This is a genomic window from Nonomuraea sp. NPDC051298 (assembly GCF_055586305.1).
This window is the reverse complement of sequence record NZ_JBVJIM010000006.1, coordinates 1-113359: the sequence shown is the minus strand read 5'-3', so window position 1 is coordinate 113359 and position 113359 is coordinate 1. Positions and strand designations below refer to the sequence as shown.

Sequence of the window (113359 nt, the reverse complement as noted above, 5' to 3'; positions counted from 1 at the left end):
GGCGGTCGTGATCAACCAGAACGTGGCGGCCCAGTGGGTCGGCGGCATCTGGCTGGCCCTCGGCCTGGTCGTCCTCGCCGTGTCGTACCTGCTGGGCCGTAGGCCCGCCCTTCCCACTGAGGTCAAGTGAACGTCGGAGGTCAAGTGAACGTGGAGGTCCAGTGAACGTCGTCTCCTACCACCCCTCGCCGGAGGAGCTGAGCTACACCTTCGGGGGACGCCCGGCCATCGGCCGGGTACGGCCGGGCACGATCATGGAGCTGTACACCGAGGACTGCTTCGGCGGCCGGGTCACGACCGTCGCCGACCTGCCCTCGCGGGTGTGCGAGTTCCCCTACCTGAACCCCGTGACCGGCCCGTTCCACGTCGAGGGCGCCGAGCCGGGCGACACGCTGGCCCTGCACTTCATCGCGATCACCCCGGCCAGGGACTGGGCGGTGTCCACGACGTTCCCCCACTTCGGCGCGCTGACCGGGACGCACACCACGGCCATGCTCCAGCCGCCGCTCGCCGAGCGGGTCTGGCGCTACGACATCGACCTGGAGCGGAACGTCGCCGTCTACCACGCCCGCAACAGCGACTTCAGCGTGGCGCTGCCCCTCGACCCGATGCACGGCACCGTCGGCGTGGCCCCCGGCGCGAACGAGGCCCGCATGACCATCACCCCCGACGCGCACGGCGGCAACATGGACACCCCCGAGCTGCGCGCGGGCGTCACCGTCTACCTGGGGGTCAACGTCGAGGGCGGGATGTTCTCGATCGGCGACGGCCACGGGCTGCAGGGACACGGCGAGGTCTGCGGGACCGCGGTCGAGTCGGCCATGAACACCGTCGTCGCGGTCGAGCTGATCAAGGGCGTGGCCACGCCCTGGCCGCGGCTGGAGGACGACCTGCACCTGATGTCCACCGGGTCGGCCCGGCCGCTGGAGGACGCGTACCGGATCAGTCAGCACGACCTGGTCACCTGGACCTCCGAGCTGACCGGGCTGGACACCCTCGACGCCTACCAGCTCGTCAGCCAGGCCGGGCAGGCGCCGGTCGGGAACGTGTGCGACACCAACTACACGATGGTCGCCAAACTGCCCAAGGCGTATCTGGGGGCGACGGCGGTGTACGAGTCGGCGCACGCCCGGCTGCGCGCGCTGGGTTCCGCGTACACAAGTTAGGGTAAACATTGATGTCGCAGGTCAAGGCACTGATCATCTTCGCCATAGAGTGTGAGGGTGCTCAGGTTGGTGCTGTCTCTGGTCCTGCTCGATCCAGTTGCCGTCAACGAGGTGGCGCAACGCAACGTCCCCGCTCCCAGCATCCTCACCCCTGACGGCGACCGCCTGGGCTACGCGCCGGTCCCGCGTCCCTACACGGGGGCGCGGCGGCTGGCCGGGGTGCTGCTCGGCCGCGACCCGGTCGCCAAGACCGACGTCCTGTGCGGCGGCACGGTGATCGGCTCGCGCTCCCGCAGCCTCGTGCTGACGGCCGCGCACTGCCTCTACCACGACGGGCGGCTGCTCGAGCACCTCGCGTTCCTGCCGGGGTTCGACCGGGGGCGGCCCCGGCTGGGGGTCTGGCCGGTCGTCCGCACGTGGGTGCCGGCCAGGTGGCGCACCCGGCCGTACTCGCCGGACCTGCTGCCGTACGACGTGGGCCTGGTCGGCGTCGTACGCCGCAAGCGCCCGCTGGAGGCCGTGACCGGGCGCGGGCTGCGGACGCTCAGCACCACCCGGGGGACCGAGCTGCGCGGGCTCGAGCTGCTCGGCTACCCGGCGGGCAAGGGCTACCCGGGCACGACGATGTACCGGTGCCTGGGCGACACGGTCGAGGGCATCGCGGAAGGGCCGGGGGTGATGGTCACCCACAACTGCCACGCCGCCGCCGGTGGCAGCGGCGGCCCCGCGCTGTACGGCGGTGCGGTGGCGGGGGTCGTGTCGTCGTCCAGCCCGCTGAGCGACCGCAAGGGTTACACCGTGCTGACCCGGCTGGGCGGCCGGAGCTTCGAGCGCCTGCTCGCCAGGGCCGACCGCGAGATGCGACTCACCCCGGCGACCTGACGCCTCCCCTGGTCAGGCCGTCCGCCTGACGACTTCTGCCATCAGGCCGTCCGCCTGACGACTTCCTCGCACAGCGCGTGGGTGGCCAGGGCGTCGGCGGCGTCGACGCGGCGGCCCTCGCGGACGGCGGCCAGGAACTCCAGGGAGATCTGCTCGATCCCGCGCTGCCTGGCCACCGGCACCCAGTCGGGCCGCCGGGCCAGCCGCTCGCCGCCCTGGTAGTCGACGACGTCGCCGAGGTTCACCACCCGCCGCTTGACGCCGTCGCCCATGGCCTCGCAGGTCTCCTCCGCGGCGCCGCTCATCCGGTTCATCACCCCGATGGCGGTGAAGCCGTCACCCGACAGCTCCAGCACGATGTGCTCGATGAGCCCGTCGCGGACGCGGGTCCTGATCGTGGTGCCGGTGACCTCGCCGGGGACGAGGAACCTGAGGGTGTCGGCCACGTGGATGAAGTCGTCGAAGACGGCCCGGCGCGGGGAGTCGGGCAGGCTGTGGCGGTTCTTCTCCATGACGACGAGGTGGCGGGGGTGGGCGGCCAGCTCCGCGTAGCCGGGGGCGTGGCGGCGGTTGAACCCCACCATCAGCGACCTGTCCACGTCTCTGGCCAGGCGGACGAGCTGCTCGGACTCGGCCAGCGTGTAGGCGATCGGCTTGTCGACGTACACGTGGATCCCGGCGCTGAGCAGCGGCTCGACCAGCTCGGGATGGGCGTCGGTGGCGGCGTGCACGAACGCGGCGTCGACCCCGGCCTTGATCACCTCATCCAGGCTCGTGGACCGGGCGGCGATCCGGTAGGTGTCGCCGAGCCGGTCCAGCCGTGCCTCGTTGCGGGTGCACAGGTGCAGGTCGAGGGCGGGCTGGGCGGCCAGCACGGGCAGGTACGCCTTCTCCGCGATGTCGCCGAGGCCGATCATGGCTATCTTCACCCGTCGAGCGTAGCCTTGAGCGCTTCGTCGATCGGCGTGGGCGCGACACCGAACGTCCGCTGGAAGGCCGAGGAGTCGAGCACGAACGGCGCGGTGAACTGGTAGCGCGTGTGGGACAGTTCGCCGAGCATCGGCGAGAACAGCCCGGCCACCCTGACCAGCGGCCACGGCAGCACGGCCATGCGGGGCGCGGGCCGGCCCAGCAGCGCGGCCATGCGCTCCCCCACCTGGCGCAGGGTCAGCGGCTCGGCGGTGGGCACGTGCCAGGCGCGGCCCCAGGCGCGCTCGTCGCCACCGGCCGTGATCAGGGCGTCGGCCACGTCGGGCAGGTACGTCCAACTGTGCGGCACGTCGGCGGGCCAGACCAGCGGGATCGTCTTTCCCGCCTTGAGCGGCGCGAGGAACCGGTCGCCCAGGTAGCCCTGGTCGGTGGCGCCGGGGCCGAAGTAGTCGGAGCCGCGGACCTCGGTGGCCCTGATGCGGCCGGCCTCGTGGGCGGCCAGGGCGTCGTTCCACATCGTGGTGCGTACCCGGAACTTGGGGTCGGAGGAGGCGAGCGGCAGATCCTCGGTCATGGGGACCGAGACGGGGCCGTACGGGTAGAGGTTGCCGAGCATCGCGTACACGGCGCCGCTCGCCTCGGCGGCGGTCAGGAAGGAGGCGGCCATCGGCGGCCAGTCGGTGAGCCAGCGGTGGTACTGCGGGTTGACGCAGTTGTAGAGGACGTCGGCCCCCTCGCACAGCTCGGTCAGCCGGGCCCGGTCCGCGACGTCGGCGGCCACCTTGACCGCGCCCTCCGGGCCGCTGCCCGACCTAGTCACGACGACCACCTCATGGCCCCGCGCCAGCAGCTTGACGGCCACGTGCCGGCCGACCTGGCCGGAACCGACGACGACGTGCTTACCCATGATCAGACCTCGTTCCAGACGATGCGGAGAACCGCGTTGACGACGAAGAGTACGGAGAAGATCGCGGCGGACGTGACCAGCCCCGAGGCGTAGAGCGCCAGGGCGCCGCCGCCGAACCAGAGGATCTCCAGCGCGGCGCGGGCCGGTCCGGTCAGCGGGAGGATGGCGTTGACGCCGCCGCCCGCCCCGAACAGGGCCCACGCGAGCACGAGGAGCGCCGGCCCGCCGAGCCCGGCCAGCAGCTTGAGCCCCCAGTGCGGGCTGACGGTGAAACCCCAGTATCCCGCCGAGACCAGCACGCCGAGCTCCAGGAGGAACATCAGCAGGGCGTTGGCGTTCTTGGCCAGGGCGGGCATCGGAGCCTCCGGGTCAGGCGTTCGCTTTCGAGAGCAATGCTCTCTCAATAGAGCGGTGTTCGTCAAGAGCAGTGCTCTCGTTTTTTGGCACCGCTCTGATAGTCTGGCCCCCATGACCGCCAGCCGTACCGCAAGAGAACGCGTCAGGGCCGAGCTGACCAGGGAGATCACCGACATCGCGCGGCGCCAGCTCGCCACCGAGGGAGCCGGCGGCCTGTCGCTGCGGGCCGTGGCGCGCGAGATGGGCATGGTCTCCTCGGCCATCTACCGCTATTTCCCGAGCCGGGACGACCTGCTCACCGCGCTGATCATCGACGGCTACAACGCGCTCGGCGAGGCCGTCGAGCGGGCCGAGGCCACCCAGCCCCGCGAGGGCTTCCGCCGCCGCTGGCTGGCCGTCTGCCACGCGGTGCGCGACTGGGCGGTGGCGCACCCCCACGAGTACGCGCTGATCTACGGCTCCCCCGTGCCCGGCTACCACGCGCCAGAGGACACCATCGAGGCCCGCTCGCGCGACGTCATCGTGATGGGCCGCATCGTCTCCGACGCCTGGCGGGCGGGCGCGCTGATCGCCCGCGACGCCGAGCTACCGCCCGAGCTGGAGGCGAAGGCGGCCGATCTGAGCGCGCTCATGCCCGAGGTGCCCGAGGCCATCGTCTGGCGTGCCCTCTCGGCGTGGACCGCGTTGTACGGATGGGTCAGCTTCGAGGTGTTCGGCCAGTTCAACAACGTCTTCGAGGACCGGCGCCCGGCGTACGAGCACGCCATGCGGCTCATGGCGGACACCATGGGGCTTGCTCAGTAAGACTTACTAAGTTTTACTTAATACATGGCACGCAGGACACAAGAGCTGGGCCGCTTCACGGACGTGGCGCTGCTGGTGCTCATCAGCCTCGCGGAGGGGCAGAAGCATGGCTACCGCATGATCGGTGACATCGAGGAGTTCTCGGGCACGTCGCTGGAACCGGGCACCCTCTACGGGGCGCTGATGCGGCTGGAGGAGCGCGGCTGGATCGAGGCGGTGCAGACGGCCGAGCGGCGCAAGCCGTACCGGATCACCGAGAGCGGGCGCGACGCGCTGCGCGAGCAACTCGCCACACTGCGCCGGGTCGAACAGGCGGGCAACAGGCGCGTGGCTTGGGGGCAGGCGTGATGCGGGCGATGGCACGGGCCGTGCTGAGGCTCTACCCGAAGCCGTGGCGGCGGCGCTACGCCGACGAGGTGGCCGAGCTGGTCGCCGCCCGGCCGGTCCGCGTACGCACGGTGCTCGACCTGGTCGCCGGCGCCGCCGACGCCTGGCTGCACCGCAGGCGCATCCCCGGGGCCGAGCCCCTCAGGATCCGGATCCCGCTCGCGTTCCTGCTGCCCGTCGCCGCCTACGGGCTGCTCACCCTGTGGAACCCCGGCGTACGCGACGTGCCCAGCCTCCACGGCGTCTGGGCCCAGGCGGCCGGTCTGGGGACGACCGCCGAACACGTGGCCAGGACGGCGACGTCACTGTTCGTCGCGGCGGCCGCGACCGGCGTGCTGTCGGTGATATCGCTGCTGATCAGCTCGTTCGGCGCCCTGGGGCGGCCGTCCGCCGGCGCCGTCACGCGCCGCACCGCGCGAGGGGTGGTCATGACCGCCCCGGTCATCGCCCTACCGGTGTGGCTGGTCTGCGACCTGTTCTACCGGATGGTCCACGCCGACGTCGGATACCCCGTCGGGCCGCTGGGCGACGCGATGCTCGGCGGCTTCATGGCGCCGCTCGTGCTGGCGCTGGTGCTGCCGCTGCCGTCGATCGCGGCCCGCACCCCGGCGCTCGGGCCCGACGTACGCGGGAGCGGCGCCACGCTCGCGGTGGCCGCCATCCTGAACGCGCTCGGCTGGCTGGCCGTGGCCGCCCTGCTGGCCATGGGCCTGACGCAGGCGTCACCGGGGTTCCTGGCGGCGACGGCGGTCAGCGCGCTGGTCAGCATCGGGATGGCGACACTGGTCGCGAGGAGCGCGCTCAGGCAGGGCCGCGCCACCCTGGGCCAGCTCACCCTCGGGTAAAGGGCCACGCTGGACCGGCTCGGCCTCGCGTAAGGGGCGCGGCCTGTGGCAGGCCGCGCCCCCTTTCGCCCTCACCTGTGGTCAGCGCGGTCAGTCCGTCACCGTGTCACCGCGTCACCGCGGCGCTGCGTCAGCGCGAGGCGCGGTTGACCGCGGAGATGATGGCCTTGAGTGAGGCCGTGGTGGTGTTGGCGTCGACGCCCACGCCCCACAGCACCTGCCCGTTGGCCTCGCACTCCAGGTAGGAGGCGGCCTTGGCGTCGGTGCCCGCGCTCATCGCGTGCTCCACGTAGTCGAGCACCCGCACCTGGATGCCGACCCCCGCGATGGCGTCGATGAAGGCCGAGATCGGGCCGTTGCCGGTGCCGGAGATCTCCCGGATCTCCCCGTCGAGGCGTACGTCGGCGCTGATGCGGTCTTTGTCGTCGACGGTCGACTCGTGGCGGTGGGCCATCAGGCTGAGACGGCCCCAGCGCCTGGCCGGGTTGGGCAGGTATTCGTCGCGGAAGATCTCGAACATCGCCGCGGGGCTGATCTCGCCGCCCTCGCTGTCGGTACGCGCCTGCACGACCTTGGAGAACTCGATCTGCAGCCGCCGCGGCAGGTCGAGCTGGTGGTCGGCCTTCATGATGTAGGCCACCCCGCCCTTGCCGGACTGGCTGTTGACCCGGATGACGGCCTCGTACGAGCGCCCGATGTCCTTCGGGTCGATGGGCAGGTAGGGCACCGCCCAGGAGAACTCGTCGACCGGCACGCCCGCGGCCGCCGCGTCGCGGTCGAGGTGCTCCAAGCCCTTCTTGATCGCGTCTTGGTGGGAGCCGGAGAAGGCGGTGTAGACCAGCTCGCCACCCCACGGGTGGCGCGGGTGCACGGGCAACTGGTTGCAGTATTCGGTGACGCGGCGGATCTCGTCGATGTCACTGAAGTCGATCTCGGGGTCGACGCCCTGCGAGAACAGGTTCATCCCCAGGGTGACCAGGCAGACGTTGCCGGTGCGCTCGCCGTTGCCGAACAGGCAGCCCTCGATGCGGTCGGCGCCGGCCAGGTAGCCCAGCTCGGCGGCGGCCACGGCGGTGCCCCGGTCGTTGTGCGGGTGCAGCGACAGCACGATCGAGTCGCGGCGCTGGAGGTGGCGGTGCATCCACTCGATCTGGTCGGCGTAGACGTTGGGGGTGGCCATCTCGACCGTGGCGGGCAAGTTGATGATCACCTTGCGGTCGGGGGTGGGCTGCCACACGTCGTTGACGGCGTCGCAGATCTCGACGGCGTATTCCAGCTCGGTGCCGGTGAACGACTCGGGCGAGTATTGGAAGTACACGTCGACGTCGGTGGCGTCGGCCAGCTTCTTGACCAGTTTGGCGCCCTCGACCGCGATGGCGGTGATGCCCTCTTTGTCCTGGCCGAAGACGACGCGGCGCTGCAGGGTGGAGGTCGAGTTGTACAGGTGGACGATGGCCCGCCCGGCGCCCTCGATGGCCTCGAAGGTACGCTCGATCAGCTCGGGCCTGGCCTGCGTCAGCACCTGGATGACCACGTCGCCGGGGATGCGGTCTTCCTCGATGATCTGCCGGACGAAGTCGAAGTCGGTCTGCGAGGCGGCCGGGAAGCCCACCTCGATCTCCTTGTAGCCCATGCGTACCAGCAGCTCGAACATCTGGAGCTTGCGGTGGGAGTCCATCGGATCGATCAGGGCCTGGTTGCCGTCGCGCAGGTCGACCGCGCACCAGCGCGGCGCCTCGGTGATGACCTTGTCGGGCCAGGTGCGGTCGGTCAGCCGGACGGGCTCGAACGGCTGGTAGCGATGGATCGGCATGGGGCTGGGCTGCTGGGCGGTCATGGCTGGTGCTCCTCGTCGGTCTCAGAAAGGAAGCGGCCGACGCGCATGGCTCGCTCCGCGGCGAGGGAGCCGGCCTTAAAGGCCCCCGCCGCGGCAGCTAAGAAGCAGCCCGCGCAGCATGCCATGAACGCTACCAGACGTCTCGGAGTGGACCGTGCAACATCTCGAATCTTGAGAAACCGCTGCTCATCGCGGAGGCACCGGCGGAGACCGCCGTGTGCTTCCTGGCGGTGACTAGAGTCGAGGACATGCGAGACGACGAGATTCTCACCACGATCAGCGCTCTGGTCACCGAGGAGCGCGAGCTGCGTGACCGGCTCTCCGCAGGCCAGGTCACCACCGACGAGGAGCACGCGCGCGTCAAGGAGCTGGAGTCCGCGCTCGACCAGTGCTGGGATCTGCTGCGCCAGCGCAGGGCCAGGCGCGGCGCGGGCGAGGACCCCGACGGCGCCGTCGCCCGCCCGGCCACCGAGGTGGCGAACTACCGGCAGTGAGCGCGCGCCAGGGTCGATGAGCTGGGGTCGACGAGCCCGTGCCGATGAGCCGGGGCTGATGAGCCGGAGCCGTGGAGCTGGGGCCGATGAGGCGGGTCGATATTCGGTGGCGGAGGCGGGCGCGCCTGCGTTTTGCTGGCCCCATGCGGATCCAGCCGATCGACCTCGACGACCCCGGTGACCTGGTCACGGGCCTGCACGACGCGTTCGTGACGGGCAGCGACGAGGACGCGGGCCCCATGGTCTCCCTGCCCATGTTCTCCCACCTGGTCACGACGGGCGGGGCGGGCGAGCGCGCGGAGGCGTGGGTGGTGACCGAGGGCGGCAAGGTCATGGGCGGCTACGCGCTGGCGCTGTCCCAGCACGACAACACCCACATGGGCTGGCTGTTCCCCCTGGTGGTGCGGCCCGAGCGGCGGGGCCGGGGCCTCGGTGAGGCGTTGTTCGGCCACGCGGTCGAGCGCCTGCGCGCGCACGGCCGTACGCTGCTGCTGGGCGAGGCGCTGGCGGGCAGCTCGGGCGCGCGCTTCGCCGCCGCGCGCGGGATGACGGTCGCGCTCGCGCAGGCCCGCCGCACGCTCGACCTGCGTACGGCCGACTGGGCCGCGCTCGAACGCCTGCGCCCCGAGGTGGACGGCTACCACCTGGAGCGCTGGATCGGCCCGGCGGGCCCCGAGCTGCTGGACGACCTGGCCACGCTCATGGGCGGCATGAACGACGCCCCGCGCGACGCCGACATCGAGGACATGCGGTTCTCCGTCGACCGCCTGCGGGCCCGCGAAGAGTCCCTCCCGCTCACCCGCCGCACCTGCTACACCATGATCGCCAGGCACTCGTCCGACGGGGCCCCCGCCGGCTACACGCGCGTCCTCCTCGACGCCGACCGTTCCGACGGCTGGGGCCACCAGTCCGACACGGCCGTGCTGCGCGAGCACCGCGGCCACCGCCTGGGGCTGCTCCTCAAGGTCGCCAACCTGCTGTGGCTGCGCGAGCACGAGCCCCACCTCGAACGCGTCATCACCTGGAACGCCACCTCCAACGCCCACATGCTGGCCATCAACGAGGCGATGGGCTTCCAGCTCTTCGACGAGTGGAGCGAGTGGCGGCTGGCGCTCTGACGGCCCGCCGAGGCCCACGGTCTCGAAAAGGGGGTGGCAGCCTGCCGTTGCGGTGGCGTTAAGCGTGCGTAAGAAATCATGTTAAGCGGACGTTAGATCTGACGCCGCCTCCCTTGCCCGAACATCCTTCTGACACGAGGCTCTGACCCAACTACCCCCCAGGAGCCATCCAGGAGGTTCTTCGTGAGCAAGGCACGCGTGCCGTGGAAGGCCGTGCTCGGCGGTTCCGTCGGCAATCTGGTCGAGTGGTACGACTGGTTCGTCTACAGCAGCTTCGCCGTCTACTTCGCCGCCTCCTTCTTCCCCGAGGGCAACGACACGGCCAAGCTGCTCAACACGGCCGCCATCTTCGCCGTCGGCTTCTTCATGCGCCCGCTCGGCGGCTGGCTGCTCGGCCGCTACGCCGACAGGAAGGGCCGCAAGGCGGCGCTCACGCTCACCGTCACGCTCATGTCGGCCAGCGCCCTGCTGATCGCCATCGCCCCGACCTATGAGGCGGTCGGCTACTTCGGGGCCCTGGTGCTGGTGGTGGCCCGCCTGCTGCAGGGCCTGTCGGTCGGCGGCGAGTACGCGGCCAGCGCCACGTATCTCACCGAGGCCACACCGCGCGGGCGGCGCGGCTTCGCCTCCAGCTTCCAGTACGTCTCCATGACCGCCGGCCAGCTCGTCGGCCTCGGCCTGCAGATCGTCCTGCAGAACACGATGACCCAGGAGGCCCTGAACTCCTACGGCTGGCGCATCCCGTTCGTGGTCGGCGCCGCGGCCGCCGCGGTCGTGTTCTACCTGCGCCGCAGCCTCCTGGAGACGGAGGCGTACGACGAGGAGGAGCGCGAGGTCAAGCAGGCCGACCGCGGCACGATCGCGCAGTTGCTCACCCACAAGAGGGAGGCGCTGCTGGTCATCGCGCTGACGATGGGCGGCACGGTCGCGTACTACACCTACACGACCTACCTCACGAAATACCTGTCGAACACGGCCGGCCTGCCCAAGGAGACGGCCACGCTGGTGAGCTTCTGCGCGTTGTTCGTCTTCATGTGCCTGCAACCGGCGGCGGGGGCGCTGTCGGACCGGATCGGGCGCAGGCCGTTGCTGATCACGTTCGGGATCGGGTCGATGGTGGGCACGGTGCCGCTCATGACCGCGCTCGGCGGGGTCGGCGGCTTCGGCGGCGCGCTGGTGCTCTCGCTCGCCGGGCTGCTCGTCGTCACCGGCTACACCTCGATCAACGCCGTGGTGAAGGCCGAACTGTTCCCGACCAACATACGCGCGCTCGGCGTGGCCCTCCCGTACGCGATCGCGAACGCCCTGTTCGGCGGCACCGCCGAGTACGTGGCGCTGTGGTTCAAGGACAACGGCATCGAGTCGGGCTTCTTCTGGTACGTCTCCGGTCTCGCCGCCGTGTCCCTCGTCGTCTACCTCACCATGCGCGAGACCAGGGACGCCGCGCTCTCCCGGGCCGAGCAGGCCACGGAGGAAGCGCTGCCGTCGCGCGTCTAACCTGGCGACATGCGCGTTCTCCTGGTCGAGGACGACGATCGGCTCGCCTCGGCGCTCACCACGGCCCTCGCCCGGCACGGCCACCAGGTCGCCAGGACGGGCCTGGCCGTCGACGTCCTCCGCCTGGCGGGGGGCGTCGACTTCGTCCTGCTGGACCTGGGTCTGCCCGACATGGACGGGCTCGATGTGCTGCGCCGCCTGCGACGGGTGTCGGTGGTGCCGCTGATCGTGGTCACGGCCCGTACCGAGGAGCGCGAGGTGCTGCGCGGCCTGCGCTCCGGGGCCGACGACTTCCTGGTCAAGCCGTTCCGCACGGTCGAGCTGATGGCCCGCATGGAGGCGGTCGTACGGCGCGGCACCCGCCCGCGCCCGCCCCGCGACGACGTGGTGAGCGTCGGCGACGTGCGCATCGACCTGGAGTCCCGGCAGGTCACGGTGGCCGGGGAGCCGGTGACGCTGACCCGGCGCGAGTTCGACCTGCTGGCGCTGCTGGCGCGCGAGCCGGGCGTGGTGCGCGGCAGGGAGGAGATCCTCGACGAGGTCTGGGGCGACCCGCTGCTGTCGGCCTCGCGCTCGCTGGACGTGCACGTGGCCAACCTGCGCTCCAAGACCGGCCGGCCCGGCCTGGTGGAGACGCTGCGCGGGACCGGCTACCGGCTGGGCTCGACGGCGTGAACTCGCGGCTGGTGATCACGTTCACGACGCTGATCGTGTTCCTGGTCGCGGCGCTGGCGGTGCCGCTGGGGCTGGCCTACGCCTCGCACCGGACGAACCGGCTGCTGCTCGACCGCCGCGCCGACGCCACCCGCTTCGCGGAGCTGGCCGACCAGGCGGCCCGCGACGACGACCACGCGGGCCTGGTCTCCGAGGTCGACCGCTACGCCGACCTGTACGGCGCGGCCGTGCGCGTCCGCGACCGCGACGGCTCCGTCGTGCTCACCGCGGGGCGCTTCGAGGCCGACGACCGCGAGGCGGTGCGGCTGGCGCTGTCCGGCCGCACGACCGAGGACCTGCCCACGGTCAGCCCGTTCGGCCCGGCCACGGTGCTGCTGGCCGAGCCGGCCGGGCGCGACGCGCAGGTGTCCGGGGTGGTGCTGCTGCAGGCCCCGACCGACCGGGCCCGGCTGGACGTGTCGCTGGTGTGGGGCGGGCTGGCGCTCGGCGCGATGGTCGCGCTGGCCTACTCGGTGCTGGCGGCCCGGGGGCTGGCCCGCTGGATCCTGCGGCCGGTCACCGAACTCGACCGCACCACGCGGGCCATCGCGCAGGGCAGGCTGGACGCGCGGGCCCACCCCGGCGTCGGCCCCTCGGAGCTGCGGCGACTGGAGGAACGCTTCAACGCGATGGCCGACGCGGTCGCCGGCGCGATGGCGCGGCAGCGGGCGTTCGTGGCCGACGCCTCCCACGAGTTGCGTACCCCGCTGACCGTGCTCGGGCTGCGGCTGGAGAACCTGGAGCCGCATCTGCGGCGCGAGGGGACGGCGGAGTTCGAGGAGGCGATGGGCGAGCTGGACCGACTGGCGCTGCTGGTGGAGGACCTGCTGACGCTGGCCCGGGTGGAGGTGGGCGCGGGGGCCGAGGGCAGGGAGGCCGAGCTGGGGGCGCGGCTGGCGGCCTGGCGGGAGGTGTACGCGGCCAAGGGCGTACGCCTGGTGGCCGACCTGCCCGAACCCGCCCCCGTGCCGGAGGCGGCGGCCAGGATCGCGGACATCGCCCTGGACAACGCCCAGAAGTTCGTCCCCGAGGGCGGCACGGTGACCGTCGCGCTGGCGGACGGCGTGCTGCGCGTGACGGACGACGGGCCCGGCCTGAGCGAGGAGGAGCGGGCGCAGGCGCCGGGCCGGTTCTGGCGCTCCGGCGCCCACGCGAACGTGCCGGGCAGTGGCCTGGGCCTGGCCATCGCCGCCGAACTCGCCGACGCGTCCGGCGCCGCGCTCCGCCTGCTCCCGGCCGCGCCGCACGGCCTGACGGTCGAGCTGCGCCTCCCGGCGCATCCGCCGAAGCCGCCTCAGCCGTAGACGGACCGGTAGTAGTGGGCGGCTCCCGGGTGCAGGGGCACGACGCCGGTGCCGATGGCGTACCGCCTGTCGAGCCGCCCGCCGGGGGCCGACGGCGCCTGGAGCCGGTCGCGGGCCAGGAACAGCGTCTCGGTGATCGTGTACGCCAGGTCGGCCGGCAGGGACGTCCGGCACATCAGGTAGCTGGGCGTTCCGATGGTCGGGACGGGCTTCGCGCCGCCGTACGCGCCCGCCGGGACCGAGGCGTGCTCGTACACGGGGCCGTACCCCCTGCGCAACACCGGCACCAGCGGCTCCAGCGGCAACAGCCGGAGGCCGCCGAGCGCCGCCAGCGCGGGCGTGGGCACGCCGCCCGACCAGAAGAACGCCTCGACCCGCCCGCTCCGCAGCGCCTGGATGGACGGGTCCAGCCCCAGCCGGGAGATCTCGGGCGGCCGCTCCAGCCCGGCGGCGGCCAGCACGCGGGTGGCGGTCACCGCGGTGCCCGACCCCTCCAGGCCGACGGAGACGGCCCGCCCGGCCAGCTCCCCCACCCCGGTGATCGCCGAGTCGGCGGCGACGACGAGGTGCACGTAGTTCATGTACATGCGGGCCAGGGCGGAGACGGGCTGGTGGCGTACGCGGACCGCGTCGTCGGCGCTGTCGGCCAGCGCGAACCCCACGTCGGCCCGCCCGTCGGTCATCATGGTCAGGTTCTGGACGCTGGCGGCGGTGCCCAGCACGCGCACGCCCAGCCCGTCGCGCCGCAGCTCCCCGGCCAGCCGGTCGCCGAGCTGCCCGTACGGGCCGCCCGCCAGCCCGGTCGCCAGCCGCAGCTCCGGCCACGCCGCGCCGCCGCCCGAGCAACCGGCCGCGAACACGGCCAGCCCCAGGAACGCGCGGCGGGATATCAACATGAACTCACGCTATCCCGTGGAGCAGAATGGACAATGTGCCGACCATCGCCCGCCTGCGCATCTCCCCAGAGCTGAGGATGTTCCTGCCCGTGGCCCGCCGCCAGGAGTGGCAGGAGGTGACCCCCGACGGCACCTCCACGCTCGGGCACCACGTCGAGTCGCTCGGCGTGCCGCTCACCGAGGTGGGTCCCATGGTGGTCAACGGCCGGGGCGTGCCGCCCGCGCACCAGCTCGTTCCCGGCGACGTGGTCGACGTGCAGCCGGTGCCGCGTCCGCAGCAACTGCCCGAGGAGCCGCGTTTCCTGCTGGACGTGCACCTGGGCACGCTGGCGCGGCGGCTGCGCCTGCTGGGCATCGACGCCGCCTACCACAACGACATGGACGACCCGGCGCTGGTGGTGCAGGCCAACGAGGAGCGGCGGGTGCTGCTCACGCAGGACCGCGGCCTGTTGCGCCGCCGCGCGCTGTGGCTGGGCGCCTACGTCCGCGGCTCCGCCCCCACCGACCAGCTCCGCGACCTGCTCGAACGCTTCGCCCCGCCGCTGCGCCCGTGGACCCGGTGCACGGCCTGCAACGGCGAGCTGCTGGCGGTGCGGAAGGGCGAGGTCGAGCCGTTGCTGGCGGCGGGCACCCGGCGCAGCTACGACGTCTACGGCCGCTGCGCCGTCTGCGGCCAGGTCTACTGGCACGGCGCCCACAGCGGCCACCTGGAGGAGATCGTCAGGACGGCCAGGGCCTGGACCGCGTGACCCCCGCCACCCGCGGCGGGGGCGCTCACACGGCCAGCAGCCGCTGGACGTCCTCCCGGTGCAGGTCCTCGGCCGTCCCCGAGCGCACGACGTGCCCGCCGTCGAGGATCACGAACGTGTCGGCCAGCCGCAGCGCGAGGTCCAGGTACTGCTCCACCAGCAGCACGGCCAGCCCCGAGGCGTGCAGCCGCTCGATGGCCGCCTCGATCTCCAGGATGATCGACGGCTGGATGCCCTCGGTGGGCTCGTCGAGTATGAGCATCCTGGGCCGGGTCACCAGGGCGCGCGCCATGGCGAGCTGCTGCTGCTGGCCGCCCGACAGGTGCCCGGCACTGCGCTTGAGCAGCGGCTCGAGCGCGGGGAACAGCTCCAGGGCCTCGTCTATGACGCCTCTGGGCTGCTTGGCGGCCTCGGCGGTCACCAGCAGGTTGCCCAGGACCGAGAGCTGCGGGAAGCACTGGTGGCCCTGGGGCACGTAGCCCATGCCGAGGCGTACGCGCTCGTGCGGCTTGAGCCGGGTGACGTCGCGGCCGTCGAACGTCACCGTGCCCGCGGTGGCGGGCAGCACCCCCATGACCGTGTTGAGCAGCGTGGTCTTGCCGACGCCGTTGCGTCCCATGACGCACACGAGCTGCCCCTGCCCCACCTCCACCGACACCCCGAACAGGACGCGCGCCCTCCCGTACCCCGACTCAAGGCCGGTTACCGACAGCATCGCCGGTCCTCCTCCCCAGATAGACCTCCTGCACCCGGGGGTCGGCGCTGATCTGGTCGACCGACCCCTCCACGAGCACCCTGCCCTCGTGCAACACGGTGACCGCGGAGGCGTGCCGCCGCAGGAACTCCATGTCGTGCTCGACCACGACCACCGTGTGATCGTCGGCGATCCGCGTGAGCAGCTCGCCCGTGCGCTCGCGTTCGTCCTTGGACATGCCCGCCACCGGCTCGTCCAGGAGCAGCAGTCTCGGCCGCTGCGCCAGCAGCATCCCGATCTCGAGCCACTGGCGCTGGCCGTGCGAGAGAACGCCGGCCGAACGCTCGGCGAGTTCTTCCAGCCCTGTCCTGGCCAGGGCCTCCTCGACGGCCTCCGAGACGCCCCTGCGCCGCCTGGCCAGCGACCACAGCGGCTTGCGGAAGCTCGCGGCCAGGTCGAGGTTCTCGATCACGGTGAGCGCCTCGAACACCACGGACGTCTGGAACGTGCGGCCGACGCCCATCCGGACGATCTGGTGCTCCTTCCGCCCGACCAGGTCCTGGCCGCCGAACCGCACGCTGCCCGCCGCCGGCCGGGTCAGCCCGGTGATCACGTCGATGAGCGTGGTCTTGCCGGCCCCGTTGGGCCCGATGAGGAAGCGCAGCTCCCCCTCTGGCACGGTCAGGTCGACGCCGTCGAGCGCGCGGAAGCCGTCGAACACGACCTGGACGTCACGGAGTTCGAGCATGGCGCAACCTCCCCAGGATGCCCGCGACGCCCTTCGGGGCAAGCGTCATGACCAGGATGAACAGGGCACCTTGCAGGTAGAGCCAGCCGTCGGCGAACTGCTCGCTGAACGTCGTCTTGGCGTAGGCCATGACGACGGCCCCCAGCACGGCCCCGGCCAGCACGTGCCGCCCGCCCACGGCCACCGCGACGACCAGCTCCAGCGAGGGCACGACGCCGAGCAGCGCGGGCGAGATGATGCCGACGACGGGCACGAACAGCGCCCCCGCCAGCCCGGCCATGCCCGCGGAGGCGGCGAAGGTGACGGTCTTGACCAGGGCCGGGTCGTAGCCGAGGAAGCGCACCCGGTCCTCACCGTCGCGTACGGCGGCCAGCAGGCGGCCGTACCGGCTGTTCACGAGCTGCCGGGTGGCCAGGTAGAGCACCCCGAGGACGACGGCCACCACCAGGTAGAGGCCGCGCTGCGTGGAGTCCTCGGCCAGGTCCTGCCCGAACAGCTCGAAGAAGTTGGTCATGCCGTTGGTGCCGCCGGTGAGCCCCTGCTGCCCGACCAGCAGGATGACCGTCGCGGCGGCCAGCGCCTGGGTGAGGATCGCGAAGTACGCCCCGCGTACGCGCTGCCTGAACACCAGCGTGCCCAGGATCAGCGCCAGCAGCACGGGCCCGACGACCGCCATGCTCAGCGCGAAGACGGGGTTGGCGAACGGCGCCCACAGCGCGGGCAGCCTCTCCACCCCGCTCCAGACCATGAAGTCGGGCAGCCCGCCGCCGGCCTCGGTGAGCTTGAGGTACATGGCCATGGAGTAGCCGCCGAGCCCGAAGAAGACCCCCTGGCCGAGCGTGAGCATGCCGCCCTGACCCCAGGCCAGGCCGATCCCGAGCGCGACGATCGCGTAGCACAGGTACTTGGCCAGCAGCCCCAGCCGGAACGGCTCCAGCAGCAGCGGCGCGGCCACCAGCGCGATCAACGCCACGGTCGCGAACGGCAGATGCCGCCTGATCGCCGCCCTCGTCATGTGAGCACCCGCGATCTCAGCACGACCAGCCCTTGCGGCCTGATCTGGAGGAACCCGATGACGACGGCGAACACGAGCACCTTGGCCAGCGAGGCGTCCGACCAGAACTCGGCGTAGGAGTTCAGCAGCCCCAGCCCAGCCGCCGCGAACACCGCCCCGCGCAGTTGCCCGAGCCCGCCCGCCACGACCACCAGGAACGCGTCCACGATGTAGTACGTGCCGAGCGCCGGCCCGACGGGCCCGATGAGGGTGAGCGCGACCCCGGCCACGCCCGCCAGCCCCGACCCGATGAAGAACGTCAGCATGTCCACCCGGCCGGTGTCGATCCCGCTGGTGGCGGCGAGCTGCCGGTTCTGCACCACGGCCTGCGTCCTGCGCCCAAGCCCGGTCCGCGTGAGGTACGCCCAGACCGCCACCACGCCCGCCACCGCGAGCGCCATGATGAACAGCCGGTTGTAGGGCAGGATGCCCACCCCGCCCGACAGCCACGAGGGGGCGGGCACCTGGACGTTCGGGGCGCCGAACACGTCGCGGGCGAGCTGCTGCAGCACCAGGCTGACGCCCCAGGTCAGCAGCAGCGTGTCCATCGGCCTGCCGTAGAAGTGCCTGATCGCGGCCCGCTCCAGGATCAGCCCCATGATCCCGGCGACCAGGAACGCCGCGGGCAGGGCCAGGACGAGGTCCTGCAGCAGGAACGCGGTGTAGGCCCCGGCCATGATGAACTCGCCGTGCGCCATGTTGATCACGCCCATCTGCCCGAACGTGAACGTCAGGCCGAGCGCGATCAGCAGCAGCACCGCCCCGATCGACAGCCCGATGGGGAGCTGGTTGGCGAAGGCCGACATCACTGGCCCGCCGCCAGGCCGCTCGCCCACGGGTAGCCCTTGAGGTAGGGGTCCGGCTTGATCGGCGCGCCGGAGTCCCAGACCTGTTTGATCAGGCCGTCGGGCTGGATGATGCCGATGCGGGCGGTCTTGTACATGTGCTGGTTCTCGCCGTCGATGGTGACCAGCCCTTCTGGACGTTCGAGCGCGATGCCGGGCGCGGCCTTCCTGACCGCCTCGACCTCGGTGCTGCCGGCCTTCTTGACGGCCTCGGCCCACAGGTAGACGGCGTTGTAGCCGGCCTCCATGGGGTCGGAGGTGACCTTGTCCGGCCCGTACGCGGCCTTGTACGCCTTGACGAACGCCTGGTTGGCCGGGGTGTCGGTGGTCTGGTAGTAGTTCCAGGCGACGGGGTGCCCGGCGATGTTGTCCACGCCGATGCCGGTGACCTCCTCCTCGGCCACGCTCACCGAGAGCACGGGCATGGCCTCGGCCGTGGCTCCCGCGCTCTTGAGCTGTTTGAAGAAGGCGACGTTGCTGTCGCCGTTCAGGGTGTTGAAGACGGCGTCCGGCTTGGCCTGCACGACCTTGTTGACCAGCGTGGAGTATTCGGTGTGGCCGAGGGGCGTGTACTCCTCGCCGAGCACTCGCATCCCGTTCGCCGCCGCGTACGCTTTGATGATCTTGTTGGCCGTCCGCGGGAAGACGTAGTCGCTGCCCACCAGGAACAACGTCTTCTTGCCCTGCTCCTTCAGGTAGTCGAGGCCGGGGATGATCTGCTGGTTGGTGGTGGCGCCGGTGTAGAAGATGTACGGCGAGCTTTCGAGCCCCTCGTACTGCACGGGGTACCACAGGAGCGCCTTGTACCGTTCGAAGACCGGCAGCATCGCCTTCCTGCTGGCCGAGGTCCAGCCGCCGAAGACGGTGGCGACCTTGTCCTGCCTGATCAGCTTCGTGGCCTTCTCGGCGAACGTGGGCCAGTCGGAGGCGCCGTCCTCGACGACCGGCACGAGCTTCTTGCCGAGCACGCCGCCCGCCTTGTTGATCTCGTCGATGGCGAGCAGTTCGGCGTCGCGCACGGTGACCTCGCTGATGGCCATCGTGCCGCTGAGGGAGTGCAGGAGGCCGACCTTGATCTCGTTCGACGGGGCGGCGGGTCCTGCCCCGGATCCGCACGCCGCCAGAGCTGATACGAGGAGCGCGGAGACTATCGGGCGGGAGATGCGCAAAGCCGTTCCTTCCTGCCGACCACTACTGCCAGAAAGGTGACTCCGCGGCATTTCCCCGAAAGATCTCAATGGTTAATTGGCTATTGCCAAAGTTTCACAATCGCACATAATCGGACACATCGGCGTTCGCCCGAGGGTGAAACCGACACGACACGCTGCGGCAACAGCGAGGTAACGGCCGGTTCCTATGGTCCGGCCATGCGGCTTACCTCACACGAGCAGGAGCGGCTGCTCATCCACGTCGCCGCCGGGGTGGCGCGCGAGCGCAGGTCACGGGGCCTGCGGCTCAACCATCCGGAGGCCACCGCCGTCATCGCCTCGTTCCTCATGGAGGGCGCCAGAGACGGGCGCAGCGTGGCCGACCTGATGGAGGCGGGCCGGTCGGTGCTCGGCCGGGCCGACGTCATGGAGGGCGTGCCGGAGATGCTGCAGAGCGTGCAGATCGAGGCCACGTTCCCCGACGGTACGAAGCTGGTCACCGTGCACAGGCCCATCCCGTGATCCCGGGCAGCTACACCCACCCCGACGGGCCCATCGCGCTCAACCCGGGGCGCGAGCGGGTCACGGTGCGCGTGGTCAACACGGCCGACCGGCCCGTACAGGTGGGCTCGCACTACCACTTCGCGGCGGCCAACCCCGGCCTGGAGTTCGACAGGAAGGCGGCCTGGGGCAGGCGGCTCGACGTGCCCGCGGGGACCGCGGTCAGGTTCGAGCCGGGCGTCGAACGTGACGTGACGCTGGTCCCGCTGGCCGGGAACCGGGTGGTGCCGGGCCTGCGTCCGGAGTGGGCGGGGCCGCTCGATGACTGACAGCGCCGGGGCCCGGATCTCGCGCGCCCGCTACGCGGCCCTGTACGGCCCCACGACCGGCGACCGGATCCGGCTGGCCGACACCGACCTGTTCATCGAGGTCACCGACGACCTGTCCATCGGACCGGCCGGTCCCGGCGACGAGGCCGTCTTCGGCGGCGGCAAGGTCATCCGCGAGTCCATGGGCCAGGCCCGTACGACCCGCGCCGAGGGCGCGCCCGACCTGGTCGTCACCGGGGCGGTCATCCTCGACCACTGGGGGGTGGTCAAGGCCGACATCGGCATTCGCGACGGCCGGATCCTCGCCATCGGCAAGGCGGGCAACCCCGACACGATGGACGGCGTCGACATCGTCATCGGGCCCTCCACGGAGGTGCTGGCGGGCAACGGCAAGATCCTCACCGCCGGGGCCGTCGACTCGCACGTCCACCTGATCTGCCCGCAGCTCCTCGACGTGGCCATCGCGTCGGGCGTCACCACGATCGTCGGCGGCGGCACCGGGCCCGTCGAGGGCACCAAGGCCACCACCGTCACCGGCGCGTGGTACCTCGGCCGGATGCTGGAGTCGCTCGACGCCTACCCGCTGAACTTCGCCCTGCTCGGCAAGGGCAACACCGTCAGCGAGGAGGGCCTGCTCGAACAGCTCGAAGCGGGGGCCTCCGGCTTCAAACTGCACGAAGACTGGGGCACCACGCCCGCCGCCATCGACGCCTGCCTGCGCGTCGCCGACGCCACGGGCGTGCAGGTCACCATCCACACCGACACGCTGAACGAGGCCGGCTTCGTCGAGTCGACGCTCAAGGCCATCGACGACCGGATGATCCACGCGTACCACACAGAAGGGGCCGGCGGCGGGCACGCGCCCGACATCATCCGGGTGGCCGGCCGCCCCAACATCCTGCCCTCCTCCACCAACCCCACCAGGCCGCACACCGTCAACACGCTCGACGAGCACCTCGACATGCTGATGGTCTGCCACCACCTCAACCCGTCCATCCCTGAGGACCTGGCCTTCGCCGAGTCGCGCATCCGGCCCGGCACCATGGCCGCGGAAGACGTGCTGCACGACCTCGGGGCGATCTCGATGATCGGCTCCGACTCGCAGGCCATGGGCCGGATCGGCGAGACGATCATCCGCACGTGGCAGACCGCGCACGTCATGAAGGCCCGCCGCGGCCCGCTCGGCGACGCGGCGGCGGGCCCGGCCGACAACCTGCGCGCCCGCCGCTACATCGCCAAGTACACGATCTGCCCCGCCGTCGCCCACGGCCTGGACGCCGAGCTGGGCTCCGTCGAACGCGGCAAGCTCGCCGACCTCGTCCTGTGGGACCCGGCCTTCTTCGGGGTCAAACCCGACCTGGTGCTCAAGGGCGGGGTGGTCGCCTGGGCGCAGATGGGCGACGCCAACGCCTCGATCCCGACGCCGCAGCCGGTGCTGCCCCGTCCCATGTTCGGCGCCTCCCCGGTCACGGCGGCGGCCACCTCGCTGCACTTCGTCTCGCCACTGGCGCTGGAGTCGGGGCTGGCCGACCGGCTGTCCGTACGGCGCCGCCTGGCCCCGGTGGCGGACGTACGGCGGCGGGGGAAGGCGTCGATGCCGCTCAACGACGCGATGCCGATGATCGAGGTGGCATCCGACACCTTCGAGGTCCGCATCGACGGCGAACTCGTCGAGCCCGACCCCGTCACCACCCTGCCCATGGCCCAGCGGTACTTCCTGTTCTGATGAGCACTCCGATGACACCTGCCCTGCTGCTGCTCACCGACTCCCGGCTCCCGGCGGGCGGGCACGCCCACTCGGGCGGCGCCGAGCGTGCCGTCGCGTCCGGGGCCGTGCACGACGTGCCGACGCTGCGGTCGTTCCTCCGGGGGCGGCTGCACACCGCGGGCCTCGTCGCCACCGCGCTGACCGCCGCCGCCTGCGCCGAGGCAGCCGCCACACCGACCGTCTCGGCACCGGACGGCGCGTCCGACCTGGCGATGCCGAACGCCGTACCGGACCGGACAGCACCAGACCGGACGGGGCCAGACCGGACAGGGCCGGACTGGGCGTTGCTGGACGCGGAGGCGGACGCGCGCACCGCCGCGCCCGCCCAGCGGGAGGCGTCCAGGACGCAGGGCAGGCTGCTGCTCCGCGTCGCCCGCCGCGTCTGGCCGTCACCCGTGCTGGACCGGCTGGCGCTGGACGTGCCGAACCCGCACCACCCGATCGCGCTCGGCGCGGCGGCGCACGCCGCGGGCGCCACACCCGAGGAGGCGGCGCTGGCGGCGGCCTACCAGGCGGTCAGCGGCCCGGCCACGGCGGCGGTCCGGCTGCTGGGCCTCGACCCGGTCGCCGTGCACGCCCTGCTGGCCGAGCTGACCCCCGACCTCACCGCCGTCGCCGCCCAAGCCTGCCTGTCCGTCGCCGCCTGCGGACTCGACCTCGCCGCCGGCCCCGACCCCACCTCCCACTGGTCCTCCCATTGGGCCTCCCGCTGGGGGGCGCTGCCCGCGCACTCGGCACCCGGCCTCGACCTGCTCGCCGAGCAGCACGCGCGGGCCGAGGTCAGGCTGTTCGTCTCCTAGAAAGGACCTTTGACATGGGCGCCTACCACGACGACCACCACCACGCCCCCGACGGCCGCGGCCGGGCACTGCGCCTCGGCGTGGGCGGCCCGGTGGGCAGCGGCAAGACGGCCCTCGTGGCCGCCCTGTGCCGCACGCTCGGCCCGCGGCTCTCCCTGGGCGTGGTGACGAACGACATCTACACCACCGAGGACGCCGACTTCCTGCGCCGCACGGGCGTCCTCGACGAGGAGCGCATCCTCGCCGTCGAGACCGGCTGCTGCCCCCACACCGCCATCCGCGACGACATTGCCGCGAACCTCGACGCCGTCGAGACCCTGGAATACCGCTTCGGCCCGCTCGACCTGGTGATCGTGGAGAGCGGGGGCGACAACCTGACGGCCACGTTCAGCCGCGGGCTGGCCGACCGGCAGATCTTCGTCCTCGACGTGTCGGGCGGTGACAAGGTGCCGCGCAAGGGCGGCCCCGGCGTCACGTCGGCCGACCTGCTGGTGGTCAACAAGACCGACCTGGCCCCGATGGTGGGCGCCGACCTGGACGTGATGGCCCGCGACGCGGCGGCCGTACGCGGTGCGCGGCCGGTGCTGTTCACCTCGATCAGGCATGACCCGTCCGCCGAGACGGTCGCCGACTGGGTGTCCGAGCAGGTGCTGGCCTGGTCACACAGCCACGCGGCCCCGGTCTCGTGACGCCTCCCGCCACGACCTGCGTGCTCCGGGGCACGCACCGCGGGCGGCGCGCCATGCGGGCGAGCGCCGCGGTGGCGACCGCGCGGGCGGACGACGGCCGTACGATGATCGGCCGCCTGGCCTCCGCGCCCCCGCTGACGCTGCGCCAGACGGGCCCGGTCACCGTCCACCTCGTCTCCACCGCGGCGGGCCCGCTCGGCGGCGACCGGCTCCGGCTCGACCTGAGCCTCGCCCCGCGCACCACGCTGGAGCTGGGCTCGGTCGCCGCCACGCTGGTCCTGCCCGGCGAGGGCGCGTCCGAGCTGCTGGTCACCGCCCACGTCGGGGCGGGCGCCACGCTGCGGTTCACGCCCGAGCCCACCGTGCTGGCCGCCGGCTGCGAACACCGCCTCCTGGTACGCCTCGCGCTGGAGCCCGGCGCGAGCGTGCTCTGGCGCGAGGAGATCGTCCTCGGCCGTCACGGCGAGGCGGCCGGCCGCTGCCACGCCCGCTTCGACGTCACCCGCGACGGCCTGCCGCTGCTCAGGCAGGAGTTCACGGTCGGCGACCCCGAACTCGACGCCTCCCCCGCCGTGTACGGTTCCGCGCGCTGCGTCGGCACCACCTTCCTGACCGCGACCGCCAAGGAGCCTGCCGTGGCCGCGGGCGTGGCGGTGCTGCCGCTGGCCGGCCCCGCGGCGGCGGGCACGCTGGTGTCCGCCCTGGCCGACGACGCCGTACTGCTGCGTTCCCGCCTGGAGTGGGGCGAGCGCACGACCCTGGAACCGGGGGCGGAGCCCGCCGCGCCACGGTGACGACTGCGTTGCGTACGGTGGTGGGCGGGGCGCCCCCGGCATACAGTGATCGGGTGGCCGATGACCTCATCCCCACGCCCGCCCGGCCGAGGGTCCACCGTGGCTACGCGCTGGCCGTGATGGCCGGTGGCGTCCTGCTCGTGTGCTGCGCAGTGCTGCCGTGGGCCGGGCTCCAGGCGACCAGCGACCTCATCGGCGTCGGCGTGACCGGTGACGTACGCGGGATCGACGACGCGTTCGGCGTCTACACGCTGGTGGCCGGGCTGGCGGCAGTGGGCTGCGGGCTGGCCGGCCTGCTCGCCCACCCGAGGCTCGCCGCCCTGGCCGCGGTGCCGGGCGGGGTGGCGGTGCTGTCGCTGGTGATGTTCGTGGCCGGGGGCAGCGGGCTGCGCGACCGGGTCTCCGTCGACCTCGGCGACCTGTTGTCGATCGAGCCGGTGGTCAGGGCGGGCTGGTTCGGCGCGCTGGCCTGCGCCCTGGCGATCGTCCTGCTGTCGGTCGCGGCACTGGTCCGACGCGCCTGAGGGGCCGATCGCGGCACTGGACGGACGCGGCTGACGGGTCGTACCCGGCGCTCGTCCGACGCGGCTGACGGGTCGCGTGGCTCAAAGGGCCGCGTCGCTCAAAGGGGCGCGTGGCTCAAAGGGGCGCGTGGCTCAGTCGTAGAAGCCCAGCCGGCGCAGTTGCTTGGGATCGCGCTGCCAGTCCTTGGCGACGCTGATGCGCAGATCGAGGTAGACCCGCGTGCCGAGCAGCGCCTCGATCTGCGCGCGGGCCTTGGTGCCCACCTCGCGCAGCCGCTCGCCCTTGTGCCCGATGACGATCGCCTTCTGCGAGGGCCGCTCCACGAACATGTGGGCGTAGATGTCCAGCAGGTCGTCACGCCCCTCGCGGGGCAGCATCTCGTCGACGACCACGGCGATCGAGTGCGGCAGCTCGTCGCGTACGCCCTCCAGCGCCGCCTCCCTGATCAGCTCTCCCACCAGCACCTGCTCCGGCTCGTCGGTGAGCCGGCCGTCCTCGTAGAGCGGCGGCGACTCCGGCATGTGCTCGATCAGCACGTCGGCCAGCACGTCGAGCTGGTCGCCCGACTGCGCCGACACCGGCACGATCGCGGCGAACTCCGCCACCTGCGACACCGCCAGCAACTGCTCGGCGACCTGCTCCTTGCCGACCAGGTCGCACTTGGTCACCACGGCGACGACCGGCGTCTTGCGCACCGCCGACAGCTTGTCGGCGATGAACCGGTCACCCTTACCGATGGGCTCGTTGGCCGGCACGCAGAAGCCGATCGCGTCGACCTCGGTCAGCGTCGACAGCACCAGGCTGTCGAGCCGTTCGCCGAGCAGCGTGCGCGGCCGGTGCAGGCCGGGCGTGTCGACGATGACGAGCTGGGCGTCGGGACGGTGCACGATGCCCCTGATGACGCGCCGGGTCGTCTGCGGCTTGGACGAGGTGATCGCCACTTTCGTGCCGACCAGGGCGTTCATCAGCGTGGACTTGCCGACGTTCGGCCTCCCCACGAAACAGGCGAATCCGGCGCGATGGCTGTCTGGCGAAGTCACATAGTGCATTGTGGCCCATCAATGGCGGTGTTCACGCCACCACGCGTAGGCCAGGGGCGCCACGCCGGGCATCCACGAGGTGGTTTCGAGCGCGGGCAGCTCGGCCTCGGACGTCCACCGGACGTCGTTGATCTCCACCCCGTCGGGCTCCGGCCGCGGCGAACCGGGGGCCAGCACGCAGCCGTAGGCCGTGATGACGTAGGCGACCTGGTGCCCGTTGGGGTAGAGCGTGCGGAACTCGGGGCCGCCGTACACGCCGATCAGGCCGCGGATCTCGATCTCGACGCCGAGCTCCTCCCGCAGCTCTCTGGCCACGGCCTCCTCGGGGCGCTCGTCGGGGTCGACGCCGCCGCCGGGCGCGGCCCACAGGCCCACGTCGCCGTGCCGGGCCAGCAGCAACCGGCCGTCGTCGTCGAACACGAACGCGGACACCGACGGCAGCACGAGCAGCTCGGAGCCGACCAGCTCCCGCAACCTCGCCAGGAAGGGGGACATCGGCATGTCAGCCCCGCAGCGTGCCGTCGGGACCGGCCACGAGCAGCTTGCCCGCGCCCAGCTCGGCGGCCACGGCCTCGTCGGCGGGGCTCGGGTCGCCCTCGCTCACCAGCGCCACCGCCTCCAGCGAGCGGGCGCCGCTGGAGATCGCCATGGCCACCGCCACCTGCACCGCCGACAGCGTCAGCGCGGACAGGCCCACGTTCGTCGCGGAGTAGGTGCGGCCGGTCTCGTCGCGCACGGCCGCCCCTTCCGCGGAGCCGTTGCGCGCCCTGGCGGCCCGGGCCAGCGTGATGATCTTGCTGTCTTCAGGATTCACTCAACCAGGTTAGGTGCTGACCATGGAAATGGCCGCCTCGACCACCTTCCTGGTACGGGCGGCGTCCACGTCGTTCATGCCCGTGTGCACGACCGACACCAGCGTGTCGCCGACCCGCGAGAGCACGACGTCCATCGCGTACGGGTAGCCGTTCAGCCGTCCGCGCATCCGCGCCCCCACGGCCTCGTCCCCGGCGTCGTCGACCTCGAACGGCTCCAGCCGCAGGTCCGTGCCGTTGGAGGTGTGGACGTGGCGGCAGTCGTCCATCGCCCCTGCGAGGTCGTCGAGGTGCCCGGCGGCCTCGCGGCCGGCGTACCTGGCCAGCCCCACCCCGGCCTGCTCCCCCAGCTCGTAGCCCTGGTAGCTGACGGCGGCCTGCGCGGTCAGCGATTGCCCCGGGGGCCGTCCGCCCGCGGGCTCCAGCATGGCCACGCAGTTCCGGTCCGCCTGCGCGAACGGCACCCGCCACGCCTGCTCCGGCCGTACGGTGAAGCCGTCCGGCAAGGGCGGCTCCTTGCTGAGCGCCTCGCGCAACTGCGCCATGGCCTGCGCGTCGAGGAAGCTTCCTGCTCCCCCGCCGCCGCATCCCGCCAGGAGGCCGGTCAGCAGCGCGCAGGCGACGATCCCTGGTTTGCGGTTCATGATCCCCCCTGGACGACAGCCTCCCCCACCGACGAATGCGGCAATCCAGAGGAGTGTCCACCAATACGCAAAAAGGGTGCTCCCATCCGGATTTCCGGACGAGAACACCCTTTACGCCGACCAGCGTCACGACCTGCCAGGCCGAGACGCCGTCGTCCCCCCGGGGAACATCCTCGGGCCGCGAACCCCACCCGGCCCTCGGATGCCTCCCCCTATGACACCCACCGCACTGGATGTCGTGGTTAGAGAGTGCCGGAGGCGGCTTGCAGATGACTTGTAGAACGCTTGCGGCATCTACCCTCTTTGTCGGCACCGGCACCGCCCCGCCGTGGGTACCCGGGGTGACCTGGCTAGTCGTGTTCGGCGGCGGCCGGGACGGCCGCGTCCTCCGGCGGGGTGACCCGTCTGACCACCACCGTGCTGATCCGGTTGCGGCGCCCCGCCAGGCTCTCCGCCGTCAGCGACAGACCGGCCACCTCCGCCTGCGACCCCGCGATCGGCACCCGGCCGAGCGCGTGCGCCAGCAGCCCGCCCACCGTCTCGACGTCGTCGACCTCGATCTCGGCGTCGAACAGCTCGGCCAGCTCGTCCACCGGCATGCGGGCCGTGACCCGCACCGCGCCGTCGGACATGGCCTCCACCCGGGGCGCCTCCTGGTCGTACTCGTCGGTGATCTCCCCGACGATCTCCTCCAGGACGTCCTCGATGGTGACGAGCCCGGCGGTGCCGCCGTACTCGTCGATGACGATGGCGATGTGGATCTGCCTGGCCTGCATCTCCCGCATGAGCTGGTCGATGGGCTTGCTCTCCGGCACGTACGCGGCCGAGCGCATGATCGACTCGACCGTCTCCTTGCCCTCGCCCTCGCCCGACTCGTGGATCTTGCGGGCGATGTCCTTGAGGTAGGCGATGCCGACGACGTCGTCCTCGTTCTCGCCCACGACCGGGATGCGGGAGAAGCCGCTGCGCAGCGCGAGCGACAGCGCCTGGCTGATCGTCTTGCCGCGCTCGATGTAGACCATGTCGGTACGCGGCACCATGACCTCGCGCACCAGCGTGTCGCCCAGTTCGAAGACCGAGTGGATCATCTCGCGCTCGTCGGGCTCGATCACCCTGCGCTCCTCGGCCAGGTCGACCAGGTCGCGCAGCTCGGCCTCGGAGGTGAACGGGCCGTCGCGGAAGCCCTTGCCGGGCGTCAGCGCGTTGCCGAGCAGGATGAGCAGCTTGGGCAGGGGGCCGAAGATGCGGGTCAGGCCGTACACGATGGGCGCGCCGGCCAGCGCGACCGGCTCCGCGTGCTGGCGGCCCAGCGTACGGGGCATGACCCCGACCACCACGTAGCTGGTCAGGATCATCACGACCGCGGCCCAGACGTAGGCCCAGCCCTGGTCGTGCAGGAGGTCGATGAACAGCAGCGTCGCGATGACGGTGGCCACCAGCTCGCAGCTCAGCCGCAGCAGCAGGAGCAGGTTGAGGTAGCGGGGCGGATCGGTGACGATCGCCTGCAGCCGCGCCGAACCCCGCCGCGACTCACGTACGAACTCCTCGGCACGCACCCTGGAGATGCGCGACAGCGCCGTTTCCGCGCTGGCGATCAGGCCACCGACGATCACGAGGGCGATGGCCAGCAACAACCAGGCGTTCACCGCGGGTTGCGCACCCCCTGCCACGACTCGAGGAGCCGGGACTGCAGTCCGAACATCTCCTTGTGCTCCTCCGGCTCGGCGTGGTCGTAGCCGAGCAGGTGGAGGATGCCGTGGGTGCACAGCAGGTCGAGCTCGTCGGCGGTGCTGTGCCCGGCCTCCTCCGCCTGTCTGGCGGCGACCTGCGGGCAGAGCACGACGTCACCGAGCAGCGCCGGATCGGCGGGGCCGTCGCCCTCGCCGCGGGCGCCGCCGCCGGGACGCAGCTCGTCCATCGGGAACGCGAGCACGTCGGTCGGGCCCGGCTCCCCCATCCACTTCTCGTGCAGTTCGGCCATGGCGTCCTCGTCGACCACCACGACGGACAGCTCGGCGAGCGGGTTGATGCCCAGCTCGCCGAGCACGTGAGCGGCCAGGGCGGCGAGGTTCTCCTCGTCGACCCCCACGCCGGACTCGTTGTTGATCTCGATGCTCACGGTCGCCGCTTCCCCCGATGCTGGATCGACTTCGGCTCCAGGGCCGCCTGCGTGGCGTCGTAGCGCCCGTAGGCGTCGACGATCTCGCTGACCAGCTTGTGGCGGACCACGTCGGCGCTGGACAGACGGGCGAAGTGGATGTCGGGGATGCCGTCGAGGATCTCCTGCACCACCCGCAGGCCGCTGACCGTGCCCGCGGGCAGGTCGACCTGCGTCACGTCGCCGGTCACCACGATCTTGGAGTTGAAGCCGAGCCGGGTCAGGAACATCTTCATCTGCTCGGCCGAGGAGTTCTGAGCCTCGTCGAGGATGATGAAGGCGTCGTTGAGCGTGCGCCCGCGCATGTACGCGAGCGGCGCGACCTCGATCGTGCCCGCGGCCATCAGCTTGGGGATCGAGTCGGGGTCGACCATGTCGTGCAGCGCGTCGTAGAGCGGTCGCAGGTAGGGGTCGATCTTCTCGTAGAGCGTGCCGGGCAGGAAGCCGAGCCGCTCGCCGGCCTCGACCGCCGGGCGGGTCAGGATGATGCGGTTGACCCGCTTTTCCTGCAGCGCGCGTACGGCCTTGGCCATCGCCAGGTAGGTCTTGCCGGTGCCGGCCGGGCCGATGCCGAACACGACCGTGTGCTGGTCGATCGCGTCGACGTAGCGCTTCTGGTTGACGGTCTTGGGGCGGATCGTCCGGCCCCGCGAGGAGAGGATGTCGAGGGACAGCACCTCGGCGGGCCGGTCGGAGGTCATGCGGAGCATGGCGATGCTGCGCTCGACCGCGTCGGGGGTCAGCTCGCCACCGCTGCGCAGGACCTCGACCAGCTCTTCGAAGAGCCGGACCACGGTGCCGCTCTCGTCGGGGCTGCCGGTGACGGTGATCTCGTTGCCACGTACGTGGATGTCGGCCCGGAAGGCGCCCTCGATGACGCGCAGCAGCTCGTCGCGGGAGCCCAGGAGGCTGACCATCGGATATTCGTCCGGTATCAGCACCTTCGCTTGAGTACGCGAGGGAGGTGCTGTACGTCGGGATTCATGTAGTTCGGACATGGGCAGGCCAGCGGCCTGATGCCTCCCGGTCTCTTGCTGAGTTCTTCTCCGCCCATCGTATCCGGGAGCAGGCCGATTGCTCGCGCCAATATCACCGTGCCCGGTCACCGGGACGGTTGTCAGGGGAGGCCGCCGAGCAGGGGTCAGGGCGGGTGTCAGGAGAGCCGCGCGGCGGCTATCCGGGCGGCCACGTCAGATTGCGCCCACCGAGAACGTGGGCGTGCACGTGGAAAACCGTCTGGCCGGCGCCGGAGCCGGTGTTGAGGACGATCCGGTAACCGCCCTCGGCCACGCCGTCGAGCACGGCCACCTCGTGAGCGGTCTTGAGCACCTCGTCGGCGAGCCCGTCGTCGGCCGCCGCCAGCGCGGCCGCGTCGGCGTAGTGCGACTTCGGGACGACCAGCACGTGCGTGGGCGCCTGCGGGTTGGTGTCGCGGAACGCCAGAGCCCGGCCGGTTTCGTAAACGATCTCGGCGGGAATCTCCTTGGCGACGATTTTACAGAAGAGGCAATCGCTCACCCGATCACCCTACCGAGAGTCGGCCGCTGGGAAGTCCGTTGCGAATCGGTAATCACCTGTGTCGTGCGGAGGAAGATCCACACGGTTAGGGTGAGTGTGCGACACTTCAGCTAAAAAGACGATTCAGGGTCGGGCGAGCGCCACCTGGCGAGGACACGACTGGGTAATGCACCCTAACGAACCGGGGCAACCTCAAGAACCGGAAGAGCGTAAACCCTCTGGGAAGGCCGCGCGTCCCACTGATGTGACCACCGAAACCCTTCTGGCCGACAGGTCGATGGGGGCGGTGCCGGTCGGGTGGGATGCCGACATGGCCGTAACCGCGCTGTACAGCGCGCACTTCCGGTCGTTGGTGCGTCTCGCCGTGTTGCTGGTGCGCGACATGGCAACCGCTGAGGAAGTCGTGCAGGATGCGTTCGTCGCCATCCACGGCGCCTGGCGTAGACTGCGTGATCCCGACAAAGCACTCGCCTACCTGCGTCAATCTGTCGTCAACCGGTCCAGGTCCGTGCTGCGTCACCGCGCGGTCGTCGAGAAGTATGCTCCCAAGGGCCTGCCCGACGCCCCGAGCGCCGAGAACGGCGCGATCGGCGAGTTGGAACGCTCTGCCGTCATCGAGGCGTTACGCGCCCTGCCCACCCGCCAGAGAGAAGCACTCGTCCTTCGCTACTACGGTGATCTGTCCGAAGCTGAGATCGCCCACGCCATGGGCATCAGCAAGGGCGCGGTCAAGAGCCACACGGCACGTGGCATGGCCGCCCTGCGATCGGTCCTGGAGAAAATGTCATGACCCAGCCCCCCGACGAGCACGGCGAACGCCTGCGCCGTGCGCTCCGCGCGGAGGCGGACGCGGTCGTGCCCTCGCCGGACGGACTGGAGATCATCCGTGCCCGCATCGAGCGGCGTGGCGTGCGCAACCTGTTCTGGTGGCGTGCGGGGGCGGCCGCCGCCAGCGCGCTCCTGGTGGCGGGGGCGGTCGTGATGGCCGTTCCCGAGCTGCGCTCCCAGATCATCGACCGCATGTCCGTCCAGCCCGTGGACGACGAGACCTCCAAGGCCCCGACCAACTCCTCGACCACCCGCTCCCTGCCGCCGCCGTCGGAGGAGCCCGCCCCGGCGCCGTCGCATCAGGTCGTGATCCCCGAGACCTCGGCGCCCGCCTCCCAGAAGCCCACGCACAAGGCCGACTCGACCAGCAGGCCGTCACCGTCGCCCACCCCGACCCCGACCCCCACCACGACCGAGTGCCCCACGCCGCTCGCCGAGCCGCAGCCCGAGCCGCCGTCCGACTGCCCCTCGCTCTCGCCCTCTCCGACGCCCACGGCCGTGGAGACGACCGTGCAGCCGTCGTCGTGCCCGCCGGAGGAGTGCCCACCGGCCGACGACGTGACCGAGTCACCGGTCGCCGACGGCGGGGTCACCCCGTTGCTCGACACCGACCAGACGACGCCCTAGCGGCTCACCAGCGTCCCGTACGGCTCAGGAGCACGGCCGCCGCCGCCACCCCCGCCGTGGACGTCCGCAGGACCGTCGGCCCCAGCAGCACCGGCGCCGCCTGGGCCGCCATGAACCGGGCCAGTTCCTCCTCCGAGACCCCGCCCTCAGGACCCACCACCACCACGATGTCGCCGCCCGCGGGAAGCGCCACCCCGGACAGCGGCTCGGCCGCCTCCTCGTGCAGCACCAGCCCCAGCGCCGCCTCCGACAGCAGCCGCTCCACCTGCCCGGTCGAGGCCGGCTCGGCCACCTCGGGCAGATGGAACCTGCGGGCCTGCTTGCCGGCCTCGCGGGCCGTGGAACGCCACCGGCCCAGCGCCTTGGCGACCTTGTCGCCCTTCCACTGGGTGATGCTGCGCGCGGCCGACCACGGCACGATCACGTCGACCCCGGCCTCGGTCATCATCTCGACGGCCAGCTCGCCCCTGTCGCCCTTGGGCAGGCCCTGGACGACCACGAGCCGGGGCCTCGGCGCCTCGACGTCGTAGCGGCGCAGCACGTCGAGGCGGAGCGCGTCCTTCAGCGTCTCGCGCACGACGCACTCGGCGACCGCTCCGGCCCCGTCGGTCAGGTCGACCCGCTCACCGGCCCGCAGGCGGCGTACGGCGGCGGCGTGCCGCCCCTCGGGGCCGCCGAGCGTCAACTCGGGGCCGTCGAGGTCGTGGGACAGGAAGACCGGTGCGGTCACCGGCCGTTGAAGGCGTCGCGCAGCCGGGAGAAGAAGCCCTGCTGCCCCGGGGCGAACTTGCCCGGCGGCCGCTCCTCGCCCCGCAACCTGGACAGCTCGCGCAGCAGCTCCTCCTGCGCGGGGTCGAGGCGGCTCGGCGTCTCGACGTTGACGTGGATCAGCAGGTCGCCCCGGCCCGACTCGTTGAGCCGCTGCACGCCCCGCCCGTACATGGTGATGACCTGGCCGGACTGCGTGCCGGGCCGGACGTCGATCTCCTCGGCGCCGTCGAGCGTCTCCACGGCCAGCACGGTGCCGAGGGCGGCGGCGGTCATCGGGATCTGCACGGTGCAGTGCAGGTCGTCGCCGCGGCGTTCGTAGATCTCGTGGGCCCGCTCGACGATCTCGAGGAACAGGTCTCCGGGCGGGCCGCCGCCGGGGCCGACCTCGCCCTCGCCGGCGAGCTGGATGTGGGTGCCGTCCTCGACGCCCGCGGGGATGCGGACCTTGATCGTACGGCGGGTGCGCACCCGGCCGTCGCCGGAGCACTCCTGGCAGGGGTGGCGGATGATCGAGCCGAACCCGCCGCACTGCGGGCACGGCCGCGAGGTCATGACCTGGCCCAGGAACGAGCGGGTGACCTGGGAGATCTCACCGCGCCCGTTGCACATGTCGCAGGTGTCGGGATGGGTGCCCGCCGCCGCTCCGGCCCCGTGGCACACCTCGCAGAGCACGGCCGTGTCGACGACCAGCTCGCGCGTGGTGCCGAACGCCGTCTCGCGCAGGTCGAGCTCCACCCGGATCGTGGCGTTGCGCCCCCTGCGGGCGCGCGAGCGGGGCCCGCGGGCGCCGCTCGCCGTGCCGAAGAAGGCGTCCATGATGTCGCTGAACGGGAAGCCCGCCCCGAACCCGCCGGCGCCCGCGCCCGCACCGGCCCCGCCGAAGGGGTCGCCGCCCAGGTCGTACATCTGGCGCTTGCTCGGGTCGGACAGCACCTCGTAAGCCTGCGTGATCTCCTTGAACCGCTCTTGGGTCTCAGGATCGGGGTTCACGTCGGGGTGCAGCTCGCGGGCGAGTCGGCGGTAGGCCTTCTTGATCTCGTCCTGACTTGCGTCACGGCGCACCCCGAGGGTGGCGTAGTAGTCGCTGTTTGCCACTTATCGACCTCTTATGATGCAGCCAGGATCTGGCTGACGTAGCGTGCCACCGCGCGTACGGCGCCCATCGTCACGGGATAGTCCATCCTCGTCGGCCCCAGCACGCCGAGCCGGGCGAGTTGGTTGTCGCCAGAACCGTATCCCGTCGCGACGACGGATGTGCCGCGCAGGTAGGGGTTTTCCGAGCCGATGCGCACGGTGAGCGCGGACGGGGTGTCTGAGGAAGTCTCGCCGAGCAGCCGCATCAGCACCACCTGCTCCTCCAGCGCCTCCAGGACGTCGCGCAGGCCGATGGTGAAGTCGGCGCCGGCGAGGTTGGCCGCCCCGGCGAACACGATCTTCTCGTCGTGCCGCTCGACCAGCGTTTCGAGCAGCACCGACAGGATCGTGGCTACGGCGGGCCGGTCTTCGGCCGGCAGCCGCTCCGGCAGGTCGGCGACCAGCTCGGGCACACTGCTCAGGCCGCAGCCGTCGAGACAGGCGTTGAGCACGGCGCGCAGGTGGGCGATCCGCGCGTCCTCCACCACCTCGGGCAGCTCGACGGCGCGCTGCTCGACGCGGCCGGTGTTGGTGATCAGCACGAGCATGACCCGCCGGTCGCTCAACGGGACCAGCTCGACGTGCCTGACGGTCGAACGGGTGAGTGTCGGGTATTGCACGACGGCCACCTGCCGGGTGAGCTGCGCCAGCAGGCGCACCGTGCGGGTGACCACGTCGTCGAGGTCGACCGCACCGGCGAGGAACGTCTCGATCGCCCGGCGCTCGGCCCCCGACAGGGGCTTGACCTGCGAGAGCCGGTCGACGAACAGCCGATAGCCCTTGTCTGTCGGCACCCGCCCCGCGCTGGTGTGGGGCTGGGTGATGTATCCCTCGTCCTCCAGCGCGGCCATGTCGTTCCTGACCGTCGCCGGGGAGACCTTCAGATTGTGGCGCTCGGCCAGCGCCTTGGAGCCCACCGGTTCGTTGGTGGACACGTAGTCTTCGACAATGGCGCGGAGCACCGCCAGCTTTCGATCGTCGAGCACGTGCTCACCTCCTGCCTCTTGTCTTTATCAGGAACGAGGTGTCTAGCACTCTGTGTTCCTGAGTGCCAAGTGTACGGCTCTCGCCCACAAGGTGCGATAACACCGCGTCCCCTCCTGGTCTGGCTTCTTGCGAGGGACAGGCCCCACACTTGCCCACATGACCGACGAATCCCAGCCCCCGTCGTACGGCCCGCCGCCAGGGCAGGGTCCTTACCACGGTCAACCACGACCTCCTCAGTACGGCCCGCAACCCGGCTCCCATCCCGGCCCGCCATCAGGCCCCCAGACGGGCCCCCAGACAGACCCACAGCCGGGCCCCCAGACGGGCCCACAGCCAGGGCAGCAGCCGGGTCCGCCGCCCGGGTACGGCCAGCCGTTACCCTTTGGACAAACGCCACCTTTCGGACAACAGCCCCAATCACCACAATTCGGGCAGCCGCCACCTCCGTTCGGTGAGCCGGCCCCGTTCGGCCCGCCACCTCAGTACGGACAATACGGCCAACAAGCCCAATTTCCACCGCCAATATCTTCCAAAGCCATAAAGCCCAGCCTGTGGTGGCTGGCCGGCGCCTGGGGCGTGTTCGTGGTGTGCCTCGCGGCCGGGGTGGCGCTCTTCGTCGGCGGCGTCGGCGGCGTGGCCGACGCGGGCCCGACCCGTACGTTCGTGTCCGGCGAAAGCGTCACCGTGCCCGTCGACCCGGCCGAGAAGCCCGGCGTGTACATCGCCAGCGACGCCCAGGTCAGCTACGACTGCGCCATCACCGGCGGCCCGGGACAGGCCAGGCTCGCCAAGACCACCGGCACCCGGACGGTCACGACCGGGGGCGCGGTGTGGGAGCAGTTCCTGGTGATCAACGCACCGGCCAAGGGCGACTACCAGCTCACCTGCGTCAACCAGAAACAGGCCACCGTGCGCTACGGCGTGGGCCCCGACGCCCTGTCGGCCGTCGGCGGCGTCGCCGGCGGGCTGATCGCCCTGATCGCGATCCCGGTCGCGGGGCTGCTCGCCGCGGTCGCCGGCACGATCGTCGTCCTGGTCCGCCGCGGCGGCGCGCGTAAGCGCCTTGCGGTCGGTGGGTGATTTGCTACGGTCCCCGTGTGTACGAGGGCGATGTGCTGGCGGGAAATTGGCGGCGGCCGGGCAAGGGGAAGATCCCGAAGGTGCCCGCCGAGCCGGACCTCGTCGTGGAGGACGCCGACAGCGGCTTCTGCGGCGCCGTGGTGGCCTGTGACAAGGAGGCCGTCACGCTGGAGGACCGGTTCGGCAGACGTCGGCTGTTCCCGCTCGCGCCCGCCGCGTTCCTGCTGGAGGGCAGGCCCGTGACCCTGGTACGCCCCACTGCGCCCACCAGTGGGTCCACCAGTGGGGCCCCCTCTGGGCCCAGGCGCAGCGCGTCGGGCTCGATCGCCGTGGAGGGGCTGCGGGCCAGGGTGGCCAGGCAGAGCCGGATCTACGTGGAGGGCGTGCACGACGCCGCCCTCGTGGAGCGGATCTGGGGGCACGACCTGCGGGTCGAGGGGGTGGTCGTCGAATACCTCGAAGGGGTCGACGACCTGCCGGCCATCGTCGCGGAGTTCGGCCCCGAGCCGGGGCGGCGGCTGGGCGTGCTGGTCGACCACCTGGTGCCCGGTTCCAAGGAGAGCCGGATCGCCGCCGAGATCACCTCGCCGGACGTGCTGGTGGTGGGGCACCCGTTCGTCGACATCTGGCAGGCGGTCAAGCCGTCGGTGCTGCGCATCCCCGCGTGGCCCGACGTACCACGCGGGGTGCCGTGGAAGGAGGGCGTGATCGCCGCCCTGGGCTGGCGCATGGAGCCCGCGCAGGCGTGGCGGCGGATCCTCGGCGCCGTCTCGACGTACACGGACCTGGAGCCGGAGTTGCTCGGCCGGGTCGAGGAACTGATCGACTTCGTTACGGAGGCACCATGAGCCAGGACCCGTCCCAGAGCCAGGACCCGCCCCAGCCGCCACCCGACGACGCCGCCACGCGCAGGGTCTCCCCGTCGGACCTCCCGCCCGCCCCGTCCTCCGGCCCTCAGCAGCCGGGCTACGGGGACGACGCCACCCGCAAGGTCTCCCGATCGGACCTCCCGCCGCACTCGCCCTCCGGCCCACAGCAGCCCGGCCACCCTGAGCCCGGCCCGTACGGCCAGCCAGGCGGATACGCCCAGCCAGGCGGGTACGCCCAGCCTTCTTACGAGCAGCCCGGCGCGTACGGCCAGCCCGCCTACGGCCAGCCGGGCTACGGCCAGCCGGGCTACGGCCAGCCGGGCTACGGCCAATCAGCCCCGCACGGCCAGACCCCCTACGACCAGTCCGGCCCCCACGGCCAGACCCCCTACGACCAGCAGACTCCCTACGGCCAGCAGGCCCCGTACGCTCAGCAGGCCCCGTACGGCCAGCAGGTTCCCTACGGGCAGCAGCCCGAGTCGGCCCCCGGCTACGGCCAGCAGCCGCCCTCCGGGTACGGCCAGCAGCCGCCGTCCGGGTACGGCCACCCCGGCGCCTACCCGCCCCCACCTCCCGGATACGGCCCCGCCCAGCACCAGTCGCCCCAGGGCTACGGCCGCCCCCAGGAGCCGTACGTCCCCGGCAGGTTCGGCCCCCGCCCCGGCACCGACGACACCACCATGGCGATGCTGTCGCACCTCCTGGGCCTGCTGGTCTCCTGGATCGGCCCGCTGGTCATCTATCTGATGAAGAAGGACGAGTCCCCCTACGTCAGAGACCAGGCGGCGGAGGCGCTCAACTTCCAGATCACCATGTTCATCGGCTACGTGGTCTCCTGGATCCTGATGTTCGCCTTCATCGGCTTTCTGCTGTTTCCCGCCGTCTGGATCATGTCGCTGGTCTTCCACGTCATGGCCGCGATCGCCACGAACAAGGGCGAGCGCTACCGCTACCCGCTGTCCATCCGCATGATCACCTGAGGCGGTGCCGGTCAGACCAGCAGGTCCCGGATGAGGGCGTCGGCCAGCAGCCGCCCCTGAAGGGTCAGCACCATGAGACCGGCCTTGAACGGCTCGGGCTCCAGCAGCCCGCGCGCCAGGGCGCTCGCGACCGTCGCGCGGGCGGCGGGCGCCACCTCGGCCAGCGGGTAGCCCGAGACCAGCCGCAGCTCCAGCATCAGCCGCTCGGCGTCGCGGTCGTCCTGGCCGAGCACCTCGCGGGCGTGCGCGGGCGAGTCTCCGGCGGCCAGGCGCTGGGCGTAGGCGGCCGGGTGTTTGACGTTCCACCAGCGGGTGCCGCCGACGTGGCTGTGGGCCCCAGGCCCGGCGGCCCACCAGTCGCCGCCGGTCCAGTAGAGCAGGTTGTGGCGGCAGCGCGCCTGGTCGGAGAGTGCCCAGTTGGACACCTCGTACCAGGCGTACCCGGCCTCGGCGAGCAGTTCGTCGGCGATCAGGTAGCGGTCGGCGGCCACGTCGTCGTCGGGCATCGGCAGCTCCCCCCGCCGGATGCGGGCCGCCAGCCTGGTGCCCGCCTCCACGATCAGCGAGTACGCCGACACGTGGTCGGGCCCGGCCTCGATGGCCGCCGACAGCGAGGCCCGCCAGTCGTCGTCGGACTCGCCCGGTGTGCTGTAGATCAGGTCGAGGTTGACGTGCTCGAACCCGGCCTCCCGCGCCTCGCGGACGGCCTGCGCGGCCCGCCCGGGGGTGTGCCGCCGGTCGAGCACCTGGAGCACGTGCTCGCGGACGCTCTGCATGCCGAAGCTGATCCGGTTGAAGCCGCCGTGGCGCAGTTTCTCCAGCGAGGACGGGTCGACCGACTCGGGGTTGGCCTCCGTGGTGACCTCGGCCCCCGGCGTCAGCCCGAACTCGGAGTCGATCGCGGCCAGGATCCTGGCCAGGTCTTCAGGAGGCAGCAGGGTGGGCGTGCCGCCGCCGAAGAACACCGTCTCCACCGGCAGGTCGGCCGTGCCCAGGACGCGGCGCGCGAGGCGCACCTCCTCGACCACCGTGTCGGCGTAGTCGCGGTGCGAGGCGCCCGGCCCCAGCTCGGCGGCGGTGTAGGTGTTGAAGTCGCAGTAGCCGCAGCGCGTCACGCAGAAGGGCACGTGCACGTAGAAGCCGAACGGGCGCTCGCCGAGACCGCTCAGGGCGCTGTCGGGCAGCTCGCCCGAGGTGGGCACGGGATCGCCGTCGGGCAGGGTGGATGGCACGCTTCCAGTCTGCCCGGCCCACGGAGGTGTCCGGTCCGCCGGGCGCCGAAGGGGCTTGTGGCCGAGATCGCGCGGATCGTTGACGGTGGCGGGGAGCGGCTCTACGATCACGTCAATCTTATAGGAAAGTTTCCTATATAAGGGCCCAGTTCCCGGGAGCCGCTCCGTGAAGAAGAAGATCCTGTTCGCACTGTCGCTCTTACTCGGCCTCACGGTGGTCTCCGTGCCCGCCGAGGCCCGTACCGACTTCAAGCGGGTCGCGTACTTCATCCAATGGGGTGTCTACGGGCGCAATTACCACGTCAAGGACCTGGACACCACCGGTGCCGCGGCCAAGCTCACGCATGTGAACTACGCGTTCGGCTTCGTCAACGCGGAAAGCGGCTGCTACTCCTCCGACCCGTGGGCGGACTGGCAGCGTCCGGTGCCGGCGGAGCAGAGCGTGGACGGTGTCGCGGACGCGCCGGGCCAGGCGCTCAACGGCAACCTCAACCAGCTACGCAAGCTCAAGGCCAAGCACCCCGGGCTCAAGGTGATGATCTCGCTGGGCGGCTGGACCGGCTCGAAGTACTTCTCCGACGCCGTTCTCACCCCCGAGTCGCGCGCCGCACTCGCGACCTCCTGCATCGACCTGTGGCTGCGCGGCAACCTGCCGGGGCTGGAGCCGGGTGCGGGAGCCGGTGTGTTCGACGGGATCGACCTCGACTGGGAGTGGCCGGGGTCGTCCGGGGCCGAGGGCAACGTGATCAGGCCCGAGGACAAGCAGAACTTCACGCTGTTCGTGCGGGAGTTGCGCGCGCAGCTCAGGGCGTACTCGTCGCGGGCGCAGCTCTCGGCCTTCCTGCCCGCCGCAGCGGCCAAGATCGACGCCGGCTTCGAGGTACGCGAGGTCTTCGAGCAGCTCGACTTCGCCACCCTCCAGGGCTACGACCTGCACGGCACCTGGGAGCCGCAGACCGGGCACAACGGCAACCTGTTCAACGACCGCAGGGACCCGAACCCCGTGAAGTACAGCGTGGACCAGACCGTCCGCGACTTCCTCTCGCGCGGGGCGCCCGCCCGCAAGCTCGTGATCGGCGTGCCCGCGTACGGCCAGGGCTGGACCGGCGTCACCGGCGGCGGGGACGGCCTCTACAAGCCCGCCACCGGACCGGCCCCCGGCAAGTGGGCGGCGGGCGCCGAGGACTACAAGGACCTGGTGGCCAAGCCCGGCAAGCGCTACCGCGACCTGCGCACCGGGGCCATGTGGCTCTACGACGGGAACGAGTTCTGGTCGTACGACGACCCGGCGGTGATGGTGCAGAAGGCCGCCTACATCCGGCTCAAGGGGCTCGGCGGCGCCATGATGTGGTCGATCGACCAGGACGACTCGCGCGCCTCACTCACCTCGGCGCTGTATTCGGTCCTTCGCTGACACCCCGCGCCGACGGAACTCCCGCGGCCGAGCACAGGGGCCGGCGACCCCGCACCAGCGCCCGCCGGACGACAGGCGAACCACCGGCCCCACCACCGTGACCCGGGAACGTCAGCTCTCGCGCCGCGCGGCCATGGGCCGTCAGCCACCCGCCACGAGCGACGGGCTGACGGCCACGCGCCGACGACCCACGGACTGCCAACCGCAGGCCACGACCGCACCCCACGACCGCAGACCACAACCGTGAGCCAACGACCGTGAGCCGACGACCGTGAGCCGACGACCGCGCGCTGACAGCCGCCCCGAGAAGCGGGCCGCTCAGCCGAGGGTGCGTTCGGCCATCTCGTCCCACTTGGGGTCGTGCCCCGGGACGGCCAGGATGCGGCGCAGGGCGGCTTCGTCGCCGTGCCGGGCGCGGAACCAGTCGGTCACGCTCACCCCGGTCTCGGGCCGGGAGACGACCTCCACCTCGTCGCCCGCCCCCAGCGCGCCCAGCTCGACGACCTTCAGGTAGGCCCCCGGCCGCGCCGCCGCCGTGAACCGCTTGAGCCAGCCCGACTCGTTCATCCAGTTGCGGAACACCACGCAGGGCGTCCGCGGCCCGGTGACCTCCAGCAGGACGCTGCCCACCCGCCACCGCTCGCCGATCAGGGCCCCGTTGACGTCGACCCCGGAGGTCGTGAGGTTTTCCCCGAACCGCCCGGCCCGCAGCTCCCTTCCCAGCTCACGCTCCCACCAGTCGTAGTCTTCCCTGGCGTAGGAGTAGACGGCGTGATCGGGCGAGCCGTGGTTGGCCGTGTCGGCCCGCTCGTCTCCGGCCAGCCCGTTGGGCCGCACCTCGATCCGGTGCTCGACCGCCCGCTTGTCGATGGCCGTACGCCCCTGCTTTCCCGCCCATTCGGCATCGACCGACCTGCCCACGTTCACGGAGAGAATGCGCATATCTGGAACGTAGCCGAGCCCCCCGCGACCTGCACCTCCAATTCCGCCCGCCCGGTGCGGGCCCACCCGTGGGCCGGGCCCCGGCCGGCGCGCACGCCTGCCGCCCCGGCCTGGTCAGCCCCGGTTGAGCTGCGACTCCTCGTCGAAGCCCGCGAGCTGTAACAACGCCTCCAGCGCCGCCTGCCTGGTCTCCTCCACCGACCCGCCCCGCTCGCCGAAGCACTCGGCCGCCACGTCGAGCACCGCCGTCACCACGGCCGCGTCGGGATAGGGCACGTCGACGAGGACGGTGCCGTCGTCGCCCTCCCCTCCCTCGCCCAGGTGCCGCCTCAGCAGCCGCCGCGTCTCCTCAGCCACAGCGACCCCCAGAACGGCGGCACGCTCGAATCGCTCAGAAGCAGTCACGTCACCCTCCAGTCGCACAAGTGTTCGGGTGACCCCAAGGTAGCCGGTGCCACCGACAGAATCCCTTGCGCCGTCGGGGATTCCGGCATCCACCACGCGACGACGGCGACGCCGACGGACCGGTCCTGAACGCGTCTCGGGCTCGGGGCAGATGGCCCGATACCCGCCGAATGCCCGGTCGATGCCCTTGCCCGGCCCCGCTCGATGGCCGAGGCTGTGTCGCGCGAGAAGATCGCCCCACCCTGCCGGGACGAACCCGCGACCGAAGAGGCAGCCGGTGTCCGATCCTGGCCTCGGCTCCGACGTCTCGGGCGGATCGGCTCTTGAGAAGGGAAGCACACCATGAGCAAGGTGATCGCGAACGCGACGGTCTCCCTGGACGGCTTCATCGCCGACGAGTCGGACCGGGTGGGCCCGCTCTTCGACTGGTACGGCAACGGGGACGTCCCGTTCAACGGCGGCGACCCCGAGCGCGTCTTCCACGTCTCGGCCGCGAGCGCCGCGTACATGGAGAGGACCTGGTCGCGGATCGGCGCGGCGGTGATCGGCCGTCGCCTGTTCGACCTCACCAACGGCTGGAACGGCCGTCCCGCGGCCGGCGAGGCCGTCTTCGTGGTGACCCATGAAGCGCCGGCGGACTGGCCGTTCCCCGACGCGCCGTTCACGTTCGTCACGGACGGTGTGGCGAGTGCGATCACCCGGGCCAAGACCGCCGCCGGCGACAAGGACGTGTCGCTGACCGGCGGTGACCTGCTGGGCCAGGCCCTGGCCGCCGGGCTGGTGGACGAGCTGCGGGTGGATCTGGCCCCGGTGGTGTTCGGCAAGGGGATCCGGTTCTTCGGCGGCTACGACGGCGCGCCCGTGCTCCTCGGCGACCCGGAGGTCGTCCAGGGCGACCGGGTCACGCATCTGCGCTACGACGTCCGGCGATAGCGGCCGCGTCAGGCGACGTACACGTCGCTCGGCTCCCCTCCGTACGGGATCGTACGGTCCTTGCGCATCCCCGCCCGCTCGGCGACCCTGCGCGAGGGCAGGTTGACGTCCCGGATGACCGCCACGACGGTGCCGAGTCGGCCGCCGACGCGGAGGGCGGCGCGGGCGAGTTCGAGGGCGTAGCCGTGTCCCCATGCCGACGGGCGGAAGCGGTAGTAGAGGTTGAGCACCTCGTTCCCGTCGACGACGGCGCGGCGCAGCCCGCCGAAGCCGATCACCTCCGGCCGCCCCGGCAGCCGGGCCGCCCAGTAGCCGATGCCGCGTTCCTCCCAGTCGTCCAGCCACAGGTCGAGCATCGCGCGGCACGACTCCACGTCGGCGACGGGGCCGCCGGGGTGGTACACGCTCGTACGGGGGTCGGAATGGATCTCATGGACGGCGTCCAGATCGTGGAGAGTGACCCGAGATAGGACCATTCGTGCCGTCTGCACCACTTCCATACTTTCAGGGTATTCGCCGAAATAGACCGGCGACACGCCACAGCGCACGCCCCCGCGAAGGGGACGCGCGACGCAAGGCCGGGGGCACGAATCCCCCACGAACCAGGAAAGCGGCGGCGGCTACTTCTTGGCCTTGTCGACGGCGCTGGAGTCGGTGGACAGCGCGGCGACGAAGGCCTCCTGGGGCACCTCGACCCGGCCGACCATCTTCATCCGCTTCTTGCCTTCCTTCTGCTTCTCCAGCAGCTTCCGCTTACGGGAGATGTCACCGCCGTAGCACTTGGCCAGCACGTCCTTGCGGATGGCGCGGATGTTCTCGCGGGCGATGACCCGGGCCCCGATGGCGGCCTGGATCGGCACCTCGAACTGCTGCCTGGGGATCAGCTCGCGCAGCTTCTTCGCCATGTCGACGCCGTAGCCGTAGGCCTTGTCCTTGTGCACGATGGCGCTGAAGGCGTCGACCGGCTCGCCCTGCAGCAGGATGTCGACCTTCACCAGGTCGGCCTCCTGCTCGCCGGCCGACTCGTAGTCGAGCGAGGCGTAACCGCGCGTACGCGACTTGAGCTGGTCGAAGAAGTCGAAGATGATCTCGCCGAGCGGCAGCGTGTAGCGGATCTCGACCCGATCTTCCGACAGGTAGTCCATGCCGAGGAGCTGGCCGCGCCGCCCCTGGCAGATCTCCATGATCGCGCCGATGAACTCGGACGGCGCCAGGATCGTGGACTTGGTGACCGGCTCGAAGACCTGCGCGATCTTGCCGCCCGTGGGGAACTCGGACGGGTTGGTGACCGTCAGCTCCTTGCCGTCCTCCATGACCACGCGGTAGACCACGTTGGGCGCCGTGGAGATCAGCGACAGGCCGAACTCCCGCTCCAGCCGCTCGCGCACGATCTCCATGTGCAGCAGCCCGAGGAAGCCGACCCGGAAGCCGAACCCGAGCGCCGCCGAGGTCTCCGGCTCGTAGACCAGCGCGGCGTCGTTGAGCTGGAGCTTGTCGAGCGCCTCGCGCAGCTCGGGGTATTCGTCGCCGTCGATCGGGTAGAGCCCGGAGAACACCATCGGCTTGGGGTGCTCGTAGCCCGCCAGCATCTCGCCCGCGGGCTTGGCCGCCGAGGTGACGGTGTCGCCCACCCGCGACTGCCGCACGTCTTTCACGCCGGTGATGAGGTAGCCCACCTCGCCGACGCCGAGCCCGCGCTCGGCGGGCTTGGGCTCGGGCGAGATGACGCCGATCTCCAGCGTCTCGTGGGTGGCGCCGGTGGACATCATCAGGATGCGCTCGCGCTTGCCCAGGTGACCGTCGATGACCCGGACGTAGGTCACCACGCCGCGGTAGGTGTCGTAGACCGAGTCGAAGATCAGCGCGCGGGCGGCCGTGTCGGCGTCGCCGACCGGCGCGGGCACCACCTCGACCACGTGGTCGAGCAGCTCGCGTACGCCCTCGCCGGTCTTGCCCGACACCCTGAGCACGTCGGACGGGTCACAGCCGATCAGCCCCGCCAGCTCCTCGGCGAACTTCTCCGGCTGCGCCGCGGGCAGGTCGATCTTGTTGAGGACGGGGATGATGTGCAGGTCGTTGTTCATGGCCAGGTAGAGGTTGGCCAGCGTCTGCGCCTCGATGCCCTGGGCGGCGTCGACCAGCAGGATCGCGCCCTCGCACGCCTGCAGCGACCGCGACACCTCGTAGGTGAAGTCGACGTGCCCGGGAGTGTCGATCATGTTGAGCACGTGACCGTCCCACGGCAGCCGCACGGCCTGCGACTTGATCGTGATGCCCCGTTCGCGCTCGATGTCCATCCTGTCGAGGTACTGGGCCCGCATGGAACGGTCGTCGACCACGCCGGTGATCTGGAGCATCCGGTCGGCAAGGGTCGACTTGCCATGGTCGATGTGCGCGATGATGCAGAAGTTGCGGATCAACGCGGGGTCGGTCTGGCCAGGCTGAGTGCGCACCGAAGTCCGTTTCGACAGGGTTGAGGTCAAGCAGTCTTTCATGGTGACATGCCCGGGTGATTGCCCGAACCGTCATCCGCCGCAGCCTGCGCCTGCTCGCGCTTGCCTTGGCCGTCGTGGTCGCGCTGGCCGGCCTCGTCGCCGTCGCGCTCCGCCTTCAGTTTACCGGTGCCCCGGCCGCCTGGGCGAAGAGCACCGGCAACGACGCCCTGTGGATGGGGCACATGTGGGTGGACGGCCGCCGTACCGAGGCGGACGTGGAACGACTGGCGACCCGCCTGCGCGCCACGGGCGTGAAGGACGTGTACGTCCACTCCGGCCCCTTCGAGTGGGACGGCCGCCTGGACCCCGCCAAATACCCCAACGCCGGAAATTTCATCCAATGGATGCGCAAGCACCTCCCCGGCGTCCGCGTCTCCGCCTGGCTCGGCCAGGCCGTCAAGAACGGCCTGGACCTCGACGACCCGAAGTCCCGCGAGAACGTCCTGGCCGGCGTCGCCGCCATCATGAAGCAGGGCTACGACGGCATCCACTACAACTTCGAGCCGATCGGCGACGGTGACGCCGAGTTCCTCGACCTCCTCGACCGGACCAGGCAGCACACGCGGCTCCTGTCCACCTCCACCCCGCAGATCGAGCCGTACGCCGGCATGCGCCTGTCCGCCAGGGCCGTGCTGGGCCACGACAAGTTCTGGTCGGAGGGCTACTTCCGGCAGGTCGTGGACCGCGTCGACCAGGTGGCCATCATGACCTACGACTCCTTCCACCCCCTGCAGTCCGTGTACGGCGGACACGTGGCCCGCCAGGCCGCCCTGGCGCTCGACCTGGTCCCCGAGGCCAAGTCCCTCTACATGGGCGCCCCCGCCTACCACGACCACGGCGTGCCGTGGTCCGACCAGGCCGAGAGCGTCGCGACGGCCGCCGAGGGCGTTCGCCTGGCGCTGTCGGAGCACGGCCGCCGCGAACGCTTCGGCCTGGCCCTCTATGTGGACTTCGCCGCCACCGAGGAGGATTGGCAGGAGTACATGACACGATGGCGTTGATTTGAGCAGCCGCCTCGGTTATTGATACCCTGGGCAACTGCGTGTGGCGCGCCCTCTCTCGAGCCGCGCGCCCCGTCCATCACTTCAGACTTCACCGAGGCTTCTTCGTGGCGAACATCAAGTCCCAGATCAAGCGCAACAAGCAGAACGAGAAGGCTCGTCTGCGCAACAAGGCAGTCAAGTCCTCGCTGAAGACGGCTGTCCGCAAGTTCCGTGAGGCCGCCGAGCAGGGCGACGTCGCGCAGGCCGTGGCCCTGCAGCGGGCCGCCGCCCGCCAGCTCGACAAGGCCGTCAGCAAGGGCGTCATCCACAAGAACCAGGCCGCCAACCGCAAGTCCTCGATCGCCAAGCAGGCCGCGGCCCTGGCCGCCAAGTAGGCACCGCGAGCGGGCGCCCCTGAGCAGGCGCCCCCCGGGCACAGTCGGCTTTTGCGACGCCGCACCCCACGAGGGTGCGGCGTTCTGGCTTTCTACGGCCCCTTTTGTCACGGTTTCGATATCACACCGCCATATCGGGTCCGTCACCGTTGAAAAGATCCCTTGCCCCCGCTCACGCACCTGCCCGAGGGTGCACTAAACGGGCGAGGGGGGACACATGCGGGGGCCGTTGGTCGTCAAGAGGGCGTTCAGCGAGCCGCTGCTCCTCCTGGCCGCGTTCGGCTCGATCCTGCTCGCCACCACCACGCTGGTGGCGCTGACCATGTACGCCTCCTCCATCGCCGAGGCCGGCGTCCGCCGCACGATGGAGACGGCCTCGTACCGGCAGACCGCCGCCACCGTCAGCGCACCCGTGACGGCCGAGACGTTCCCCGTGTACGACCAGGCCGTACGCGCCGAGTTCGGCCGGGCCTACACCCAGCCGCCCGCGATCACCACGAGCCTGCGCTCCGACTCCTACACCATGCCGGGCCAGGAGGACCGGGAGCAGCCCGAGCTGCTGAGGTTCGGCAGCTACGACGGGCTCGACCGGCAGGCCAGGCTCGTCTCCGGCACCTGGCCCCGGCCCGGCGACGAGCCGGTCCAGGTGGCGATCTCGCTGTCGGCGGCCTCGGCGACCGGGTTCGAGGTGGGCCGGGAGTTCACCACCACGGGCCGGCTGGACCCCCGTCCGGTCAAGGTGCGCGTGACCGGCGTCTTCCAGCTCGACGACCCGTTCGGCGAGCGCTGGGCCGGGGAGCAGTTGCTCAGCCGCGGGGTCGAGCGCGGCGACTTCACCACCTACGGGCCGCTCATGGTGGCGCGCGAGACGTTCGTCGCCCGGTTCGCCACCAGCGTCAACGCCACCTGGACCGCCGTCCCCGACCTGCGTACGCTCACGCCCGAGCGGTTACGGCCGCTGGCCGGCGCGATCGCGCAGGTGGGGCCGCGGCTGAAGGAGGGCGGCTGCCCGAGCTGCGTGGCCGCCAGCCACCTGCCCGAGATGCTCACCCAGCTCGACACCGCCTCGCTGGTGGCGCGCTCCACGATGCTGATCCCGGTGCTGCAACTGCTGCTGCTGGCCGCGTACGCGCTGATGCTCACCGCGCGACTGCTGGCCGACCACCGGCGCATGGAGGTGGCCCTGATGCGCTCGCGCGGCGCGGGCACAGCGCGGCTGGCGGCGCTGGCGGGCGGTGAGGCGCTGCTGGTGGCGCTCCCGTGCGCGGTCGTCGCGCCGTTCCTGGGGCCGCCGCTGCTCGCGCTGGTGAACCTGCTGCCGTGGATCAGGTCCTCCGGGGTACGGCTGGCGCCGGCGGCGGACACGGGGACGTTCCTGGTGTCGTTCGGGGTGGCGGTCGCCTCGGCCGTGCTGCTGGTGCTGCCCGCGCTGGCCGGGGCGCGGCGTACGTACGTGGAGGAGCAGTCGGCGCGCGGGCGCGGCGGCGGGCGCGGGCTGATCGAACGCGCGGGCGCCGACCTCGCGCTGCTGGTCGTGGCCGGGCTGGCGATCTGGCAGCTCCAGCGCTACGGCGCTCCCGTGACCGCGACGGCCGCGGGCGGCCTGGGCATCGACCCGCTGATCGTCTCCGGCCCGGCGCTGGCCCTGCTCACCGGCGGCATGCTGGGGCTCCGCCTGGTGCCGCGCGTGTCGCGGCTGGCCGAGCGACTGACCTCGAAACGCCCCACGCTCGCCCCCGCGCTCGGCTCCTGGCAGGTCAGCCGGCGCCCGCTCAAGTACGCCGGCCCCGCGCTGCTGCTCACCATGGCGATCGCGATCGGCATCGTGTCCCTGGCCACCGCCGCCACCTGGCGCACCTCGCAGCTCGACCAGGCCCGCCACCAGGTGGGCGCCGACCTGCGGCTGTCGGGGCCGTCCGACGGGCCGGAGCTGGGCGCGCTCGGCCGCGGAACGGCGTTCGCCGCGCTGCCCGGCGTCACCGCGGCGGCACCGGGCTTTCGCGGGCAGACCGACGTGAGCGGGGAGAACGCGCTGCTGCTCGCGCTCGACGCGGACCGGCTCGGCGAGCTGTTCCACCTGCGTCCCGACCTGTCGGCGCAGCCGGTCGAGGAGCTGTCGCGGGCGCTCTCCGGCGACCGGGCGACCGCGTTGAACCTGCCGGGACGCCCGGAGAAGCTGACCCTGCGCGCCGAGGTGAGCGCGGACCTGCCGCTGCGGCTGGTGCTGTCCGACGGGCTGGGCGTCTGGCGCGACGTGTCGCTCGGGGTGCTGCGGCCCGGCGCGAACCAGGTCGACGTCGACCTGCGGGCGCTGGCGGGCCGGAGTGGGGCGATCACGTACCCGGTGTCGCTGCTCGGCCTGGTCGCGGGCGCCCCGCAGAGCGCTGCGGAGCTGAAGGTGACCGGCGTGAGCGCCGACGGCCACGACGTACGCGTGCCCGCGCTCTCGATGAGCGTGACCCGGGCGGCGGCGGCGCCGTTCGTCCGTCGTCCTGACCAGCAGGGGCCGATGCCCGTCGTGCTCACGGCCGACCTCGCCGCCTCGCTCAAGCTGGGCGTCGGCCAGGTCGGGCGGGCGAGCATCGACCGCAGGGTGATGCCGATCAAGGTCGTGGGCGTCGTGGAGACGATGCCGACCACCGCGGCCGGGCAGATGGCCGTGCTCGCCGACTGGGAGACGATGCAGACGCACGAGCTGGCCGCGGCGCAGTTGCCCAGGCCCGCCACGGAGTGGTGGCTGGCCGCCGCCGACACCTCGGCCGCCGCGGCGGCGCTCAAGGGCCACCCCGAGTGGGACGCCACCGCGCTCGACCAGCGTGAGCTGGCCGCCTCCCTCCGGGACGACCCGCTGGCCAGCGGGCTGCAGGGGGCGCTGATCCTGGGGTTCCTGGCGGCGCTGGTGTTCGCGGCACTCGGGTTCCTGGTCAACGCGGCCGTCGCCGCTCGGGAGCGGACGGCCGAGTTCGCGATCCTGCGGGCGCTCGGGGTGAGCGCCCGGCAGATGTTCGGGATGCTGGCCGTGGAGCAGGCGTTCGTGGTCGGGCTGTCGCTGGTGGCCGGCACCGGGCTGGCCGTGGTCGTCGGCGTGCTGGTGGTGCCGCACATCGTGCTGACCGGCCAGGCCGCCGCCGTGACGCCCGGCGTGCTGCTCGACCTCCCGTGGGCGGCGACCGGGCTGATGCTGGCGCTGGTGGCCGGGGTGCTGTTCGCGATCATCGCCGGGCTGGCGCGCAACCTGCGCGGGCAAGGGCACGGCCTTCGGGAGGAACAGTGAGGATCTGGCTGCTCGCCCGGGTGCACCTGGGCCCGGTGGCCGTGCTCTTCGTCCTGACGCTGAGCGCCTGCCTGCTGGTCGCGGGCCTGCCCAGGGCGACGCAGGCCGCGTACGACGAGGCGCTGCGCCGCGCGCTGAGCGCCACCCCGGCCGTGCAGGCCGACCTGACCGTGGCCGTGGAGTCGCGTTCGCCGGAGGAGGACCTGCGCGAACGCGCCCAGTTCGACTCCCGCGACCGCCTCTGGCGCGAGATCCTGCCCGGCGAACTCCGTCCGCTGGTGACCGGCGCCGGTCACATGAGCGCCAAGACCACGCTCACGCCGATCACCGGGACCGGCGGCAAGTCGTACCTCAACCTCGGCTGGCTGTCCGACGGCGGGCGGCGGGTGGACTGGGTACGGGGACACGCCCCCGGCGCGCCCGCCACCATGCGGTACGAGGGAAAGACGATCCCCGTGTTCGAGGTCGGGATCGTCGAGGAGGCCCTGCGGGAGATGGGCCTGGAGGTGGGCCAGACGAAGATGGTCGGCGAGCACGACTACGCCGCCGTCACGATCGTCGGCGCCTACCGGGCCAGGGATCCCGGCGACCGCTACTGGTCGCACAACGCCGACCTCCTGCGCGTCTCCAAGATCCAGCCGCCCGGCGGGCTGGACTTCGAGAAGCACGTCACCGCCCTGACGTCCGACGCCGGGCTGACCGCGCTCAGCGGCGAGGGACGCAACCTGACCTACCGCTGGGTGCTGCCGATCGCCGCCGGGGCCGCGAACGCGCTGGACGTGCCGGGCCTGCGGGCCGCGGTCGCCGAGTTCGGCCGGGTGGTGGCGCTGCAGTCCAACGGCACGGCCAGCCCCTACCACGTCGAGACCGGGCTGCCCAAGGTGCTGGGCGACTTCCTGGCCGCGCTGTCCACCGCGCAGACCGTCATGTACCTGGTGCTCGGCGGCCTGCTGGCGGTTTCGCTCGGCGTGATCGTGCTGGCCGTGCAACTCCTCGCCGACCGGCTGGACCACGCCCTGACGCTCGCGCGGGCCCGTGGCGGCTCGTTGGGGCAGGTGGCGGGGGCCGCGGCGGCGCTGACCGGGCTCGCGGTGACGCCGGGGGCGCTGGCCGGGTACGCCCTGTCGTACCTCGTGCTCGGCCCCGTGCTGCCCGTCGTGCACGTGGGGCCGTTGATCGTGGTGTTCGCGGCCGTCGGGTTCGCCGCCGTCCGGCTGGCGCTCGTGCACCGCAGGCCGCTGCACGAGCGGCGCGACGACGTGGCCGCCGCCCGGCCCTCCGCCAAACGGGTCACGCTGGAGGTGCTGGTCGTGGTGCTCGCGCTGGTGGGGGCCTACCTGCTGCGGGCCCGCGGGCTGAGCGCCTCGGCAGGGCAGGACCCGTTCCTGCTGGTGGTGCCGGTCGCCCTGACCGCCGCGGCGGCGCTGATCACGCTGCGCTGCTATCCGTACCCGCTGCGCCTGTTCGTACGGGTGGCCGCGCGCGGCCGGGCGGCCGTGGCGTTCCTGGGGCTGACCAGGGCGGCCAGGGCGCGGTCCGCCAGTGTGCTGCCGGTGCTGATCCTGCTGCCCGCGCTGGCCGTCTCCGTGTTCGCGGCGGTGATCTCCGACGGGATCGCGGGCACCCAGCGGCTGGCGTCCTGGCAGCAGGTGGGGGCACCGATCCGGATGACCTCCGACATCGAGATCCCGGCCGCCGCGATCGAGCAGGTGCGCGGGACGCCCGGGGTGGCGCAGGTGGTGCCCGCCCAGACCGGCCGGGTCCAGGTCGGGTACGGCGCCGAACGGGCCGAGGCCATCGCCGTGGACGTCGCGCAGTGGCGTTCGATCCTGCGGGACGCCCCCGTCGGCCTGCCCGCGCTGCCCGACGGGGTGCTCGTCTCACCCGAGCTGCGCGGACGGGGAACGCTCGAGCTCGGCTGGCAGTCGCGGCTCGAGCTGCCCACGCGCGGCGTGATCGACTCGGTGCCCGGCTTCTACGCCACCGGCAAGTTCCTGGTCGTGCCGCTGAGCGTGCAGACCCGTCCGGCCGTGAACACATTGCTGATCAAGGGGGACGCCTCGGCCGCCACGCTCGCCGAACTGGCCCGGCTGGTGCCGTCGGCCACCGTCGAGTCGCAGGAGCGGGCCCTGCGCGCCATCCGGGACGACCCGCTGACCGGCACAGTACGTTCGACGCTGGTGGTGGTGACGGTCGCGCTGGCCGCGTACGCGCTGTTGGCCGTGCTGCTGTCGCTGGTCGTCGGGGCCGCGGAACGGGCCAGGGCGGTATCGTTCCTGCGGACGCTGGGCCTGTCGCACCGGCAGGCGCAACGGCTGACCGTGCTGGAGATCCTGCCCATGATCCTCTTCACCGCGCTGGCCGGTCTCGGACTGGGCCTCGGCCTGCCCGCCGCGCTCGGGCCCGGCGTCGACCTGTCCTCCTACGCCGGCGACCTGCCCGTCGGCGACTACTCGCTCGACCTGTTCCTGCCCAGCGCGCTGACGGCCGGGCTGGCCGCCGTGGCCGTGCTCGGCGCGTACGCGCACACCGCCATCAGCCGCCGTCTCAGCCTCGGCGCCGTCCTTCGAGTGGGGGACCTCACATGAACCCGACCCTGTCAGAGCTGGAAGCCAAGGCCACCGGAAAGAAGGTCGCGTTCGGCGGTGACGCGCACATCGTGTGCGACAACCTCGTACGCATCTACAAGACCGAAGGCGTCGAGGTCGTCGCCCTGCAGGGGCTGGACCTGGTGATCGACGAGGGCGAGCTGGTGGCCATCGTGGGCGCGTCGGGGTCGGGCAAGTCGACACTGCTCAACGTGCTGTCCGGGCTGGACGTGCCCACGGCGGGGGTGGCCAGGGTGGCGGGCATGGACCTGCTGTCGATGAACGCGCGCGACCGGCTGCGCTACCGGCGCTCCGTGGTCGGGTTCATCTGGCAGCAGACGGCCAGGAACCTGCTGCCGTACCTGACGGCGCGGGAGAACGTCGAGCTGCCGATGAAGCTCGCGGGCGGGCCCTCCGGGGCCTCTCGTGCCCGGTCGCGGCGCGAACGGGCGGACGAGCTGCTGGACCTGCTCGGCGTCGCCTCCTGCGCGAACCGCAAGACTCCCGAGATGTCGGGCGGGCAGCAGCAGCGCGTGTCCATCGCCGTGGCCCTCGCCAACTCCCCGCAGCTCATCCTCGCCGACGAGCCGACAGGCGAGCTGGACAGCGAGACCTCCGAGCAGGTCTTCGACGCCCTGCGCACGGCCAACAGGGAGCTGGGGGTGACCGTGGTCATCGTGACGCACGACCCGCTGGTGTCGGAGCAGGTGGACCGGACGGTCGGCATCCGCGACGGACGCACCAGCAGCGAGACGCTGCGGCGCGAGGGCGCGGAGGGCCAGATCATCGCCGAGGAGTACGCCGTGCTCGACCGCGTGGGACGCCTCCAGCTTCCCCGCGACTTCATGAACGCCCTCGAGATGGAACGACGGGTGCGCCTCGAACTCGAATCCGACCACATCGGCGTGTGGCCCGCCCGAGAGGAACCCTCGAATGACTGACGCGCCCCTGGTCGCAGGAGAGAAGGCCCGCATGACTGACGCGCCCTTGATCGTGGTGGAGGAGGCCCCGCATGACTGACGCGCCCCTGGTCGTGGTGGAGGAGGCCCCGCATGACTGACTCGCCCCTGGTCGTGGTGGAAGGGCTGCGCAAGGTTTACCGGACCGGGCCCAAGGAGGTCGTGGCGCTGCGGGAGGTGTCCTTCTCGGTGCTCCCCGGCGAGTTGGTCGCACTCAGGGGCCGGTCGGGCTCGGGCAAGACCACCCTGCTCAACCAGATCGGCGGCCTGGACAAACCGGACGCCGGTCGCGTGGTGGTGGACGGGCACGAGATCACGTCCATGTCGGAGGACGAACTGCTGGCCGTGCGCCGGGACGTCGTCGGGTTCGTCTTCCAGTCGTTCGGGCTGATCCCCGTACTGTCCGCGGCCGAGAACGTGGGGGTGCCGATGCGGCTGCTGCGGGCCCCGGTGGAGGAACGCGAGGCCCGCGTACGGATGCTGCTCGGCTTGGTGGGGCTGGAACAGCACGTGAACCAGCGGCCGTACGAGCTGTCCGGAGGGCAGCGGCAGCGGGTGGCGATCGCCCGCGCCCTGGCGAACCGGCCGCGGCTGCTGGTGGCCGACGAGCCGACCGGGCAACTGGACTCGCAGACCGGACGGCAGATCATGGAGCTGTTGCGGGCGCTCGTACGCAGTGAGGGGGTTACCGCGCTGGTGGCGACGCACGATCCGAGCTTGATCTCACTGGCGGACCGCGTCCTGGAGATCACCGACGGCGTCGTACAGGAAGCCGCCCGCACCTGACCACCAGCCCTCCGTGAACACCACCAGCCCCCCCCGTGAACGCCAGCCCTCGTGAACGCCAGCCCTCGTGAACACCCGCCCTCGTGAACACCCGCCCTCGTGAACACCCGCCCGCCGAGCCCAGGCACACCCGGCACCTGGGCTCGCCCACCGCACCGAGAGCCGAAGCTCGTTCATCCGAGCCCGAGCCCCGAACCGGCCACCTGACCCGCCTCCGGCTCGCGAGGTGCCCTCCGCGACGAAGGCCCTATCGCCCCGTACGGCTGGCCACGATGACCTGCACCGTGTGCTCCAACGCGTAGGCCGGGTCGGCTCCCCCGCCCTTGACCTGCTCATCCGCGCTGGCCACGGCCTGGATCGCCCTCGACAGCCCGTCAGGACCCCACCCGTTGAGCTGCCGTCTCACCCGATCGACCTTCCACGGCGGCATGCCGACGTGGCTGGCCAACTGCCCGCCCCTCAGGTTGCGAGGAGCGCTGCCGACCTTCGCCAGCGACCGCAACCCACCGGCCAGGGCGCTCACCAGCAGCACGGGGGCGACCCCGGTGCCGAGTGCCCAGCGCAACTGCTCGAGCGCGTCCGCCAGCCGCCCTTCGACGGCCGAGTCGGCGACGTTGAACCCGGTGACCTCGGCCCGCCCCTTGTGATAGCGAGCCACCGCCGCCGCACTGATCGTCTTGTCTTCGGTGTCGAACATCAACTGACTGCACGCGGCGGCCAGCTCACGAAGATCGTTCCCCACGGCGTCGAGCAGAGCCTGCGCGGCGTCCCCGGAGATGTTCCGCCCGGCTCGCTTGAACTCGCCCCTGATGAAGTCGAGCCGCTCTCCCGCCTTGGTGACCTTGTCGATAGTGATCACCTTGGCCCCGGCCTTCTTCACCCCGTCGACCAGCGCCTTGCCCTTCACCCCACCGGGATGCGCCAGGACGATCACCGTGTCGTCGGACGGCTGCCTGGTGTAGGCCACGATCTCCGCGATGACGTCCTTGGCCAGGTCTTGCGCTGATCGGATCACCACGACCGAGCGGTCACCGAACAGCGACGGCGAGGTGAGCTGCGTCAACTCACCGGACGTGACCTTGCTCCCCACAAGATCATGAACCTCGGACCCCTGGTCGGCGGCCCGCGCCGCCGCCACGACGCCACCCACCGCCCGCTCAGCCAGCAACTCTTCGTCGCCGACGACCAGGGTCACAGGTGCTGGATCGGTTCCCGCCATGTCAGGCAGCATGCCATGCCCCACCGACAACCGCGTACTCTGCGCTCCTCCCCCGGGCATCCGAGTGTGGTCGGCCACGAGCGACGCCGGCGCGCGTCCGACTCTCAGGTCGGCCTCTCAGGTCGGCGCGCCGGCCGCGTCAGGGAGAGCATCAGGGGGAGCTGACCTGCTCGGAGGCGGCTACTGAGACCGGCGGGGCCGTCAGGCGAGGTCGAGTACCGCCTTGCCGTGCAGGCGGCGTTCGACGAGGGCGCTCACCGCCTCGGACGCGTCGTCCCAGCCGCCGCGCCACGTGATCTGCGGACTCAGCACCCCGTCCGTGACCTGCCGGGCCAGCCAGGTCAGGTCTCGGCCGAGGCCGCCGCAGAACAGCAGCATGAACGTGACGATCGAGCGATCATCACGTTCCGGTCCGCTGAACATGGCTCCGAACGGAAAGCTCTCGCCATCACCCGTGGAGTGCCCGACCGCCACCAGCGTGCCCCCTTCGCCGAGCTGGTCGAACGCCTCCACGAGTTGCGACCCGCCCACCATGTCGAGCACGCCGTCGAGCTTGCCGCCGACTTGCGCAGGACCGGACACCACTTCGTGGGCGCCCAGAGCGCGCAACGCCTCGCCGTGCCTGGCGGGATCGCCGGTGGAGGCGATCACGTGCGCACCGCCGAGTCGGGCGAGTTGGACGGTGTAGCGCCCGACGCCGCCGGTGGCGCCGGTCACGAGGATCCTGCGCCCCAGTATGGGCCCGATCCGGTGGAGCGCGCGCAGCGCGGTGCCGGCCGCGACCGGGATGGTGCTGATCGCGCCCGGCTCCGCGCCCTCGGGCGCCACACCGATCCAGTCGGTACGCACTGCGCGGAACTCGGCCCAGCCGCCGCTCTCCTCAAGGGTCACGACGGGAGTGCCCACGGCCGGCCCTGACCCGTCCGCCGCCGCCTGGACGACGACTCCGGCGGCGTCCCAGCCGAGCACCGTCCCCTCCTCGGCCGTCTCGATGCCGTGCTTGACCTCGCCGTAGTTGAGCGAGGTGGCCGTGACCCGGACCAGCGCCTGGTTGAGGGCGGGCACGGGCTCGGGCACCTCCCCCACCCGCAGGCCGCCGGAGACGGAACGATCGACGATCAGGGCGCGCATGGCGTGATCCTCTCTTCAGACATCCATACAAAGTGCCACTCAGGAGCATAAGCCTATCGAAGGCATCTGCGTTCCAGTTACACTAGAGGCGATGACTGCCGACCTCTCTTCCGCCTCCGCGCCGGGAACGCTCTCGCTGCGGGAGCGCAAGAAGCTCAGAACCAGGACCGCGCTGGTCGATACGGCCCTCGCGCTCTTCACCGAACGCGGCTTCGACGCGGTGACCCTTGACGAGTTGTGCGAGGCCGTCGAGGTCTCCAAGCGCACCTTCTTCCGGAACTTCGCCGGCAAGGAGCAAGTCGCCTCCGCTCCGCTGGAGGCTCTGTGGAACGGCCTGCGGGACGACGTGGAGCACCTGCCACTCGGCCGCGTACCCGTCCTGGAGGTGCTGCAGGAGGCGTTGCTCGCGGCGCTCGCCCGGATGGACGACGGCGGAGCCTGGGTGACCCGCGTACGACGGAGCCGGCAACTGGCCGAGCGCACACCGTCGATCGCCGCGTACGGGCTTCAGTACTGCGACCACACCAGCGCGGCCGTCGAGGCGACCCTGCGGCGCAGGCTGGGCCTGGACTCTGCCGACCCGCGGCCGAGGCTGGCGCTGGACCTGGTGGTCGCGTCGTTCCACGCCGCACTGCGGGCCTGGAGCGCCAAGCCGGGCCCGCAGACCCACGCGGGTCTCGCGGCCGAGCTGCGGTCGGTCTTCGCGACTCTCCCCGATGCGCTCACCTTCGGCGGGGCCTGACGAGCGAGTGGACCGGCCCGTCCGTCGCTTACCGCCACTGCTCAACCACAGCACTCCTGAAGCAGGCGTACCACCGATCCCGCCGACAACAGGACCCGTCTTCCCCTTGATGGAGACACGAGGCCAACTGGCGCTCTCGGATACACAGCCTCACTGAGGTCGCGAACGAGAGACGAGCCGGAGGGAGCCATCAGTGCCCTCGATCGGCACCACCGGCCTGAGCGGGGTGGCCGCCGCCGACGAGCCGGTGCGTTGGCCGGCTGGTCGACGAGGACACCGAACCGCACGTCGAGGCGCCCACCTACCTGGCAGTACCGCACGCGGCAGACCAGAAGGTCACCACCGAGAAGCCGCGCCCTGCACGATCACCCCGAGAAGCCGCGCCCTGAGGACGATCGCCACCGAGAAGCCGGGCCCTGGACGATCGCCACCGAGAAGCCTTGTCCTGAGGACGATCGCTACCGAGAAGTCGCACCCCGAACCAGGTCGATTTGTTCGATTTGTTCGCGCAAGCGGTACGAAGACGCGGCTCAAGCGTCCGCCGGAACGGCCGTGAGCCGATGGACGCCAAGCAACGCGAAGCCCAGCACCACGAAGGCGGCCAGCGCGCCGACCGCCGCCACCGCGACCGTCGGCCAGCCTAGTCGCCACCACACCGTCATCCGGCCCTCCGTAGCCAGAACGTGTGCGCGACGCAGGCCACCCCGGCACCGGCCGCGTACCAGAAGAGGTCAGGCGGGTTGAACGTGCTGCCCAGGATCGGCCGCAGCAGGGCCGGGATCTCCCCGAGCTGGGCGAACTCGATCACCCAGCTCGCCCCGGCCGCCAGCACCGCCGCCACCCAGGGACGTGTCCTGGGGAGGATCAGCACCACGAGCGTGTAGATCAGCACGGTGTAGAGGGCGTCGCCCGCGTACTTCGACACAGGGCCGTCGAACAACGCACGCACTCCCAACCCGACCACAACAGTCAGGACGGCTACACAGAAGACGGGCAGGCGGGACATCGGCTCACGTTAGCGCCAAGAGCAGCACGATTTACACCGCACCAGGAAACGACGGTGAACGGATTCCCGTCAATCGGCTCACCCGGCAGGCTCCCACGCATCGGCACAGAGCGTTGCGTGGGAGCCAAAGTGATCGCCGAGACCTGCTGACGAGCTCGATCCGACGCGATTCCCGATTCCCGATTGCCGCACGCTCCCCGGCTACCCACCTACCCACCTACACCTGTCCACTTGGCCACTTGCCCCCTGCCCATCTGGCCACCTGGCCGCCTGCCCGCCCACCTGTCCACCTGCCCGAGGGGATCTGCCGCCCATTGCCGGAGGCCACGGGCTGTCCTGCCCTCGCCGAGCGATCGCCTGAGCCGGATCGACGTGCACGGCCAGGAGCGGGCTAGGGGCCGCGAGGGACTATGGCCATGCGTCCGTCCTCTCCTTCCACGATGGCGAGGTCTCCTGACTGGTCGGTTCGGTAGACGGTGAGGCCGAGCCGGTGGAGCAGGCGCAGGGTGGATGTGGCGGGATGGCCGTAGTCGTTGTCGGCACCGACACTGATCAACGCCGTTCGGGCACCGAGGGACGCGAGGAAGGCGGGCGACTGCCTGTTCGATCCGTGGTGCGGGGTTTTGAGGATGTCGGCCCGTACCGTGAGCCGGTGCAGAAGTTCGTCCTGGGCCTCGGTTTCCAGGTCGCCGCCGAGCAGGATCGAGCCGGCTCGCCAGCGTACGTGGAGGACCACGCTTGAGTTGTTGATCGCGCTGCCCTCCCCCAGCCCGTTCATCTCGCCTCGGGTGGGGTCGGGAGCCAGCACGGTCACCTCCGACGGGCCGAAGCGCCATCGTGTGCCCGGAGCGACCGTCCCTTCGGGTATTCGGTGCTGCCGGAGCACGGCCGAGATCCGGTCGTCCGCGCGGCCACCGGTCACCGGAGGGCCTACGACCACTGCCCCGACGCGCCGGTTCCTGAGGACTCCGGACAGACCGTCCACGTGATCGGCGTGGGGATGCGTGAGGACGAGCAGGGGGACGTCGTCAACGCCGACTCTCCTGAGGCACCGGTCCATGGCGATCGGATCTGGCCCCGTGTCCACCACGACGCCTCGACCCGGCCCGGCCGAGACGACGAGACCGTCCCCCTGCCCCACGTCGCACATCACCATCAACCAGTTCCTGGGTGGCCAATGACCGGCGATCGGCCGGACCACCAGTACCGCCACCAGGACGGCTGCGGCCACGGTCACGGCAATAGCGCGCCACGCGCGGTGTCGCAGGATCGGGATCGCGACGGCCACGGCGAGCAGGAGCAGTGCCAGCCCCGCGAGACCTGCGGGCCATGGCACGGTGGCGAACGGCAGATTCACCGCCCAGCGGGCGACCGTGACGATCCAGCCCACCGCGTACCCGGCCGGGATCACCAGCAGCCGCGCACCATCGGGCCACAGAGGTGCCACCAGCGCGGCGCCGAACCCCAGCAGGGTCGCGGGTGCCACAGCCGGGGCGACGAGCAGGTTGGCGATCACGGCAACCGGCGTTACTTGTCCCGACATCAACACCAGGACGGGCGTCACAGCCACCTGCGCCGCCGTCGGCACCGCCACCGCCTCGGCCATCCAACGGGGCAGACGCCACCTCCGGCGCCCCACACCATCGGGGCCCTTTTGGCGCTTCGCATGGTCAGGGGGTTCGTGGCTCTCACGGTCAGGGCCCGTATCGCGCCCTTCATCCCCGCGCCCTCTCCGGCACCCCTCAAACTCACCGTGCCCCTGGGACTTTTCAGGCTCGCGGTACGCCTGGGACATCTCATGCTCACGGTGCCCCTGACGCATCTCAAGCTCGCCATGCCCCTGACGCATTCCAAGCTCACGGTGCACGGCCAACTCTCGGTGCACAGCCAGGTCAGGGTCCCCTGGGTGCACGGCCAGCTCAGGGTGCACCGGGTGCATGACCGACTCGCGATGCCCCGGGTGCATGGCCAGCTCATGGTGCCCGGGGTGCGTCGCCAGCTCACGGTATGGCCGGCGCTTCTCCAGCGCGTGGCGCTCCTGATGTGTGTCAAGGTCGCGGTACCGCAGGTGCGTCTCGTGCGCAGGGCGCTGCTGGCGGGGCGTCCGGTTCAGGAGGGTAGGGATGGTGGCATGCCGAGGTTCGTCGGGCGGGGCTTCAGGCCGGTCGCCCGTTTCTTCCCGGGTCTCGTCCGTGGCGGACGTGCTCTCCGTCGCCGCTCTCCTGTTCCCCTTCGGGGGCGGCGTCCAGTGCCCTTCTGCTGCCATCCGGCTTGTTGTCCTCGCCGTACCCTTCGCGTCCGGCCGTCCCTTCGGCTGCTCGTTCGTTGAACGTGCCGGGGCAGGGGCTGAGTCGGTCTCCTCGTCGCTTGGGGGCGCCAGCCTGTCTCGCCAGCGTGGGGCGAGGATGAGGATGCCTGCGGTGGCCGTGACCGAGAGCGCGAAGCCGTAGGAGCGGGCCAGTTCGGGAGCGAACAGCACCAGGAAGAGGACCGTCGCGGAAAGGGCCGCGACCCCGTCCTTCGAACGGCCTGTGCCCATGGCGACGGCGGCTGCCAGGCCCATGAGGAGAGCCCGAAGCACACTGGGGGAAGGGCGCGCCACCACGGTGAACGCGAGCATCGCGAGCGCCGCGAAGGCCGCCCGGAGGGGAAGCGGAAGACCGATCAGGCGCGACAGGGCGAGCGCCGCGCCTGCCACTATCGCGAGATTGGCTCCGGAGACGGCGTTCAGATGGCTCAGGCCGGCTTCTCTGAGGTCGGAGGTCACCTGAGGGTCCATGCGGGAGACATCGCCGACCACCAGGCCGGGGAGAAGGCCACGTTGTTCGGGAGGGAGGACGTCGGCAGCGGATCTGAGGCCGGATCTGAGGGCTCCGGCGGCCGTTTGGAGGGCGGATGGGGGTGTGAGGACCCGTGGCGGGTCCCGTACCAGCAGGAACGCCGCCACCAGGGTGCCGTGGGTTGGTTTCGCCAGACGACCGGTGACCTCTACCTGTTGGGTGGGCAGGAGAGCACTCCACGACCGTCCGGTGGCGAACACCGTGATGGGGACGTTGACGGACTGTCTGGTCGTGGTGGTTTGGATGATCTCGAGGGTCGCGGAGATCACATAGCTTTCTTGAGCGAAACGCCTAGTCCCGTTCGGTCTGCGTTTGGGGTCGTCAGTCAGGGCGATCTGAGCGGTGATGAACGCGTTCCTGTGGGCGAGGTCTGCGGCGGGACCTGTAGTCACGGCATGGACGCGGAAAGCCACCGAGGCTGAAGCCGCTGCTGTGCAGATAAGGGTGGCAATCGTGATGTTGCGCCACGGGGTGGGTCTGACGTTACGCCGGGTGGTGTGCGAGTGGGTGGGGTGGCGTCCGGTGGGGTCGGCCTCGTGGTGGGTGGAGTCTGTGGCGGCGGTGGCGTAGCTGGTGTGCTCCTCCTCTCCCTGCTCGGGCTCTCCGTGCTCGGGGTGATCGATGGTGCGCTGTCTGGTGCGCTTGGGGCCGACGCGTTCGGGTGGGGTGTCGGGCGTTCTGGGTAGCCAGGCTGCGGTTGCGGCGGCGATGAGGGCCGATGCTGCGGCCACCATGCCCACCGGTGCGGGGCAGCCCAGGAGGATCAAGGCGCTGGCCCAGGCGGCCAGGGCGGGGAGGGCCAGCGGCCAGGAGCGCTTTCCCTCGTCGGTGGGGTCGGGGGCGCTCTGGAGTGCCAGGATGGACCGGCGCTGATCTTCGGCTGGCGGGGCGGGCATGTCAGACGCGGACCTTCGGTTTGATTTCCTCGAACTTTCTCGGACCTATGCCGCTGACATCACGAAGCTGGTCGACGGTGGTGAAGCCGCCACGGCTCGTACGGAACTCGGCGATGCGTGCCGCCAAGACCTCCCCTACACCTGGGAGCTGTTCCAACTGGTCTGTCGTGGCGGAGTTGAGGTCGAGGACCATGGAGGCCGGGTCGGCGCCCATGGGAGAGCCGAGGGCCGCCTGGCCTGCCGGTGCGCCGACGACTATCTGCTCACCGTCGATCAGGCGTCTGGCCAGGTTGAGCTGGCCTGTGGAAGCCCCTCGGGACACCCCGCCCGCTGCTGCCACCGCGTCCGTCACCCTCGCGCCTACGGGGAGCAGGTAGACACCCGGCTTGCGGATCTTGCCCGCGACGTGAACGGTCACCTTGGTGACGGCGCTGGTGGACGACGGGGTGACGGGCGCGATCGGATGGAGGGACGTTGGGGGCGGCAGAGGCTGCGGGGAGGGCTGCGAGCGCCAGACGACGAAGATGGCTACGGCCGTCGCCACGGCTCCTATGGCGAGGAGAACGCGTAGGCCGGGCTTTCCAGGGTCGAGGGATGGGCTCTGGGCGCTGAGGAGCTTACGGAGGGCTTGGAGGGAGGTGGGGAAGGGGGATGTGGAGGCGGGTGGCGTTTTGGGCGGAGGTTGGGGTGGCAGTTGGAGTGGAGGTTGGAGTGGAGGTAGTGGTGTCGGGGCCGGTGGGGGTTGGGGCTCCGAGTGGGGTGGCGCTGCTTCAGGTGAGTGAGATCTCGGAGCTGCTGTGTGGAGGGACGAGTATTCCGATGGTTCAGGTTGTGGGGGCCAGACTGGCGGTGGTGGGAGTGGGGTGTCGTTGGCGTCGTGAAGGTGGGCGTTGTTGAGGTCTGAGCTGTGGTGGAATCTCGATCGCCGGATGCCTGCGGGGTCGGTGGAAGGCTGCGGTTCTGGTGTGGGTTGAGGGGCAGTTGTGTTGTCTCGGGCTTCTTGGCGGTGCTTGTCGTGCTGACTGCTGTGGGATGTGGTCCGGCTTCCCGTGGCCCAGCCCGGTCGTGCCGGCAACCGGCGGGAGCGGCGGGCAGGCGCGATGATCGACCGTAGCCGGGACTCGGCTATGGCCCGCTCTGCCGTCGGGTCGGGGGTTCGCACGGCAGCGAAGGTACGGCCCGAGCGCCTGACGCCGAGGAACCGAGCGGGGTTCTGGGGATGAGAGGTGAGGCGGACGAGGCGGTTGTGGATAACGATGGCTGTCGTTCAGGCGCTGGAGCCCACGTCCGGGTAGAGCCCACGTTCTGGTAGATGGTGGGCGGCTGGTTGCGCGGCGGTGGTCAGGGGTTGGCGGGCGTGACCGTGACGCCGAGCATGCCCGGCCCCACGTGTACGCCGATCACCGCCCCCACCTCCACGATCCGCAGGTCCACCAGCCCGGGTACGCGCTTCGTGAGCCGTTCCGCCAGGGACTCCGCTCGGTCCTTCGCCTCCAGATGTTGCACTGCCACCTCCACCGGCCGGTCCCCAGCCGCCTGTACCGCCAGGTCCTCCAGGCGGGCGATGGCGCGCGAGGCCGTACGCACCTTCTCCAGGAGGGAGATACGGCCGTCCACGATGTGGAGTAAGGGCTTGATCATGAGGGCGGAGCCGAAGAGGGAGGCCACCGTGCCGAGGCGGCCGCTGCGGCGAAGGTAGTCGAGGCTGTCCACATAGAAGTACGTTCGCGTGGACGCCACGCAGCGGCGGGCGGCCGAGACCACCGCCGTCAGCGAAGCACCGCTCGCCGCCGCGCGAACGGCGGCCAGGACCGGGTAACCCAGGCCCATGGCGATAGACCGGCTGTCGAGCACCTCCACCGGTACGGGAGCATCGCGCGCTGCGGCGCGGGCCGACTCCACGGTGCCTGACAACTCGCCGGACAGGTGGATCGAGACGATACCCGTGGCACCGGCTGCGGCCAGGCCGGCGTAGCACGAGGCGAAGCGGGCGGGGGAAGGGCGGGACGTGACGGCGAAGGAGAGGTCGCCGATGAACGAGTCCTCATCGGAGGAAGGGGAGGAGAAGGCGGCAGGAGGGTGGGAGGTGGTGCGGTGGGAGGCGACGGAGTGGGAGGCGGCGGGAGGGTAGGAGGTGGCGGCGTGGCCGGTGGCGGCGTGGCCGGTGGCGGCGTGGCCGGTGGCGGCGTGGCCGGTGGCCGGGAGGGTGGGGTCAGCCTCGCTGGGTGGGTCTTGCGCTGGCGAGGGCCGACGGACGTTCGCGAGGCGCCCGCCCAGCGAGGGGCGATCGTCGGGCGTGGACGACGCGTTCTGTGGTGTTGGAGCGGAGTCGTCGCCACCACCGGAAAGCGGCGTAGGCGCGGAGTGGCCATCGCCTTTGGACGACGCGCGCAGTGCTGGCGGCGTGGAGTCATCGCCGTCGGCCGACGGCACGCTCGGTGCCGGTGGCATGGAACCGTGGAGGTCTGTGGAAGGCGCAGACGGTGGCGTCCCCGCTCCGATGCCTCCGTGCGAGCCCTCCGCGGACGGCGGCAAGCCCGCCCTCACGCCGCTGGACACGTCTCCCGCTGACGACGGCGCGCGGGCACCAGCACGGGCACCGCTGCTCGTGCTCGTGTCGTTCACGAGAAAATGCGGCTGACCGCTCGGATGCGGATCTTCGCCCCCGTACGGCGGTGCCCCGCCCCCGGCCGCCGTACGCGGCTCACCCCCGTACGCCCTCGAGGGCCGGGCCGTTACCCGGACGGGCACCACGAACACCCCGGGCACGGAACCCAGGTAAGCGGTCGAATCCGTGACAACGGCCACCCAGGGCGTCATAACCCGAGATCAACTACTGGACCGGTGTCCCACCCCGCCACACGCGGCGTGGCTTGAGGCCGAAGGACCAGGCGAAGGCGCCCTCGTGGTCGGCGTCCCACTGGACGATGTCCGCCAGCCGCCCCGGCGCCAGGACGCCGCGGTCGGGAGCGCCCAGAACCGTGGCGCCGCCGAGCGTGGCCGCGCGGAGGGCGTCGTTGACGCTCATCCCGAACGCCGACACCGCCATCGCGATGACCAGGGACATCGAGGTGATGCCGCAGTAGCCGGGGTTGTGGTCGCTGCCGAGGGCGATCTGGACGCCGTGCTTGATCATCTGGCGGACCGGCGGGAGGTGGCCGCGCTGGAGGGCGGTGGCGGGGCAGACGACGGCGGGGACGCCGTAGCGCGACATGATCGCGATGTCCTCGTCGGACATGTGGTGGAGACCGTCAGCCGAGGCGCAGCCGAGTTCGGCGGCGAGCTGGACGGCGCCGCGGCGGCTGAAGAGGCCGGCGTGGATGCGCGGCAGCAGGCCGACGTTGCGGCCGGAGGCGAGGACCCAGCGGGACTCCTCGGTGGTGAAGTGGCCCTCGTCGCAGTAGACGTCGACGCTGTCGGCGCCGGCCGCCGCCGCGTCGGCGCACCACGCGCCCACGGCCTCGACGTATTCGCGCTGCCTGCCGAAGTATTCCGGCGGCACCACGTGCGCGGCCAGGAACGTGACGTGCACCCGCGGCATCATCGGCTCCTTCTCCAGCTCGCGCAGGAGCCGCACGTCGGCGAGTTCGCCGTCGCGGGTGAGGTGGTAGCCGGTCTTGGCCTCGACGGTCGTGGTGCCGCTGAGCAGCCAGCCGCGCAGCCGCTCGCGTACGCCGTTGCACAGCGTCCACGGGTCGGTGCCGCGGGTCACGGTGACCGTGGAGCCGACGCCACCGCCGGCCGCGGTGATCGAGGCGGAGGTGGAGCCGCCGGTGCGGATGGCCAGCTCGGCGTAGCGGTTGCCGGCGTAGACCGGGTGCGTGTGGGCGTCGATGAGGCCGGGCGTGACCAGCGCGCCGCCCAGGTTTTCGACGTGGTCGACGTCGACGATGTCGTCGACGACGCCCGGCACGCTCTGCGGCAGGTCGGGCGCGCGGCCGACCCACGCGATGCGATCGTTGTGCACCAGGATGGCGGCGTTGCTCAGGACCTCGTTTCCGGTCCAGAGGCGGCCGATGTTGGTCAGAAGTCGAACGGTCACCGCATCACCACCCAGCGCGACCCCTCGCACGGGTGCAGAGCGCAGTGCACGGCCTTCGCCGCGCCCACTGAGTCCGCTCCGGGTCCGGACGACATGGGGGGTCTCCTGCTCTCATCCGCATCGATGTTGTGCGGTGACCGTATCGCCGGACGCATGATCCGGCGATTTCAGTTCAGTTACGTTATTTCACATGTCGGGCTGGTGTACAGGGTTATTCGGAAGAAAGACCTCTCTTCACACCCGTCACGCAGCCCTACCTTGTCCCCATGGCCCCCGTTGACGACTTCGACACGTGCAGTCATCATCTGAAACCTTGAACCCGAAACCCAAAACCTGACCAACGTTAGGTCTGGCCAATCCTAGCAACGCCAAGGGGTCGCCTACCACTGCCGCTTTTGGGCACACCTGTGCGTTTTTAGGCGAGAGCTGCCCGGCCATACCGGTAAGTCATGGTCACGAGCCGGAGGCGGGATGCCCGGCCGGGCCTGGGCCGGGCATTCCGGCTCAGGCCCCGGCTCAGGCCCCGGCTCAGGCCCCGGCTCAGGCGCCCGAGCGACCCCGCCTGACGCGAGACGGCCTCAGGACACCCGCTCCACCGGCTTGCCCACCCGCTGCAGCTCCTGCGACAGGCTCGACAGCACGCGGGCGTGCAGGATCGTGCCGTCCTCCACGTGGTCCACCGAGAGCACCTCGCCCTCCTTGTGCGCCCGCGAGATCAGGTCGCCCCTGTCGTACGGCACCAGCAGGTGCACCTCGTGGTCGAGCCGCGGCAGCCGCTCCTCGATGAGCGCCATCAGCTCGGGGATGCCCTTGCCGGTGCGCGCCGAGACCACGATGCTGTCGCGTTCGCGCCTGGCGATGCGGTCGAGCACCTCCTGGCTCGCGGCGTCGGCCTTGTTGATCACCACGATCTCGGAGATCCCGGCGGCGCCGTCGATGTCGGCGAGCACCTCGCGCACCGCCGCGAGCTGGCCCTCGGGGTCGGGGTGCGAGCCGTCGACCACGTGCAGGATCAGATCGGCGTCGCCGACCTCCTCCAGCGTGGAGCGGAACGCCTCGACGAGCTGGTGCGGCAGGTGCCGGACGAAGCCGACGGTGTCGGCGATCGTGAACAGCCTGCCCTCCGGCGTACGCGCGCGGCGCACGGTCGGGTCGAGGGTGGCGAACAGCGCGTCCTCCACCAGGACGCCCGCCCCGGTGACGCGGTTGAGCAGCGAGGACTTGCCCGCGTTGGTGTAGCCGGCGATGGCCACGGCCGGGACCTCGCGCCGCTGGCGCTGGTGGCGCATGGTCTCGCGCGAGGTGGACATGCCGCTGATCTGGCGGCGCAGCTTGGACATGCGCTCGCGGATGCGCCGCCGGTCCAGCTCGATCTTGGTCTCACCGGGGCCGCGGCCGCCGATGCCGACGCCGCCCGCGGCGCGACCGCCGACCTGCCGGGACAGGTTGCCACCCCAGCCGCGCAGGCGCGGCAGCAGGTAGGAGAGCTGGGCCAGCTCGACCTGGGCCTTGCCCTCGCGGCTCCTGGCGTGCTGGGCGAAGATGTCGAGGATGAGCGCGGTGCGGTCGATGACCTTGACCTTGACCGTCTCCTCGAGCTGGCGGAGCTGGCCAGGGGTCAGCTCGCCGTCGCAGATCACGGTGTCGGCGCCGGACGACTCGACGACGTCGCGCAGCTCAAGGGCCTTGCCCGAGCCGATGTACGTGGCCGGGTCGGGCCTCTGCCGCCGCTGGATGAGCCCGTCGAGCACCTGCGACCCGGCCGTCTCGGCCAGGAGCTTCAGCTCGAGGAGGGAGTTGTCGGCGTCTTCTGCCGTGCCCGAGGTCCAGACGCCGACGAGGACGACCCTTTCGAGCCGTAGCTGCCGGTATTCGACCTCGGAGACGTCCTGAAGTTCGGTGGAGAGGCCCGCCACCCGGCGCAGCGCCTGGCGTTCCTCGAGGTCCATGTCGCCGGTCTCGAACGCGTCGAACTCGGAGTATTCGTGCATACGTGTCATCTCTATGAGGGAACGTCTGGACACCTCGGTGTCTTCCCACGATGGTGGCATGACATCCCCGAAGCCATCACCTGGTTATCCGGGCAGCTCAACAGACTGTCAAGACACGGTGACGTTGCCGGAGCCCGCGGTGATCGAAATCTTGTTCGGTGCGGAGCCGTCGGTCCTGACCGAGATGTTGCTGTCGCCCGACCCCATGTCGCTCTTCACCGCGTACGCGCCGTCGGGGACGTCGAGCGTGATGTCCCCGGATCCGGTGTGCAGCTCGGTGCTCTCGGGCGCGGCGAGGAACTCGAGCTCGATGTTCCCCGACCCCGACTTGGCGAGCACCCTCTTGCCCGTCAGCCCGGCGGCGTCCGCGTCCCCGGAGCCCATGTCCAGTTCGAGCGGCCCGCTGAGGCCCCTGAGCGTGAGGTTGCCGGAACCGGCGCGCAGGTCGAGGTGGAGGCCCTTGGGGACCTCGATCTTGTAGTCGACGCTGCAGTTCCCCCGGCACTCGTAGGTGAGGAACAACTGCCCCGCCTCGACGTTGTGCTCCGACACGGGCTTGTCGTCGCCGCGCCAGCGGAGGGTCTCGACGACGCGTACGGCGGTGCCGTCGGTCTCGTTGATCACGGCGTCGCCCGAGCCGCTCTTGAGCTGAAGCTTGGTCACCTTGTCCGTCACCTGGTACGAGGCGCTCTCCTCGTTGCCCGGCCCGGCGAGGCTCGCGAGGCCGCACCCGGTGAGCAGCACGGCGGAGGCCGCCAGCGCGCCCGCCATCGCAATCGTCTTCATGCCGGAATCATGTCGCGCCCGCCGGGCCGGCCACATCGGGGAACACCCGGAAGACGCCCAGGGATGTCCCCAACCTTTGACCCTCGAAGATCAGGGGAGTAGCGTCATTTCCACAATCCAGAATGCTATTTCCATATTGTGGAAACATCGCGGACTATGTGGAAACACCGTGGAAGGGAAGAAGCCCATGGAGATCACCGGCCCGATGCTCGACCGGTTCGACGAGATCCTCACGCCGGAGGCGCTCGATTTCGTGGGGGCTCTCCAGCGGGAGTTCGGCGCCAGGCGGCTGGAGCTGCTGGAGCTGCGCCAGACGCGCCAGGCGGAGCTGTCGGCGGGCGGCACGCTCGACTTCCTGCCGGAGACCAAGAAGATCAGGGAGGCCGACTGGCAGGTCGCGTCCCCGGCGCCCGGCCTGGAGGACCGCCGGGTCGAGATCACCGGCCCGGTCGACAGGAAGATGACCATCAACGCGCTCAACTCCGGGGCCAAGGTGTGGCTGGCCGACTTCGAGGACGCCAACTCCCCCCTGTGGGAAAACTGCGTGGCCGGTCATCTCAACCTGCGTGACGCGCTCGACCGCACGATCGACTTCGAGGCGGGCGGCAAGGCGTACGCGCTCGGCCCCGGCGACGAGCTGGCCACGGTGGTCGTGCGGCCCCGCGGCTGGCACCTCGACGAGAAGCACGCCCGGGTGGACGGGCGGCCGGTCTCGGGGTCGCTGTTCGACTTCGGGCTCTACTTCTTCCACTGCGCGCAGCGGCAGATCGACCAGGGCAAGGGCCCCTACTTCTACCTGCCCAAGATCGAGTCGCACCTGGAGGCCCGGCTCTGGAACGACGTGTTCACCAGGGCGCAGGAGCTGCTCGGCATCCCCCACGGCACCATCAGGGCGACGGTGCTCATCGAGACGTACCCGGCGGCGTTCGAGATGGAGGAGATCCTCTACGAGCTGCGCGACCACTCGGCCGGGCTCAACGCGGGCCGCTGGGACTACCTGTTCAGCGTGATCAAGAAGTTCCGCACCCGGGGCCGCGAGTTCCTGCTGCCCGAGCGGAACGCGGTGACGATGACGGCCCCGTTCATGCGCGCGTACACCGAGCTGCTCGTGCGCACCTGCCACAAGCGCGGGGCGCACGCGGTCGGCGGAATGGCGGCGTTCATCCCCTCGCGCAGGGATCCCGAGGTCAACGCCGTGGCGCTGGAGAAGGTGCGGGCGGACAAGACGCGCGAGTCGGGCGACGGGTTCGACGGCTCGTGGGTGGCGCACCCCGACCTGGTGCCCATCTGCCGCGAGGTGTTCGACGGCGTGCTGGGCTCGCGGCCCAACCAGCTCGACCGGGTGCGCGAAGACGTGAACGTCTCCGCCGCGGAGCTGCTGGCCGTCTCCGAGACACCCGGCGAGATCACCGAGACGGGGCTGCGCAACAACGTGGACGTGGCGCTGCGTTACCTGGCCGCCTGGATGGGCGGGCTGGGCGCGGTGGCCATCCACAACCTCATGGAGGACGCCGCCACCGCCGAGATCTCGCGCTCGCAGATCTGGCAGTGGATCCACAACGACATCACGCTGGCCGACACGGGCGCGCAGGTGACGAAAGAGCTGGTCGAACGCATCATCTCCGAGGAGCTGACCAAGATCTCGCAGGAGCCCGGCTACGACCAGGCATTGTTCGGGCAGGCGACGGCGTTGTTCAAAGAGGTGGCGCTGGACGACGACTTCGCGGAGTTCCTGACTCTTCCCGCCTACGCGCGGATGCCGTAGGAAAGTCGTGAAGCGGAGGTGATCGGGTGATGGACACGCTGGTGGCGGCTCTGCGTACGCTGCTGCCCCACGACTCGGTGATCACCGACCCCGTACGCCTGCGCACGTACGAGTGCGACGGCCTCACCTACCACCGGGCGACCCCCGGCGTGGTCGTGCTGCCGGGCACGGCCGAGCAGGTCGCCCGCGTGGTACGGCTGTGCAACGACTTCGGCGTGCCCTTCGTGGCCAGGGGCGCGGGCACCGGCCTGTCGGGGGGCGCGCTGCCGCGCGAGGACGGCGTGCTGATCGTCACCTCCAAGATGCGTTCGATCCTGGAGATCGACCTGGACAATCGCAGGGCGGTCGTCGAGCCGGGCGTCACGAACCTGGCCATCACCGAGGCCGTGCGCGACCGCGGCTACTACTACGCCCCCGACCCCTCCAGCCAGCAGGTCTGCTCGATCGGCGGCAACGTCGCGGAGAACTCCGGCGGCGCCCACTGCCTGAAGTACGGCTTCACCGTCAACCACGTCGAAGCCTGCGAGATCGTCACCCCCGACGGCGACCTGGTCACGCTCGACCGCATGGACCCCGGCTACGACCTGCTGGGGGCGTTCGTGGGCTCGGAGGGCACGCTGGGCATCGCCACCAAGGTCACGGTGCGGCTGTGCCGCGCGCCGCAGGCCGTGACCACGGTGCTGGCCGCGTTCGAGAGCATCGAGCAGGGCGGGCAGGCGGTCTCGGCGATCATCGGGGCGGGCATCGTGCCGGCCGCGATCGAGATGATGGACGCGCTGGCCATCGAGGCGGCCGAGGCGGCGGTGGCCTGCGCCTATCCCGAGGGTGCGGGGGCGGTGCTGATCGTCGAGCTGGACGGGCCCGCCGCCGAGGTCGACCGGCAGTTCGCGCGGCTGCGGGAGATCTGCTCGGGGGCGTTCGAGCTGCGTGTGGCGGCCGACGCGGGCGAGCGGGCGGCGATCTGGAAGGGCCGCAAGTCGGCGTTCGCGGCCGTGGGGCGCATCAGCCCGGCCTACATCGTGCAGGACGGCGTGGTGCCGCGCACGTCGCTGCCCACCGTGCTGGCCGCCATCGACCGGCTCTCCCTGGAGCACCACATCAGGGTGGCCAACGTCTTCCACGCCGGCGACGGCAACCTGCACCCGCTGGTGCTGTTCGACGACGGGGAGCCGGGGGCGGGCGAGCGGGCCGAGGTGGTCTCGGGCGCGATCCTCGACCTGTGCATCGAGCACGGCGGTTCGATCACGGGCGAGCACGGGGTCGGGGTCGACAAGTCCCGCTACATGACGAGGATGTTCAGCGCCGACGACCTCGACACCATGCAACTCGTCCGGTGCGCGTTCGACCCCCAGGGCCTGTCGAACCCGGGCAAGGTGTTCCCCACCCCGCGGCTGTGCGGTGAGGTGCCGGGCGTGCGCAAAGGCGTGCACCCGCTGGTCGAGCAGGGGAAGGCGGAGCAGTTTTGATCGGCGGCGTGACGGTCAGGCAGGCGGGCGCGGACGACGCGGTCGGCGGGGTGCGCCCGCGGTGGGTGGCGCTGCCCGAGACCGTCGAGGAGGTCGCGGCCGTGCTGCGGGCGTGCGCCGGGCAGGACCTGGCGGTGGTGCCCGCGGGCGGCGGCACGAAGCTGCACTGGGCCCCGCCGCCCGAGCGCTGCGACGTGCTGCTCGACCTGTGCTGCATGAACGAGATCCTTGAGCACGCCTCCGGTGACCTCGTGGTGCGCACGCAGGCCGGGGTGACGATGGGCGCGCTGGCCGGGGTCCTGGCGGGCGAGGGGCAGGAGCTGGCGCTCGACGTGCCGTTCGCCGAGCACGCCACGGTCGGCGGCACGCTGGCCGCCGCGCCGCCGGGCCCGCGCGCCTTCCGCTACGGCGGCGCCCGCGACCTGCTCATCGGCATCACGGTCGTGCTGGCCGACGGCACGATCGCCAGGTCGGGCGGCAAGGTGGTCAAGAACGTCGCGGGCTACGACCTCGGCAAGCTGTTCACCGGCTCGTACGGCACGCTCGGCGTCATCGCCGAGGCCACGTTCCGCCTGCACCCGCTGCCGCCCGACCGCCGCTGGGTGGTCGCCGGGCTCGATCGCGCCGAGACGCCGCGGATCGCCGCGGCGCTGGCCGCCTCGCAGGCCGAGCCGAGCGCGGTCGAGGTGGACCGGCCCGACCCCGGCGGGCCGATCACGCTGGCCGCGCTGGTCGAGGGCACGGCGGCCGAGGACAGGGCGGGGGCGCTGCGCGAGCTGATCGGCGCGGGCTCGGTGACGCGGGAGCCGCCGCCCTGGTGGGGGCTGATCGAGCGGGACGAGGTGCTGGTCGAGGTGCGCTTCCCGCCGTCGGCCACGGGCGCCGTGCTCGACGCGGCGGCCGAGGCGGGGCTGCCGCTGCGGGGCTCGCCCGCCTCCGGGCGGGTGCTGCTGGAGTCGTGGCAGGCCGTGGAGGAGGACGAGCTGGCCGCCGCGGTGGCCGGGCTGCGGGAGCGGGCCGAGGCGGCCGGTGGGCGGGTGAACGTGCTCGCCGCGCCGTACGAGAGCGTCGAGAGGTGGGGCGACGTGAGCGCGCTGCCGTTGATGCGGCGGGTCAAGGAACGGTTCGATCCCGGGCGCAGGATGTCTCCCGGCCGGTTCGTGGGAGGGATCTGACGACCATGGGCATAGACCCCGAGCTGATCAACGACTGTGTGCACTGCGGGTTCTGCCTGCCGACGTGCCCCACGTACGTCTTGTGGGGCGAGGAGATGGACTCGCCGCGCGGGCGCATCCACCTCATGGGGCAGCACGTCGAGGGCACGCCGATCACGCCCGAGATGGCCGGGCACCTCGACGCCTGCCTGGGCTGCATGGCCTGCGTCACCGCCTGCCCCTCCGGCGTGCGCTACGACCGGCTGATCGAGCAGACCAGGGTGGAGGTGGAACGCCACCACGTGCGCCCGCCGCGCGAGCGGGCGGTGCGCGGCATCGTGTTCAGCCTGTTCCCCTACCCGCGCAGGCTGCGGCTGCTGCGGCCGACGATGTGGCTGGCCGAGCGGATGGCGCCGTTCCTGACCAGGGCGCACCCGAGCCTGGGGGCGATGGCCGCGCTGGCGCCCCGCGTCGAGCACCGGCAGCGCCTGCCGCGCCTGGTCAGGGCCAGGGGCGAGCGCCGGGCCACGGTCGGGATGCTCACCGGGTGCGTGCAGCGGGAGTTCTTCCCGCAGGTCAACGCGGCCACCGCGCGGGTGCTGGCGCTGGAGGGCTGCGACGTGGTGATCCCGCCCGAGCAGGGCTGCTGCGGGGCGCTCAGCGTGCACTCCGGGCTCGGCGCGCAGGCCGGGCGGCTGGGGCGGGCCACGGTCAGGACGTTCGAGCGGGCCGGGGTGGACACCGTCGTGGTCAACGCGGCCGGCTGCGGCTCCTCGATGAAGGAGTACGCCGAGCTGCTCGGGCGCGAGCCGGGCTTCCGGGTGGTGGACCTGTCGGAATACCTGGCCGAGCTGGGCCCGGTGGCCAAGCGGCACCCCCTGCCGCTCACCGTCGCCTACCACGACGCCTGTCACCTGGCCCACGCGCAGGGTGTCCGGGCGCAGCCGCGCGAGCTGCTGAGCGCCATCCCCGAGCTGCTGGTGCGCGAGATCCCCGAGTCGGCCATCTGCTGCGGGTCGGCGGGCACGTACAACCTGTTGCAGCCGCAGGCGGCCCGCGACCTGGGCGACAGGAAGGCCGGGGCGGTCGCCACGACCGGCGCGGAGCTGCTGGTCTCGGCCAATCCCGGGTGCACGATGCAGATCGCGGCGGCGATGCGCCGCGCGGGCGCCGACATCAGGGTGGCGCACACGGCCGAGGTGCTGGACGCCTCGCTGCGCGGGGTCCCGCTGTGAGCGTGCAGTCGGTCGAGCGGGCGCTCGACGTGCTGGAGGCGCTGGCCGAGCACGGGGGCGAGGCGGGGCTCTCGGAGATCGCGGCCAGGACCGGCCTGCCGTACGGGACCATCCACCGGCTGCTGCGGACCCTGCTGGCCCGGGGCTACGTGCGCCAGGAGTCGGACCGGCGTTACGCCCTGGGCGGCGGGCTGGTCCGGCTGGGCGGCGTCGCCGAGGGCATGGTCGGCGTGTGGGCGCAGCCGTACCTGGCCAGGATGGTCGAGCTGTCGGGTGAGACGGCGAACCTGGCCGTGCTCGAAGGCGACTTCATCGTCTACGTGGCGCAGGTGCCCTCGCCGCGCAGGCTGCGCATGTTCGCCGAGGTCGGGCGGCGGGTGCTGCCGCACAGCACGGCGGTGGGCAAGGTGCTGCTGGCCGGGCGGCCGGCCCCGGAGGCGGTCGCGGTGTTCGAGCGGACCGGCATGCCCCGCCGCACCCCCAACACCATCACCGACCTGACCGCCATGCTGGCCGAGCTGGCCGCCGTCAGGCACCGGGGCTACGCCCTCGACCTGGGCGAGGAGGAGCTCGGCGTGCACTGCCTGGCCGTGCCGGTGCGCGACGGCGACCGCGTGGTGGCCGCGATGTCGGTCTCGGGGCCCGCCGAGCGCATCGACGCACTCGATCGCGACGAGCTGGCCGCGGCCCTGGGCAGGATCGCCGTCGACTTCGGTGGCGAACTCGGCCCGGCCGGCGGCTGAACGCTATTCTGTTGCGCTATGAGCAACAGCGCGTCGGTTCAGTCCGTCGATCGCGCCATCGCGATCCTGGAGATCCTCGCCCGCGACGGCGACAGCAGGGTGACGGACCTGGCGACGGAGCTGGACGTGCACAAGTCCACGGCCTTCCGGCTGCTGGCGGCGCTCGAACAGGGCGGGCTGGTGGAGCAGAGCGGCGACCGGGGGCGCTACCGGCTCGGGTTCGGCGTCGTACGGCTGGCGGGCGCGGCCACCGCCCAGCTCGACCTGTCGCGCGAGAGCCGTCCGGTGTGCCTGCGCCTGGCGGAGCAGGTCGGCGAGACCGTCAACATCGCGGTGCCGCGCGACGGCGACACGGTCAACATCAGCCAGATCCGCGGCCCCGCCGCCATCAGCGGCCACAACTGGGTCGGCCAGCGCACCCCCTCCCACGCCACCTCCAGCGGGAAGGTGCTGCTGGCCTTCGGCGCCCTGAGGCCGGCGGCCGAGCTGGAGTCGTACACGCCGCACACCGTCACCTCACCGGCCGGGCTGGGGCTGGCGGAGATCAGGCGGCGCGGCTGGGCCGCCACGGTGGAGGAGCTGGAGGTGGGCCTGAACGCGGTGGCGGCGCCCATCAGCGGCGCCGACGGGTCCGTGGTGGCCGCGGTCAGCGTCTCGGGGCCGTCCTATCGGCTGACGCCGGACCGGCTGCCGGAGGTGGGGGCGCTGCTGGTGGCGGGCGCGCGGGAGATAAGCCAGCGCATCGGCTATTACGGTTAGGGCATGTGCAGAAGCATCAAGACCCTCCGCCCGCCCTACACCGAGAGCGTGACCGAGGAGGACGTGCGGGCCGCGGCGCTGCAGTTCGTCAGGAAGATCTCCGGGTTCCGCGCGCCCGCGGCGCACAACGCCGAGGCGTTCGACCGGGCCGTCGAGACGATCACCCGGGCCTCCGAAGAGCTGCTGGCCTCGCTCCAAGTTCGCGGGAGTCGTTGACAGGGCCGGTCCGCGGGAGAAGTCTGCCTGGAGAGAGCCCCAGCGACCCCCAGGGAGCTGTCATGATCAGCGGGTTGTACCAGGGACAGGACGGCGACTCCCGGCTGGCGCTGCGCGTCGACGTCGACGGGCCCAGGCCCATGGGGCGGGTCAGCGGCGACCTCTTCACCGTGACCGGGGCGACCACCTCCTACGCCGGGTCGTTCGTGGTCGGCGCCCCAGGCGTGCGTGACGGGCGGATCGAGGGGCGGGGAGACTTCACGTTCGCCGCCCCGGCTCGCGACGTGCGCGTCACGATCGCCGACGGGGCGGGGACGGCCGAGGTCGCGGGGCGCACGTACGCGGTGTCGTTCGTCTCGGCGTTCTTCCGCAGCGTGCTGCTGGAGCAGGACTCCGTGGCCGGGACCGTGCCGTTCGTGTCGTACCGGACGGGGGCGCTGCCGGGGCCCGCCGGGTCGCCCGCCAGGGAGCTGAGCGTGCGCGCGGCGTACGCGGAGGCGGGCGTCGAGCTGACCCTGGCCGAGCCGGGGGTGATCCCGGTGGACGGCTCGGGCGCGGATCTGGCCTGGGACGACGCCGAGCTGCACCACGCGATGACCCGGCACTTCAGCGCGTTCGGCGACGCGCCGGCCTGGCGGGTGTGGCTGCTGGTGGCGAGCAGGCATGTCGGCGGCTACCGGGGGATCATGTTCGACTCCGGCGACGCCCACCCGCGGCAGGGCGCCGCGGTCTTCCACGACGTGATCAAGGGCACGACGCCCGAGTCGCAGCGGGCGCAGTTGCGTACGTACGTGCACGAGTTGGGGCACGCCTTCAACCTGCTGCACTCCTGGCAGAAGCACCTCGCCGACCCGCCCCAGCCCTTGGGCCCCGACGGGGGCTTCGGCGACCTGTCGTGGATGAACTACGTGCAGAACTACCGCCCCGGCGGCGAACAGGGCTACTGGGCCGCCTTCCCGTTCCGGTTCACCGACGCCGAGCTGGTGCACCTGCGGCACGGCTTCTACCGGGACGTGGCCATGGGCGCGAACGCGTTCGGCGCCGGCGCGGCCGAGATCGAGCCCTTCGAGCAGCCCGTCGAGGACCGTTCTGGGCTGCGGCTGGAGGTGCGAGCCAAGGAGTCGTTCGAGCTGGGCGAGCCCGTCGTGGTCGAGCTCAAGCTCGTGCTCGATCAGGTCTCCGTCACGGGCGAGCCGCGCGTCACGCACGGCCACCTGCACCCCGACACGGAGTTCGCCCAGGTGTCGATCACCCGGCCGGGCGGCGGGACCGTGCTCTACCGGCCCATGATGCGCCACTGCGTGGACACCTCACCGCAGATCCGGCTGGACGCCGGCCACCCGGCCATGTACCGCAGCGCGTACATCGGGCACGGGCGCGACGGCCACTACTTCCAGCAGCCCGGCGAGTACCAGGTGCGCGCCCAGTACGTCGCCGCCGACGGCTCCCGCGTCGTCTCCGCCGCCTGCCCGGTCAGGGTGCGCCCGCCGGTCACCCGCGACGACCACCGGGTGGCCGAGCTGATGCTGGGCGAGGACCAGGGCAAGCTGTTCTCGCTGCTCGGCTCCGACTCTCCGGAGCTGCGCGGGGGCAACCTGGCGCTGGACGAGGTCATCGACCGCCACGGCGGCCACCCACTGGCCGTCTACGCCCGGCTGGTCAAGGGACTCAACGCCGAACGGGAGTTCAAGGAGCTGACGCGGGACAACCGGCTGCGCGTCCGGCCGCCGGACCCCGAACAGGGCATCGAACTCCTGAGCCGGGTCGCCGACGCGGCCGTCCTCGACAACATCACGCTCAACCTGGTGATGCGGCGGCTGGCCAGGGCCGAGGCGCGGCGGGGCGACCTCGTACGGGCCGGCGCGGTCCTGGACCGGATGGTCGCCACGTTCGCCGCCAAGGGCGTCAACCCCCTCGTCATGGCGCAGATCCGCCGCCAGGCCGAGCTGACGAGGGCGGCACTCGGCGCCGGGCCGTGAACCGACGCGGCCGTGGCGGGCCAGGAACGCCGGATCACGAGTGGAGCCGGGCCGTGGGCACCTCACCCTGCCCCGCGCCCTCATCCGAGCAGACGATCCTGAGCTTGACCTCCTCGCCCTCGTCCGGCTCGAACTCGACCCTCGCCTCCGAGGCCGGCCCGCGCTCGACGCCGTCCACCGAGTAGCCCTGGGCCGGGCTCCACGAACGCAGCGTGACCAGGCCGTCGGCGCAGGAGGCGATCACGGTCCCGCCCGCGCTGCGGATGAGCCTGCCCTGCGACGTCGGCGTCACCGTGGCACCCGGGGTGGCCGCCGGTTGGGTGGCGGCTGACGGTGCGGCGGCTGACGGTGTGGTGGGGGTGCGCGTGGTGGCGGTGGCCAGGGCCGCACGGACCTCCTCCGGGCCCAGCACGTGGCTGTCGGCGCCGGTGAGGCCGGTCCCGAGCAGCCCGAGCACCGCCACCGCGGCGCTGGTGGCGGCCGCCGCGGTGGCAGCCCAGGCCACGACGAGTCTCTTCATCCCGCCCACGCTCCCCCATGTACGGCTAAGGCCAGGTTAAGCCGACGCTAAGACGGCTCAAGCTCCGCCAGGAAACGGTCTACGTTCGTGCTATGGCTGACATTCTGCTCATCGAGGACGACGCGGCGATCCGTACGGCGCTCAGCCGCGGGCTGCGGGAGCTGGGCCATGCCGTCTCCTCCTCCCCCACCGCGCTGGACGGGCTGCGGCGGGCCGTACAGGACCGGCCCGACCTGGTCGTCCTCGACCTGGGGCTGCCGGACCTGGACGGCGTGGAGCTGCTGCGCATGGTGCGGGCGGTCAGCCGGGTGCCGGTCATCGTGGCCACGGCCCGCGACGGGGACGCGGAGATGGTGCCGGTGCTGGACGCGGGGGCCGACGACTACGTGGTCAAGCCGTACAGCGCGGCGCAGCTCGACGCGCGGGTGCGGGCCGTGCTGCGGCGCGCGGGCGGGGCGGCCCCCGAGGCGCCGCTGGCGGTGGGGGCGCTGCGGGTGGACCCGCGGGCGCGTACCGCCACGCTCGACGGCACGGCCCTGGACCTGACGCCGCGCGAGTTCGACGTGCTGCACTACCTCGCCGCGCGGCCCGGCGAGGTCGTCACCAAGCGGGAGCTGCTGACGGAGGTGTGGCAGCTCCCGTACGGCGGGGCCGACAAGACCGTGGACGTGCACCTGTCGTGGTTACGCAGGAAGCTGGGCGAGACGGCCGCCGAGCCCCGCTACCTGCACACCGTACGAGGTGTCGGCGTCAAGCTCGTCGAGCCGTCATGAGGCGCTGGCTGGCGCTGCTCGTCGCGGCCACGACGTCGCTGGTGCTGATCGCGCTGCTGGTGCCGATGGCGCTGCTGATCCGTACGGTGGCCGAGAACGGCGCGATGAGCCGGGCCACGGCCGCCGCCGAGTCGGTCGCCGTCGCGGTGGGCACCCCCGATCTGGAGCTGGCGGTGGAGCAGGTCGCGCGGCCCGTGACGGTGTTCCTGCCGGACGAGGGCGGGAACACCGTGGGGGCTCCGGCCGCCCGGTCCGACGCCGTACGCCTGGCCGCGACCGGGCGCAGCGTCACCGCCGCCGTCCCCGGTGGCAGGGAGGTGCTGGTCTCGGCGCAGTCGCCGGACGGCACGGCCGTGATCAGGGTGTTCGTGCGGGACGCCGAGCTGACGAGGGGCGTGCGGGAGGCGTGGCTGGCGTTGCTGGTGCTCGGCCTCGGGCTGGTGGTGCTGGGCATCGTGCTCGCCGACCGGCTGGCGCTGGCCGTGACGCGGCCGGTGGACGGCCTGGCGCGGGTCTCGCACCGGCTCGCCGGGGGCGACCTGACGGCCAGGGCCGAGCCGGGCGGGCCGCCCGAGGTGCGCTCGGTGGCGCTGGCGCTCAACCAGCTCGCGGGGCGGATCGACGAACTGCTGGTGGCCGAGCGGGAGTCGGTGGCCGATCTGTCGCACCGGCTGCGTACGCCGCTGACCGGCCTGCGGCTGGACGCCGAGTCGCTGCGTGACCCGGAGGAGGCGGCGCGCGTCCAGGCCAGGGTGGACGCCCTGGAGCGGGCGGTGAGCGCGGTCATCACGGAGGCGCGGCGCCGCACGGCCGGGCGCGACTCGTGCGACGCGGCGGCCGTGGTGCGCGAGCGGGTGCGGTTCTGGTCGGTCCTGGCGGAGGACCAGGGGCGGGAGGTGACGGTCTCCCTGCCGGACGGGCCGCTGCCGGTCGCGGTGGGGGCCGAGGAACTGGCCGCGTGCGTGGACGCGCTGCTCGGCAACGTCTTCGCGCACACCCCCGAGGGGGTCGCCATGTCGGTACGCCTGCGCGCCCACCCTCCCGGAGCCCTGCTGGCCGTGCAGGACGCGGGGCCCGGGTTCGAGCCCGCGCTGCTGGGGCGGGGCAGCAGCGGGGGCGGTTCGACGGGGCTGGGGCTCGACATCGCCCGGCGTACGGCGGAGTCGTCGGGCGGCGGCGGCCTGACGGTCTCCAGACCGGCCGGGGGCGGGGCACGCGTGGAGGTGCTCCTCGCGGCCCCTGAGCCCCGGTGACAGGCGAGAGGTCAGCGAACCATCCGCATGATGATGGGCCGGTGGTCGGACAGCGTGGTGGAGAGCACGGATCCGCTGGTCGTGGTGACCCCGCGGGTGTAGACGTAGTCGATGCGCGCGTCGCCGAGGGTGGGCTCGGGGGCGTACCTGGCGCCGGTGTCCACCCAGCCCGCGCTCACGAACCGCTTGGACAGCGCGTCCGTGGGCGGCGCGTTGAAGTCGCCGGTGAGGATCAGGCCGGTCCTGGTGCCGAAGTAGTCGAGCACCTTGGCGGCCTGCGCCTCGCGGCGGGCGACCGAGGTCTCCGACAGGCCGGGCGACAGGTGCGTGGTGAACACCCGCACCTCCGCGCCGCCGCCGAGGTCGAGCCTGACCCCGGCCATCGAGCGGTTGACCGGGCAGGTGGCGAAGTCCGTGAGCGGGATCGTCACCCGCTCGACGATCCGGAACGACGACAGGACCGCGTTGCCCGCCTTGCCCGGCTGCGGGGCGTCGCAGGGCCCGACGTCGTCACCGGCGCCGAAGTGGGCGTTGGCGGTGATGTCCCAGCCGAGTTCGTCGGCGAGCTGGCGTACCTGGTCGGCTTCCGGCTTGCGGTGGATCTCCTGGAGGGTGACGACGTTGGCGCCGTTGTCGCGGATCACCTTGGCGATGGCCTTCATGTCGGCGGTCTCGCCATGGATGTTCCAGTTGAGTACGACGACGCTGACCGCCGCGTTGGCCGCTGCGGACGGTGCGGCGAGCAGGGCGCCGGTGAGGACGGCGAGCGCGGCGATGACGGGGGCACATCTTCTTGCACGCATGCTTTGTGATCTTACGGACATATATCACATAAGTCAGCAGCTCCCCAGTATCCCCTCCATAGCCGCCTTCTCCGCCGAAGTCACCCATACACCGTATTTCGCCTTCACCTCGATCTGCCGGGCGATGTAGGTGCAGCGGTACGCCTTGCGCGGCGGCAGCCAGGTGGCGGCGTCGGAGTCGCTCTTCTGGCCGTTCAGCGGGCCGTCCACGGCCATGAGGTTCAGCGGGTCGTTGGCGAACTCCTTGCGCTTGGTCGCCGACCACTGCTGCGCGCCCTTCTGCCAGGCGTCCGACAGCGGGATCACGTGGTCGATCTGCACGGCCGTGCTGGTGTCCTGGCCGCGTTTGAAGTCGATGGTCTTGCCGCTGTACGGGTCGTGCAGGGTGCCGGTCAGGACGATGCAGTCCTTGGTGCCGGACTTGAACGTCTCGTCCACGAGGTCGCGCTTGAGTATGTCGTTGCGGGTGTCGCAGCCGTTGCGGTCGACGTCGGACCAGGCGGGGCCGAACTCGTCGCGGTCGAAGCCCGTCTTGGGGGCGCGGCCCTTGACGGCGAGCCCGTCCAGTTTCTCGCGGGCCTCGGAGATCGAGGCCGGGTCCTGCTCCGAGGTCTGCCCGCCGCCCGACTGCGCTTGGAGTCCCCCGCAGCCCGCCAGCGCCGCCACCGCGACCAGACCGGCCGCCAACGCCCGTACCCGCACATCCGCCCCCAGACTTTTCACCATGTTTCCGTAAAGTCTAGGTAATACCCTGATATAGACCTATAGGCCGTCGATCGCGTCGAGCAGCCACTCCGCCAGATACCTGGTGAAAGACGACCTGACGTAGATCCGGTAGGTCTCGGGGTCCCGCCGTTCCAGGACGACCGAGGTCCTGCCGAGCAGGGTCTGGGCGTGGCCGGGCAGCGTGTGCAGGTCGAGGGGGCAGCCGGTGATCAGGACGTCCTCGGCCGCCGGGCCCGACAGCTCCAGGACCGTCCGCTGGCCCGACACGTCCACCCAGTCCCGCCGGGGTTCCGCGGCCCCGCGGACGAGCCACCAGGACGGGCCCAGCCGCAGGCCCACCCCCGGATCCGGGCCCCGGGTCTCCCACATGGGCTCGAACGGCACCTCGCGCAGCCGTACGGACGCGCCGCCCGCCGCCTCGAACCGGGCCGCGAACGCGGCGGCAGGACTCTCGGCCCGGACCTCGAACGCCCGCCCAGGACCCGCCTCCCGCCCTCTCACCGCCTCCGCTGAAGGCTCGCCCTCGCGCCGGGCGTTGTCCGGGTCGTAGAAGACGGGCTCCACGACGGTCACCGGCAGGGCCGTCCCCCCTGACACGGCGACGAGCCGATCGCCGGGCACCACGTCCCTGACCAGGGCCAGGCAGAACGTGCGGCCCAGCGCGGGCCCGACATAGCTGGAGGTCACGTGCCCGAGCATCGGGGCCGGTGAGGGGCCGGCGGCGATCAGTTGGGAGCCTTCCGCCACCAGTGCGGCCGGATCGTCGGGCAGCAGGCCGACCAGGTGCCTGCGGCCCGCCCTGGCGGTGTCGGGGCGGGCGTGCGAGCGGCTGCCGACGAAGTCGGGCTTGCGCGCGGAGACGATCCAGGACATGCCGAGGTCCTGCGGGGTGACGGTGCCGTCGGTCTCCTGCCCGACGATCGCGAACCCCTTCTCGGCCCGCAGCACGTGCATGGTCTCCGTCCCGTACGGCACCGCGCCCGCCGCCAGCACCGCCTCCCACAGCGCCCGCCCGTACGCCCACGGCACGTTGACCTCGTAGGCCAGCTCACCCGAGAAGCTGATCCTGAACACCCTGCCGGGCACGCCCAGCACGTCGGTGGCCGCGTACCGCATGAACGCCAGGTCGAGCGCCCCGGGCGCGACCGACGCGAGCACCGTCCTGGCGCGCGGACCGGCGACGGCCACGGTGGCCCAGTGGTCGGTGACCGACGTGAACGAGACGTCCAGGCCGGGCCACTCCGTCTGGTGCCACTCCTCCAGCCGGTCGAGCACCGCGGCGGCGTTGCCCGTGGTCGTGGTCATGAGGAAGTGGTCCTCGGCCAGCCTGGTCGTGGTGCCGTCGTCGAAGACCATCCCGTCCGCCCCGCACATGAGGCCGTAGCGGCAGGCGCCGACGGGGAGGGTGGAGTAGAGGTTGGTGTAGATCCGGTCGAGGAAGGCCCCGGCGTCCGCGCCGCGTATGTCGATCTTGCCGAGGGTGGAGGCGTCCATGGCGGCCACGCCGGTGCGGGCCGCGTGGCACTCGCGCCGGACGGCGGCCCGCATCGTCTCGCCGTCCCGTGGGAAGTACCACGGGCGTTTCCACTGGCCGACGTCCTCGAACACCGCCCCTCTGGCCACGTGCGCGTCGTGCATGGCGGTGGTCCTGACGGGGTCGGACAGCTCGCCACGGTCGCGCCCGGCCAGGGTGGCGAAGGAGACCGGCGCGTACGGGGGCCGGAACGTGGTGGTGCCCACCTGGCCGGGATCCGCGCCGAGGAGCGTGGCCATGACGCCGACGACGACCGCGCCCGAGGTCTTGCCCTGGTCGGCGCCGGTTCCCGCGGTCGTGTAGCGCTTGACGTGCTCGACCGAGCGCATGCCCGTACCGGCGGCCCTGGCCAGGTCGGCCACGGTCACGTCGCGGTGCAGGTCCGCGAAGGCGGGCTCCTCCGGCTCTTCGGCGACGTCCGCGTCACCCGTGGCGCTTTCGACCGCCCACAGGGCGGCAGGCGGGCGCGGGGGCCGTTCGTCGCACTCGGGCACCCGCAGGCCGCGCGGATGGTGCCCGGCGGCCTCGGCCCCGGCCGCGTAGCCGTCCGCGATGGCCTCGCGGGTGCCGTACAGGCCCCTGCAGGCCCCGGCGGACCGCTCCGCCTGGGCCGAGGCGCCCGGCACGAACGCCTGCAGCGCCTCGTCGAACCGGACCCGCCCCTGCGACTGGCTGAACAGGTGCACGGCCGGGTTCCAGCCCCCGGCCACGGCCAGCAGGTCGGCCTCGAAGTTTGCCGAGCCCACCCGGACGCCGGTGAGCACGCCCTCCTCGTCACCCGTGGTGCCGGTGACCACCTGTCCGGCCAGGGCGCCGGGCGAGCCGGGGCGCGGGTCGACGATCGCGGCGATCTCCACCCCGGCCGCCGCCAGGTCCCGCGCCGCCTCGTACCCGGAGTCGGCGCACGCGAAGACCACCGCCCGCCGCCAGGGCGCGACCCCGTACCGGTTCGCGTACGCGCGGGCGGCCGAGGCCAGCATCACGCCCGGCCGGTCGTTGCCGGGAAAGGCGACGGAACGCTCGTGCGCCCCCGTCGCCAGCACCACCCGGCCCGCCCTGAGGTGCCACAGCCGCTCGCCCCGCGCCCGCCGTTCCACCGCCACCACGTAGTTGTGGTCGTAGTAGCCGACAGCGGTCGTACGGGTGAGCACCCGGCCCGGCAGGTCGAGCCCCACCACCCAATCGGGTGCGGGCGCGCCGTCCAGGAGCAGCCGTGAGTTCAGCAGGTCGCCGCCGAGCCTGGGCTGCTCGTCCACCAGGATCACCCGCGCGCCCGACCGCCCGGCCGCCACGGCGGCGGCCAGCCCGGCGGGGCCGCCGCCGACCACGAGCACGTCGCAGTGCAGGTAGCCCTTGTCGCAGCGGCGATCGTCGGTCGCGTCGAGGTCCACCCGGCCCTTGCCGCGCAGGCTCCACGCCTCCAGCCCGTCGTACAGCTCCACCGTCGTGGCCGTCAGCATCGGGTCCTGGCCCACCCGGACCAGGGCGTTCGGCTCCTCCGCACCGGCGCTGAAGATCCCGCGCGGCCGGCCCAGCTCCACGCTGCGGCCCACCACCCGCACCCCGTTGCGCAGCAGGGCCGCGGCCAGCGTGTCACCCAGCTCGCCCCGCATCGAACGGCCGTCGAACGTGAACCTCATGGCGTCTTCCTGATCTCGTGGGTCACGGTGTGCCGTTCGACGGAGAACCAGGTCCGGCAGCCGTGCACGTGGAACCAGCGTTCGCGGAACCAGCCCTTGGGGTTGTCGCGCAGGAAGACGTACTCGGCCCACTGCCGGTCGGAGAGGGCGGCGGGGTTCTCGGGGTAGGAGATCCCGGCCTGGCCGCCGTAGTGGAACTCGTTCTCGTCGCGCGGGCCGCAGTGCGGGCAGTCGATGAGCAGCATCAGTGCGCCACCGCCGCCGCGCCGTGCTCGTCGATGAGCGCCCCCGTGCTGAACCTCTCCAGCGCGAACGGCTCGGCCAGCGGATGGGGACGGTCGTGGGCGATGGTGTGGGCGTACACCCAGCCGGAGCCCGGGGTGGCCTTGAAGCCGCCGGTGCCCCATCCGGCGTTGACGTACAGGCCGTCGACCGGGGTGCGGCCGATGACCGGCGAGGCGTCCGGTGAGACGTCCACGATGCCGGCCCACGTCCGCAGGACGCGCACCCGGCTGAAGATCGGGAACAGCTCCAGCGCCGCCGCCATCTGCGCCTCGATCACGTGTACGCCGCCCCGCTGCCCGTACGAGTTGTACGCGTCGATCCCCGCCCCCATGACCAGCTCGCCCTTGTGGGCCTGGCTCACGTACACGTGGACGGCGTTCGACATGACCACGCAGTCGAGCACCGGCTCCAGCAGCTCCGACACCAGCGCCTGGAGCGGGTGCGACTGCAGGGGCAGCCGGATCCCGGCGTGCGCGGCCAGCACCGAGGTGTGCCCGGCCGCGGCGAGCGCGACTTTCCCCGCGGCGATCCGGCCGCGCGAGGTGCGCACCGCCGTGACCCGGTTGTTCGCGATCTCGAACCCGGTGACCTCGCAGCCCTGGATGAGGTCGATCCCGTACGCGTCCGCCCGGCGGGCCAGCGCCCAGGCCACGTGGTCGTGCTTGGCGATGCCGCCGCGCCGCTGCAACGTGGCGCCCATGACGGGGTAGCGGGCCCGCGGTGACACGTTGACGATCGGGCAGAACTTCCTGACCTCGTCGGCGTCGAGCCATTCCGCGTCCACGCCGTTGAGCCGGTTGGCGTTGACCCGGCGCCGGCCCTCGCGCACGTCGCCCAGGCTGTGCGCCAGGTTGAGCACCCCGCGCTGGCTGAATTGCAGGTCGTAGTCCAGCTCCGCGCTCAGCCCCTCCCACAGCTTCAGCGAGTGCTCGTAGATCGCCGCGCTCTCGTCCCACAGGTAGTTGGAGCGGATGATCGTGGTGTTGCGGGCCATGTTCCCGCCGGCCAGCCAGCCCCGCTCCAGGACGGCGACGTTGGTCAGGCCGTGGTTCCTGGCCAGGTAGTAGGCGGTGGCCAGGCCGTGCCCGCCGCCGCCCACGACGACCACGTCGTAGGAGGGCCTGGGCTCCGGGTTGCGCCAGAGGAAGTCGGGGTGGGTCAACGTCTGATCTTCTCCATCCCGGGGTCGTACAGCGGCTCGGCGGCGACCTCCGCGGGGACGCGGCGGCCGAAGTAGGAGATGTCCACTTGCGTCCCGGGTGTCGCCAGCTCGGCCGGCAGCCAGGCGTACGCGATGGGGCGCTGGAGGGTGTGGCCGTAGGCGGCGCTGGTGACGTACCCGACCGTGCGGCCGTCGTGCCGGACCGGCTCCTTGCCCATGACCACCTCGGCGCTGAGCAGCGGCACCAGCTTGCGGCGCACGTCCGTGGAGAGCGCGTCGCGGCCGAGGAAGTCCTTGTCGGCCTTGACCGCGAAGCCCAGCCCCGCCTCGTACGGGTTGTGCTCGGTGGTCATGTCCACGCCCCAGAGCCGGTAGCCCTTCTCCAGGCGCAGGCTGTTGAACGCGGCCCGGCCGCCGGCGACCGCCGGCCCGGGGGCCCAGAGCGTGTCCCAGAGCTTGAGCCCCATGTCGGCGCTGGTGTACAGCTCCCAGCCCAGCTCGCCCACGTACGACACCCGCAGCGCCAGCACCGGGACATGCCCGACGTATCCCCTCGCGCAGCCGAAGTAGCGCAGGCCCTCGTTCGACAGGTCCAGGTCGGTCAGCCCCTGCACCAGCTCCCTGGCCCGCGGCCCCCAGACGCCGACGCAGCAGGTGCCCGGGGTGAGGTCGCGCACCCGCACCCCGCCGGGGGCGTGCCGGGTCAGCCAGTCGAGGTCGAGGTGGCCGTTCGCGCCGACCTGGAACGTGTCCTCGTCGAGCCGGGCCACCGTGAGGTCGGAACGGATGCCGCCGTGCACGTCCAGCAGCAGGGTGTAGGTGACCGAGCCGGGCTTCCTGTCCACGTTGTTCGTGGTCATCCGCTGCAGGAACGCCGCCGCCCCCGGCCCGGCGACCTCGATGCGCTTGAGCGGCGTCATGTCGTACAGGGCCACCCCCTCCCTGGTGGCGTACGACTCGGCGGCGGCGATCGGCGACCAGTGCCGGCCCGCCCACGCGTCGCGCCGCCCGGTGCCCGTGAGCGCCTCGGAGTCGCCCCGCCGTACGAGGTCGGCCAGCAGCGGCGCGTTGGCCTCGAACCACTGCGGCCGCTCCCACCCGGCCCCCTCCAGGAAGTACGCCCCCAGCTCCCGCTGCCGCTGGTGGAACGGGCTCGTACGCAGCGGCCGCGGCGACTCCATCGGCTGCAACGGGTGGATGACGTCGTAGACCTCGACGAAGTTCTGCCTGCCGCGCTCCTCGACGAAGGCGGGCGAGAGCTGCGCCTGCTCGAACCGGTTCAGCTCGCACTCATGCAGGTCGACCTCGGAACGCCCGTCCACCAGCACCTCGGCCAGCGCCCGCGCCACCCCGGCCGAGTGGGTCACCCAGACGGCCTCGGCCAGCCAGAACCCGTCGAGGTGCGGGGCCTCGCCGATCAGCGGGAACCCGTCGGGGGTGAAGGAGAAGATCCCGTTGATGCCGTCCTCGTACTTGGACTCGGCCAGGGCCGGCAGCAGCTCGACCGCGTCCCGCCAGGCCGGGTCGAAGTCCTCCGTGGTGAACGCCTGCACCGAGGGCATGGTGGTGGCCTTCCGGCCGATCTCGTCCTGGGTGACCGGCATGGGGCGGTGGGCGTAGGAGCCGATGCCGACGCGGTCGCCGTGCTCCCGGAAGTACAGGTCGCGGTCCTGGTGGCGGAGGATCGGGCCCGGCTCGTTCGCGGGCCGCCGCATCGGCAGCGGGCCCGACTTGGCGTACTGGTGGGCCAGGGGCAGCAGCGGCACGGTGAGCCCGGCCAGCGCGCCGATCGAGGGGCCCCAGAAGCCCGCCGCGCACACCACCACGTCGGCCGGGATCGTACGGTACTCGCCCGAGGTCACCACCGTCACCCCGGTGACCCGGCCGCCGCGCTGCTCGATGCCGACCACCGTGTGCCGCGGCAGGAACCTGGCCCCGCGCTCGGTGGCCCGCGCCGCCTGCGCCCGGCCGCACGCGACCGCCGCCGCCAGCCCGTCGCCCGGCACGTGGAAGCCGCCGAGCACCTTGTCCCGGTCGAGCAGCGGCCACAGCGCGGCGCACTCCGCGGGGTCGAGCAGGCGGGCCTCGACGCCCCACGACTCGGCCCAGCCGTGCTTGCGGTGCAGGTCGAGCCAGCGTTCCGGGGTGGTGGCCACCTCCAGCCCGCCGACCTGGCGGAAGCACTCAGCGCCGAGTGCCGCGTACTTGCCGGCGGTGTAGGCGGCGAACCCGGTCATCGTCTTGGACGGGTTGGTCTGGAAGACGAGGCCGGGGGCGTGCGAGCTGGATCCGCCGGTGGCGAAGAGCGGGCCCCGGTCGACGACCGTGACGTCCGTCCACCCCCGCTCGGTCAGCTCATCGGCCAGGGCGCAGCCGACGATCCCCGCTCCCACGATCACCAGACGAGGTCGGCTCATGGCGCCTCCGGTTGTTCCTTAATACGCAACACGCGCCGGACTACGCAACGACGATAGAGTCCAGGACCCGCCGGAACAAGAGCCACGCGAGCCGCCTTACCCCGCCGATCCGGACAGCGAGGGCGTCCACGACGGCGTCACCGGCGGAGATCATTTCCGTGCGCGGCCCGGCCGAGTACGCTGACCTCGGATCATCGCAGGGGAAAGGGCGACATGGCGCAACGTCGCTTACTCGAGGGGCTCGGTGTCACCGTCACCGAGGAGACCGCCTACCGGGCCCTGCTCCGGCACGGCCCCGCCACGCTGAGCGAGCTGGCCGCCGAGACCGGCTCGTCGGCCGCCGCCATCCGCCGCATGCTGCCCCGGCTGGAGGACCTGGCGCTCTGCTCCCGGGTCGCCGGACGGCCGCTGCGCGTGGTCGCCACGCCGCCGAACATCGCCGTCGACATCCTGGTCGCCCGCCGCCAGGAGGAGATCACCCACAGCAGGGCCGCCGCCGCGCTGCTGGCCACCGAGGTCGCCGAGCGCGGCGGGCCGCATCCGGAGGAGGTGCTGGAGGTGGTGACAGGGCGCGACGCGGTGGCCCGGCGCTACCTCCAGCTCGAACGCAACGCCACCCAGGAGATGCTGGTGCTGGTGCATCCGCCGTACGCGGTGGACATCAGCGACGACAGGGAGAACCGCCAGCGCGCGGCCCGCCAGGGCGCGCTCGTCACCCGCGGCATCTACAGCCCGCTGGCCTTCGAGCAGCCCGGCATGCTGGACCACACCCGCCGCGCCGTCGCCGACGGCGAACAGGCCAGGCTCGGCCAGGTGCCCGTCAAGCTGGCCGTCGCCGACGCCCGCACGGCCATCCTGCCGCTGGTCTCCGACGAGGACCGGGCCGTGGAGAGCGCGCTCGTGGTGCACCCGTCGGCGCTGCTGGACGCCCTGGTCGGGCTGTTCGAGACGTTGTGGCGGGCGTCCGTCCCGCTGCGCCTGGCGGAGGACACCCCGGGGCCCGAGGCGTGGCCGCAGGCCCCCGACACGGAGGTGCTGACCCTGCTGGCGGCCGGCATGAAGGACGACGCCATCGCCCGGCAGCTCGGGCTCAGCTCGCGTACGGTGCAACGCCGGGTCCAGGTGCTCGTCGATCACCTGGGTGCCAGGACCCGCTTCCACGCCGGCTTCCTGGCCGCCCAGAACGACCTCCTGGCCGAGGGCGACGGGCTCAGGTGATCAGGATCCCGCCGTCCACCGGCAGCGTCACCCCCGTGACGTACGACGCCGCGTCGCTCGCCAGGAACACCGCGGCCGCGACCAGCTCGTCCGGATCGCCCGCCCGCCCCATGACCACCCGCGACTCCAACATCCTCGGCAGATAGCCCGGCGGGTACTGCTCGGTCATCTCCGAGGCGAAGAACCCGGGCTCCAGGCAGTTGACCCGGATGCCACGCCGCCCGGTCCACTGCTGCGCCAGGTCGCGGGTGAGCCCGGCGACCCCCGCTTTGGACGCGCTGTAGGCGGCCTGCGGCAGCCCGGCCGTGGTCTCGCCGAGCACGCTGCCGATGTTCACGATCGACGAGCCGGGCCGCATCACCCTGGCGCACGCCTGCGCCATCCAGTAGGCGCCGTGCAGGTTGACGTCGATGACGCGGCGGAACTCCTCCGGGGTCTCGCGCACCGCGGGCACGGCCGTGCCGACCCCGGCGTTGTTGATCAGCACGTCGACGCCGCCCATCGCCTCGACGGCGGCGGCCACGAGCGCGTCGCAGTCTTCCGGCCTGGACACGTCGGTCGCCACGGCCAGGCAGCGGCGGCCGGTCTCCTCGACCTGCCGCCGCGTCCGCTCCAGCCGCTCGGCGCGCCGGGCGCCGATCACCACGTCGGCGCCCGCCTCGGCCAGGCCGCGGGCGAAGGCCACGCCCAGCCCCGACGACGCCCCGGTGACGATCGCGACCTTGCCGTCGAGCCGGAACCGCTCCAGCACGTCAGCCCCACCTTCCACCCGGACGACCACGCGCGGCACGCCCCCGGCATGACGCGGCGGCGGCGCGGGAGAGCGGCCCGCCACCCCGACGCGGTGCGGGTGCGGCCTGGTAGAGCGGCACACCGCCCCGAAGTGGTGCGGGTGCGACTTGGTAGAACGGCACGCCGCCCCGAAGTGGTGCGGGTGCGACTTGGGAGAGCGGCACGCCGCCCCGAAGTGGTGCGGCGGCCGCGGGGAAAGCGGGCCTAGAGCCCGTATTCCTTGACGATGCGCTCGTGCCGCTCGACCTCGACGTCGATCTCACGGGCCAGGTCGAGCCAGGCCAGCGGGTGCACCCACCGCTCGGTGGCGTCGTCGAGCAGCGCGTCGACCTCGTTGGCCGAGACGTTGGGCGGCACCGCGACCCAGCCGAACACCCCCGGCAGCGGCTCGCCGGAGCTGGGGTGGGTGACGGTGTAGTTTTCGTCGCTGTAGACCCACATCGGCCAGCCGCGCTCGGCCATGACCTCGGTGAACTCCGCCCAGTCCGACTCGCCCGGCGCGGCGCCGTCGAAGAAGAAGCTGGTGTAGCCGCCGGGCCGCAGGATGCGCACCGCGGCGAACGGGGGCACGAAGTTCTGCTGCTCCTGCGGGTCGTCGGGGACGGGCTCGAGGAGCTGCGGGTCGAAGACGACCAGGTCGCCGGCGTTGTAGTCCATCCCCCGCGGCTGCGGCAGGGCCAGCCGGGCGGTGGCGGGGCCGGTGCGGATGGACAGCACCTGGCGCTGGCCGCCGTCGGGCGCGGGCAGGATGAGCCTGATGAGGCCCATCTCCTCCTCGATCGGGCCCTCGTTCGACTTGATCGGCATGCCGATCTTGGCCGCGCCCTTGCGCACGGTCTCCCAGTCTTCCGCCGAGGTGGCCATGACGATCATGCGCCAGACGTCCTCGTCGGTCAGCTCGTCGAGCACCTCCAGCAGCACCTGGGCCGCCCGGGGGTTCTGGTCGAGCTGCTGGGCCGCGCCGGACAGCAGGCGGCGGGCCTCGATGCCGGCCCCGGCGGCGATGGCGTGCTCGCCCGAGTCGACGGTCTCCTGCCAGCGCTCGCGGGCGCTGTGGAGCCTGGCGAGCGTGAGGTGCTGGGCGGCGTGCGGCAGCAGCGCGGCCATCTGCTCCAGCCGCTCGTCCTGGCGGGCCTCGATGAGCAGCGTGGTCAGGTAGGCCACGTCGTCGGGGTCGGCGGTGGCGATGCCGTCGGTGTCGACCAGCATCTTCCAGTAGATGTCGGCGCCGGTGGCCGGGTAGCCGAGGAAGCCCATCGTGGTGGTGTGGCGGCGGGTGGCCTCGAGATCCTGGCCGGACAGCGGGGCCAGCCAGCCGACCCACCTCTCCGGGTCGGCGTTGAAGCCGTCGGCGGCGTCGAACAGGCCCACCAGCTCTTCCCGCGGGCCGGGGGCCTCGGGCTCCTCGGTGGTGTCGGCGGCGGCGCGCAGGGCGGCGATGCGCTCGGCCACGCCCGCGTTCTCGCGCAGCTCGGCGGCGGCGGACTCGGCCACGTCGGCCAGCAGCCTGGCCTGCCAGGCGCCCTTCCTGCCGAGGGCCAGCTCGCCCGCGACCAGCGCGAGCTCGACGCGGGCGCGGTAGCCGCCCATCATGCCGAAGTAGTCGATCCACTGGCGCACGACGCGGCCGAGCTGCCAGGTGTTGGTGATCTGGGCGGAGTCGGCGAGCTTGCTGACAGCGTGGGCCCACTCGACCCAGACGCGCGGGTGCTCGCCCACCACGTCGAGGTCGGGCAGCGCGTCGACGGCCTCGGCGGTGCGGCCCAGCGTGGCCAGGATCAGCGCGCGCCGCACGCCGTCGCGGTGCTCCTTGGCCACCGGGTCGTCGGCCTGGAACTCGGCCGCGGCCTGCAGCGCGTTGAGCGCGTCTTCTGCGCGGCCGGCGGCCAGCAGCGCGCGGGCGCTCTCGGCGCCCAGCTCCCAGCTCGCCTCGCGGCCGGCCGTGCGCAGCCGCTCGACGGCGGACTCGGCGTAGGTGACCGCCTCGTCGGGCTTGCCGGCGTCGATGAGCGCGGCGACGTATTGGGTGACCAGCCCGGCGAAGGCCGGCTTCTCGGGGCTCAGGCCCTCGATGTGGCCGCCGAGCGTCTCCAGGCGCTCGGCGGCGTGGCCGGGCCCGTCGGTGTTGGCCCACGCGACGGCCAGCGCCTCGACGGCGGCCACGGTGGCCGGGCACTCGCGGACGTCTTCGCGCTGAGCGAACGACAGGAGCTGCTGGGCGTCGTCGAGGGCGACCGCTCCCTGGGCCCGGTCGCCGATGCGGCCGACCAGGTGCCAGTAGCGGGAGTAGAACTCGAGCCAGGGCAGCTCCAGCGCCTCGGCCTGCTGGGCGATGGCCGGGGCCATGACGTCGAGCTGCGGATATCGGCCCTCGTAGGCCTGTGCGGGGAGGTCTCCCAGCGCCATGGCGAGGCCAACGTTGCCCGCCTCGGAAAGCTGCTGCTGGGTTTCGCCGACCCAGGCCCAGATGTCCACGTCCATGGGCAGCCAGTCTGCCAGGTCAACGAGCGTCCCCAAAACGCAGGAGCTCGATCAGCTCGTCGGATTGCGCGTCGGTCAGGACCCCGAACACCTCCGCCATCAGGTCGTCGGTGATCTCCTCCACGGCGGCGCGCTCGGCCACGACTGCGGGGCCCGGCTCGGCGTACGGCTCGGGCCAGGTGAAGAACCTGGCGACGTCCGCGCCGGTGATGGCGCCGAAGGGGCCCGAGAAGGGCGTGGTGTCGTGCGCCGCGGCCAGTGTGGCCTCCAGCGGGTGCAGCCCCGCCGCGATCACGGCGTTGGCGTGCAGGCCGCCGCGCAGCTCGCGTACGACGTGCATGAGCTGCGCGGCCCTGGCGGGCGGGTCGGCGGGCAGCGGCACGGCCCGCCAGCCCGCGAACAGCGGCGCCCCGACGCAGGACGCCTGCGCCACGACCGGCAGGAGCAGCTCGGCGATCCTGGCGCAGCCGTGGTGGCCGCCCAGCTTGCGCCTGCCCCACGCCTGGCACACCTCGGCGTAGAGCTCGACGGCGCGGTCGACCGCGAGCTTGCGTCCGCCGTTCCAGCTCTCCTCGACGTGGGCGGGCGGGAAGAAGACCGCCACCGACGTGACGACGTCGGCCTCGCACTCACCGAGTACGCCGCAACGGCCCCTGAAGTAGAACTCCCGGGGACCGAGCCCGTACTCCTCACAGACGGCCTTGGCCTCTCTGGAGATCATGAATCCGCCGCCGAGCCGGCCGATGGGCCCCTTGACCTGGGCGGCGGTGGTGCGCGGGTCGGCCATGTCCACCTCTCAGTTCGTGAAGTGAACCCAGCATTCCCTATTAGAACTTCATTCTGCAAGCATCAGCTCGCCGCTGGCCACGATCACCGCCGCGCCGGACAGGTAGCTGGTGTCCTCGTCGAGGATGACGGTCAGCGTGCCGCCCGGCACCTCGACCGTCCACGTGCCGGTGGTGTCGCCCGTCAGGCTCGCGGCGGCGACGGCCGTGGCGACCGCGCCGGTGCCGCACGAGCGGGTCTCGCCGGAGCCGCGCTCGAAGACGCGCATGACCACGCGGCTGGTGCCGACCGGGTTGAACAGCTCGATGTTGACCCCGGTGGGGAAGACCGCCGTGTCGAAGCCCGGCTGGTGGTTGAGGTCGAGCTGGACGACGGGGTCGCCGATCGCGCACGCCAGATGGGGGTTGCCGAGGCTGATGTGGAGCCCGCCGTACTCCTGACCGCCCACGGTCGCCACGCTCTCGCCCTGGACGACGGGCTTGCCCATGTCGACCGTGATGTCGCCGTTCGGCTCGACCCGCACCCTGCGTACGCCGCCCCTGGTCGCCACCCCGAACTCCGGCGCGTGCTCCAGCCCGGCGTCGAGCAGGTAGCGGGCGAACACGCGCATGCCGTTGCCGCACATCTCGGCCACGCTGCCGTCGGAGTTGCGGTAGTCCATGAACCACTCCGCCGCCGACGAGTGCTCGGCCACCTCGTGGCTGCGCTTCGTACGCACCACTCTGAGCACGCCGTCGGCCCCGAGGCCGGCTCTCCTGTCGCAGATCCTGGCGACGAGCGCGGCCGACACGTCGACCTCCCCGTCGGGATCAGGCAGGATGACGAAGTCGTTCTCGGTGCCGTGCCCCTTGAGAAAGCGCATTGCAGGAGTTTATTCGTACGAGTGTCCGGCAATGAGAGCCAGGGTCCGATCAAGGAGATCGGGAGCGTCGTACGGCAGCCACCGCACCCGCGGATCACGGCGGAACCACGACTCCTGCCGCCGGGCGAAACGCCTGGTCAGCCTGACCGTCTCGGCCATCGCGTGGTCCTCGCTCCACTCGCCGGCGAGGAAGCGGGCGACCTGGGCGTAGCCGAGGGCGCGGCCGGCCGTACGCCCCTCGGCCAGGCCCTGCCCGAGCAGCGTACGCACCTCGTCCACCAGGCCCGCCCGCCACATGCGCTCGACCCTGACCTCGATCCGCTCGTCCAGCACCGGCCTGGGCACCTCCAGGCCGATCTGCACGCTCGGGTAGACCGCGTCGTAGGACGGCATGGTGGCCGAGAACGGGCGTCCCGACAGCTCGATCACCTCGAGGGCGCGCACGATGCGCCGGCCGTTGCTCGGCAGGATGGCCGCGGCGGCGGCGGGGTCGAGCTCGCGCAGGCGCTCATAGAGGGGGGCCGGGCCGCGCTCGGCCAGCTCCGCCTCCAGCCTGGCCCTGATCTCCGGCTCCGTGCCGGGGAACTCCAGGTCGTCGATGGCCGCCCGTACGTACAGGCCGCTGCCGCCGACCAGCACGGGCACCTCGACGGCGTCGATGACGGCCCTGGCCAGCTTCTGGTACTCGGCCACGCTGGCCGTCACCGTCACGTCCCAGACGTCGAGCAGGTGGTGCGGAACCCCGCGCCGCTCGGCGAGGGTGAGCTTGGCCGTGCCGATGTCCATGCCGCGGTAGAGCTGCATGGAGTCGGCGTTGACGCACTCACCGCCGAGGCGGAGGGCGACGTCGACGGCGAGGTCGGACTTTCCCGCGGCCGTGGGGCCCACCACGGCGATGACTGGCTGGCGCACGTCGACCAGTTTGCTAGAGATCGAGGAGAGACGGTGGCAGATATCCCTCGTGGGTCAGCAGCCACCGCTTGGTCTCGACGCCCTCGCCCCCGCTGAACCCGCCCAGCCCGCTGCCCGCCGCGATCACGCGGTGGCAGGGCACGACGATGGGGATCGGGTTGGAGCCCATGATCGAGCCGATGCCCCTGGCGGGCACGGAGGACCCGGCCAGACCGGACAGCTCGCCGTAGGTGACGGCGGTGCCGAACGGGACGCCGTACAGCGCCCGCAGCACCCGCAGCCGCGAGCCCGACATGAGCCGCCAGTCGATCGGCGTCTCGAACGCCTTCAGCTCTCCGGCGAAATATGCTCTCAGCTCGGCGACGGCGGAGGCCGTACGATCCGCATCATGAACCTCAGCCAGCTCGAGGCGGCCGGCCAGCCGGGCGCGCGCGCCAGGGGCCGGCACCCGGCCCGACACCCAGCCCGCGGCCACAATGCCGATCTCGGTGACGGCCAGCACGAACGGGCCTACCGGCGTGGCCACCTCGGCAAAGGCGACCGTCCCCTCCCCGGCCGTCCCCTCCCGGGTGGGCTCCTCTCGGCCGGACTCCACTCGGGCGCGTTCCTCTTGGGCGGGCATCATGTCCTCACGTGAGCTCGTGGTGCTGGGCACGGCCAGCGCGGTTCCTACCCGTCACCGTAACCACAACGGGTAGAAATTTCTTTCGAGTATGACCAACCGGCGGGCCAGTGGTGAACTGCGGAAGCGTCCAGGAACGGGCAGACTGGAGGTGTGGACACTCGGTCTCGATACGCAAGCCGCCGACCGTACCTCGTTCCCGCCCGTCTCGATGAGCTGGCCGGGCCGGTCACCGGCGTGGTCCGGCTGCCCATCCACCTCGACTGGTCGGAGCAGCGGGTTTACGACTTGGATGACACTGCCCAGCTAGGCCTCATGTACGAGCGTGTTATCCGTGAGGCGGCTCACATCGATGACCTCCGCGCCTACCTGAACGCTTCGGTCCTGATCCGCATCTGGCCGCGCCTCTTCCTGCCCGTGCAGGCGAGGCAGACGTGGGAAGCCCGTTTCCGACCTCTGTCGCGGGCCGCGTAGCGACCATGGACCCTCTGCACGAACGGGTGACCAAGATCGGCTTGCTCGCCACCGAGCGCTTCGGCTTCGCCCTCGCCGGCGGTTATGCCGTCCAGGCTCATGGATTCCTCACCCGGCGTTCAGAGGATGTGGATCTCTTCACCTCTGCTGGTGGCGACTTCGATCTCGCGGTACGCGCGGCCGTAGCGGCGTACCGCGAAGCCGGTATGAAGGCTGAGATCGCCCAGGAGAGTCCAGGCTTCGCCCGCCTACTGGTCGTCGATGACGTGGGGCGCTCAGTGAAGGTCGAGCTGGGAGTCGACTGGCGCGCCCATCCACCGGTCCGGCTGGAGATCGGCCCTGTTCTGCACCAGGACGATGCCGTCGCGAACAAGGTGGCCGCCCTCTACAGCCGCGCCGAAGTCCGCGACTTCGTCGACGTTGACGCGGTCCTGCGCAGTGACCGTTACACCATGGACGATCTGAGCCGACTCGCCGCTGAAGCTGATCCAGGCTTCGACAAGGCCATGTTCGCCGTGGCCCTGTCCGCTCTCAGGCGAATCCCTGATCAGGCGCTCGCTCACCATGGCCTGTCGGCCGACGACATCACGAGGCTACGCGAACGTTTCCGGCGCTGGGAACGGTCTGTCGGATCACACCATCCCTGATGCCCTCGATCGGGACACGAATCGCCAACATCCGCACCGAACCCTTAGCATCGCGCTCGTGTCAAACCGCGAACTCGTAGTACTCGGCACGGCCAGCGCGGTTCCTACCCGTCACCGTAACCACAACGGCTACCTGCTGCGCTGGGACGGTCAGGGCTTCCTCTTCGACCCCGGCGAGGGCACGCAGCGGCAGATGGTGCACGCCGGGGTGAGCGCCCGCGACGTGCACTGGCTCTGCGTGACGCATTTCCACGGCGATCACTGCCTGGGCGTGCCCGGGGTCGTGCAGCGGATCGCCCGCGACAAGATACGCCATCCGGTGCGCGCCGTCTTCCCTGGCTCCGGCGAGACGTACTGGCGCAGGCTCCGCCACGCCGCCGTCTTCGCCGACACCCAGGTCATCTCCGAGCATCCGCTCTCCGGCGAGCTGGCCGGTGTCGGCCCGCTCGTCGCGCGCCGCCTGTCGCACCCCGTCGAGTCCTACGGCTACCGCGTCCAGGAGCCGGCCGGGCGCCGCATGCTCACCGACAGGCTGGCCGCCCACGGCATCCGCGGCCCCGAGGTCGGCGAGTTGCAGCGCACCGGCTCCGTACGCGGCGTCACCCTGGCCGAGTGCAGCGTCCCCCGGCCGGGGCAGAGCGTGGCGTTCATCATGGACACCCGGCTCTGCGACGCCGTCTTCGAGCTGGCCTCGGGGGCCGACCTGCTGGTGATCGAGTCCACGTTCCTGTCGTCGGAGAGCGCGCTGGCCAAGGAGTACGGGCACCTGACGGCGTTCGAGGCGGGGGTCGTGGCGGCCGACGCGGGCGTGCGCAGGCTGGTGCTCACCCACTTCTCCGAACGGTACGGCTTCGACTCCGAGCCCGTCTTCACCGCCGAGGTGCGCCGCAACTTCGACGGCGAGGTGGTGCTGGCCCGCGACCTGATGCGCATCCCCGTGCCGAAGCGTCAGGACAGCCACGACCCGGCGAAATAGCCGACGCCGTAGGGTGCGACCGCCGTCAGCAGCCGTCCCTCGTACGTCCTTCCGCCCGCCGCGCCCGCCAGCACCTGCAGGGCGGCCCGGCCGCTCACCCACAGCCGGTCGGCCTGGACGGGGTCGAGCCCGGCCAGGACCGCCGGGTCGCCGGCGGCGAGCGCCTTCGCGATCAGGTCGTTGAACGGCCCGGCGGCCTCGTCGTACCGGCCGGGGGCCCGAGGGCTGAGGCAGGCCGAGCCGTCGGCCATGACCAGCAGCGCCACCCTCTCCCCGCCTGTGGCCAGCCCCTCGCCCACCGCCCGGCACTCCTCGCTCGCGGCGTCGAAGGCCACGGACTGGAGGCCGTCGCACGGGCGGTCGCCCAGCAGGGCGCGGGCCACGGTCAGCGAGAGTGGCAGCACCGGCTCGCCTGTGCCGGACGTGTGGTCGAGTCCCCAGGGGCGCAGGGTGCCGGTCGCGCCGCCGTCGTACGCGGTCGTGGTGTCCGCGCCGCCCACGACGACCAGTCTGTCCGGGCGGGCCTCGCGCAGGGTGGCGATCGCGGTGTGGCAGGCGGAGCGGAGGTCGGGCATCCCCAGCACGACCAGCGGGGTTGGCGGGCAGACGGCCGCGGCTACGAGCACGGGCGCAAGCGTACGTGTCCCCGCCGCACCACGGGCACCACGCCCTCCCGCGGCGTTCTCCCGTGGACCTCGCTCAGTAGGGGCTGTGCCCTTCGCGCACCCTGGCGAACAGACCCTTGGCGTAGGAGTGGACCGCCTGGTACAGCCCGCCCCCGAAGCTGATCCTGGCCACCCCGAGCCCCGCCAGCCCGGCGAGATCCGGCGTCCCCGGCCTGAACAGCACGTTGACCGGCCGCCCCGCCACCTCGCGGACCAGCGCCTCGATCTCGTCGCCGTCGTCCAGCCCGATGGGGTACAGGCAGTCGGCGCCCGCCTCCAGATAGCGCCGCCCGCGCGCGACGGCCTCCTGCCTGGTGGCCGTTCCGTGCAGGTAGACGTCGATCCTGGCGTTGATCACCAGCGCGTCCCCGGCGGCGGCGCGTACCTCGGCCAGGAAGTCGGCCTGCTCGGCCACGTCGACCATGCCGCCGCGGGGCGGCACCGAGTCTTCCAGGTTGCAGCCCACGGCACCGGTCGCGAGCAGGCGTTCGACCAGTTCGGCGGGTTTGAGACCGTAACCGCGCTCGATGTCGGCGGTGACGGGCACGCCGACGGCCCTGACCACCCGCGCGACGGCGGCCATCATCTCGTGGACCGGTGTGGCCTCGCCGTCGGAGTAGCCCAGCGCACGGGCGACGCCGGCGCTGCTGGTGGCCACGGCGGGGAAGCCGGCGTCCTGGACGGCGCGGGCGGAGGCGGCGTCCCAGACGTTGGGGAGGACCACCGGGCTTCCCGGGACGTGCAGCGCACGCAGCTCGGACGCTCTGTCAGTCGTCATGCCCCGACCCTACGCAGGCGGTGACACCCGCTGAAGGTCCAGTGCGCCACATTTACGGCGAGCCACTCCCCCGCACTCGTAGGGACCCACGCCAGGCGCACGTCACCGGGCGTCGGCGACCGCCCGCGCCGCCTCAGGCGGCGGGGCGGGCGTGGAACGACGCGCCTTCCTCCCTGGTCAGCAGCCGCTCGTCGCGCACTGACCGCTGACCTCACCGGCCGGGCCGTCCGCCGGGAGGTCCGCGGGGGTGCCGCTCCCGGACGACTGCGGCGGCTTGGAGGGGGAGGCGGTCGACGGCTTCTTGCCGTCGCCTCCCTGGGCGTTGCCGTCGGAGGAGCCGTTGCCCGTCGAGTCTGAGCCCGTCGAATCTGAGCCCGTCGAGCCGTTGTCGGCGGGGTCGCCGCCCGCGCCGGGGTCGGCGACGTCGCCCATGCTGCCGTCGTCGGGCGGGTCGGTGGACAGGCCGCCGTCGGGGGCGTCGGTGGCCGCGTCGCCCATGGTGGCTTCGTCGTCACCCTGGAGGTCGTCGGCGCCCCCGGCGGTCTGGGAGGGCGCGGGGCCGCCGGTGCTCCGCTGCGCGCTCCCGCCGGGGTTGCCCGCCAGCAGGTAGCCGGCGCCGCCCGCCACGAGGAGGCCGACGAGCACCGAGGCGACGATCAAAATGATCTTCTGGTTGTTCTTCGGCGCCTTGCGGGAGGAGGATTCGTCGCGCGTCTCCAGACGGGCGTCTCCCGGCCCGTACAGGATCTCCTGACGGTCCGCCTCGTTCGGATCTTGCATGGGGTTACAGCTCCCTGCGGTCGTATCGGGGAAAGCTCGCCGGCTTCCGCGGGTGATGGACCACACTAGCCGCAACGGAGGAATGCTCGCACAACAATCACAAAGGAATCACGACTTGTCACCCCTTAGATCCATTCGCCCAGGTAGCCGCACCCACCTGGCACCGGTGGCCGGAGCCGTCGGGGTACTCGTCACCGCGGTGCTGGGGATATTTCTGGCATTCACCAACTCGCCCGAATCTTCACCGCAAAGACCTCAGGAATTTGATCAGGAAACCCCGCTTTCCCCACGTCCGGCTTCACCACTCTGGGCATCGGATATGACACAAACAGCGACCGCGGCGCTTCTGCCGGCGACGCCTTCCCATGGATCGCTCCATTTCCCCTCGCCGCACCCGGACGACGTCTTTCCCGGTCATTCGCCGCCGCCCTGGGTCGAGGCGGTGCCGCCGTGGGCGGCGGCCCTCCCACCCGTGACGGCGGGCACCCCTGGGTTCCTGCCGACGCCGGGATCCTCCCCCGCCTCATCCGTACGGGCCCGGCCGGACCGCCCCCGGTCCCCCTCCGCGCGCCCCCTGACGCCCCCGCGCGAACGTCCTCCCGGGCGGCGGGGCGCCCCGGCCCCGGAGGCGTCCCCACAGGCGCCTCCCCGCGAACGCCTCCTGCCGGAGCCGATCCGCGAGGCGGACCCGCCACCGTCATCGCAGGAGCGCGGCATGCCCCTCCCCTGCGCCACGTTCCACGACTTCCGCCGCCAGGCCTGCTACGACGTGCTGAACCGGCTCACGCGCTGACCACGACAGGAGGGCGGCACCGGATCGACCGGTGCCGCCCTCCGAAGAACTCCTCGGGAGTCCGTGAACCTCCGTGAGACTCAGTGCGCCGAGCAGCCGCCCGTGGCGGCGGGCAGGGGAGCCGGGCGGCCGATGGTCGGCATGCCCAGCAGGACCCCGGAGCCCGGCGACCCGGCCGCGCCGCCGCCCTGACGGGCCTCCCAGGCGTCGCCCGCCCGGGTGCGCCGCAGCTCGAGCACGGCCCCGTCGGCCACCAGGTGGTGCGGCGCCGCGTACGTGACCTCGACCGTCACCATGTCGCCCGGCCGCGGCGTCTCGGCCCCGACGGCGAAGTGCACGAGCCGGTTGTCGGGAGCGCGCCCCGACAGCCGTCGCGTGGCCTCGTCCTTGCGGCCCTCACCCTCGGCGACCAGCACCTCGAGCCTGCGGCCCACCTGCCGCTTGTTCTCCGCCCAGGAGATCTCCTCCTGCAGCGCCACCAGCCGCTCGTAACGCTCCTGCACGACCTCCTTGGGCACCTGGTCGGGCATGGTGGCCGCGGGCGTGCCCGGCCGGATGGAGTATTGGAAGGTGAAGGCGTTGGCGAAGCGGCTCTGCCGGACGACGTCGAGGGTGCCCTGGAAGTCTTCCTCCGTCTCGCCGGGGAAGCCGACGATGATGTCGGTCGAGATGGCCGCGTCGGGCATGGCCGCGCGCACCCGCTCGATGATGCCGAGGTAACGCTCGGCCCGGTACGACCGCCGCATCGCCCGCAGCACCCGGTCGGAGCCCGACTGCAGCGGCATGTGGAGCTGGTGCATGACGTTGGGCGTCTCGGCCATGGCGGCGATCACGTCGTCGGTGAAGGCGGCCGGGTGCGGAGAGGTGAAGCGCACGCGTTCGAGGCCCTCGACACCGCCGCAGGAGCGCAGCAGCTTGCCGAAGGCCAGCCGGTCGCCGAACTCCACGCCGTAGGTGTTGACGTTCTGCCCCAGCAGCGTGACCTCCAGCACGCCCTGCTCGACCAGCGCCTGCACCTCGGCGAGGACCTCGCCGGGACGGCGGTCCTTCTCCTTGCCGCGCAGCGACGGCACGATGCAAAAGGTGCAGGTGTTGTTGCAGCCGACGGAGACGGACACCCAGGCGGCGTAGGCCGACTCGCGCTTGGTGGGCAGCGTCGAGGGGAAGACCTCGAGCGACTCCTTCAGCTCGACCTGCGCCTCGCCCTCGATGCGGGCCCGTTCGAGCAGCACCGGCAGCGAGCCGATGTTGTGCGTGCCGAACACCACGTCGACCCACGGCGCCCTGCGGACGATCTCACCCTGGTCCTTCTGCGCCAGGCAGCCCCCGACGGCGATCTGCATGCGCGGATTGCCCACCTTGGCGGGCCGGAGGTGGCCGAGGTTGCCGTAGAGGCGGTTGTCGGCGTTTTCCCGGACGGCACACGTGTTGAACACGACCACGTCGGCCGTCTCCCCTGCGGGGGCGGCCACGTAGCCGGCCCCCTCCAGCAGGCCGGAGAGCCGCTCGGAGTCGTGGACGTTCATCTGGCACCCGTATGTGCGCACTTCGTACGTGCGGGCGCCCTCCTGGGTCACAGTCATGGCACGTTCAAGGGTAGTCGCAGTCAGGCTTGACACGGCCCTTGCGGTTCCAAAAGGCCAGCTTGATGGCGTGATGTGATCGGATCGGTACCGCCTGGTTAGTGCGCGGCGCTCCAAGGGCCTCTACGTTTTACTCCATGACGGAGAACGGCGACGCCACTCCACTGGTCCGGTTGGAGAACGTCAACAAGCACTTCGGGGCATTGCACGTCCTGAAGAACATCAACTTGACCGTCTCTCGTGGCGAGGTCCTGGTCGTCATCGGCCCTTCGGGCGGCGGGAAGTCCACGCTCTGCCGCACGATCAACCGGTTGGAGACGATCAACGAAGGGCAGATCGTGTTCGACGGCAAGGTGCTGCCCGCCGAGGGGAAGGCGCTGGCAAAGCTCCGTTCCGAAGTGGGAATGGTCTTCCAGTCGTTCAACCTGTTCGCGCACAAGACCATCCGGGAGAACGTGACGCTCGGCCCGACCAAGGTCCGCGGCCTGGCCAAGGGCGCCGCCGACAAGCGGGCCATGGAGCTGCTCGACCGGGTGGGCATCGCGGCGCAGGCGGACAAATATCCGGCCCAGCTCTCCGGCGGTCAGCAGCAACGCGTCGCGATCGCCAGGGCGCTGGCCATGGACCCGAAGATGATCCTGTTCGACGAGCCCACCTCCGCACTGGACCCCGAGATGGTGCAGGAGGTGCTCGACGTCATGGTCGGGCTGGCCCGCGACGGGATGACGATGATGGTCGTCACGCACGAGATGGGGTTCGCCCGCCGGGCCGCGAACAGGGTGGTGTTCATGGCTGACGGTCAGATCGTGGAGGAGAACACCCCCGACGAGTTCTTCACCAACGCGCAGACGGACCGGGCGCGCGACTTCCTTTCGAAGATCCTCACGCACTGATTACTGAGGCAGGTACACATGCACATGCGTCGAGCGGGAGCAGCGCTCTCGGTAGCGGCCCTGGCCGCGGGCCTGACCGCCTGTGGCGGCGACAGCGGCGGCGGCGGGACGTTCGCCACCGTGGCTGACAAGATCACGGGCGGTGGCACCGTCGTGGTCGGCACCAAGTGGGACCAGCCGAGCTTGGGCCTGAAGATGGGCAATGAGCCCGAGGGCTTCGACGTCGACGTGGCCAAGGCCGTGCTGAAGGAGATAGCCGGCGGCAAGGACGTGAAGGTCGAGTGGAAGGAGTCGGCCTCGTCCAACCGTGAGCCGTTCCTCGCGAACGGCACGGTCGACATCATCTTCGCCACCTACTCGATCACCGAGGAGCGCAAGGCCAAGGTCACCTTCGGCGGCCCCTACGTCGTGGCCCACCAGGACGTCATGGTCCGCAAGGACGACACCTCGATCAACAGCCCGCAGGACCTCAAGGGCAAGAAGATCTGCAAGGCCTCCGGCTCCAACTCCTACAAGCGCATCACCGACCCGCCGCCGGACGGCGAGCTCGACATCGACGCCACCACCGTCGACGCGGCGAACTACTCCGAGTGCGTGCAGAAGCTGACCGGCAGCAACCTCGACGCCGTCACCACCGACGACCTGATCCTGGCGGGCTTCGCCAAGCAGGCCGGCGGCAACTTCAAGGTGCTGGGCCAGGGCTTCACCGACGAGAAGTACGGCATCGGCCTGAAGAAGGGCGACACCAAGACCTGCGAGGCCGTCAACAAGGCCGTGCAGGCCCTGTGGTCCAACGGCACCATGAAGACGCTGCTGGACAAGTGGTTCGGCGGCATCCAGGGCCTCAAGGTGTCCGAGGCGGCGCCGCCGGCCGAGGGTTGCGCCTGATCACACCAGAAGCGGCGGCCGGTGGTCCGGTCGCCGCTGCCCTATGCGGTGGAGCACGATGGACGAACTAATCAAATATGCCCCCGACCTCGGGATCGGGTTCCTGGAGAACGTCAAGCTCTCCCTGGTGGCCGCGGTCGTCTCCCTGATCCTCGGCACGGTCCTGGTGGCGATGCGGCTTTCCCCCACCCCGGTCCTGCGCGTGGCCGGCACCGTCTACGTCAACGTGGTGCGCAACACCCCGCTCACGCTGGTGCTGGCGTTCTCGGCGCTGGGGCTGAGCGACCAGCTCGGGCTGGTCTTCTCCGAGACGCCGCTGACCAACTCCTTCTGGGTCGTGGCGATGGGCCTGTCGCTCTACACCGCGGCCTTCGTGTGCGAGGCGCTGCGCGCCGGCGTCAACACGGTGCCGATGGGGCAGGCCGAGGCGGCGAGAGCGATCGGGCTGACGTTCATGCAGTCCCTCAGGATGATCATCCTGCCCCAGGCGTTCCGCACGGTCGTCGCGCCGCTCGGCAGCGTGATGATCGCGATGATCAAGAACACCACGGTCGCGACCGCGGGCGGGTTCCTCGCCGACGCGGCGGCGACCATGAAGGAAGTCTTCGACACGACGGGCGCGTCGATCCCGATCTTCCTCGGCATCGTCCTCGCCTTCATGGCGCTGACCATGCCCGTCGGCTTCTTCACCGGCTGGTTGTCGCGGCGTTTGGCGGTGGTCCGATGAGCACGACCGTCCTGTTCGACGCCCCTGGCCCGCGTGGGCGGGTGCGCAACAGCGCGCTCACCGTGGTCAGCGTCATCCTGGTCGGCGCCGCCCTGTACGGCGTCTACCGCGGCTTCGACGCCAAGGGCCAGTTCGAGGGCAAGATCTGGCAGCCGTTCCTGATGTGGGAGACGTGGGACTTCTACATCATCCCCGGCCTGATCGGCACCTTGCAGGCGGCGGCCGTGGCCGCGGTGCTCGCGCTGGCCTTCGGCGCGATCTTCGGCCTGGCCAGGCTCTCCGACCACGCGTGGATCCGGGTCCCGGCCGGTGTGGTGGTCGAGGTGTTCCGGGCCATCCCCCTGCTGCTGCTGATCTTCTTCATCTTCTACCTGGCGCCCGCGGTGCTGGGCGGCGGTGACTACGCCTTCATGGCGGTCGTGGTCGGCCTGATGCTCTACAACGGCTCGGTGCTGGCCGAGGTGGTCAGGGCCGGCGTGCACGCGGTGCCCAAGGGGCAGTCGGAGGCCGCGTACGCGGTGGGCATGCGCAAGAACCAGGTGATGCGGCTGGTGCTGCTGCCGCAGGCCGTCACGGCGATGATGCCCGCGATCGTCAGCCAGCTCGTGGTGTTGCTGAAGGACACCGCGCTCGGCTACATCATCGCCTACGTCGACCTGCTCAACACCGGGTTCAAGATCCTGCCGGCCCGCTTCTTCGGCTCCCTGATCCCGGCGGCGATCGTCATCGGCATCATCTACGTGGCGCTGAACATGGCGCTGAGCTTCCTGGCCACCTGGCTGGAACGGCGTAGCAGGCGCAGCCGCAAGACCGCGGCCGCCCCGGTCACGGCACCCGGCTCGGCCGAGGTGGGCGTGGCCGCGGGGCAGGGGACCGAGGGCGGCGGTGTGGCGCCCGACCGTCCCGTGGAGTGATCCAAGGGCGGCGGGCACGTAAGCCCGCCGCCCGGTTTTTACCGGTAGACCCCCAAAAATGTGCCAAAACTGCGTCGAGGCGGCCCTGTGATGGGCAGGCGCGGGTTACCCATAGTCGTGGGTAAATCGAGGGGGCCTGTCGCGGCGACCAGGCGTGCGACGGCGCTGGCGGCCGGGGCTTCCATGGCCCTGGGCCTGGCGGCCTGTGGGGGCGGAGGCTCGTACACGACCGTCGTGGACAAGATCAGGGGCACCGGCACGGTCATCATCGGCACCAAGTGGGACCAGCCGAGCCTGGGCCTGCGTACGGGCAAGGGCGATCCCGTGGGGTTCGACGTCGACGTCGCGCGCTACATCGTCCGCCGCCTCGCCAACCGGGCCGACGTCAAGATCACCTGGCGGGAGTCGCCCTCGTCCAACCGCGAGGCGCTGCTCCAGAACGGCACCGTTGACATGATCGTGGCCTCCTACTCCATCACGAAGGCACGCGAGCCGAAGGTGACGTTCGGCGGCCCGTACGTGACGGTCAGCCAGGACACGATGGTCCGCGCCGACGACCTGCGCATCCAGAACGTGAACGACCTGCGCGGCAAGCGGATCTGCCTGGCCGCGGGCTCCAACTCGTACCGGCGCATCGTGGACCCGCCGCCGGACGGCAAGCTGGACCTGCCCGCCGAGCTGGTGTCGGCGAGCAACTACTCCGACTGCGTACGCAAGCTCTCCGAGGACCTGCTCGACGCGATCAGCACCGAGAACCTCGCCCTGGCCGGGTACGCCGAGCAGGAGCCCGGCCGCTTCCGCCTGCTGAACCAGCCGATCAGCGTCGAGAAGTGGGGCGTCGGGTTGAAGAAGGGCGACACCAAGACCTGCGAGGCCGTCAACCGGGCGATCGCCGACATGTGGCACGACGGGACGGCCGCGCAACTGCTGCGCAAGTGGTTCGGCCGGACGGACATCAAGCTCCCCTCGACCCTTCCGCCTCCCGAGGGCTGCCCCTGAGCGCTCGACCCTGGGCATGTGACCCTGAGGGCGTGAAACGTACGGCGGCGGGTTGAACCGGGAGAGTCGGCCCTGGACCATGGGGAGCGACCCCGAAGTGTGGAAACCGGGCCCTGAACTGTGGGGACCGGCCCGCACTCCCGGTGATCTTCCGGCAGGATGCGATTATGCCTTTCTGGCCCTCCCCCATTTCGACCAGAGACGTGGCCGGGTCGGGCGTGCGCCCCGGCTGGCCCACGGCCCGCGACGGCCGGGTCTGGTGGACCGAAGACCGTCCCGGCGAGGGCGGGCGCACCACGATCGTGCGCCGCGCCGCCGACGGCACCCACCGTGACCTGCTGCCCGCCCCGTGGAGCGCGCGCACCCGGGTGCACGAGTACGGCGGCCGCCCCTACGCCGTGACCCCTGAGGGGGAGGTCGTCTTCGCCAACCTGAAGGACCAGCGGCTGTACGTACTGGGTGAAAACGGCCATCCGAAACCCCTCACCGACGAGGGCTGCCGCTACGCGGACCTGCTGGTGCACGACGGCCAGGTCTGGTGCGTACGCGAACGGCACGCCGGGAACGGCAAGGTCACCCGCGCGATCGTGTCGATCCCGCTGACCGGTGGCCAGATCCGCGAACGCGCCACCGGCCACGACTTCTACGCCTCCCCCACCGTCTCCCCCGACGGACGGCACCTCGCCTACGTCTGCTGGAACCACCCCCGCATGCCGTGGGACGGCACCGAGCTGCGCGTCACCGCCCTGTCCTCCGGCGGCTCGTGGACGGTACGGGGCGGCCCCGCCGAGTCCGTGCTGGCCCCCCTCTGGAAGGACGACTCCCGGCTCTACCTGATCTCCGACTCCTACGGCTGGTGGAACCTGTACGAGATCGGCCTCCATGGCGACGGCGCCCAGGCGGTGCACCCGGCCGAGGAGGAGTTCACGCTGCCGCCGTGGCGGCTGGGCGGGATGCCGTACACGGTGCTCGCGGACGGTCGGCTCGCGGTCCTGCACGGGCGCGGGGACCTGCGGCTGGCCGTGCTCGACCCCGCCTCCGGCGCGCTCACCGACCTCGCGCTCCCCTACACCGGCTGGGACGCGGCGCTGACCGCCGACGGCACGTCCGTGGCGGGCATCGGATACACCGCCACGACCCCCCGCACGGTCGTCACCGTGGACATGGGCACGGGCGAGCACCACGCGCTCAAACGCGACCTGTCCACCCTCCCCGACCCGTCCTACCTCCCGATCCCCCGGGCCGTACGCGTGCCCGGCGGCGACACCCGTGAGCCCGGCCACCCGGACACCCCCGAAGCCCGCACCACGCCCCAGAAACACCAGCCCGCAACGTCGGAAAGCCCGCCCACGACGCCGAACGACCGTCCCACGACGCCACCGGAAGACCACCTCCCGACGCCGGAAGTCTCAGCACCGGAAGACCAGATCTCGACGGCGGAAGTCTCGACGCCGGGAGACCAGGTATCGACGCCGGAAGACCGGGTCCCGGCGTGGGGAGACCAGACCGCAGTTCCCGGAAGCCGCACCGGGGCACCCAGCCGTCAGGCCGCGACACCCGCAGACCTCGCCGAGACGCCGAGCGGCGAGCCCGTGACGCCGCCGGCAGGGAAGACCGTGGTGTCGGGGCGTCACGGCGAGATCCACGCGTTCCTGTATCCGCCGCGCACCCCCGCCCCCGCCTTCCCCACCCCCGCCTTCCCCACCGCCGCCGGGGCTGCCGCCGCTTCAACGGGCACGGCCGCCGACGGTGACGAGGCCAAGCCGCCATTTGTGATCTTCGTGCACGGCGGCCCGACTGCCCACGCCGACACCGCGCTCGACCTGGAGAAGGCGTTCCTGACCTCGCGGGGCATCGGCGTGCTCGACGTCAACTACGGCGGCTCGACCGGCTACGGCAGGGCCTACCGCGACCGGCTGAAGGGGCAGTGGGGCGTGGTGGACGTGGAGGACACGATCGCCGCCGCCGAATGGCTGGCCGCCGAGGGCCTGGCCGACCCCGCCAGGATCGCCGTACGCGGGGGCAGCGCCGGGGGCTGGACCGTTATGGCGGCCTGCTGCCGTTCGGACGTCTTCGCGGGCGGAGTGTCGTACTACGGCGTCAGCGCACTGGCCCCGCTGGTCGCGCACACCCACGACTTCGAGTCACGTTACGTCGAGTGGCTCGTGGGGCCGGAGGACCCGCAGGTGTACGCCTCCCGCGAACCCCTCGCCCTCGTGGACGGGGTGAGCTGCCCCATGCTGCTCCTCCAGGGCCTCGACGACCCCGTGGTGCCGCCCGAGCAGTCGACGGCCTTCGCGGACGCGCTGTCCGAGCGGGGAGTGTCGTGCACGTACCTCGCTTTCGAGGGCGAGGCGCACGGCTTCCGCCGCACCGAGACCCGCGCCGCCGCCCTCGCCGCCGAACTGGCCTTCTACCAGCAACTCTTCGGCTAGAGCCACACCCCTCACCCCGCCGCCCAGCCGATCCGCTCACCACGCGACTCAGGCCCGTCCACCCACCACACGACTCCAGGCCCATCCGCTCACCACGCAACTCAGACCCGCCCGTTCACCGTGTGCCCTCGCCCGCCCGCTCCCTGCCACCCGCCGCGCGCCGCCCGCCACCCGGAGCCCTCCGCGCGCCGAGGGCTCAGCGGGCGAACTCGGTCGCGCGCGACTCCCTGACCACCGTGATGCGGATCTGCCCCGGGTACGTCAGCTCCTCCTCCACCTGCTTGGCCACGTCGCGGGCGATCACCTGGGCCTGGATGTCGTCGATCGCGTCGGGCTTGACCATGACCCTGATCTCCCGTCCGGCCTGCATGGCGAAGACCTTCTCCACACCCTCGTACGACTGCGCGATCTCCTCCAGCCGCTCCAGCCGCTTGACGTACGCCTCCAGGGACTCCCGCCGGGCCCCGGGCCTGCTGCCGCTGATCGCGTCGGCCGCCTGCGTGAGCACCGCCTCGACCGTACGCACCTCGACCTCGTTGTGGTGCGCCTCGATGGCGTGCACCACGTCCTCCTCCTCGCCGTACCTGCGGGCGATCTCGGCGCCGATCAGCGCGTGGCTGCCCTCGACCTCGTGGGTCAGGGCCTTGCCGATGTCGTGCAGCAGGGCGCAGCGCTTCATCAGCGTCTGGTTCATCTTCAGCTCGGCGGCCATGATCCCCGCGATGTGCGCGGACTCGATGAGGTGCTTGAGCACGTTCTGCCCGTACGAGGTGCGGTAGCGCAACTGCCCGAGCAGCAGCGTCAGCTCGGGGTGCATGTCGGTGATGCCCAGCTCGACGAGGGCGTCCTCACCCGCCCGCGCGCACAGGTCCTGCACCTCCTGGCGGCTGCGGTCGTGCGCCTCCTCGATGCGCTGCGGGTGGATGCGTCCGTCGAGCACCAGCTTCTCCAGCGTGAGCCGCGCCGTCTCCCTCCTGACCGGGTCGAAGCACGACAGCAGCACGGCTTCCGGAGTGTCGTCGATGATCAGGTTCACCCCGGTCGTGGACTCGAAGGCCCGAATGTTACGCCCCTCGCGGCCGATGATCCGGCCCTTCATCTCGTCGCCGGGCAGGTGCAGCACGCTGACGACCGACTCGGCCGTCTGCTCGGCCGCCAACCGCTGAACGGCCAGCGTCACGATCTTCGTGGCCCGCTTCTCGCCCTCCTTGCGGGCGTCCCCCTCGATCTCCCGGACGATCAGCGCCGCCTCGCGCTTGGCCTGGTTCTCGATCTCCCTGACCAGCTCGGACTTGGCCTGCTCGCCGGTGAGCCCGGCCACCCGTTCCAGGATGACCCGTCGTTCCTCCTCGACCTGCAGCAGCTCATCGCGGCGGTCGGCCAGCTCGACCTCGGTCTCGGCCAGCTTCCTGTCGCGTTCGGACTGCCGCCGGGCCTCCTCGTCCAGCCGCTGCTCCCGCTCGGCCAGCCGCGCCTCGCGGCGCTCGAGGTCGGTGCGCTGCTCCTTGAGCTCGGACTTGAGTGTCCGGCTCTCCTCCTCCGCCTCCCGCCGCATCTCCGTGGCGCTCTGAGCCGCCGACTCGGACCTGCGCAGGATCTCCTCGGCGTCGGTCTCCGCCTTGCGGCGGATCTCGCGGGCCTCCTGGCGCGCCTCCTCCAACTCCTCGTGCACGGCCTGCGCCTGCTCGGGGGTCGGCTTGGCGGCGCGCGACCCGCCACCCGACGTGCGCCGTACGACGACGAGGAGCGCCACGATCATCCCGAACGCGAGCACGAGCACCGCCACCATCAGCACCACGACCAGCGGCCCCATGTGCGCCCCGCCCTCCTCGCGTCGTCAAGAACTCATAACGCGGCCACAAAAACGGGAGGGGTCACAGGCGCGCTGCGGACAGCCCGGACGGCGTCGTCGCCGGGATCGATGTCAAGCCAAGGCGGATGGGGCGTCGACCGCGAAAGCCGACACCTCGCCTGCCTCTGTCAACCAAGCTCGTTCGTCCGTCGTTCACCGGTATGGCAATCCGCGCTGCGCGGAGTAACTCCTCACTGCCGTCGAGGTTATGCGTCGAACAGGTCACGAGCAAGCAAACGCGTCATCAAGCGTGTCTTACAGGCTTGCATCTCCACATTCAGCCAGACACCCCCATTACCGCCCGTTTTGCCCACCACCAGCAAGCGACACGACACCGCCGCTGGCAAACCGCCGTCATTGCCAACGACAGACCGGTAGCGCTACCAGTAGCAGACCAGGTGACACCGCCAGGTGACACCGCCAGGTGACACCGCCAGGTGACACCGCCAGGTGACACCGCCAGGTGACTGTCAACGGACACGCTGACTTCCATGTAGGCGGGCATTGGTTTGCCAGGTGCGCGGACATCGGTTCTCCAGGCGTGGCCATGGTTTTCCAGGTGG

The 113359-nt window shown here is 71.5% G+C and carries 106 protein-coding genes (1 of these 106 cut by a window edge); 52 read left to right on the top strand and 54 right to left on the bottom strand.

The genetic code is table 11. From position 1 onward, the window contains the following. The 3 genes in view from ACZ6S0_RS20100 to ACZ6S0_RS20090 are tightly spaced (at most 57 nt apart) and all read left to right on the top strand, a layout consistent with a single transcriptional unit that may run on beyond the window. Nucleotides 1-130, top strand: the final stretch of a protein-coding gene (locus tag ACZ6S0_RS20100) for an APC family permease (RefSeq protein WP_465919579.1). 1235 nt of this gene lie to the left of the window's left edge; the window shows 130 of its 1365 coding nt (coding positions 1236-1365); its start codon lies off the left edge, out of view; the stop codon is at nt 128-130. A 31-nt stretch (nt 131-161) separates the two neighbouring features. Continuing rightward, nucleotides 162-1166 carry an acetamidase/formamidase family protein gene (locus ACZ6S0_RS20095; protein WP_465919575.1) on the top strand — a complete coding sequence of 335 codons (1005 nt, stop codon included), beginning with the start codon at nt 162-164 and terminating at the stop codon, nt 1164-1166. A gap of 57 nt (nt 1167-1223) precedes the next feature. Beyond that, nucleotides 1224-2048: a trypsin-like serine peptidase gene (locus ACZ6S0_RS20090; RefSeq protein WP_465919571.1), complete on the top strand. Its 825-nt coding sequence runs from the start codon at nt 1224-1226 to the stop codon at nt 2046-2048. 41 nt (nt 2049-2089) lie between these two features. On the opposite strand, the gene ACZ6S0_RS20085 is transcribed toward ACZ6S0_RS20090, so the two are convergent. Genes ACZ6S0_RS20085 through ACZ6S0_RS20075 form a run of 3 tightly spaced genes read right to left on the bottom strand, consistent with a single transcriptional unit; the run spans nt 2090 to nt 4241 of the window. Further along, nucleotides 2090-2977, bottom strand: coding sequence for a Gfo/Idh/MocA family protein (locus ACZ6S0_RS20085; protein WP_465919568.1), 888 nt, complete (start codon nt 2975-2977; stop codon nt 2090-2092). Then, complete coding sequence (locus ACZ6S0_RS20080) at nt 2974-3885, bottom strand: NAD-dependent epimerase/dehydratase family protein (RefSeq protein WP_465919564.1); 912 nt, start codon at nt 3883-3885, stop codon at nt 2974-2976. Before ACZ6S0_RS20080 ends, ACZ6S0_RS20085 begins: the two co-directional genes overlap by 4 nt. Nucleotides 3886-3887: 2 nt before the next feature. Continuing rightward, entirely contained in the window at nt 3888-4241 is a 354-nt protein-coding gene (locus tag ACZ6S0_RS20075; protein WP_465919562.1) for a YrdB family protein, read from the bottom strand. Nucleotides 4242-4353: 112 nt separating this feature from the next. Between ACZ6S0_RS20075 and ACZ6S0_RS20070 the strand changes: the two genes are divergently transcribed. The 3 genes from ACZ6S0_RS20070 to ACZ6S0_RS20060 are packed head-to-tail and all read left to right on the top strand — an operon-like array spanning nt 4354 to nt 6278. Next, a complete protein-coding gene (locus ACZ6S0_RS20070; RefSeq protein ID WP_465919561.1) occupies nt 4354-5046 on the top strand; it encodes a TetR/AcrR family transcriptional regulator in 693 nt (230 codons plus the stop codon). 24 nt (nt 5047-5070) lie between these two features. Continuing rightward, on the top strand, nt 5071-5394 hold the full coding sequence (locus tag ACZ6S0_RS20065; protein ID WP_465919559.1) for a PadR family transcriptional regulator: 324 nt from the start codon (nt 5071-5073) through the stop codon (nt 5392-5394). Further along, entirely contained in the window at nt 5394-6278 is an 885-nt protein-coding gene (locus ACZ6S0_RS20060) for a hypothetical protein (RefSeq protein ID WP_465919558.1), read from the top strand. The genes ACZ6S0_RS20065 and ACZ6S0_RS20060 overlap by 1 nt, the downstream gene beginning before the upstream one ends. A gap of 130 nt (nt 6279-6408) precedes the next feature. On the opposite strand, the gene leuA is transcribed toward ACZ6S0_RS20060, so the two are convergent. Further along, on the bottom strand, nt 6409-8115 hold the full coding sequence (gene leuA / locus ACZ6S0_RS20055; protein ID WP_465919557.1) for a 2-isopropylmalate synthase: 1707 nt from the start codon (nt 8113-8115) through the stop codon (nt 6409-6411). 248 nt (nt 8116-8363) lie between these two features. Between leuA and ACZ6S0_RS20050 the strand changes: the two genes are divergently transcribed. The 5 genes from ACZ6S0_RS20050 (at nt 8364) to ACZ6S0_RS20030 (ending at nt 13242) form a co-directional block, all read left to right on the top strand. Continuing rightward, entirely contained in the window at nt 8364-8609 is a 246-nt protein-coding gene (locus tag ACZ6S0_RS20050) for a DUF2630 family protein (protein WP_465919555.1), read from the top strand. Between the two features lie 86 nt (nt 8610-8695). Next, nucleotides 8696-9727 carry a GNAT family N-acetyltransferase gene (locus ACZ6S0_RS20045; RefSeq protein ID WP_465919554.1) on the top strand — a complete coding sequence of 344 codons (1032 nt, stop codon included), beginning with the start codon at nt 8696-8698 and terminating at the stop codon, nt 9725-9727. A gap of 183 nt (nt 9728-9910) precedes the next feature. Next, complete coding sequence (locus ACZ6S0_RS20040) at nt 9911-11224, top strand: MFS transporter (RefSeq protein WP_465919551.1); 1314 nt, start codon at nt 9911-9913, stop codon at nt 11222-11224. 9 nt (nt 11225-11233) lie between these two features. Continuing rightward, nucleotides 11234-11899 (top strand): response regulator transcription factor, encoded by a 666-nt coding sequence (locus ACZ6S0_RS20035; protein ID WP_465919548.1) that lies wholly within the window; start codon nt 11234-11236, stop codon nt 11897-11899. Beyond that, the gene (locus ACZ6S0_RS20030; RefSeq protein ID WP_465919546.1) at nt 11896-13242 is read left to right on the top strand and encodes a sensor histidine kinase; all 1347 of its coding nucleotides are present in this window, start codon (nt 11896-11898) and stop codon (nt 13240-13242) included. The genes ACZ6S0_RS20035 and ACZ6S0_RS20030 overlap by 4 nt, the downstream gene beginning before the upstream one ends. Here the strand turns inward: ACZ6S0_RS20030 and ACZ6S0_RS20025 are convergent. Next, nucleotides 13233-14138: a TAXI family TRAP transporter solute-binding subunit gene (locus ACZ6S0_RS20025; protein ID WP_465919543.1), complete on the bottom strand. Its 906-nt coding sequence runs from the start codon at nt 14136-14138 to the stop codon at nt 13233-13235. The two genes, ACZ6S0_RS20030 and ACZ6S0_RS20025, sit on opposite strands and share 10 nt — an antisense overlap. Nucleotides 14139-14164: 26 nt before the next feature. On the opposite strand from ACZ6S0_RS20025, the gene ACZ6S0_RS20020 reads away from it, so the two are divergent. Continuing rightward, nucleotides 14165-14887, top strand: coding sequence for a Mut7-C RNAse domain-containing protein (locus tag ACZ6S0_RS20020; RefSeq protein ID WP_465919539.1), 723 nt, complete (start codon nt 14165-14167; stop codon nt 14885-14887). 25 nt (nt 14888-14912) lie between these two features. On the opposite strand, the gene urtE is transcribed toward ACZ6S0_RS20020, so the two are convergent. Genes urtE through urtA form a run of 5 tightly spaced genes read right to left on the bottom strand, consistent with a single transcriptional unit; the run spans nt 14913 to nt 19397 of the window. Further along, nucleotides 14913-15602, bottom strand: coding sequence for an urea ABC transporter ATP-binding subunit UrtE (gene urtE / locus ACZ6S0_RS20015; RefSeq protein ID WP_465919538.1), 690 nt, complete (start codon nt 15600-15602; stop codon nt 14913-14915). Beyond that, entirely contained in the window at nt 15580-16329 is a 750-nt protein-coding gene (gene urtD, locus ACZ6S0_RS20010; RefSeq protein ID WP_344891954.1) for an urea ABC transporter ATP-binding protein UrtD, read from the bottom strand. The genes urtE and urtD overlap by 23 nt, the downstream gene beginning before the upstream one ends. Next, the gene (urtC, locus tag ACZ6S0_RS20005) at nt 16313-17344 is read right to left on the bottom strand and encodes an urea ABC transporter permease subunit UrtC (protein ID WP_465919536.1); all 1032 of its coding nucleotides are present in this window, start codon (nt 17342-17344) and stop codon (nt 16313-16315) included. The genes urtD and urtC overlap by 17 nt, the downstream gene beginning before the upstream one ends. After that, nucleotides 17341-18189, bottom strand: a complete 849-nt coding sequence (gene urtB / locus ACZ6S0_RS20000; RefSeq protein ID WP_465920296.1) for an urea ABC transporter permease subunit UrtB — start codon at nt 18187-18189, stop codon at nt 17341-17343. Before urtB ends, urtC begins: the two co-directional genes overlap by 4 nt. Then, nucleotides 18189-19397, bottom strand: coding sequence for an urea ABC transporter substrate-binding protein (urtA, locus tag ACZ6S0_RS19995; protein WP_465919534.1), 1209 nt, complete (start codon nt 19395-19397; stop codon nt 18189-18191). The genes urtB and urtA overlap by 1 nt, the downstream gene beginning before the upstream one ends. 198 nt (nt 19398-19595) lie before the next feature. On the opposite strand from urtA, the gene ACZ6S0_RS19990 reads away from it, so the two are divergent. From ACZ6S0_RS19990 to ACZ6S0_RS19960, 7 genes are read left to right on the top strand one after another with little or no spacing between them, the layout of a single operon-like run. Continuing rightward, nucleotides 19596-19898, top strand: a complete 303-nt coding sequence (locus ACZ6S0_RS19990) for an urease subunit gamma (RefSeq protein WP_465919530.1) — start codon at nt 19596-19598, stop codon at nt 19896-19898. Next, nucleotides 19895-20206 (top strand): urease subunit beta, encoded by a 312-nt coding sequence (locus ACZ6S0_RS19985; RefSeq protein WP_465919526.1) that lies wholly within the window; start codon nt 19895-19897, stop codon nt 20204-20206. Before ACZ6S0_RS19990 ends, ACZ6S0_RS19985 begins: the two co-directional genes overlap by 4 nt. Further along, nucleotides 20199-21932, top strand: coding sequence for an urease subunit alpha (locus tag ACZ6S0_RS19980; RefSeq protein WP_465919524.1), 1734 nt, complete (start codon nt 20199-20201; stop codon nt 21930-21932). The genes ACZ6S0_RS19985 and ACZ6S0_RS19980 overlap by 8 nt, the downstream gene beginning before the upstream one ends. Then, nucleotides 21932-22774 carry an urease accessory protein UreF gene (locus ACZ6S0_RS19975; protein WP_465919521.1) on the top strand — a complete coding sequence of 281 codons (843 nt, stop codon included), beginning with the start codon at nt 21932-21934 and terminating at the stop codon, nt 22772-22774. Before ACZ6S0_RS19980 ends, ACZ6S0_RS19975 begins: the two co-directional genes overlap by 1 nt. 14 nt (nt 22775-22788) lie before the next feature. Further along, nucleotides 22789-23463, top strand: a complete 675-nt coding sequence (ureG, locus tag ACZ6S0_RS19970) for an urease accessory protein UreG (protein WP_344891933.1) — start codon at nt 22789-22791, stop codon at nt 23461-23463. Beyond that, on the top strand, nt 23460-24257 hold the full coding sequence (locus ACZ6S0_RS19965; RefSeq protein ID WP_465919516.1) for an urease accessory protein UreD: 798 nt from the start codon (nt 23460-23462) through the stop codon (nt 24255-24257). The genes ureG and ACZ6S0_RS19965 overlap by 4 nt, the downstream gene beginning before the upstream one ends. A 53-nt stretch (nt 24258-24310) precedes the next feature. Next, nucleotides 24311-24781 carry a hypothetical protein gene (locus tag ACZ6S0_RS19960; protein WP_465919513.1) on the top strand — a complete coding sequence of 157 codons (471 nt, stop codon included), beginning with the start codon at nt 24311-24313 and terminating at the stop codon, nt 24779-24781. 132 nt (nt 24782-24913) lie between these two features. Here the strand turns inward: ACZ6S0_RS19960 and era are convergent, their stop codons facing one another. The 8 genes from era to ACZ6S0_RS19920 form a co-directional block, all read right to left on the bottom strand. Continuing rightward, nucleotides 24914-25822, bottom strand: a complete 909-nt coding sequence (gene era, locus ACZ6S0_RS19955; RefSeq protein ID WP_425568746.1) for a GTPase Era — start codon at nt 25820-25822, stop codon at nt 24914-24916. An 18-nt stretch (nt 25823-25840) separates the two neighbouring features. After that, nucleotides 25841-26323, bottom strand: coding sequence for an NUDIX domain-containing protein (locus ACZ6S0_RS19950; RefSeq protein WP_465919510.1), 483 nt, complete (start codon nt 26321-26323; stop codon nt 25841-25843). A gap of 1 nt (nt 26324) precedes the next feature. Next, on the bottom strand, nt 26325-26636 hold the full coding sequence (locus tag ACZ6S0_RS19945) for a cytidine deaminase (RefSeq protein WP_465919507.1): 312 nt from the start codon (nt 26634-26636) through the stop codon (nt 26325-26327). 9 nt (nt 26637-26645) lie between these two features. Further along, nucleotides 26646-27278: a hypothetical protein gene (locus ACZ6S0_RS19940; RefSeq protein ID WP_465919504.1), complete on the bottom strand. Its 633-nt coding sequence runs from the start codon at nt 27276-27278 to the stop codon at nt 26646-26648. A gap of 350 nt (nt 27279-27628) precedes the next feature. After that, nucleotides 27629-28924: a hemolysin family protein gene (locus tag ACZ6S0_RS19935; RefSeq protein WP_465919500.1), complete on the bottom strand. Its 1296-nt coding sequence runs from the start codon at nt 28922-28924 to the stop codon at nt 27629-27631. Continuing rightward, nucleotides 28921-29397 carry an rRNA maturation RNase YbeY gene (ybeY, locus tag ACZ6S0_RS19930; RefSeq protein ID WP_344891909.1) on the bottom strand — a complete coding sequence of 159 codons (477 nt, stop codon included), beginning with the start codon at nt 29395-29397 and terminating at the stop codon, nt 28921-28923. Before ybeY ends, ACZ6S0_RS19935 begins: the two co-directional genes overlap by 4 nt. After that, nucleotides 29394-30434 carry a PhoH family protein gene (locus tag ACZ6S0_RS19925; protein WP_344891906.1) on the bottom strand — a complete coding sequence of 347 codons (1041 nt, stop codon included), beginning with the start codon at nt 30432-30434 and terminating at the stop codon, nt 29394-29396. The genes ybeY and ACZ6S0_RS19925 overlap by 4 nt, the downstream gene beginning before the upstream one ends. Nucleotides 30435-30609: 175 nt before the next feature. Next, nucleotides 30610-30954, bottom strand: coding sequence for a histidine triad nucleotide-binding protein (locus tag ACZ6S0_RS19920; RefSeq protein WP_465919496.1), 345 nt, complete (start codon nt 30952-30954; stop codon nt 30610-30612). Between the two features lie 277 nt (nt 30955-31231). On the opposite strand from ACZ6S0_RS19920, the gene ACZ6S0_RS19915 reads away from it, so the two are divergent. Both ACZ6S0_RS19915 and ACZ6S0_RS19910 read left to right on the top strand, forming a co-directional pair. Continuing rightward, nucleotides 31232-31744: a SigE family RNA polymerase sigma factor gene (locus tag ACZ6S0_RS19915; RefSeq protein ID WP_049573205.1), complete on the top strand. Its 513-nt coding sequence runs from the start codon at nt 31232-31234 to the stop codon at nt 31742-31744. Beyond that, nucleotides 31741-32409, top strand: coding sequence for a hypothetical protein (locus ACZ6S0_RS19910; protein WP_465919493.1), 669 nt, complete (start codon nt 31741-31743; stop codon nt 32407-32409). Before ACZ6S0_RS19915 ends, ACZ6S0_RS19910 begins: the two co-directional genes overlap by 4 nt. Before the next feature lie 4 nt (nt 32410-32413). Here the strand turns inward: ACZ6S0_RS19910 and ACZ6S0_RS19905 are convergent, their stop codons facing one another. The 3 genes from ACZ6S0_RS19905 to hrcA are packed head-to-tail and all read right to left on the bottom strand — an operon-like array spanning nt 32414 to nt 35300. Next, nucleotides 32414-33139 carry a 16S rRNA (uracil(1498)-N(3))-methyltransferase gene (locus ACZ6S0_RS19905; protein ID WP_465919491.1) on the bottom strand — a complete coding sequence of 242 codons (726 nt, stop codon included), beginning with the start codon at nt 33137-33139 and terminating at the stop codon, nt 32414-32416. Beyond that, a complete protein-coding gene (gene dnaJ / locus ACZ6S0_RS19900) occupies nt 33136-34275 on the bottom strand; it encodes a molecular chaperone DnaJ (protein ID WP_465919488.1) in 1140 nt (379 codons plus the stop codon). The genes ACZ6S0_RS19905 and dnaJ overlap by 4 nt, the downstream gene beginning before the upstream one ends. A gap of 11 nt (nt 34276-34286) precedes the next feature. Beyond that, on the bottom strand, nt 34287-35300 hold the full coding sequence (gene hrcA / locus ACZ6S0_RS19895; RefSeq protein WP_344891891.1) for a heat-inducible transcriptional repressor HrcA: 1014 nt from the start codon (nt 35298-35300) through the stop codon (nt 34287-34289). Between the two features lie 583 nt (nt 35301-35883). Between hrcA and ACZ6S0_RS19890 the strand changes: the two genes are divergently transcribed. From ACZ6S0_RS19890 to ACZ6S0_RS19880, 3 genes are read left to right on the top strand one after another with little or no spacing between them, the layout of a single operon-like run. Continuing rightward, entirely contained in the window at nt 35884-36381 is a 498-nt protein-coding gene (locus ACZ6S0_RS19890; RefSeq protein ID WP_465919483.1) for a hypothetical protein, read from the top strand. Between the two features lie 17 nt (nt 36382-36398). After that, nucleotides 36399-37229 (top strand): DUF3097 domain-containing protein, encoded by an 831-nt coding sequence (locus ACZ6S0_RS19885; RefSeq protein ID WP_465919479.1) that lies wholly within the window; start codon nt 36399-36401, stop codon nt 37227-37229. Then, nucleotides 37226-38230, top strand: a complete 1005-nt coding sequence (locus tag ACZ6S0_RS19880) for a DUF4870 domain-containing protein (protein ID WP_465919477.1) — start codon at nt 37226-37228, stop codon at nt 38228-38230. The genes ACZ6S0_RS19885 and ACZ6S0_RS19880 overlap by 4 nt, the downstream gene beginning before the upstream one ends. Before the next feature lie 11 nt (nt 38231-38241). Here the strand turns inward: ACZ6S0_RS19880 and hemW are convergent, their stop codons facing one another. After that, a complete protein-coding gene (hemW, locus tag ACZ6S0_RS19875; RefSeq protein ID WP_465919474.1) occupies nt 38242-39462 on the bottom strand; it encodes a radical SAM family heme chaperone HemW in 1221 nt (406 codons plus the stop codon). Between the two features lie 166 nt (nt 39463-39628). Between hemW and ACZ6S0_RS19870 the strand changes: the two genes are divergently transcribed. Then, nucleotides 39629-40876, top strand: a complete 1248-nt coding sequence (locus ACZ6S0_RS19870; protein ID WP_465919472.1) for a glycoside hydrolase family 18 protein — start codon at nt 39629-39631, stop codon at nt 40874-40876. 318 nt (nt 40877-41194) lie between these two features. Here ACZ6S0_RS19870 and ACZ6S0_RS19865 read toward each other — a convergent pair whose 3' ends face one another. Together ACZ6S0_RS19865 and ACZ6S0_RS19860 are read right to left on the bottom strand one after the other, a co-directional pair. Next, complete coding sequence (locus ACZ6S0_RS19865) at nt 41195-41818, bottom strand: MOSC domain-containing protein (RefSeq protein WP_465919469.1); 624 nt, start codon at nt 41816-41818, stop codon at nt 41195-41197. 114 nt (nt 41819-41932) lie between these two features. Then, nucleotides 41933-42175 (bottom strand): hypothetical protein, encoded by a 243-nt coding sequence (locus ACZ6S0_RS19860; protein WP_465919466.1) that lies wholly within the window; start codon nt 42173-42175, stop codon nt 41933-41935. A 390-nt stretch (nt 42176-42565) separates the two neighbouring features. On the opposite strand from ACZ6S0_RS19860, the gene ACZ6S0_RS19855 reads away from it, so the two are divergent. Next, a complete protein-coding gene (locus ACZ6S0_RS19855) occupies nt 42566-43156 on the top strand; it encodes a dihydrofolate reductase family protein (RefSeq protein WP_465919464.1) in 591 nt (196 codons plus the stop codon). Between the two features lie 8 nt (nt 43157-43164). Here the strand turns inward: ACZ6S0_RS19855 and ACZ6S0_RS19850 are convergent, their stop codons facing one another. Both ACZ6S0_RS19850 and lepA read right to left on the bottom strand, forming a co-directional pair. Beyond that, nucleotides 43165-43656 (bottom strand): GNAT family N-acetyltransferase, encoded by a 492-nt coding sequence (locus ACZ6S0_RS19850; RefSeq protein WP_465919461.1) that lies wholly within the window; start codon nt 43654-43656, stop codon nt 43165-43167. 120 nt (nt 43657-43776) lie between these two features. Next, nucleotides 43777-45651, bottom strand: coding sequence for a translation elongation factor 4 (gene lepA, locus ACZ6S0_RS19845; RefSeq protein ID WP_465919459.1), 1875 nt, complete (start codon nt 45649-45651; stop codon nt 43777-43779). Between the two features lie 14 nt (nt 45652-45665). Between lepA and ACZ6S0_RS19840 the strand changes: the two genes are divergently transcribed. The 6 genes from ACZ6S0_RS19840 (at nt 45666) to ACZ6S0_RS19815 (ending at nt 54636) form a co-directional block, all read left to right on the top strand. Further along, complete coding sequence (locus tag ACZ6S0_RS19840) at nt 45666-46652, top strand: glycoside hydrolase family 18 protein (protein WP_465919457.1); 987 nt, start codon at nt 45666-45668, stop codon at nt 46650-46652. A gap of 107 nt (nt 46653-46759) precedes the next feature. Then, a complete protein-coding gene (rpsT, locus tag ACZ6S0_RS19835; protein ID WP_465919454.1) occupies nt 46760-47029 on the top strand; it encodes a 30S ribosomal protein S20 in 270 nt (89 codons plus the stop codon). Nucleotides 47030-47246: 217 nt separating this feature from the next. Continuing rightward, nucleotides 47247-50303, top strand: coding sequence for an ABC transporter permease (locus tag ACZ6S0_RS19830; protein WP_465919452.1), 3057 nt, complete (start codon nt 47247-47249; stop codon nt 50301-50303). Continuing rightward, nucleotides 50300-52891 carry an FtsX-like permease family protein gene (locus ACZ6S0_RS19825; protein ID WP_465919449.1) on the top strand — a complete coding sequence of 864 codons (2592 nt, stop codon included), beginning with the start codon at nt 50300-50302 and terminating at the stop codon, nt 52889-52891. The genes ACZ6S0_RS19830 and ACZ6S0_RS19825 overlap by 4 nt, the downstream gene beginning before the upstream one ends. After that, nucleotides 52888-53832 (top strand): ABC transporter ATP-binding protein, encoded by a 945-nt coding sequence (locus ACZ6S0_RS19820; protein ID WP_465919446.1) that lies wholly within the window; start codon nt 52888-52890, stop codon nt 53830-53832. Before ACZ6S0_RS19825 ends, ACZ6S0_RS19820 begins: the two co-directional genes overlap by 4 nt. Before the next feature lie 111 nt (nt 53833-53943). Next, entirely contained in the window at nt 53944-54636 is a 693-nt protein-coding gene (locus ACZ6S0_RS19815) for an ABC transporter ATP-binding protein (RefSeq protein WP_465919443.1), read from the top strand. Between the two features lie 247 nt (nt 54637-54883). Here ACZ6S0_RS19815 and holA read toward each other — a convergent pair whose 3' ends face one another. Both holA and ACZ6S0_RS19805 read right to left on the bottom strand, forming a co-directional pair. After that, on the bottom strand, nt 54884-55855 hold the full coding sequence (gene holA, locus ACZ6S0_RS19810; protein WP_465919441.1) for a DNA polymerase III subunit delta: 972 nt from the start codon (nt 55853-55855) through the stop codon (nt 54884-54886). Nucleotides 55856-56056: 201 nt separating this feature from the next. Then, nucleotides 56057-56986, bottom strand: coding sequence for a zinc-binding dehydrogenase (locus tag ACZ6S0_RS19805; protein ID WP_465919439.1), 930 nt, complete (start codon nt 56984-56986; stop codon nt 56057-56059). A 91-nt stretch (nt 56987-57077) separates the two neighbouring features. Between ACZ6S0_RS19805 and ACZ6S0_RS19800 the strand changes: the two genes are divergently transcribed. Then, nucleotides 57078-57728, top strand: coding sequence for a TetR family transcriptional regulator (locus ACZ6S0_RS19800; RefSeq protein WP_465919436.1), 651 nt, complete (start codon nt 57078-57080; stop codon nt 57726-57728). A gap of 530 nt (nt 57729-58258) precedes the next feature. Here ACZ6S0_RS19800 and ACZ6S0_RS19795 read toward each other — a convergent pair. From ACZ6S0_RS19795 to ACZ6S0_RS19760, 8 genes are all read right to left on the bottom strand, one after another. Next, complete coding sequence (locus ACZ6S0_RS19795) at nt 58259-58390, bottom strand: hypothetical protein (protein ID WP_465919434.1); 132 nt, start codon at nt 58388-58390, stop codon at nt 58259-58261. Continuing rightward, on the bottom strand, nt 58387-58734 hold the full coding sequence (locus ACZ6S0_RS19790; RefSeq protein ID WP_465919431.1) for a ribosomal maturation YjgA family protein: 348 nt from the start codon (nt 58732-58734) through the stop codon (nt 58387-58389). The genes ACZ6S0_RS19795 and ACZ6S0_RS19790 overlap by 4 nt, the downstream gene beginning before the upstream one ends. Nucleotides 58735-59125: 391 nt before the next feature. After that, nucleotides 59126-62470, bottom strand: coding sequence for a ComEC/Rec2 family competence protein (locus ACZ6S0_RS19785; RefSeq protein WP_465919429.1), 3345 nt, complete (start codon nt 62468-62470; stop codon nt 59126-59128). 1 nt (nt 62471) lies between these two features. Further along, a complete protein-coding gene (locus tag ACZ6S0_RS19780; RefSeq protein ID WP_465919426.1) occupies nt 62472-63014 on the bottom strand; it encodes a ComEA family DNA-binding protein in 543 nt (180 codons plus the stop codon). Between the two features lie 797 nt (nt 63015-63811). Continuing rightward, entirely contained in the window at nt 63812-64921 is a 1110-nt protein-coding gene (locus tag ACZ6S0_RS19775; RefSeq protein WP_465919423.1) for a DegV family protein, read from the bottom strand. 382 nt (nt 64922-65303) lie between these two features. Continuing rightward, nucleotides 65304-66512 (bottom strand): imidazolonepropionase, encoded by a 1209-nt coding sequence (hutI, locus tag ACZ6S0_RS19770; protein ID WP_344891813.1) that lies wholly within the window; start codon nt 66510-66512, stop codon nt 65304-65306. Nucleotides 66513-67090: 578 nt separating this feature from the next. Continuing rightward, nucleotides 67091-68512 carry a GTPase HflX gene (gene hflX / locus ACZ6S0_RS19765; protein WP_465919420.1) on the bottom strand — a complete coding sequence of 474 codons (1422 nt, stop codon included), beginning with the start codon at nt 68510-68512 and terminating at the stop codon, nt 67091-67093. A 99-nt stretch (nt 68513-68611) separates the two neighbouring features. Next, entirely contained in the window at nt 68612-69289 is a 678-nt protein-coding gene (locus ACZ6S0_RS19760; RefSeq protein ID WP_465919416.1) for a DUF4097 family beta strand repeat-containing protein, read from the bottom strand. 187 nt (nt 69290-69476) lie between these two features. Here ACZ6S0_RS19760 and aceB point away from each other — a divergent pair, with 187 nt between their 5' ends. The 8 genes from aceB to ACZ6S0_RS19720 all read left to right on the top strand — a co-directional run bounded on the left by aceB (nt 69477) and on the right by ACZ6S0_RS19720 (nt 78606). After that, nucleotides 69477-71054, top strand: a complete 1578-nt coding sequence (gene aceB, locus ACZ6S0_RS19755) for a malate synthase A (protein ID WP_465920292.1) — start codon at nt 69477-69479, stop codon at nt 71052-71054. 29 nt (nt 71055-71083) lie between these two features. Continuing rightward, on the top strand, nt 71084-72520 hold the full coding sequence (locus ACZ6S0_RS19750; RefSeq protein ID WP_465919413.1) for an FAD-linked oxidase C-terminal domain-containing protein: 1437 nt from the start codon (nt 71084-71086) through the stop codon (nt 72518-72520). Nucleotides 72521-72528: 8 nt separating this feature from the next. Then, nucleotides 72529-73695: an FAD-binding oxidoreductase gene (locus ACZ6S0_RS19745; protein WP_465919409.1), complete on the top strand. Its 1167-nt coding sequence runs from the start codon at nt 72529-72531 to the stop codon at nt 73693-73695. A 5-nt stretch (nt 73696-73700) separates the two neighbouring features. Continuing rightward, nucleotides 73701-74909, top strand: coding sequence for a (Fe-S)-binding protein (locus ACZ6S0_RS19740; protein WP_465919408.1), 1209 nt, complete (start codon nt 73701-73703; stop codon nt 74907-74909). A gap of 2 nt (nt 74910-74911) precedes the next feature. After that, nucleotides 74912-75652 (top strand): IclR family transcriptional regulator, encoded by a 741-nt coding sequence (locus tag ACZ6S0_RS19735; RefSeq protein WP_465920289.1) that lies wholly within the window; start codon nt 74912-74914, stop codon nt 75650-75652. Nucleotides 75653-75670: 18 nt separating this feature from the next. Next, nucleotides 75671-76411: an IclR family transcriptional regulator gene (locus ACZ6S0_RS19730; protein WP_465919405.1), complete on the top strand. Its 741-nt coding sequence runs from the start codon at nt 75671-75673 to the stop codon at nt 76409-76411. Nucleotides 76412-76414: 3 nt separating this feature from the next. Next, the gene (locus tag ACZ6S0_RS19725; protein ID WP_344891786.1) at nt 76415-76627 is read left to right on the top strand and encodes a DUF2277 domain-containing protein; all 213 of its coding nucleotides are present in this window, start codon (nt 76415-76417) and stop codon (nt 76625-76627) included. 62 nt (nt 76628-76689) lie between these two features. After that, nucleotides 76690-78606, top strand: a complete 1917-nt coding sequence (locus tag ACZ6S0_RS19720) for a hypothetical protein (RefSeq protein WP_465919403.1) — start codon at nt 76690-76692, stop codon at nt 78604-78606. A gap of 34 nt (nt 78607-78640) precedes the next feature. On the opposite strand, the gene ACZ6S0_RS19715 is transcribed toward ACZ6S0_RS19720, so the two are convergent. Continuing rightward, entirely contained in the window at nt 78641-79126 is a 486-nt protein-coding gene (locus ACZ6S0_RS19715; protein WP_465919400.1) for a hypothetical protein, read from the bottom strand. A 92-nt stretch (nt 79127-79218) separates the two neighbouring features. On the opposite strand from ACZ6S0_RS19715, the gene ACZ6S0_RS19710 reads away from it, so the two are divergent. Beyond that, entirely contained in the window at nt 79219-79899 is a 681-nt protein-coding gene (locus ACZ6S0_RS19710; protein ID WP_344891777.1) for a response regulator transcription factor, read from the top strand. Continuing rightward, nucleotides 79896-81152 carry a sensor histidine kinase gene (locus ACZ6S0_RS19705; RefSeq protein WP_465919396.1) on the top strand — a complete coding sequence of 419 codons (1257 nt, stop codon included), beginning with the start codon at nt 79896-79898 and terminating at the stop codon, nt 81150-81152. Before ACZ6S0_RS19710 ends, ACZ6S0_RS19705 begins: the two co-directional genes overlap by 4 nt. 11 nt (nt 81153-81163) lie before the next feature. Here the strand turns inward: ACZ6S0_RS19705 and ACZ6S0_RS19700 are convergent, their stop codons facing one another. The 6 genes from ACZ6S0_RS19700 to ACZ6S0_RS19675 are packed head-to-tail and all read right to left on the bottom strand — an operon-like array spanning nt 81164 to nt 89719. Continuing rightward, on the bottom strand, nt 81164-81955 hold the full coding sequence (locus ACZ6S0_RS19700; protein WP_465919393.1) for an endonuclease/exonuclease/phosphatase family protein: 792 nt from the start codon (nt 81953-81955) through the stop codon (nt 81164-81166). A 33-nt stretch (nt 81956-81988) separates the two neighbouring features. Next, a complete protein-coding gene (locus ACZ6S0_RS19695; protein WP_465919391.1) occupies nt 81989-82681 on the bottom strand; it encodes an HNH endonuclease family protein in 693 nt (230 codons plus the stop codon). A gap of 36 nt (nt 82682-82717) precedes the next feature. Beyond that, nucleotides 82718-85855, bottom strand: coding sequence for a 2Fe-2S iron-sulfur cluster-binding protein (locus ACZ6S0_RS19690; protein ID WP_465919388.1), 3138 nt, complete (start codon nt 85853-85855; stop codon nt 82718-82720). Then, nucleotides 85852-86100, bottom strand: coding sequence for a sarcosine oxidase subunit delta (locus ACZ6S0_RS19685; protein ID WP_465919385.1), 249 nt, complete (start codon nt 86098-86100; stop codon nt 85852-85854). The genes ACZ6S0_RS19690 and ACZ6S0_RS19685 overlap by 4 nt, the downstream gene beginning before the upstream one ends. After that, a complete protein-coding gene (locus ACZ6S0_RS19680; protein ID WP_465919381.1) occupies nt 86100-87302 on the bottom strand; it encodes a sarcosine oxidase subunit beta family protein in 1203 nt (400 codons plus the stop codon). Before ACZ6S0_RS19680 ends, ACZ6S0_RS19685 begins: the two co-directional genes overlap by 1 nt. Continuing rightward, nucleotides 87299-89719, bottom strand: a complete 2421-nt coding sequence (locus ACZ6S0_RS19675; protein ID WP_465919379.1) for a GcvT family protein — start codon at nt 89717-89719, stop codon at nt 87299-87301. The genes ACZ6S0_RS19680 and ACZ6S0_RS19675 overlap by 4 nt, the downstream gene beginning before the upstream one ends. Before the next feature lie 213 nt (nt 89720-89932). On the opposite strand from ACZ6S0_RS19675, the gene ACZ6S0_RS19670 reads away from it, so the two are divergent. Beyond that, the gene (locus ACZ6S0_RS19670) at nt 89933-90937 is read left to right on the top strand and encodes a helix-turn-helix domain-containing protein (RefSeq protein WP_465919377.1); all 1005 of its coding nucleotides are present in this window, start codon (nt 89933-89935) and stop codon (nt 90935-90937) included. Here the strand turns inward: ACZ6S0_RS19670 and ACZ6S0_RS19665 are convergent. From ACZ6S0_RS19665 to ACZ6S0_RS19640, 6 genes are all read right to left on the bottom strand, one after another. Then, entirely contained in the window at nt 90930-91688 is a 759-nt protein-coding gene (locus tag ACZ6S0_RS19665; protein ID WP_465919376.1) for an SDR family NAD(P)-dependent oxidoreductase, read from the bottom strand. The two genes, ACZ6S0_RS19670 and ACZ6S0_RS19665, sit on opposite strands and share 8 nt — an antisense overlap. 245 nt (nt 91689-91933) lie before the next feature. Beyond that, complete coding sequence (locus ACZ6S0_RS19660) at nt 91934-94210, bottom strand: tetratricopeptide repeat protein (RefSeq protein WP_465919375.1); 2277 nt, start codon at nt 94208-94210, stop codon at nt 91934-91936. A gap of 19 nt (nt 94211-94229) precedes the next feature. Next, nucleotides 94230-94997, bottom strand: a complete 768-nt coding sequence (locus ACZ6S0_RS19655; protein WP_465919373.1) for an SCO6745 family protein — start codon at nt 94995-94997, stop codon at nt 94230-94232. 48 nt (nt 94998-95045) lie between these two features. After that, on the bottom strand, nt 95046-95858 hold the full coding sequence (gene dapF, locus ACZ6S0_RS19650) for a diaminopimelate epimerase (protein WP_465919369.1): 813 nt from the start codon (nt 95856-95858) through the stop codon (nt 95046-95048). 9 nt (nt 95859-95867) lie between these two features. Further along, entirely contained in the window at nt 95868-96770 is a 903-nt protein-coding gene (miaA, locus tag ACZ6S0_RS19645; protein ID WP_465919366.1) for a tRNA (adenosine(37)-N6)-dimethylallyltransferase MiaA, read from the bottom strand. Between the two features lie 13 nt (nt 96771-96783). Then, nucleotides 96784-97425, bottom strand: a complete 642-nt coding sequence (locus tag ACZ6S0_RS19640) for a methylated-DNA--[protein]-cysteine S-methyltransferase (RefSeq protein WP_465919363.1) — start codon at nt 97423-97425, stop codon at nt 96784-96786. Between the two features lie 446 nt (nt 97426-97871). Between ACZ6S0_RS19640 and ACZ6S0_RS19635 the strand changes: the two genes are divergently transcribed. Together ACZ6S0_RS19635 and ACZ6S0_RS19630 are read left to right on the top strand one after the other, a co-directional pair. Next, nucleotides 97872-98513: a nucleotidyl transferase AbiEii/AbiGii toxin family protein gene (locus ACZ6S0_RS19635; RefSeq protein WP_465919360.1), complete on the top strand. Its 642-nt coding sequence runs from the start codon at nt 97872-97874 to the stop codon at nt 98511-98513. A 58-nt stretch (nt 98514-98571) separates the two neighbouring features. After that, nucleotides 98572-99489 carry a ribonuclease Z gene (locus tag ACZ6S0_RS19630; protein ID WP_465919357.1) on the top strand — a complete coding sequence of 306 codons (918 nt, stop codon included), beginning with the start codon at nt 98572-98574 and terminating at the stop codon, nt 99487-99489. Here ACZ6S0_RS19630 and ACZ6S0_RS19625 read toward each other — a convergent pair. The 4 genes from ACZ6S0_RS19625 to miaB all read right to left on the bottom strand — a co-directional run bounded on the left by ACZ6S0_RS19625 (nt 99462) and on the right by miaB (nt 104088). Then, complete coding sequence (locus ACZ6S0_RS19625; protein ID WP_465919355.1) at nt 99462-100115, bottom strand: class III extradiol ring-cleavage dioxygenase family protein; 654 nt, start codon at nt 100113-100115, stop codon at nt 99462-99464. The genes ACZ6S0_RS19630 and ACZ6S0_RS19625 overlap by 28 nt on opposite strands. A 73-nt stretch (nt 100116-100188) precedes the next feature. Continuing rightward, nucleotides 100189-100932: an isocitrate lyase/PEP mutase family protein gene (locus tag ACZ6S0_RS19620; RefSeq protein ID WP_465919354.1), complete on the bottom strand. Its 744-nt coding sequence runs from the start codon at nt 100930-100932 to the stop codon at nt 100189-100191. Between the two features lie 177 nt (nt 100933-101109). Then, nucleotides 101110-101712: a hypothetical protein gene (locus ACZ6S0_RS19615; RefSeq protein WP_465919351.1), complete on the bottom strand. Its 603-nt coding sequence runs from the start codon at nt 101710-101712 to the stop codon at nt 101110-101112. An 873-nt stretch (nt 101713-102585) separates the two neighbouring features. Next, a complete protein-coding gene (gene miaB / locus ACZ6S0_RS19610; RefSeq protein WP_465919350.1) occupies nt 102586-104088 on the bottom strand; it encodes a tRNA (N6-isopentenyl adenosine(37)-C2)-methylthiotransferase MiaB in 1503 nt (500 codons plus the stop codon). Nucleotides 104089-104225: 137 nt separating this feature from the next. On the opposite strand from miaB, the gene ACZ6S0_RS19605 reads away from it, so the two are divergent. From ACZ6S0_RS19605 to ACZ6S0_RS19580, 6 genes are all read left to right on the top strand, one after another. Continuing rightward, the gene (locus ACZ6S0_RS19605; protein ID WP_465919348.1) at nt 104226-104981 is read left to right on the top strand and encodes an amino acid ABC transporter ATP-binding protein; all 756 of its coding nucleotides are present in this window, start codon (nt 104226-104228) and stop codon (nt 104979-104981) included. 18 nt (nt 104982-104999) lie between these two features. Next, the gene (locus ACZ6S0_RS19600) at nt 105000-105869 is read left to right on the top strand and encodes a glutamate ABC transporter substrate-binding protein (RefSeq protein ID WP_465919345.1); all 870 of its coding nucleotides are present in this window, start codon (nt 105000-105002) and stop codon (nt 105867-105869) included. A gap of 58 nt (nt 105870-105927) precedes the next feature. Then, the gene (locus tag ACZ6S0_RS19595) at nt 105928-106596 is read left to right on the top strand and encodes an amino acid ABC transporter permease (RefSeq protein WP_465919342.1); all 669 of its coding nucleotides are present in this window, start codon (nt 105928-105930) and stop codon (nt 106594-106596) included. Further along, nucleotides 106593-107510, top strand: coding sequence for an amino acid ABC transporter permease (locus tag ACZ6S0_RS19590; protein WP_465919338.1), 918 nt, complete (start codon nt 106593-106595; stop codon nt 107508-107510). Before ACZ6S0_RS19595 ends, ACZ6S0_RS19590 begins: the two co-directional genes overlap by 4 nt. Nucleotides 107511-107744: 234 nt before the next feature. Beyond that, the gene (locus ACZ6S0_RS19585; RefSeq protein WP_465919333.1) at nt 107745-108509 is read left to right on the top strand and encodes a glutamate ABC transporter substrate-binding protein; all 765 of its coding nucleotides are present in this window, start codon (nt 107745-107747) and stop codon (nt 108507-108509) included. Nucleotides 108510-108676: 167 nt separating this feature from the next. After that, nucleotides 108677-110944: a S9 family peptidase gene (locus tag ACZ6S0_RS19580; RefSeq protein WP_465919331.1), complete on the top strand. Its 2268-nt coding sequence runs from the start codon at nt 108677-108679 to the stop codon at nt 110942-110944. A gap of 196 nt (nt 110945-111140) precedes the next feature. Here the strand turns inward: ACZ6S0_RS19580 and rny are convergent, their stop codons facing one another. Further along, on the bottom strand, nt 111141-112757 hold the full coding sequence (rny, locus tag ACZ6S0_RS19575) for a ribonuclease Y (protein ID WP_465919329.1): 1617 nt from the start codon (nt 112755-112757) through the stop codon (nt 111141-111143). Between the last annotated feature and the right edge of the window lie 602 nt (nt 112758-113359).

Coding starts and splice junctions, on each gene's coding strand:
- ACZ6S0_RS20080 (WP_465919564.1), bottom strand. CDS start 3,885: ATGGGTAAGCACGTCGTCGTCGGTTCCGGCCAGGTCGGCCGGCACGTG.
- ACZ6S0_RS20075 (WP_465919562.1), bottom strand. CDS start 4,241: ATGCCCGCCCTGGCCAAGAACGCCAACGCCCTGCTGATGTTCCTCCTG.
- ACZ6S0_RS20070 (WP_465919561.1), top strand. CDS start 4,354: ATGACCGCCAGCCGTACCGCAAGAGAACGCGTCAGGGCCGAGCTGACC.
- ACZ6S0_RS20065 (WP_465919559.1), top strand. CDS start 5,071: ATGGCACGCAGGACACAAGAGCTGGGCCGCTTCACGGACGTGGCGCTG.
- ACZ6S0_RS20060 (WP_465919558.1), top strand. CDS start 5,394: ATGCGGGCGATGGCACGGGCCGTGCTGAGGCTCTACCCGAAGCCGTGG.
- leuA (WP_465919557.1), bottom strand. CDS start 8,115: ATGACCGCCCAGCAGCCCAGCCCCATGCCGATCCATCGCTACCAGCCG.
- ACZ6S0_RS20050 (WP_465919555.1), top strand. CDS start 8,364: ATGCGAGACGACGAGATTCTCACCACGATCAGCGCTCTGGTCACCGAG.
- ACZ6S0_RS20045 (WP_465919554.1), top strand. CDS start 8,696: ATGAGGCGGGTCGATATTCGGTGGCGGAGGCGGGCGCGCCTGCGTTTT.
- ACZ6S0_RS20035 (WP_465919548.1), top strand. CDS start 11,234: ATGCGCGTTCTCCTGGTCGAGGACGACGATCGGCTCGCCTCGGCGCTC.
- ACZ6S0_RS20025 (WP_465919543.1), bottom strand. CDS start 14,138: ATGTTGATATCCCGCCGCGCGTTCCTGGGGCTGGCCGTGTTCGCGGCC.
- ACZ6S0_RS20020 (WP_465919539.1), top strand. CDS start 14,165: ATGGACAATGTGCCGACCATCGCCCGCCTGCGCATCTCCCCAGAGCTG.
- urtE (WP_465919538.1), bottom strand. CDS start 15,602: ATGCTGTCGGTAACCGGCCTTGAGTCGGGGTACGGGAGGGCGCGCGTC.
- urtD (WP_344891954.1), bottom strand. CDS start 16,329: ATGCTCGAACTCCGTGACGTCCAGGTCGTGTTCGACGGCTTCCGCGCG.
- urtC (WP_465919536.1), bottom strand. CDS start 17,344: ATGACGAGGGCGGCGATCAGGCGGCATCTGCCGTTCGCGACCGTGGCG.
- urtB (WP_465920296.1), bottom strand. CDS start 18,189: ATGTCGGCCTTCGCCAACCAGCTCCCCATCGGGCTGTCGATCGGGGCG.
- ACZ6S0_RS19990 (WP_465919530.1), top strand. CDS start 19,596: ATGCGGCTTACCTCACACGAGCAGGAGCGGCTGCTCATCCACGTCGCC.
- ACZ6S0_RS19980 (WP_465919524.1), top strand. CDS start 20,199: ATGACTGACAGCGCCGGGGCCCGGATCTCGCGCGCCCGCTACGCGGCC.
- ACZ6S0_RS19975 (WP_465919521.1), top strand. CDS start 21,932: ATGAGCACTCCGATGACACCTGCCCTGCTGCTGCTCACCGACTCCCGG.
- ureG (WP_344891933.1), top strand. CDS start 22,789: ATGGGCGCCTACCACGACGACCACCACCACGCCCCCGACGGCCGCGGC.
- ACZ6S0_RS19950 (WP_465919510.1), bottom strand. CDS start 26,323: ATGCCGATGTCCCCCTTCCTGGCGAGGTTGCGGGAGCTGGTCGGCTCC.
- ACZ6S0_RS19940 (WP_465919504.1), bottom strand. CDS start 27,278: ATGAACCGCAAACCAGGGATCGTCGCCTGCGCGCTGCTGACCGGCCTC.
- ACZ6S0_RS19925 (WP_344891906.1), bottom strand. CDS start 30,434: ATGTCCGAACTACATGAATCCCGACGTACAGCACCTCCCTCGCGTACT.
- ACZ6S0_RS19915 (WP_049573205.1), top strand. CDS start 31,232: ATGGGGGCGGTGCCGGTCGGGTGGGATGCCGACATGGCCGTAACCGCG.
- ACZ6S0_RS19910 (WP_465919493.1), top strand. CDS start 31,741: ATGACCCAGCCCCCCGACGAGCACGGCGAACGCCTGCGCCGTGCGCTC.
- ACZ6S0_RS19880 (WP_465919477.1), top strand. CDS start 37,226: ATGAGCCAGGACCCGTCCCAGAGCCAGGACCCGCCCCAGCCGCCACCC.
- ACZ6S0_RS19865 (WP_465919469.1), bottom strand. CDS start 41,818: ATGCGCATTCTCTCCGTGAACGTGGGCAGGTCGGTCGATGCCGAATGG.
- ACZ6S0_RS19855 (WP_465919464.1), top strand. CDS start 42,566: ATGAGCAAGGTGATCGCGAACGCGACGGTCTCCCTGGACGGCTTCATC.
- ACZ6S0_RS19850 (WP_465919461.1), bottom strand. CDS start 43,656: ATGGAAGTGGTGCAGACGGCACGAATGGTCCTATCTCGGGTCACTCTC.
- lepA (WP_465919459.1), bottom strand. CDS start 45,651: ATGAAAGACTGCTTGACCTCAACCCTGTCGAAACGGACTTCGGTGCGC.
- ACZ6S0_RS19830 (WP_465919452.1), top strand. CDS start 47,247: ATGCGGGGGCCGTTGGTCGTCAAGAGGGCGTTCAGCGAGCCGCTGCTC.
- ACZ6S0_RS19820 (WP_465919446.1), top strand. CDS start 52,888: ATGAACCCGACCCTGTCAGAGCTGGAAGCCAAGGCCACCGGAAAGAAG.
- ACZ6S0_RS19815 (WP_465919443.1), top strand. CDS start 53,944: ATGACTGACTCGCCCCTGGTCGTGGTGGAAGGGCTGCGCAAGGTTTAC.
- holA (WP_465919441.1), bottom strand. CDS start 55,855: ATGGCGGGAACCGATCCAGCACCTGTGACCCTGGTCGTCGGCGACGAA.
- ACZ6S0_RS19805 (WP_465919439.1), bottom strand. CDS start 56,986: ATGCGCGCCCTGATCGTCGATCGTTCCGTCTCCGGCGGCCTGCGGGTG.
- ACZ6S0_RS19800 (WP_465919436.1), top strand. CDS start 57,078: ATGACTGCCGACCTCTCTTCCGCCTCCGCGCCGGGAACGCTCTCGCTG.
- ACZ6S0_RS19795 (WP_465919434.1), bottom strand. CDS start 58,390: ATGACGGTGTGGTGGCGACTAGGCTGGCCGACGGTCGCGGTGGCGGCG.
- ACZ6S0_RS19790 (WP_465919431.1), bottom strand. CDS start 58,734: ATGTCCCGCCTGCCCGTCTTCTGTGTAGCCGTCCTGACTGTTGTGGTC.
- ACZ6S0_RS19785 (WP_465919429.1), bottom strand. CDS start 62,470: ATGCCCGCCCCGCCAGCCGAAGATCAGCGCCGGTCCATCCTGGCACTC.
- ACZ6S0_RS19775 (WP_465919423.1), bottom strand. CDS start 64,921: ATGCCACCGGCACCGAGCGTGCCGTCGGCCGACGGCGATGACTCCACG.
- hflX (WP_465919420.1), bottom strand. CDS start 68,512: ATGACACGTATGCACGAATACTCCGAGTTCGACGCGTTCGAGACCGGC.
- ACZ6S0_RS19760 (WP_465919416.1), bottom strand. CDS start 69,289: ATGAAGACGATTGCGATGGCGGGCGCGCTGGCGGCCTCCGCCGTGCTG.
- aceB (WP_465920292.1), top strand. CDS start 69,477: ATGGAGATCACCGGCCCGATGCTCGACCGGTTCGACGAGATCCTCACG.
- ACZ6S0_RS19750 (WP_465919413.1), top strand. CDS start 71,084: ATGGACACGCTGGTGGCGGCTCTGCGTACGCTGCTGCCCCACGACTCG.
- ACZ6S0_RS19740 (WP_465919408.1), top strand. CDS start 73,701: ATGGGCATAGACCCCGAGCTGATCAACGACTGTGTGCACTGCGGGTTC.
- ACZ6S0_RS19730 (WP_465919405.1), top strand. CDS start 75,671: ATGAGCAACAGCGCGTCGGTTCAGTCCGTCGATCGCGCCATCGCGATC.
- ACZ6S0_RS19725 (WP_344891786.1), top strand. CDS start 76,415: ATGTGCAGAAGCATCAAGACCCTCCGCCCGCCCTACACCGAGAGCGTG.
- ACZ6S0_RS19720 (WP_465919403.1), top strand. CDS start 76,690: ATGATCAGCGGGTTGTACCAGGGACAGGACGGCGACTCCCGGCTGGCG.
- ACZ6S0_RS19715 (WP_465919400.1), bottom strand. CDS start 79,126: ATGAAGAGACTCGTCGTGGCCTGGGCTGCCACCGCGGCGGCCGCCACC.
- ACZ6S0_RS19710 (WP_344891777.1), top strand. CDS start 79,219: ATGGCTGACATTCTGCTCATCGAGGACGACGCGGCGATCCGTACGGCG.
- ACZ6S0_RS19705 (WP_465919396.1), top strand. CDS start 79,896: ATGAGGCGCTGGCTGGCGCTGCTCGTCGCGGCCACGACGTCGCTGGTG.
- ACZ6S0_RS19700 (WP_465919393.1), bottom strand. CDS start 81,955: ATGCGTGCAAGAAGATGTGCCCCCGTCATCGCCGCGCTCGCCGTCCTC.
- ACZ6S0_RS19695 (WP_465919391.1), bottom strand. CDS start 82,681: ATGGTGAAAAGTCTGGGGGCGGATGTGCGGGTACGGGCGTTGGCGGCC.
- ACZ6S0_RS19690 (WP_465919388.1), bottom strand. CDS start 85,855: ATGAGGTTCACGTTCGACGGCCGTTCGATGCGGGGCGAGCTGGGTGAC.
- ACZ6S0_RS19685 (WP_465919385.1), bottom strand. CDS start 86,100: ATGCTGCTCATCGACTGCCCGCACTGCGGCCCGCGCGACGAGAACGAG.
- ACZ6S0_RS19675 (WP_465919379.1), bottom strand. CDS start 89,719: ATGAGCCGACCTCGTCTGGTGATCGTGGGAGCGGGGATCGTCGGCTGC.
- ACZ6S0_RS19670 (WP_465919377.1), top strand. CDS start 89,933: ATGGCGCAACGTCGCTTACTCGAGGGGCTCGGTGTCACCGTCACCGAG.
- ACZ6S0_RS19660 (WP_465919375.1), bottom strand. CDS start 94,210: ATGGACGTGGACATCTGGGCCTGGGTCGGCGAAACCCAGCAGCAGCTT.
- ACZ6S0_RS19655 (WP_465919373.1), bottom strand. CDS start 94,997: ATGGCCGACCCGCGCACCACCGCCGCCCAGGTCAAGGGGCCCATCGGC.
- dapF (WP_465919369.1), bottom strand. CDS start 95,858: ATGCGCTTTCTCAAGGGGCACGGCACCGAGAACGACTTCGTCATCCTG.
- ACZ6S0_RS19635 (WP_465919360.1), top strand. CDS start 97,872: ATGGACCCTCTGCACGAACGGGTGACCAAGATCGGCTTGCTCGCCACC.
- ACZ6S0_RS19620 (WP_465919354.1), bottom strand. CDS start 100,932: ATGACGACTGACAGAGCGTCCGAGCTGCGTGCGCTGCACGTCCCGGGA.
- ACZ6S0_RS19615 (WP_465919351.1), bottom strand. CDS start 101,712: ATGCAAGATCCGAACGAGGCGGACCGTCAGGAGATCCTGTACGGGCCG.
- miaB (WP_465919350.1), bottom strand. CDS start 104,088: ATGACTGTGACCCAGGAGGGCGCCCGCACGTACGAAGTGCGCACATAC.
- ACZ6S0_RS19605 (WP_465919348.1), top strand. CDS start 104,226: ATGACGGAGAACGGCGACGCCACTCCACTGGTCCGGTTGGAGAACGTC.
- ACZ6S0_RS19600 (WP_465919345.1), top strand. CDS start 105,000: ATGCACATGCGTCGAGCGGGAGCAGCGCTCTCGGTAGCGGCCCTGGCC.
- ACZ6S0_RS19595 (WP_465919342.1), top strand. CDS start 105,928: ATGGACGAACTAATCAAATATGCCCCCGACCTCGGGATCGGGTTCCTG.
- ACZ6S0_RS19590 (WP_465919338.1), top strand. CDS start 106,593: ATGAGCACGACCGTCCTGTTCGACGCCCCTGGCCCGCGTGGGCGGGTG.
- ACZ6S0_RS19580 (WP_465919331.1), top strand. CDS start 108,677: ATGCCTTTCTGGCCCTCCCCCATTTCGACCAGAGACGTGGCCGGGTCG.
- rny (WP_465919329.1), bottom strand. CDS start 112,757: ATGGGGCCGCTGGTCGTGGTGCTGATGGTGGCGGTGCTCGTGCTCGCG.